The 111,055-nt window shown below is 57.7% G+C and carries 108 protein-coding genes, 1 tRNA gene, 1 other RNA gene, 1 pseudogene and 1 other annotated feature (1 of these 112 running past the window's edge); of the genes and pseudogenes, 55 read left to right on the forward strand and 56 right to left on the reverse strand.

What is annotated here, in order from left to right; all coding sequences use genetic code 11:
* The 6 genes in view from ABLU50_RS00840 to ABLU50_RS00865 are tightly spaced (at most 58 nt apart) and all read right to left on the reverse strand, a layout consistent with a single transcriptional unit that may run on beyond the window.
* A protein-coding gene (locus ABLU50_RS00840) for an aromatic acid/H+ symport family MFS transporter (protein WP_087832579.1) crosses the window boundary here: on the reverse strand, nucleotides 1-395 show its 5' portion. Its footprint begins 967 nt before the window's first position; the window shows 395 of its 1,362 coding nt (coding positions 1-395); it begins with the start codon at nucleotides 393-395; its stop codon lies beyond the left edge, outside the window.
* A 10-nt stretch (nucleotides 396-405) separates the two neighbouring features.
* Nucleotides 406-1,224 carry a TIM barrel protein gene (locus tag ABLU50_RS00845; protein ID WP_087832578.1) on the reverse strand — a complete coding sequence of 273 codons (819 nt, stop codon included), beginning with the start codon at nucleotides 1,222-1,224 and terminating at the stop codon, nucleotides 406-408.
* Between the two features lie 58 nt (nucleotides 1,225-1,282).
* Entirely contained in the window at nucleotides 1,283-2,974 is a 1,692-nt protein-coding gene (locus tag ABLU50_RS00850) for an FAD-dependent oxidoreductase (protein ID WP_043521451.1), read from the reverse strand.
* A 10-nt stretch (nucleotides 2,975-2,984) separates the two neighbouring features.
* Entirely contained in the window at nucleotides 2,985-3,305 is a 321-nt protein-coding gene (locus ABLU50_RS00855) for an NIPSNAP family protein (protein WP_004204812.1), read from the reverse strand.
* A gap of 13 nt (nucleotides 3,306-3,318) precedes the next feature.
* Nucleotides 3,319-4,995 (reverse strand): FAD-dependent oxidoreductase, encoded by a 1,677-nt coding sequence (locus tag ABLU50_RS00860; protein WP_087832576.1) that lies wholly within the window; start codon nucleotides 4,993-4,995, stop codon nucleotides 3,319-3,321.
* Nucleotides 4,992-5,813 (reverse strand): shikimate dehydrogenase, encoded by an 822-nt coding sequence (locus tag ABLU50_RS00865; protein WP_057213663.1) that lies wholly within the window; start codon nucleotides 5,811-5,813, stop codon nucleotides 4,992-4,994. Before ABLU50_RS00865 ends, ABLU50_RS00860 begins: the two co-directional genes overlap by 4 nt.
* A 152-nt stretch (nucleotides 5,814-5,965) precedes the next feature.
* Here ABLU50_RS00865 and ABLU50_RS00870 point away from each other — a divergent pair, with 152 nt between their 5' ends.
* A complete protein-coding gene (locus ABLU50_RS00870; protein ID WP_004204808.1) occupies nucleotides 5,966-6,724 on the forward strand; it encodes an IclR family transcriptional regulator C-terminal domain-containing protein in 759 nt (252 codons plus the stop codon).
* A gap of 38 nt (nucleotides 6,725-6,762) precedes the next feature.
* Here ABLU50_RS00870 and ABLU50_RS00875 read toward each other — a convergent pair whose 3' ends face one another.
* From ABLU50_RS00875 to ABLU50_RS00910, 8 genes are all read right to left on the reverse strand, one after another.
* Nucleotides 6,763-7,095, reverse strand: coding sequence for a hypothetical protein (locus ABLU50_RS00875; protein WP_017898918.1), 333 nt, complete (start codon nucleotides 7,093-7,095; stop codon nucleotides 6,763-6,765).
* Nucleotides 7,096-7,343: 248 nt separating this feature from the next.
* Nucleotides 7,344-8,231 (reverse strand): heme o synthase, encoded by an 888-nt coding sequence (gene cyoE, locus ABLU50_RS00880; protein WP_002891629.1) that lies wholly within the window; start codon nucleotides 8,229-8,231, stop codon nucleotides 7,344-7,346.
* Nucleotides 8,232-8,242: 11 nt separating this feature from the next.
* On the reverse strand, nucleotides 8,243-8,572 hold the full coding sequence (locus ABLU50_RS00885; RefSeq protein ID WP_002891634.1) for a cytochrome o ubiquinol oxidase subunit IV: 330 nt from the start codon (nucleotides 8,570-8,572) through the stop codon (nucleotides 8,243-8,245).
* The gene (locus tag ABLU50_RS00890; RefSeq protein ID WP_002891635.1) at nucleotides 8,572-9,183 is read right to left on the reverse strand and encodes a cytochrome o ubiquinol oxidase subunit III; all 612 of its coding nucleotides are present in this window, start codon (nucleotides 9,181-9,183) and stop codon (nucleotides 8,572-8,574) included. Before ABLU50_RS00890 ends, ABLU50_RS00885 begins: the two co-directional genes overlap by 1 nt.
* Entirely contained in the window at nucleotides 9,173-11,164 is a 1,992-nt protein-coding gene (cyoB, locus tag ABLU50_RS00895; RefSeq protein ID WP_004204804.1) for a cytochrome o ubiquinol oxidase subunit I, read from the reverse strand. The genes ABLU50_RS00890 and cyoB overlap by 11 nt, the downstream gene beginning before the upstream one ends.
* A 19-nt stretch (nucleotides 11,165-11,183) precedes the next feature.
* A complete protein-coding gene (cyoA, locus tag ABLU50_RS00900; protein WP_004204802.1) occupies nucleotides 11,184-12,128 on the reverse strand; it encodes a cytochrome o ubiquinol oxidase subunit II in 945 nt (314 codons plus the stop codon).
* A 479-nt stretch (nucleotides 12,129-12,607) separates the two neighbouring features.
* Nucleotides 12,608-14,083: a muropeptide MFS transporter AmpG gene (gene ampG, locus ABLU50_RS00905; RefSeq protein ID WP_048323172.1), complete on the reverse strand. Its 1,476-nt coding sequence runs from the start codon at nucleotides 14,081-14,083 to the stop codon at nucleotides 12,608-12,610.
* A gap of 43 nt (nucleotides 14,084-14,126) precedes the next feature.
* Entirely contained in the window at nucleotides 14,127-14,705 is a 579-nt protein-coding gene (locus ABLU50_RS00910) for a lipoprotein (RefSeq protein ID WP_004204800.1), read from the reverse strand.
* A gap of 302 nt (nucleotides 14,706-15,007) precedes the next feature.
* Between ABLU50_RS00910 and bolA the strand changes: the two genes are divergently transcribed.
* The 9 genes from bolA (at nucleotide 15,008) to ABLU50_RS00955 (ending at nucleotide 25,565) form a co-directional block, all read left to right on the forward strand.
* Nucleotides 15,008-15,325, forward strand: coding sequence for a transcriptional regulator BolA (gene bolA / locus ABLU50_RS00915; RefSeq protein ID WP_002891649.1), 318 nt, complete (start codon nucleotides 15,008-15,010; stop codon nucleotides 15,323-15,325).
* 345 nt (nucleotides 15,326-15,670) lie between these two features.
* The gene (gene tig, locus ABLU50_RS00920; RefSeq protein ID WP_004204798.1) at nucleotides 15,671-16,969 is read left to right on the forward strand and encodes a trigger factor; all 1,299 of its coding nucleotides are present in this window, start codon (nucleotides 15,671-15,673) and stop codon (nucleotides 16,967-16,969) included.
* Nucleotides 16,970-17,278: 309 nt separating this feature from the next.
* Nucleotides 17,279-17,902, forward strand: a complete 624-nt coding sequence (clpP, locus tag ABLU50_RS00925; protein ID WP_002891804.1) for an ATP-dependent Clp endopeptidase proteolytic subunit ClpP — start codon at nucleotides 17,279-17,281, stop codon at nucleotides 17,900-17,902.
* 249 nt (nucleotides 17,903-18,151) lie between these two features.
* Nucleotides 18,152-19,426, forward strand: coding sequence for an ATP-dependent protease ATP-binding subunit ClpX (gene clpX / locus ABLU50_RS00930; RefSeq protein ID WP_002891807.1), 1,275 nt, complete (start codon nucleotides 18,152-18,154; stop codon nucleotides 19,424-19,426).
* Nucleotides 19,427-19,609: 183 nt separating this feature from the next.
* Nucleotides 19,610-21,964: an endopeptidase La gene (gene lon, locus ABLU50_RS00935; protein WP_004151336.1), complete on the forward strand. Its 2,355-nt coding sequence runs from the start codon at nucleotides 19,610-19,612 to the stop codon at nucleotides 21,962-21,964.
* Nucleotides 21,965-22,173: 209 nt separating this feature from the next.
* Nucleotides 22,174-22,446, forward strand: coding sequence for a nucleoid-associated protein HU-beta (gene hupB / locus ABLU50_RS00940; protein WP_002444653.1), 273 nt, complete (start codon nucleotides 22,174-22,176; stop codon nucleotides 22,444-22,446).
* Between the two features lie 214 nt (nucleotides 22,447-22,660).
* The gene (ppiD, locus tag ABLU50_RS00945) at nucleotides 22,661-24,535 is read left to right on the forward strand and encodes a peptidylprolyl isomerase (protein WP_057213669.1); all 1,875 of its coding nucleotides are present in this window, start codon (nucleotides 22,661-22,663) and stop codon (nucleotides 24,533-24,535) included.
* Between the two features lie 148 nt (nucleotides 24,536-24,683).
* Nucleotides 24,684-25,052, forward strand: coding sequence for a helix-hairpin-helix domain-containing protein (locus tag ABLU50_RS00950; RefSeq protein WP_087832574.1), 369 nt, complete (start codon nucleotides 24,684-24,686; stop codon nucleotides 25,050-25,052).
* A gap of 111 nt (nucleotides 25,053-25,163) precedes the next feature.
* Nucleotides 25,164-25,565 carry a YbgC/FadM family acyl-CoA thioesterase gene (locus tag ABLU50_RS00955; RefSeq protein ID WP_017898911.1) on the forward strand — a complete coding sequence of 134 codons (402 nt, stop codon included), beginning with the start codon at nucleotides 25,164-25,166 and terminating at the stop codon, nucleotides 25,563-25,565.
* 128 nt (nucleotides 25,566-25,693) lie between these two features.
* Here the strand turns inward: ABLU50_RS00955 and queC are convergent, their stop codons facing one another.
* Entirely contained in the window at nucleotides 25,694-26,395 is a 702-nt protein-coding gene (gene queC / locus ABLU50_RS00960) for a 7-cyano-7-deazaguanine synthase QueC (protein ID WP_032421067.1), read from the reverse strand.
* Between the two features lie 66 nt (nucleotides 26,396-26,461).
* On the reverse strand, nucleotides 26,462-28,159 hold the full coding sequence (locus tag ABLU50_RS00965; protein ID WP_043521444.1) for an SgrR family transcriptional regulator: 1,698 nt from the start codon (nucleotides 28,157-28,159) through the stop codon (nucleotides 26,462-26,464).
* A 127-nt stretch (nucleotides 28,160-28,286) separates the two neighbouring features.
* Here ABLU50_RS00965 and cof point away from each other — a divergent pair, with 127 nt between their 5' ends.
* Entirely contained in the window at nucleotides 28,287-29,105 is an 819-nt protein-coding gene (cof, locus tag ABLU50_RS00970) for an HMP-PP phosphatase (protein WP_032455636.1), read from the forward strand.
* 44 nt (nucleotides 29,106-29,149) lie between these two features.
* Here the strand turns inward: cof and ABLU50_RS00975 are convergent, their stop codons facing one another.
* The gene (locus ABLU50_RS00975; RefSeq protein ID WP_023319850.1) at nucleotides 29,150-30,202 is read right to left on the reverse strand and encodes a PLP-dependent cysteine synthase family protein; all 1,053 of its coding nucleotides are present in this window, start codon (nucleotides 30,200-30,202) and stop codon (nucleotides 29,150-29,152) included.
* Between the two features lie 115 nt (nucleotides 30,203-30,317).
* Between ABLU50_RS00975 and ABLU50_RS00980 the strand changes: the two genes are divergently transcribed.
* The 5 genes from ABLU50_RS00980 (at nucleotide 30,318) to amtB (ending at nucleotide 36,264) form a co-directional block, all read left to right on the forward strand.
* The gene (locus ABLU50_RS00980) at nucleotides 30,318-30,776 is read left to right on the forward strand and encodes an Lrp/AsnC family transcriptional regulator (protein ID WP_004204786.1); all 459 of its coding nucleotides are present in this window, start codon (nucleotides 30,318-30,320) and stop codon (nucleotides 30,774-30,776) included.
* 42 nt (nucleotides 30,777-30,818) lie between these two features.
* Nucleotides 30,819-32,591 (forward strand): SmdA family multidrug ABC transporter permease/ATP-binding protein, encoded by a 1,773-nt coding sequence (locus ABLU50_RS00985; RefSeq protein WP_060656948.1) that lies wholly within the window; start codon nucleotides 30,819-30,821, stop codon nucleotides 32,589-32,591.
* Nucleotides 32,584-34,362, forward strand: coding sequence for a SmdB family multidrug efflux ABC transporter permease/ATP-binding protein (locus tag ABLU50_RS00990; protein WP_087832572.1), 1,779 nt, complete (start codon nucleotides 32,584-32,586; stop codon nucleotides 34,360-34,362). The genes ABLU50_RS00985 and ABLU50_RS00990 overlap by 8 nt, the downstream gene beginning before the upstream one ends.
* Nucleotides 34,363-34,605: 243 nt before the next feature.
* Nucleotides 34,606-34,944 carry a P-II family nitrogen regulator gene (gene glnK / locus ABLU50_RS00995; RefSeq protein ID WP_002891893.1) on the forward strand — a complete coding sequence of 113 codons (339 nt, stop codon included), beginning with the start codon at nucleotides 34,606-34,608 and terminating at the stop codon, nucleotides 34,942-34,944.
* A gap of 33 nt (nucleotides 34,945-34,977) precedes the next feature.
* A complete protein-coding gene (gene amtB / locus ABLU50_RS01000; RefSeq protein WP_004204781.1) occupies nucleotides 34,978-36,264 on the forward strand; it encodes an ammonium transporter AmtB in 1,287 nt (428 codons plus the stop codon).
* A gap of 51 nt (nucleotides 36,265-36,315) precedes the next feature.
* Here amtB and tesB read toward each other — a convergent pair whose 3' ends face one another.
* Nucleotides 36,316-37,179 (reverse strand): acyl-CoA thioesterase II, encoded by an 864-nt coding sequence (gene tesB, locus ABLU50_RS01005; protein WP_004204779.1) that lies wholly within the window; start codon nucleotides 37,177-37,179, stop codon nucleotides 36,316-36,318.
* A gap of 216 nt (nucleotides 37,180-37,395) precedes the next feature.
* Between tesB and ABLU50_RS01010 the strand changes: the two genes are divergently transcribed.
* Nucleotides 37,396-37,887, forward strand: a complete 492-nt coding sequence (locus ABLU50_RS01010) for a YbaY family lipoprotein (RefSeq protein ID WP_002891903.1) — start codon at nucleotides 37,396-37,398, stop codon at nucleotides 37,885-37,887.
* Between the two features lie 38 nt (nucleotides 37,888-37,925).
* On the opposite strand, the gene ABLU50_RS01015 is transcribed toward ABLU50_RS01010, so the two are convergent.
* Both ABLU50_RS01015 and ABLU50_RS01020 read right to left on the reverse strand, forming a co-directional pair.
* Nucleotides 37,926-38,237 carry an MGMT family protein gene (locus ABLU50_RS01015; protein WP_004204778.1) on the reverse strand — a complete coding sequence of 104 codons (312 nt, stop codon included), beginning with the start codon at nucleotides 38,235-38,237 and terminating at the stop codon, nucleotides 37,926-37,928.
* 66 nt (nucleotides 38,238-38,303) lie between these two features.
* Nucleotides 38,304-38,711 (reverse strand): hypothetical protein, encoded by a 408-nt coding sequence (locus tag ABLU50_RS01020; RefSeq protein WP_017898905.1) that lies wholly within the window; start codon nucleotides 38,709-38,711, stop codon nucleotides 38,304-38,306.
* Nucleotides 38,712-38,952: 241 nt separating this feature from the next.
* On the opposite strand from ABLU50_RS01020, the gene ffs reads away from it, so the two are divergent.
* From ffs to ABLU50_RS01035, 3 genes are all read left to right on the forward strand, one after another.
* An RNA gene (gene ffs / locus ABLU50_RS01025) (signal recognition particle sRNA small type) lies at nucleotides 38,953-39,049 on the forward strand.
* Nucleotides 39,050-39,360: 311 nt separating this feature from the next.
* Nucleotides 39,361-39,618 (forward strand): hypothetical protein, encoded by a 258-nt coding sequence (locus tag ABLU50_RS01030; protein ID WP_004204776.1) that lies wholly within the window; start codon nucleotides 39,361-39,363, stop codon nucleotides 39,616-39,618.
* Nucleotides 39,615-39,830: a hypothetical protein gene (locus ABLU50_RS01035; RefSeq protein WP_004142688.1), complete on the forward strand. Its 216-nt coding sequence runs from the start codon at nucleotides 39,615-39,617 to the stop codon at nucleotides 39,828-39,830. The genes ABLU50_RS01030 and ABLU50_RS01035 overlap by 4 nt, the downstream gene beginning before the upstream one ends.
* A gap of 134 nt (nucleotides 39,831-39,964) precedes the next feature.
* On the opposite strand, the gene ABLU50_RS01040 is transcribed toward ABLU50_RS01035, so the two are convergent.
* Complete coding sequence (locus ABLU50_RS01040; RefSeq protein WP_004204774.1) at nucleotides 39,965-41,392, reverse strand: PLP-dependent aminotransferase family protein; 1,428 nt, start codon at nucleotides 41,390-41,392, stop codon at nucleotides 39,965-39,967.
* 88 nt (nucleotides 41,393-41,480) lie between these two features.
* Between ABLU50_RS01040 and ABLU50_RS01045 the strand changes: the two genes are divergently transcribed.
* On the forward strand, nucleotides 41,481-42,095 hold the full coding sequence (locus tag ABLU50_RS01045) for a hypothetical protein (protein ID WP_087832571.1): 615 nt from the start codon (nucleotides 41,481-41,483) through the stop codon (nucleotides 42,093-42,095).
* A 44-nt stretch (nucleotides 42,096-42,139) separates the two neighbouring features.
* Here ABLU50_RS01045 and ABLU50_RS01050 read toward each other — a convergent pair whose 3' ends face one another.
* Nucleotides 42,140-43,003, reverse strand: coding sequence for a nickel/cobalt efflux protein RcnA (locus ABLU50_RS01050; protein ID WP_087832570.1), 864 nt, complete (start codon nucleotides 43,001-43,003; stop codon nucleotides 42,140-42,142).
* A 164-nt stretch (nucleotides 43,004-43,167) separates the two neighbouring features.
* On the opposite strand from ABLU50_RS01050, the gene ABLU50_RS01055 reads away from it, so the two are divergent.
* Nucleotides 43,168-43,440 carry a metal-sensing transcriptional repressor gene (locus ABLU50_RS01055; RefSeq protein ID WP_004204767.1) on the forward strand — a complete coding sequence of 91 codons (273 nt, stop codon included), beginning with the start codon at nucleotides 43,168-43,170 and terminating at the stop codon, nucleotides 43,438-43,440.
* A 62-nt stretch (nucleotides 43,441-43,502) separates the two neighbouring features.
* On the opposite strand, the gene ABLU50_RS01060 is transcribed toward ABLU50_RS01055, so the two are convergent.
* Complete coding sequence (locus tag ABLU50_RS01060; RefSeq protein WP_064187824.1) at nucleotides 43,503-45,062, reverse strand: EAL domain-containing protein; 1,560 nt, start codon at nucleotides 45,060-45,062, stop codon at nucleotides 43,503-43,505.
* Between the two features lie 236 nt (nucleotides 45,063-45,298).
* Nucleotides 45,299-46,408, reverse strand: coding sequence for a sn-glycerol-3-phosphate ABC transporter ATP-binding protein UgpC (gene ugpC / locus ABLU50_RS01065; RefSeq protein ID WP_087832616.1), 1,110 nt, complete (start codon nucleotides 46,406-46,408; stop codon nucleotides 45,299-45,301).
* A gap of 355 nt (nucleotides 46,409-46,763) precedes the next feature.
* On the opposite strand from ugpC, the gene ABLU50_RS01070 reads away from it, so the two are divergent.
* The 6 genes from ABLU50_RS01070 to ABLU50_RS01095 all read left to right on the forward strand — a co-directional run bounded on the left by ABLU50_RS01070 (nucleotide 46,764) and on the right by ABLU50_RS01095 (nucleotide 53,903).
* Nucleotides 46,764-47,996, forward strand: a complete 1,233-nt coding sequence (locus ABLU50_RS01070) for a maltodextrin ABC transporter substrate-binding protein (RefSeq protein WP_017898899.1) — start codon at nucleotides 46,764-46,766, stop codon at nucleotides 47,994-47,996.
* Between the two features lie 62 nt (nucleotides 47,997-48,058).
* Complete coding sequence (locus ABLU50_RS01075) at nucleotides 48,059-49,366, forward strand: sugar ABC transporter permease (protein ID WP_017898898.1); 1,308 nt, start codon at nucleotides 48,059-48,061, stop codon at nucleotides 49,364-49,366.
* Nucleotides 49,367-49,376: 10 nt separating this feature from the next.
* Nucleotides 49,377-50,228: a sugar ABC transporter permease gene (locus ABLU50_RS01080; protein WP_004204761.1), complete on the forward strand. Its 852-nt coding sequence runs from the start codon at nucleotides 49,377-49,379 to the stop codon at nucleotides 50,226-50,228.
* A 4-nt stretch (nucleotides 50,229-50,232) separates the two neighbouring features.
* Nucleotides 50,233-51,435, forward strand: coding sequence for an arabinogalactan endo-beta-1,4-galactanase (locus ABLU50_RS01085; RefSeq protein ID WP_004204760.1), 1,203 nt, complete (start codon nucleotides 50,233-50,235; stop codon nucleotides 51,433-51,435).
* Between the two features lie 30 nt (nucleotides 51,436-51,465).
* The gene (locus ABLU50_RS01090) at nucleotides 51,466-53,523 is read left to right on the forward strand and encodes a beta-galactosidase (RefSeq protein ID WP_087771464.1); all 2,058 of its coding nucleotides are present in this window, start codon (nucleotides 51,466-51,468) and stop codon (nucleotides 53,521-53,523) included.
* 65 nt (nucleotides 53,524-53,588) lie between these two features.
* Entirely contained in the window at nucleotides 53,589-53,903 is a 315-nt protein-coding gene (locus ABLU50_RS01095; protein ID WP_004204757.1) for a glucose PTS transporter subunit EIIB, read from the forward strand.
* 136 nt (nucleotides 53,904-54,039) lie between these two features.
* Here ABLU50_RS01095 and ABLU50_RS01100 read toward each other — a convergent pair whose 3' ends face one another.
* A complete protein-coding gene (locus ABLU50_RS01100; RefSeq protein ID WP_004204756.1) occupies nucleotides 54,040-55,311 on the reverse strand; it encodes a maltoporin in 1,272 nt (423 codons plus the stop codon).
* 270 nt (nucleotides 55,312-55,581) lie between these two features.
* Here ABLU50_RS01100 and ABLU50_RS01105 point away from each other — a divergent pair, with 270 nt between their 5' ends.
* The 3 genes from ABLU50_RS01105 to ykgO all read left to right on the forward strand — a co-directional run bounded on the left by ABLU50_RS01105 (nucleotide 55,582) and on the right by ykgO (nucleotide 57,172).
* Nucleotides 55,582-56,652 carry a LacI family DNA-binding transcriptional regulator gene (locus tag ABLU50_RS01105; protein ID WP_004204755.1) on the forward strand — a complete coding sequence of 357 codons (1,071 nt, stop codon included), beginning with the start codon at nucleotides 55,582-55,584 and terminating at the stop codon, nucleotides 56,650-56,652.
* Nucleotides 56,653-56,768: 116 nt separating this feature from the next.
* Complete coding sequence (locus tag ABLU50_RS01110; protein ID WP_004204754.1) at nucleotides 56,769-57,032, forward strand: type B 50S ribosomal protein L31; 264 nt, start codon at nucleotides 56,769-56,771, stop codon at nucleotides 57,030-57,032.
* Entirely contained in the window at nucleotides 57,032-57,172 is a 141-nt protein-coding gene (gene ykgO, locus ABLU50_RS01115; protein ID WP_002892018.1) for a type B 50S ribosomal protein L36, read from the forward strand. The genes ABLU50_RS01110 and ykgO overlap by 1 nt, the downstream gene beginning before the upstream one ends.
* On the opposite strand, the gene ABLU50_RS01120 is transcribed toward ykgO, so the two are convergent.
* On the reverse strand, nucleotides 57,169-57,867 hold the full coding sequence (locus tag ABLU50_RS01120) for a GNAT family protein (protein ID WP_060656954.1): 699 nt from the start codon (nucleotides 57,865-57,867) through the stop codon (nucleotides 57,169-57,171). The two genes, ykgO and ABLU50_RS01120, sit on opposite strands and share 4 nt — an antisense overlap.
* A gap of 100 nt (nucleotides 57,868-57,967) precedes the next feature.
* Between ABLU50_RS01120 and ABLU50_RS01125 the strand changes: the two genes are divergently transcribed.
* A complete protein-coding gene (locus tag ABLU50_RS01125; RefSeq protein ID WP_049117056.1) occupies nucleotides 57,968-59,425 on the forward strand; it encodes a PLP-dependent aminotransferase family protein in 1,458 nt (485 codons plus the stop codon).
* Here ABLU50_RS01125 and ABLU50_RS01130 read toward each other — a convergent pair.
* Nucleotides 59,394-59,864 (reverse strand): YlaC family protein, encoded by a 471-nt coding sequence (locus ABLU50_RS01130; RefSeq protein WP_049093338.1) that lies wholly within the window; start codon nucleotides 59,862-59,864, stop codon nucleotides 59,394-59,396. The two genes, ABLU50_RS01125 and ABLU50_RS01130, sit on opposite strands and share 32 nt — an antisense overlap.
* Before the next feature lie 42 nt (nucleotides 59,865-59,906).
* Here ABLU50_RS01130 and ABLU50_RS01135 point away from each other — a divergent pair, with 42 nt between their 5' ends.
* Nucleotides 59,907-60,029, forward strand: coding sequence for a hypothetical protein (locus tag ABLU50_RS01135; RefSeq protein ID WP_032431198.1), 123 nt, complete (start codon nucleotides 59,907-59,909; stop codon nucleotides 60,027-60,029).
* On the opposite strand, the gene maa is transcribed toward ABLU50_RS01135, so the two are convergent.
* The 5 genes from maa to acrA all read right to left on the reverse strand — a co-directional run bounded on the left by maa (nucleotide 60,001) and on the right by acrA (nucleotide 66,192).
* Complete coding sequence (maa, locus tag ABLU50_RS01140) at nucleotides 60,001-60,567, reverse strand: maltose O-acetyltransferase (RefSeq protein WP_087832569.1); 567 nt, start codon at nucleotides 60,565-60,567, stop codon at nucleotides 60,001-60,003. The two genes, ABLU50_RS01135 and maa, sit on opposite strands and share 29 nt — an antisense overlap.
* A gap of 158 nt (nucleotides 60,568-60,725) precedes the next feature.
* On the reverse strand, nucleotides 60,726-60,944 hold the full coding sequence (locus tag ABLU50_RS01145; protein WP_002892050.1) for an HHA domain-containing protein: 219 nt from the start codon (nucleotides 60,942-60,944) through the stop codon (nucleotides 60,726-60,728).
* 26 nt (nucleotides 60,945-60,970) lie between these two features.
* Entirely contained in the window at nucleotides 60,971-61,345 is a 375-nt protein-coding gene (tomB, locus tag ABLU50_RS01150; RefSeq protein WP_002892066.1) for an Hha toxicity modulator TomB, read from the reverse strand.
* A 484-nt stretch (nucleotides 61,346-61,829) separates the two neighbouring features.
* The gene (gene acrB, locus ABLU50_RS01155) at nucleotides 61,830-64,976 is read right to left on the reverse strand and encodes a multidrug efflux RND transporter permease subunit AcrB (RefSeq protein WP_004204748.1); all 3,147 of its coding nucleotides are present in this window, start codon (nucleotides 64,974-64,976) and stop codon (nucleotides 61,830-61,832) included.
* Between the two features lie 22 nt (nucleotides 64,977-64,998).
* Nucleotides 64,999-66,192 (reverse strand): multidrug efflux RND transporter periplasmic adaptor subunit AcrA, encoded by a 1,194-nt coding sequence (gene acrA, locus ABLU50_RS01160; RefSeq protein ID WP_004204747.1) that lies wholly within the window; start codon nucleotides 66,190-66,192, stop codon nucleotides 64,999-65,001.
* A gap of 142 nt (nucleotides 66,193-66,334) precedes the next feature.
* Between acrA and acrR the strand changes: the two genes are divergently transcribed.
* Both acrR and mscK read left to right on the forward strand, forming a co-directional pair.
* On the forward strand, nucleotides 66,335-66,985 hold the full coding sequence (gene acrR / locus ABLU50_RS01165) for a multidrug efflux transporter transcriptional repressor AcrR (protein ID WP_004204746.1): 651 nt from the start codon (nucleotides 66,335-66,337) through the stop codon (nucleotides 66,983-66,985).
* 128 nt (nucleotides 66,986-67,113) lie between these two features.
* Nucleotides 67,114-70,461: a mechanosensitive channel MscK gene (gene mscK / locus ABLU50_RS01170; RefSeq protein ID WP_323083828.1), complete on the forward strand. Its 3,348-nt coding sequence runs from the start codon at nucleotides 67,114-67,116 to the stop codon at nucleotides 70,459-70,461.
* Between the two features lie 35 nt (nucleotides 70,462-70,496).
* Here the strand turns inward: mscK and ABLU50_RS01175 are convergent, their stop codons facing one another.
* The 3 genes from ABLU50_RS01175 to priC form a co-directional block, all read right to left on the reverse strand.
* Entirely contained in the window at nucleotides 70,497-71,408 is a 912-nt protein-coding gene (locus ABLU50_RS01175; protein WP_053810700.1) for an Rpn family recombination-promoting nuclease/putative transposase, read from the reverse strand.
* A 67-nt stretch (nucleotides 71,409-71,475) separates the two neighbouring features.
* Nucleotides 71,476-71,649 (reverse strand): pleiotropic regulatory protein RsmS, encoded by a 174-nt coding sequence (gene rsmS, locus ABLU50_RS01180; protein WP_004204742.1) that lies wholly within the window; start codon nucleotides 71,647-71,649, stop codon nucleotides 71,476-71,478.
* 12 nt (nucleotides 71,650-71,661) lie between these two features.
* Entirely contained in the window at nucleotides 71,662-72,189 is a 528-nt protein-coding gene (gene priC / locus ABLU50_RS01185) for a primosomal replication protein N'' (RefSeq protein ID WP_004204741.1), read from the reverse strand.
* Between the two features lie 69 nt (nucleotides 72,190-72,258).
* Here priC and ABLU50_RS01190 point away from each other — a divergent pair, with 69 nt between their 5' ends.
* The 9 genes from ABLU50_RS01190 to ABLU50_RS01230 all read left to right on the forward strand — a co-directional run bounded on the left by ABLU50_RS01190 (nucleotide 72,259) and on the right by ABLU50_RS01230 (nucleotide 81,636).
* Nucleotides 72,259-72,636: a DUF454 family protein gene (locus ABLU50_RS01190; protein ID WP_004204740.1), complete on the forward strand. Its 378-nt coding sequence runs from the start codon at nucleotides 72,259-72,261 to the stop codon at nucleotides 72,634-72,636.
* A 150-nt stretch (nucleotides 72,637-72,786) separates the two neighbouring features.
* Nucleotides 72,787-73,338: an adenine phosphoribosyltransferase gene (gene apt / locus ABLU50_RS01195; protein ID WP_004204738.1), complete on the forward strand. Its 552-nt coding sequence runs from the start codon at nucleotides 72,787-72,789 to the stop codon at nucleotides 73,336-73,338.
* Nucleotides 73,339-73,430: 92 nt separating this feature from the next.
* Nucleotides 73,431-75,335: a DNA polymerase III subunit gamma/tau gene (dnaX, locus tag ABLU50_RS01200; protein ID WP_087832568.1), complete on the forward strand. Its 1,905-nt coding sequence runs from the start codon at nucleotides 73,431-73,433 to the stop codon at nucleotides 75,333-75,335.
* Nucleotides 74,668-74,732 (forward strand) — a sequence feature (DnaX frameshifting element). It overlaps the preceding gene by 65 nt.
* Nucleotides 75,336-75,392: 57 nt before the next feature.
* On the forward strand, nucleotides 75,393-75,725 hold the full coding sequence (locus tag ABLU50_RS01205) for a YbaB/EbfC family nucleoid-associated protein (RefSeq protein WP_002892173.1): 333 nt from the start codon (nucleotides 75,393-75,395) through the stop codon (nucleotides 75,723-75,725).
* A complete protein-coding gene (gene recR, locus ABLU50_RS01210; RefSeq protein WP_002892177.1) occupies nucleotides 75,725-76,330 on the forward strand; it encodes a recombination mediator RecR in 606 nt (201 codons plus the stop codon). The genes ABLU50_RS01205 and recR overlap by 1 nt, the downstream gene beginning before the upstream one ends.
* 111 nt (nucleotides 76,331-76,441) lie before the next feature.
* Nucleotides 76,442-78,316, forward strand: a complete 1,875-nt coding sequence (gene htpG, locus ABLU50_RS01215) for a molecular chaperone HtpG (RefSeq protein ID WP_004177228.1) — start codon at nucleotides 76,442-76,444, stop codon at nucleotides 78,314-78,316.
* 216 nt (nucleotides 78,317-78,532) lie between these two features.
* A complete protein-coding gene (gene adk / locus ABLU50_RS01220; RefSeq protein ID WP_002892184.1) occupies nucleotides 78,533-79,177 on the forward strand; it encodes an adenylate kinase in 645 nt (214 codons plus the stop codon).
* Between the two features lie 128 nt (nucleotides 79,178-79,305).
* Entirely contained in the window at nucleotides 79,306-80,268 is a 963-nt protein-coding gene (hemH, locus tag ABLU50_RS01225; protein ID WP_017898889.1) for a ferrochelatase, read from the forward strand.
* A gap of 63 nt (nucleotides 80,269-80,331) precedes the next feature.
* Nucleotides 80,332-81,636: an inosine/guanosine kinase gene (locus ABLU50_RS01230; RefSeq protein ID WP_032455647.1), complete on the forward strand. Its 1,305-nt coding sequence runs from the start codon at nucleotides 80,332-80,334 to the stop codon at nucleotides 81,634-81,636.
* A gap of 34 nt (nucleotides 81,637-81,670) precedes the next feature.
* Here ABLU50_RS01230 and ybaL read toward each other — a convergent pair whose 3' ends face one another.
* A complete protein-coding gene (gene ybaL, locus ABLU50_RS01235; protein ID WP_004204732.1) occupies nucleotides 81,671-83,347 on the reverse strand; it encodes a YbaL family putative K(+) efflux transporter in 1,677 nt (558 codons plus the stop codon).
* A gap of 225 nt (nucleotides 83,348-83,572) precedes the next feature.
* Nucleotides 83,573-84,793, reverse strand: a complete 1,221-nt coding sequence (locus tag ABLU50_RS01240; protein WP_004204731.1) for an MFS transporter — start codon at nucleotides 84,791-84,793, stop codon at nucleotides 83,573-83,575.
* Nucleotides 84,794-85,061: 268 nt separating this feature from the next.
* On the opposite strand from ABLU50_RS01240, the gene ushA reads away from it, so the two are divergent.
* Entirely contained in the window at nucleotides 85,062-86,714 is a 1,653-nt protein-coding gene (gene ushA, locus ABLU50_RS01245) for a bifunctional UDP-sugar hydrolase/5'-nucleotidase UshA (protein ID WP_004204729.1), read from the forward strand.
* A 105-nt stretch (nucleotides 86,715-86,819) separates the two neighbouring features.
* On the opposite strand, the gene ybaK is transcribed toward ushA, so the two are convergent.
* The 3 genes from ybaK to copA all read right to left on the reverse strand — a co-directional run bounded on the left by ybaK (nucleotide 86,820) and on the right by copA (nucleotide 90,928).
* Nucleotides 86,820-87,299: a Cys-tRNA(Pro)/Cys-tRNA(Cys) deacylase YbaK gene (ybaK, locus tag ABLU50_RS01250; protein WP_004204728.1), complete on the reverse strand. Its 480-nt coding sequence runs from the start codon at nucleotides 87,297-87,299 to the stop codon at nucleotides 86,820-86,822.
* Nucleotides 87,300-87,500: 201 nt separating this feature from the next.
* Complete coding sequence (locus ABLU50_RS01255) at nucleotides 87,501-88,295, reverse strand: TraB/GumN family protein (protein ID WP_023319864.1); 795 nt, start codon at nucleotides 88,293-88,295, stop codon at nucleotides 87,501-87,503.
* A gap of 131 nt (nucleotides 88,296-88,426) precedes the next feature.
* Nucleotides 88,427-90,928, reverse strand: coding sequence for a copper-exporting P-type ATPase CopA (copA, locus tag ABLU50_RS01260; protein WP_087771499.1), 2,502 nt, complete (start codon nucleotides 90,926-90,928; stop codon nucleotides 88,427-88,429).
* Between the two features lie 106 nt (nucleotides 90,929-91,034).
* On the opposite strand from copA, the gene cueR reads away from it, so the two are divergent.
* Complete coding sequence (cueR, locus tag ABLU50_RS01265) at nucleotides 91,035-91,445, forward strand: Cu(I)-responsive transcriptional regulator (RefSeq protein WP_004204725.1); 411 nt, start codon at nucleotides 91,035-91,037, stop codon at nucleotides 91,443-91,445.
* Here the strand turns inward: cueR and ABLU50_RS01270 are convergent.
* Nucleotides 91,442-91,900 (reverse strand): NfeD family protein, encoded by a 459-nt coding sequence (locus tag ABLU50_RS01270; protein ID WP_017898886.1) that lies wholly within the window; start codon nucleotides 91,898-91,900, stop codon nucleotides 91,442-91,444. The genes cueR and ABLU50_RS01270 overlap by 4 nt on opposite strands.
* Nucleotides 91,897-92,814, reverse strand: coding sequence for an SPFH domain-containing protein (locus ABLU50_RS01275; protein WP_004204723.1), 918 nt, complete (start codon nucleotides 92,812-92,814; stop codon nucleotides 91,897-91,899). The genes ABLU50_RS01270 and ABLU50_RS01275 overlap by 4 nt, the downstream gene beginning before the upstream one ends.
* A gap of 140 nt (nucleotides 92,815-92,954) precedes the next feature.
* Here ABLU50_RS01275 and fetA point away from each other — a divergent pair, with 140 nt between their 5' ends.
* Both fetA and fetB read left to right on the forward strand, forming a co-directional pair.
* A complete protein-coding gene (gene fetA / locus ABLU50_RS01280; RefSeq protein ID WP_087832567.1) occupies nucleotides 92,955-93,632 on the forward strand; it encodes an iron ABC transporter ATP-binding protein FetA in 678 nt (225 codons plus the stop codon).
* Nucleotides 93,619-94,401, forward strand: coding sequence for an iron export ABC transporter permease subunit FetB (fetB, locus tag ABLU50_RS01285; protein WP_004204721.1), 783 nt, complete (start codon nucleotides 93,619-93,621; stop codon nucleotides 94,399-94,401). Before fetA ends, fetB begins: the two co-directional genes overlap by 14 nt.
* Nucleotides 94,402-94,508: 107 nt before the next feature.
* Here fetB and ABLU50_RS01290 read toward each other — a convergent pair whose 3' ends face one another.
* The 3 genes from ABLU50_RS01290 to tesA are packed head-to-tail and all read right to left on the reverse strand — an operon-like array spanning nucleotide 94,509 to nucleotide 96,844.
* The gene (locus ABLU50_RS01290; protein WP_004204720.1) at nucleotides 94,509-95,363 is read right to left on the reverse strand and encodes a co-chaperone YbbN; all 855 of its coding nucleotides are present in this window, start codon (nucleotides 95,361-95,363) and stop codon (nucleotides 94,509-94,511) included.
* Between the two features lie 58 nt (nucleotides 95,364-95,421).
* The gene (locus ABLU50_RS01295) at nucleotides 95,422-96,231 is read right to left on the reverse strand and encodes an SDR family oxidoreductase (protein WP_176391532.1); all 810 of its coding nucleotides are present in this window, start codon (nucleotides 96,229-96,231) and stop codon (nucleotides 95,422-95,424) included.
* Entirely contained in the window at nucleotides 96,221-96,844 is a 624-nt protein-coding gene (gene tesA, locus ABLU50_RS01300; RefSeq protein ID WP_025999119.1) for a multifunctional acyl-CoA thioesterase I/protease I/lysophospholipase L1, read from the reverse strand. Before tesA ends, ABLU50_RS01295 begins: the two co-directional genes overlap by 11 nt.
* Between tesA and ybbA the strand changes: the two genes are divergently transcribed.
* Nucleotides 96,815-97,501, forward strand: a complete 687-nt coding sequence (gene ybbA / locus ABLU50_RS01305) for a putative ABC transporter ATP-binding protein YbbA (RefSeq protein ID WP_004146399.1) — start codon at nucleotides 96,815-96,817, stop codon at nucleotides 97,499-97,501. The two genes, tesA and ybbA, sit on opposite strands and share 30 nt — an antisense overlap.
* Nucleotides 97,498-99,912, forward strand: a complete 2,415-nt coding sequence (gene ybbP / locus ABLU50_RS01310; RefSeq protein ID WP_087832565.1) for a putative ABC transporter permease subunit YbbP — start codon at nucleotides 97,498-97,500, stop codon at nucleotides 99,910-99,912. Before ybbA ends, ybbP begins: the two co-directional genes overlap by 4 nt.
* On the opposite strand, the gene ABLU50_RS01315 is transcribed toward ybbP, so the two are convergent.
* Nucleotides 99,874-100,002: a hypothetical protein gene (locus tag ABLU50_RS01315; RefSeq protein WP_032426074.1), complete on the reverse strand. Its 129-nt coding sequence runs from the start codon at nucleotides 100,000-100,002 to the stop codon at nucleotides 99,874-99,876. The genes ybbP and ABLU50_RS01315 overlap by 39 nt on opposite strands.
* Before the next feature lie 91 nt (nucleotides 100,003-100,093).
* Between ABLU50_RS01315 and ABLU50_RS01320 the strand changes: the two genes are divergently transcribed.
* Nucleotides 100,094-101,239, forward strand: a complete 1,146-nt coding sequence (locus ABLU50_RS01320; RefSeq protein ID WP_087832564.1) for a porin — start codon at nucleotides 100,094-100,096, stop codon at nucleotides 101,237-101,239.
* Nucleotides 101,240-101,347: 108 nt separating this feature from the next.
* On the opposite strand, the gene mnmH is transcribed toward ABLU50_RS01320, so the two are convergent.
* The 6 genes from mnmH to ppiB all read right to left on the reverse strand — a co-directional run bounded on the left by mnmH (nucleotide 101,348) and on the right by ppiB (nucleotide 105,872).
* Nucleotides 101,348-102,424 (reverse strand): tRNA 2-selenouridine(34) synthase MnmH, encoded by a 1,077-nt coding sequence (mnmH, locus tag ABLU50_RS01325; RefSeq protein ID WP_064188059.1) that lies wholly within the window; start codon nucleotides 102,422-102,424, stop codon nucleotides 101,348-101,350.
* Nucleotides 102,425-102,535: 111 nt separating this feature from the next.
* Complete coding sequence (purK, locus tag ABLU50_RS01330; RefSeq protein ID WP_087832563.1) at nucleotides 102,536-103,603, reverse strand: 5-(carboxyamino)imidazole ribonucleotide synthase; 1,068 nt, start codon at nucleotides 103,601-103,603, stop codon at nucleotides 102,536-102,538.
* Nucleotides 103,600-104,109 carry a 5-(carboxyamino)imidazole ribonucleotide mutase gene (purE, locus tag ABLU50_RS01335; protein ID WP_057213754.1) on the reverse strand — a complete coding sequence of 170 codons (510 nt, stop codon included), beginning with the start codon at nucleotides 104,107-104,109 and terminating at the stop codon, nucleotides 103,600-103,602. Before purE ends, purK begins: the two co-directional genes overlap by 4 nt.
* 96 nt (nucleotides 104,110-104,205) lie before the next feature.
* Complete coding sequence (locus tag ABLU50_RS01340; RefSeq protein WP_087832562.1) at nucleotides 104,206-104,544, reverse strand: hypothetical protein; 339 nt, start codon at nucleotides 104,542-104,544, stop codon at nucleotides 104,206-104,208.
* Nucleotides 104,545-104,651: 107 nt separating this feature from the next.
* Entirely contained in the window at nucleotides 104,652-105,374 is a 723-nt protein-coding gene (gene lpxH / locus ABLU50_RS01345; protein ID WP_004204708.1) for a UDP-2,3-diacylglucosamine diphosphatase, read from the reverse strand.
* A 3-nt stretch (nucleotides 105,375-105,377) separates the two neighbouring features.
* Nucleotides 105,378-105,872 carry a peptidylprolyl isomerase B gene (ppiB, locus tag ABLU50_RS01350; RefSeq protein ID WP_004151319.1) on the reverse strand — a complete coding sequence of 165 codons (495 nt, stop codon included), beginning with the start codon at nucleotides 105,870-105,872 and terminating at the stop codon, nucleotides 105,378-105,380.
* 175 nt (nucleotides 105,873-106,047) lie between these two features.
* Between ppiB and cysS the strand changes: the two genes are divergently transcribed.
* Nucleotides 106,048-107,433 carry a cysteine--tRNA ligase gene (cysS, locus tag ABLU50_RS01355; RefSeq protein WP_004204706.1) on the forward strand — a complete coding sequence of 462 codons (1,386 nt, stop codon included), beginning with the start codon at nucleotides 106,048-106,050 and terminating at the stop codon, nucleotides 107,431-107,433.
* Nucleotides 107,434-107,478: 45 nt separating this feature from the next.
* Here cysS and ybcJ read toward each other — a convergent pair whose 3' ends face one another.
* Complete coding sequence (gene ybcJ, locus ABLU50_RS01360; protein WP_004143016.1) at nucleotides 107,479-107,691, reverse strand: ribosome-associated protein YbcJ; 213 nt, start codon at nucleotides 107,689-107,691, stop codon at nucleotides 107,479-107,481.
* Between the two features lies 1 nt (nucleotide 107,692).
* Entirely contained in the window at nucleotides 107,693-108,559 is an 867-nt protein-coding gene (gene folD / locus ABLU50_RS01365; protein WP_087832561.1) for a bifunctional methylenetetrahydrofolate dehydrogenase/methenyltetrahydrofolate cyclohydrolase FolD, read from the reverse strand.
* A gap of 339 nt (nucleotides 108,560-108,898) precedes the next feature.
* On the opposite strand from folD, the gene ABLU50_RS01370 reads away from it, so the two are divergent.
* Nucleotides 108,899-108,975, forward strand: a tRNA-Arg gene (locus ABLU50_RS01370).
* An 11-nt stretch (nucleotides 108,976-108,986) separates the two neighbouring features.
* Here the strand turns inward: ABLU50_RS01370 and ABLU50_RS01375 are convergent.
* Nucleotides 108,987-109,139, reverse strand: a pseudogene (locus ABLU50_RS01375) (hypothetical protein); the annotation flags it as partial.
* A 298-nt stretch (nucleotides 109,140-109,437) separates the two neighbouring features.
* On the opposite strand from ABLU50_RS01375, the gene ABLU50_RS01380 reads away from it, so the two are divergent.
* Both ABLU50_RS01380 and uraH read left to right on the forward strand, forming a co-directional pair.
* Nucleotides 109,438-109,731, forward strand: coding sequence for a hypothetical protein (locus tag ABLU50_RS01380; protein ID WP_087832560.1), 294 nt, complete (start codon nucleotides 109,438-109,440; stop codon nucleotides 109,729-109,731).
* Between the two features lie 392 nt (nucleotides 109,732-110,123).
* On the forward strand, nucleotides 110,124-110,525 hold the full coding sequence (uraH, locus tag ABLU50_RS01385; RefSeq protein ID WP_002892366.1) for a hydroxyisourate hydrolase: 402 nt from the start codon (nucleotides 110,124-110,126) through the stop codon (nucleotides 110,523-110,525).
* A 78-nt stretch (nucleotides 110,526-110,603) separates the two neighbouring features.
* On the opposite strand, the gene ABLU50_RS01390 is transcribed toward uraH, so the two are convergent.
* On the reverse strand, nucleotides 110,604-110,774 hold the full coding sequence (locus tag ABLU50_RS01390; RefSeq protein ID WP_023319874.1) for a hypothetical protein: 171 nt from the start codon (nucleotides 110,772-110,774) through the stop codon (nucleotides 110,604-110,606).
* Between the last annotated feature and the right edge of the window lie 281 nt (nucleotides 110,775-111,055).

The raw sequence follows: 111,055 nt of genomic DNA on the forward strand, positions 1-111,055 counted from the left end.
TTCGGCATCGCGGCGCCCAGTCCGAGGCCGGTCATAAAGCGGAAGAACATCATCTGCTCAATGTTGTGCGAGAAGGCGGTGGCGATGGTCCAGAAGCCGAAGAAGAAGACGCTGTTGATGATGATCTTCTTGCGTCCCAGCCAGTCGGCGAGCGGGCCAGAGAAAATCGCGCCCAGCGCGAGGCCGATCAGCGCGGCGCTAATCACCAGGCCCAACTGGTGGTTGCTTACCCCCCACTCCAGCTTCAGCGTCGGGGCGATAAAGCCCATGATCGAGATATCAAACCCATCAAGAGCGATAACGCAAAAGCCGAGAAAAATAATCTGCTTTTGAAAGCGGCTCAGAGGATTACGGTTAATTAACTCTCTGACATCCAGGCGTTGAGTCTGTGTCATAGCGTATTCCTTATGCGCAGGAGCGCAGGTAGGGCTGCGCGGCATTGAACAGTAATTGCGCCCGCTGGAGGGGCGGCAGGGCGCCCTGCTGACCGTCCAGCGGCACTTCGAGGGAGACCGGTAGCGTTGCCGGCAGTGCCGCCATCAGACCGTGCAGATCCAGACCGCCTTCCCCCGGCACGTTGCGCGCTGAGCGGGCCTGGCGGATGAGCTCCTGCTCGCTTTCCGGCCGCTGCGCCGCGCCATCGCAGAGTTGCATATAGTTCAGATGATGCGCGGGCAGGCTGGAGAGGGCGGCGAGCGATTCCCCCGCGCGCCAGAAATGAAGGGCGTCCACCAGGATGCCGATATCTTCCCGCCCGCTGGCGGCGATCAGCGCCTGCGCATCGGCGATCGTGCGCAGCTGGGTCCAGGGCATCGGCTCAAGGTTCATGGTCAGGCCAAATGAGCGACCGGCCGCGGCGAGAGTGGCCAGGTTGTCGGCGCTGCGCTGCAGGTTGTCGTCATTCCCGGCGACTAACACCTGTCCGGCGCCAAGCCGCGCGGCGGTCTCCATAAAGCGCTGCAGCCGATCGTCGAGGGTAAACCCCGGGCTGAGGCGGACGATCTCCACGTCCGAGACGCGGATGCCGGTTTCCATCAGCGCGGCCAGGGTCGCGCGGACGGCGGGGGTATCGCCCAGCATGTCGTAGTCCGGGTCGGCGGGTGTGGCGGGCAGCAGCCGCAGTCCCACGTGGGTAAAACCGGTTCTGGCCGCTATCCGCACCTGTTCGGGGGGAGGGACATCGAGCAGGCTCAGCGCGGCGAGCGATAGGGTACGCATGTTCATAAATGGCTCCGGTACAGTTGCAGGTGAAGTTAGCCAGGGGTGTTGCCGTCCCTGGTTTTTATTGCTTTGTTTTTATTGTGTTTGCCGCCAGATTTTTGCCCACCAGGTAGCCGAAGGTCATAGCCGGCCCGAGGGTGATCCCTCCGCTGGGGTAATAGCCGCGCATCACGCTCGACATGTCGTTGCCGATGGCGAACAGGCCCGGTATCGGCTGCTGCTGCCCATCCAACACCCGAGCGTGTTCGTCGGTTTGTAACCCGCTAAAGGTGCCCAGCGAGCCGGGCAGAATGCGCACCGCGTAGAACGGCCCTTCGCGCAGCGGTCCGAGCGTCACCTGATGGTCACCCTGCGCGCGGTTATAGGCCGATGCGCCGCGGTGAAAATCGATGTCTTCACCGGTACTGGCAAAGTGGTTAAAGCGTGCAACGGTTTCCGCCAGCGCATCGGTATCGATGGCGCACCGCTTCGCCAGCTCGGCAAGGGTGTTTCCTCGCCGCAGATAGCCGGTACGCAGCCAGGCGGTAGGGGAGAACGGAAAGGGCCTGGCGTGGCCCAGGCCATAGCGGCGCAGCGCGCGCCGATCGGCCAGCAGCCAGGCCTGCGGCGTGTCGCCCGCGGGCGTCGCCGCCAGCAGGGCGGCGATAAAGTCGTGATAGGAGTCGGCCTCGTTAACAAAGCGTTTGCCGTTAGGCAGGACGGCGATCACCCCGGGCTTGGCGCGTTCCACCAGATGGGGAAACATCAGCTGCTGGCCGCTGGCGAGGGTGACGCGGGACACCGGCGCCCAGGCCAGCGGGTGGCGCAGGCGGGTATCGAACTGGCCGCCGACGGATTCGCCAAGGCGGATCCCCTCGCCCTGATTGTCAGGCGGCGCGGCGGAGAAATGGCCGTAACCCTCCGCGGCGTGAGGCACCACCTGCGCCAGGCGCTGCCGATCGTGGGGAAAACCGCCGCAGGCCAGCACCACGGCGCCCGCTTCGACGAGTATCTCCCCGCCGTCGCTGCGCAGCACTGCACCGGACACTCCCTGCGGACCCTGCAGCAGTCTGACCGCCGGGGCGTTGAGCTGAAAGCGCACCCCGGCGTCGAGGGCGGATCGCAGCAGACGGGCGACCAGCGCATTGCCATTGACCAGATGCAGCCCTCGTCCGGCACGCAGCCGCTGCCAGCCGTGGCGCAGCAGGCGGCGGGCGGCATACAGCGCAGAGCGCGGCGAGCGGGTAGCGTTGAAAAAATGCGCCATGTCCGCGCCGCCGGCGATGCCCATCCCAGCAAGACTGATGGTCTCCAGCGGCGGGCGCAGTCGGTGGAGCCAGTCGCCGAGCAGGCGGCCATCGTAGGGCTGAGCGGTGACCGACCGCCCACCGTTCGCCGCGCCCGGCGACGCGTGAAAGTCCGGCATGGTGCTGCCCGACAGAAACTTCACCGCCGTCCGTTGATGAAAAAAATCCACCATTTCCGGCCCGTAATGCAGGAAGGTCTGCAAGCGAACGTCGGCGGCTTCTCCCCCCATCTCATGCTGCAGATAGGTCAGCGGGGCATCGGCCGCTTCGTCGATGCCCTCCGCTCGCGCCAGCGGGTTGCGGGGGATCCACAGCCAGCCGCCGGACCAGGCGCTGGTCCCGCCGAGCACTGACGCTTTCTCCGCCACCATGACGCTGGCGCCGTGCACTGCCGCGGTGACCGCGGCAGAGAGTCCCGCCGCGCCGGATCCGACCACCAGCACATCCACCTTCACAGGCCCGCTCATGATGGACTCCTTATTGCAATGGTGAAAAAGCGGTGGGGCGCATCAGCACCGATTCGAGGCGCTCCACGGCGGCCAGTTCGCGGTTTTTCCGCGAGAAGGTCTGCCAGCGCTCGTCCTGGGCCATCCGTGCGCGGCGTACCAGGCGATCGTCCAGGCTTTCGTAAGCCCAGATGTGCACTACCTGATTGACCACGCCGATCTCGGTAAAAAAGAAGCCGATCAGTTTGCCAAGATGGTCAGTTTGCACCGCCAGGGCATCGCTTTGGTACAGCGCCAGCCAGTCGGCCATTTTCAGCGGATTGATGGTGTAGGTGCGTTTTTCGTAGATCATGATGTTTTCCTGATTAGTGGGTGGCGGGTTGCGCCAGATGGCAGGCGGCGAGGTAGCCAAACGTCAGCCCCGGGCCAAGGGTGATGCCGGGACCCGGGTAGGTGCCGGCCATCAGCGAATCCATGTCGTTTCCCACCGCGTACAGCCCCGCAATGGGGTTGCCTTCAGCGTTGACGACCTGGGCATCGGCGGTGGTGACCAGACCTCGAGAAGTCCCCAGATCGCCGGTATAGAGTTTGATGGCATAGAACGGCGCGCTGAGCAGAGGAGCGTTGCAGGCGTCAGGATGATGGCCCGGATCGCCCATCGCCCGGTTATAGCTGTTGCCGCCTTTGGCAAACTCACGGTCCACGCCCTGCGCGGCGTTACGATTGTAGCGGGCGACCGTCTCGCTCAGGGCGTGGGCATCCAGCCCAAGCTGCTGCGCCAGCGCGGCCAGGGTATCGGCTTTATGCAGATAGCCAGCGGCGATCAGGGCGTCATTGTTCACCGGCGCCGGGCGCGCCAGCCCGAGGCCGTAACGCTTCATCGCCTGCGCGTCGCACAGTAAAAAGCAGGGGGCATTCTCCGCTGCACGCTGCATCGCGCTGGCAAAATGGTGATAGGAGCTGGACTCGTTAACGAAGCGTACCGCCCGCTGATTGACGGCAATCACGCCCGGCTTGGCCCGGTCGGTCACCAGGTGGGGGAAGCGCTCCTCGCTGCCGTCGGCCCGGGTCAGCACCGATACCGGCGCCCAGAAAAAGTTGGACGCGCGATCGGCTCCCTCGCGAGCGTTAAGTGCCGCCGCGAGACGCAGCGCGGCGCCATCATTGGCTGGCGGCGACATGGTGAAGTGCTCTCGGGTGTGAGGCCGATAGCGCGCCGCCAGCGCGCCAGCGGCAAAGCCGCCTGCGGCTAGCACCACCCCACGGCGGGCGTGTAGGGTCTCTTTTTGCCCCTGATAGTCAATCTCTACCCCGGTGACCGCGCCTTGCGATTCGCACAGCGCCAGCACATTGACATTCAGCCGCAGGCTCATGCCTTTACGCAGCGCCGTGGTCGCCATGCGGGCAATCAGCGCATTGCCCATCGCCAGGCGGGTGCCGCGAGGATATTTCACCCGGTCGCGGGCGTAGCGCAGCAGCAGCCGGGTGCAATGGGCCAGGGAGCGCAGCGAGCGACGCATATCGAGAAAATGTTGAATGTCGACGCGGTTGACCATCATCCCGCCAAACAGCAGCATCCCCGGCGGAGGCGAGCGCAGGTCGCGAAACGCGTCCCCCAGTTCACGGCCGTCATACTCGACCACCTCCAGCGCCCGACCGACGTCGACGGCGCCGGGCTCATCCGGATAGTAATCGGGTGAGAGCGGGCGCAGGCTATATTTCACCGCCCCCTCGCGCTCCAGAAAGGCGAGGGCCTCTCGCCCGGCGCGGACAAACGCCTCGGCGATATCTTCGCGGTAGTGGGCCTCGCCGATAATGGTTCGTAGATAGGTTTTGATCGCTTCGGCGCTACCGCTTTTGCCCTCGGCGCGCGCCTGGTCGGTATCGTGCAGCCACACGGCGCCGCCGGAGATAGCCGAGGTGCCGCCGAACTGATCGGCTTTCTCCAGCATCAGCACCGACAGCCCTTTGCAGCTGGCGGTGACCGCGGCGGCAAAGCCAGCGGCGCCACTGCCGATGACGATCACATCCCAGCTTTTCATGCCGCCGCTCCCTGCGCCGACGGGATGGCGCCGATAAACTGGCCCATCAGCGTCATCTGCGCCAGCGCCATTTCCGGCCCAGTCTGTACCCGGCAGCCGCGGGCGGCGGCGAAGGTGAGCAACGGCGTCATCACCGGGGCGGTGACAACGTCGGCCACGTGGGTGGCGCTGTCGAGCGTCTCCAGCAGCGCCTGGGGTAGGGGCAGTGCATCAAACCCGGCCATGCCGGCCGGCGAGCCGTTGATCAGCAGATCGACACCGTGCAGGCTGTCCGGCAGCGTGCTCAGTTGCACCGCCGGAAAGGCCTCAGTCAGAAGATCGTGCAGGCGTTGCCGGGTGGCCGGGTTTTGATCGTGCAGCGCCAGTTGGCGGATCCCCGCCTCGCACAATCCCCAGGCGATGGCGCTGCCGACGCCGCCGCAACCGGAGAGCAGCGCCTGCTTATCTGCCGGCTGAAAACCCTGTGCCTCGGCGGCAAGCTGAAATCCGACGCCGTCCAGCATATCGCCCTGTAACCGGCCATCCGCCAGCTTGCGGATCACATTGATGGCGTTGAGTCGGCGAGCGCGCGGCGTAAGCTCGTCGACCAGCGCGGCGGCGCGTTGTTTATGCGGTACCGTCACCAGCACGCCGCTCATGTTCTGCCAGCCGCGCAGGGCGTTGAGGTAGGCGGCCACCGCGTCCGGGACGATATCCACCGGGATCATGACGCTGTCCATGTGCTGTTCGGCAAAGTAGCGGTTGAAGTTATCCGGTGATTTCACCTGGGCGATCGGATGACCAATCACGGCGACAACCTGGGTAGTTCCACTGACCATTTCAAACCTCATTTGTTAAATGAATGTTGTGAAAGTATTTCAGCGGAAGCTGGGAGCGACAACGCAGAATTCGGACATGTTGGTTGTTAATCGCACCATCGCTGCGATAATCGCAGGAAATCGATAATGATGTTGCAAAAATGTGAGCGAATATGCAAAACACCATTCATCCACGCGATCTGATCGTCGGTTTACAAAAAGGGTTGGCGTTGATCCAGCTTTTTTCCAAAAACTGCCCAAAGCTCACTGTTGCCCAGGCGGCGAAAATGAGCGGTCTGACGCAAAGCGCGGCACGACGTTTTTTGTTGACGCTGCTGCATGATCGTTATTTGCAAACCGATGGGCGCTATTACTGGCTTACCCCGAAGACCCTGCGGCTTGGCCAGGCCTATGTTGATTCGGCGCAGTTTCCACGCATGGTGCGACCGATTGTCGAATACATCGCCAGCCGGACCGAAGAGCACGCCTCGGTGGGGGTGGTGGATGAAGATGAGCTGGTCTATATCGCTCGCAGCCGGCATACGCCGTTTAACTCCACGTCGGTTCGGCTAGGGGAGCGGGTGCCCATCTTCTGTACCGCCGGGGGGCGATTATGGCTGGCTTCGCTGCCGGAAGCAGAGTGTGAAGCGGTTCTGCAGCGCATTACCCGGGAACAACGCACGCCCTATACGGTGACCGACGTCGCGCCGCTGATGGAGAAAATCGCTCAGGTGCGGCGTCAGGGATACGCCACTATTGAACAGGAGTTTGAGATTGGCATGCTGGTGCTGGCGGTACCGTTAACCGACAGGGAAGGAACCTGGTGGGGAGCGCTAAGTCTGACCAGCCATCAATCGCGGACCTCGCTGGAAGCGTTATGCCGTGATCATCTCGATCTGCTCTACAGCGCGCAGGCGATGCTGGTGGGGTAAACAGGGCAGCCGATGCGCTGCCCTCGGCAAGATGTCGCTTAGGCTGATGCTTTGTTCAGGAAACTGCTCCAGTCGCTGGCGGCGTTATCGACAAAGGTGTTCCAGCTGTTGCCGGCGGTATTGACGAAGCTTCCCCAGTTATCCTTACCGGCGGTCACAAAGGTTTCCCAATTTGACTGACCGGTCAGGAAGGAACCAAACGCCATTGTGCTGTCGCAGACGAACGAGGCGAATGCGTTGCCAGAGGTGAGGACAAATGAGGTGAAACCGATGCCCGAGTTGGCGACGAAGCTGGCGAAGCCGCTGGCCGCGCCGAACAGGTTAAAGCCGCCGGAGATGTAGTCCATTTCGTTCAGTGTTAACTCTTTCATTGCAATTCCTTGTATTGAATATTTCCAAAACGGGCGTAAGCCCGAGGCGAAAGGTAGCACCGTAGAGCTGAACGGGGCGAGCGACGTCCGGTTGGTATAAGCTCATTTTTTCCTCATTTATTAGCGGGTAGCTACGAAAACGGTGTGGGGGAGGGGAGGGAAGTATGAATTGAGAAAGGAAAAAGACGTGAAACAGAAAAGAAAAAGCCCCGCAAAAACGGGGCTTTATATCATACTGGAGCGGGTGATTATCTCACATAAGCCAGCAGACTATGTGAATCCGGCACCATAAAGTCAACGGACATCATCACGGACAGCGCAGTGATGGCGACGATGGAAAAGACGAAGAGCTTACGCGCCCAGACTTTATCATCTGCCACTTTGTAGCCGCGCAGCGCCATGCCCAGCCACCAGACGCTGACCGCTGCCGCTACGACCAGGTATTTGTACCCGGCATAGCCGCCCAGCGAGAGCATCAGGGTCGCAACGGCAAAGGCGACGATGTACAGCGTAATATGGTTTTTGGCGACCGATATACCTTTCACTACCGGCAGCACCGGAATATTCGCCGCCTGATAATCCTTGAAGCGGAAAATCGCGATGGCGTAGGAGTGAGGCATCTGCCACAGGCTAAAGATAGCCAGCAGGATAGCCGCACCGCTGTCGAAATCACCGGTCACTGCGCAGTAGCCAATCACCGGCGGCGCTGCGCCGGAGAGTGAGCCAATCAGCGTGCCATAGACGGAGTGGCGTTTCATGTACAGGCTGTAGACGCCGACATAAACCACGAACCCCATCACCCCCAGCCAGCAGGCCAGCGGATTTGCGCCGAACCACAGCAGCATAAAGCCAGCAATACCCAGCAAGGTGGCGTACACCAGCGAAGCTTCTGGCGAGATCAGCCCTTTGACCAGCACCCGGTTTTTCGTCCGTTCCATCTTACGATCGATGTCCCGGTCGATGTAGTTGTTGAATACACAACCCGAGGCGACCACCAGGGATACTCCAAGGAGCGTCCAGACGAACAGCGGATAGTCGATGTGGCCTTTGGAGGCCAGCAGGAAACCGCCGATCACGGAGATCAGGTTGCCAAAAATAATGCCTGGTTTCGTAACTTGCAGGTATTGCTTAAACATACTCGCCGCTCTTAGTGCATCATCATGTTGTAGTTCAGGTTCCACATAATCCAGATGGAGCCGACAACCACGATCGCAATGATGATTACGGTGAAGATAAATGCGGTCAGGTTCCAGCCTTCATCGGACTTGCTGTTCATATGCAGGAAGTACACGAGGTGTACCACGATCTGCACCACAGCGGTCACCAGAATGGTGCCAAGGATAACCGCATGCGAGGCGGAGCCACTCATCACCATGGCGAACGGAATGACCGTCAGGATGATGGACAGGATAAATCCTGTCATGTAGCTCTTCACGCTGCCGTGAGAAGCGCCGCTATGATCGGTAGAATGACTCATTACATCGCCCCCATCAGATAGACAACCGAGAACACGCAGATCCACACCACGTCCAGGAAGTGCCAGAACAGGCTCAGGCACAGGATACGGGTGCGGTTAGTGCTGGTCAGGCCACGACGTGAAACCTGGAACATCAGCACCGCCATCCAGATAAGACCGGAGGTCACGTGCAGACCGTGGGTGCCGACCAGCGCGAAGAACGCGGACAGGAAGCCACTACGATCCGGACCAAAGCCTTCCATGATCAGGTGATGGAATTCATAGATTTCCATCCCGATAAATCCGGCGCCAAACAACCAGGTCAACGCCAGCCAGGAAACCACCTGGCTCTTGTTGTTTTTGTACATGGCGATAGCCGCCATGCCGTAGGTGATGGAGCTGAACAGCAGCAGTGCGGTTTCAACCAGAACGAACGGCAGTTCGAAAATATCTTTGCCAGTTGGTCCGCCGGCCGTGCCGTTCACCAGAACGGCATAGGTAGCAAACAGCGTAGCGAAGATAATGCAGTCGCTCATCAGGTAGATCCAGAAACCGAATACCTTCATCGGTCCTGTATCATGGTGCCCGTGTTCATGCGCGTGGGCAGTATGCGCAAGAGTATCAGTTGCCATTTTTCAGCCCTGCTTTGTTAATCTCATCGAAATGCTGTTTTTCCAGTTTTTCGACTTCTGCAACCGGTACGTAGTAATCCACGTCCTCGTCAAAGCTCTTAATAATCCAGGTCGCTACGATGCCGATGAAGCTGGCGATCGCCATCCACCAGATATGCCAGATCATGGCGAAACCAAATACCGTAGCGAAGGCGGCAATGACGATGCCGGCGCCGCTGTTCTTCGGCATATGAATTTCTTCATAGTGAGCAGGCTGTTTGTACGCTTCACCTTTCTCTTTCATTTCCCAGAAGGCGTCACGCTCGTGAACCTGAGGAACGATAGCGAAGTTGTAGAACGGCGGTGGAGAAGAGGTTGCCCACTCCAGCGTACGGCCACCCCATGGGTCACCGGTCAGGTCACGGTTCTGATCGCGGTCGCGAATAGAGACGTAGAACTGAATCAGCTGGCACAGGATACCGCAGGCGATCAGCGCCGCACCGCAAGCTGCAACAACCAGCATCGGGTGGAACTGCGGATCGATCTGCTGGCTCAGACGACGGGTCATCCCCATGAAGCCCAGCACGTACAGCGGCATAAACGCCACGAAGAAGCCGATGATCCAGAACCAGAAAGCGCGTTTGCCCCAGGTTTCGTTCAGGGTGAAGCCAAAGGCTTTCGGCCACCAGTAGGTCAGACCGGCGAAGCAACCGAACACCACACCGCCGATGATAACGTTATGGAAGTGCGCGATCAGGAACAGGCTGTTGTGCAGAACGAAGTCTGCGCCCGGTACCGCCAGCAGCACACCGGTCATCCCACCGACGGAGAAGGTGACGATAAAGCCGATAGTCCACATCATCGCCGAGTTGAAGACGATGCGGCCCTGATACATGGTGAACAGCCAGTTGAAGATCTTAACCCCGGTCGGGATCGCGATAATCATGGTGGTAATACCGAAGAAGGCGTTTACGTTCGCGCCAGCACCCATGGTGAAGAAGTGGTGCAGCCAAACGATGAACGACAGAACGGTAATACAGACGGTTGCCCACACCAGAGAGGTGTAACCGAACAGACGCTTACGCGAGAAGGTCGCGGCGATTTCGGAGAAGACCCCGAACACCGGCAGAACCAGGATGTACACTTCCGGGTGACCCCAGGCCCAAATCAGGTTGATGTACATCATCATGTTGCCACCCATATCGTTGGTAAAGAAATGGGTGCCCAGGTAACGATCCAGGGTCAGCAGCGCGATGGTGACGGTCAGAATTGGGAAAGAGGCGATAATCAGGATGTTAGCGCACAGAGATGCCCAGGAGAATACCGGCATCTTGAACATGGTCATGCCCGGGGCGCGCATCTTGATAATGGTCACGAAGAAGTTAATACCGGTCAGGGTAGTACCGATACCGGAGAGCTGCAGCGCCCAAATCCAGTAGTCGACCCCTACGCCAGGACTGTATTCAATTCCCGACAGCGGCGGATAAGCCAGCCAACCGGTCTGCGCGAACTCACCGACGCCCAGAGACAGGTTAACCAGAATCACGCCCACAACGGTGAACCAGAAGCTCAGGTTGTTGAGGAACGGGAAGGCTACGTCGCGTGCGCCGAGCTGAAGCGGAACCACCAGGTTCATCAGACCGATAACGAACGGCATCGCCACGAAGAAGATCATGATAACGCCGTGGGCGGTAAAGATCTGATCGTAGTGATGAGGCGGCAGGAAGCCTGCTTCCCCGGCCGAGGCCAGCACCTGCTGGCTACGCATCATGATGGCGTCAGCAAAGCCACGCAGCAGCATGACGATTGCCACGATAACGTACATGATACCGAGACGTTTGTGGTCGACAGAAGTCAGCCACTCGTTCCATAGGTAGGACCACTTACCGAAGTAAGTGATGGCTGCCAGAAGCGCCAGTCCCCCAATGATAATCGCAGCCACCGTTACCACGATAATAGGTTCGTGGTAGGGCACTGCATCCAGTGTAAGTTTTCCGAACATCGTTTTCTTCCTCGGCCCCTTAGTGAGCGGTTTCCGCGTGGCTCATGTCCATGCCTTCCATCCCGTCGTGAGCGGCATGCTCGCCTTCAGGTTTGGACATGTTCATGCTCTCGTGAGACATGAATTTGTTCACAACATCTTTGAACAGATCCGGTTTCACATTAGAGAAGTATTCCACTTTGTTGTATTCGCTAGGCACAGCCACTTTCTCGAACGCGGCCATAGAGTCCATGGCGTTCGGAGACTGTTTCGCTTTTTCAACCCACTGATCGAAAGTTGCACGATCCGGGGTAGCAATCGCTTTGAACTTCATACCAGAGAAGCCCGGGCCACTGTAGCTAGCGGAGATACCGTCATAAGTACCAGCTTCGTCAGCAATGAGGTGCAGCTGAGTCTGCATCCCGGCCATTGCGTAGATCTGGCTGCCTAAGCGCGGAATAAAGAACGAGTTCATCACCGAGTTAGAGGTCACTTTGAAGTGTACCGGTACGTTCGCCGGGAAGGCGATTTCGTTAACGGTAGCAATACCCTGTTCCGGATAGATAAAGAACCATTTCCAGTCCATCGATACGACTTCGATGGTGATTGGTTTCTCGTCATGGACAAGCGGTTTGCTTGGCTCCAGTGCGTGAGTGGTTTTCCAGGTCAGAACGGCCAGGAACAGGATGATCAGAATAGGTACCGTCCAGACCACAGCTTCCACTTTATTGGAGTGTGACCAGTTCGGGCTATACTTCGCATCTTTATTGCTCGCGCGATACTTCCAGGCAAATCCTACTGCCATCAAGACGGCCGGAATAACGACAATCATCATCAGGCCGAAGGCCGTCAGAATCAAAGAGCGTTGCTCCAGTCCAATCTGTCCTTTTGGGTCAAGGAGTGCAGAATCACAACCACTGAGTAATACAGTACCTGCGATTAATGACATCCATCCCAAACTTTTATTGTATTTCCTGAGTCTCATTGAACGACCTCAATTCCACGGGATCTGGTGGCGTTTAAAGTGTATGGGCATTTTACGGTAAGGTTGCATTACTGTAAACATGATTGGATCTCTGTCAGTTCTGTGTTAGCGGCTTCTGCTTGGTTTGTCACATATGTTACGTAGTGTTACGTAATCGCTTGCAAAGCCTGAATTTCGTGGGATCGATAACGAAAGGGATAAGAAAAGGTGTACTTAGCGGCGAATGGGCATAACCACCCAAAAATTAGAACAATTGTTTAACATTTAATTATCAAATAAAAGACATTGTGGAAACGTGAAATAAAAACGGCGTAGCTGAATCGGTTAAATTATTTAAAGAATCGAATGAAAACTGTCAATAATTTCCAGAAAACAAAAACGCACAAAACAACAAATAGCGCGGCGGGCAATATAAAAGCGTTAATAAGCCGTTATAATTACGTTTCGTAATTACAACGGCTAATAATGATGCAGCGTCCTTAAATCAGGTGGGTTTTACGCAGCGCCAGGTAGTCGAGCAGGCCGCCGAACAAAATACCGCCAACGGCGGTCAGCGCGGCAACCTCCAGCAGGCCGGACAGGAAGCTGAACGACGTATAATCCAGCGCGTTGAGGATCAGCAGACCCAGCCATACCGCCAGCAGCAGGCAGCCCAGCGTCAGGATCCCCAGCGCCAGCGCATAGGCCTGCGGATATTCGCTACGCGGTATAAAGCTTGCCGTGCGTTGGGTATGCTCGAGCGTTTGTCGGCACAGCAGCAGCAGCGCGATCCCCGGCACCGCCGCGACCACGGAGAAGAGATAGAAGGTGGACCAGCCGTGGGCCTCGACAAACCAGCCGGCAATCGGCCCGACGTACACGCGGCCAACCGCGGACAGCGCCGAGAGCAGCGCGAACTGGGTGGCGGAGAACGACTTGTTGCACAGCGTCATCAGCAGCGCCACAAACGCCGCCGTCCCCATACCCCCGCACAGATTTTCAAAGAATACCGCGGTCGCCATGGAATAGAGGTGCTTATCGGTAATCGACAGCAGCCAGTAGCCGGCGTTGGAAACCCCCTGCAGCAGACCGAAGATTAGCAGCGCCCGGAACAGCGTCAATCGCTGCATCAGGACGCCGCCGTACAGGGCGCCAAGAATGGTGGCGAACAGGCCTAAGGTTTTGTTCACCATTCCCACCTCGCCGGCGTCAAAACCGACGCCGCGGATGAGAAAGGTGGTGGTCAGACTCATGGCAAACGCATCGCCAAGCTTATAAAGAACGATGAGCAGCAGAATCAGCCAGGCGTTGTTACGGCCGAAAAAATCGCGCAGCGGTTCAGCTACCGCCTGCTCCAGCGACCGGGGAACCGGGATAACATCGCTTGGCTCGGGCGCCAGCAGCGTGGCGATGATGCAGGGCACCAGCAGCGCCGCCATCAGCCAGTACATGCCCTGCCAGCCGAGATAGCGGTCGGCGATCCACAGGGCCAGACCACCGGAGACCAGCATCCCGAGGCGATAGCCCAGCACGCTGATCGCGGCGCCAGCGCCGCGCTCTTCCGCTGGCAGAACGTCGGTTTTCCAGGCGTCAAAGACAATATCCTGCGACGCCGAACAGAAGGCGATCACTACCGCCAGCGCCGCCATCCAGCGCAGCTGGGAGGCAGGTTCGAGAAAACCCATCGCCGCGATGGCCAGCAGAAGCAGGACCTGGGTGGTCACCAACCAGCCGCGACGGCGCCCGAGAAACGGCGGCGTGTAGCGGTCCATCAGCGGGGACCAGAGGAATTTAAAGACATAGGCCTGGCCGACAAGCGAGAAAAAACCGATCGTTTTCAGATCGATGTTTTCCACCGTCATCCAGGCCTGCAGGGTACCGGAGGTGAGGGCCAGCGGCAGACCGGAGGCGAAGCCGAGGATCAGCAAAATCGCTGATTTAGGCTGCTGAAAAATGCGTAAGTAGTGACTGGACATAGCATAAAGCACGAACCCGGCGGAGGCCGGGTTCGTGGTGGCATTAACGCGCGTTTTGCTTGATGAAATCGTGGATGCTGGTGTCCTGCGCCATATCGGCGATGGTATCAGTCAGGACGCTGTTGACGGCATCAGCGATGTTTTTGTTCGAGGCCTGGAAGGCACCTTCAACCGAGTAGCTGGCGCGGTAGTTTTTGGTCATCTTCGTGCCGTTTGCCGCGGTGGCGATGATGGCGATATCGGCTTTGGTGGCGATGTTGTAGCGCACGTTGCCCTGGGAGACGTCAGCGTAGAGTTTGTTGACGATGATCTGCAGATCGACTGCGCCGTTCGGGCCAATCATGTAGCCGCGCGCGGTCATTTGTTTCTCCAGCACTTCCTGCAGCAGGAAGCGCAGATCGCGGGAGGCGGTAAGGGTGACCTGTTGGTTGTCGCGCGTCACTTTCGCCAGCGCCTGGTCCGGACGCTGGTCGGCGCCGTTGATGCTGACGGTCACGCCCATCAGGCTAGGATCCTGCTGCGGCAGCGTGATTTTCGGCGATACTTCAATGGTGGTCGGCGGCGTGGCGCATCCTGCCAGCATAAACATGGCGACCAACGGGAAAAGGATCTTCTTAAGCATGTTCAGGTCTCAACGCATGGTGTTGTTATAAGGAAAATTACCGCCATCATAGCATTGCCAACGGCAAGGGGAAGTGGCAACGCGTGTAAATCCATCGCCCTGGCGGTTTTCTGAGCGTCCCGCCACGGTTAATCGCTCTTTCCCCGGCGGATCTGGCGACCAGAGCCAGTAAACGTGATACTTTTGAATGAAAATATCAGAACAATGCTAATTTTTTGTTGTTTTCTCCTAATGGAAGCGGTAAAAGCGGCTAACATTTAAATGGAGTGGCGGCATCTCAGCGTTGTCGGAGGAGAAAATTCATGATGATACGTGAACAGATCGAAGCAAAACTTAGAGCAGCGTTCGACCCGATGTATCTCGAAGTCGTGGATGAAAGTTATCGTCACAACGTCCCTGCGGGCTCTGAAAGTCATTTTAAAGTGGTGTTAGTGAGCGATCGCTTCACTGGCGAGCGTTTCCTTAATCGCCACCGTATGATCTACGGCACGCTAACCGAGGAGCTGTCGAATACGGTGCACGCCCTGGCGCTGCACACCTACACGATTAAAGAATGGGAAGCGCTACAGGATACGGTTTTCGCCTCGCCGCCGTGCCGCGGCGCGGGGAGCATCGCCTAGAAATCCCATTTGCAACCGCTGGCGCTTTTCCAGTATGTTGCTTGCAGATTTAGCAAAAACGGCCTACGGGCCGTTTTGTTTTGCCTGGAAAATGCGTAAACTCAGCGCTTTTGCGGACAAAATTGAGCGGGAAATGTGAAAAATGCCGCAGCACCAGGCGACAACCGTTCTCGACTCACAAAAGTGATGCCGCTATAATGCCGCGTCTTATATATGAATGTCTTCGGGATGATTCTGACGACAGGGAATGTGTTTCTGATTTGAAGAGGGCATCCCGGTTCTGCGAAGCCACCTACACGCGCTTCCAGAGTTGACCGAGCACTGTGATTTTTTTGAGGTAACAAGATGCAAGTTTCAGTTGAAACCACTCAGGGCCTTGGGCGCCGTGTAACGATTACTATCGCCGCTGACAGCATCGAGAATGCTGTCAAAAGCGAGCTGGTCAACGTAGCGAAAAAAGTTCGCATTGACGGCTTCCGTAAAGGCAAAGTGCCGATGAATGTTGTTGCTCAGCGCTATGGCGCTTCCGTTCGTCAGGACGTGCTGGGCGACCTGATGAGCCGTCATTTCGTTGACGCGATCATCAAAGAAAAAATCAATCCGGCCGGCGCGCCGAACTACGTTCCGGGCGAATACAAACTGGGTGAAGACTTCACCTACGCGGTAGAGTTCGAAGTGTATCCGGAAGTTGAACTGCAGGGTCTGGAAGCGATCGAAGTAGAAAAACCGGTTGTTGAAGTGACCGACGCTGACGTTGACACCATGCTGGAAACCCTGCGCAAGCAGCAGGCAACCTGGAAAGAAAAAGAAGGCGCGGTTGACGCTGAAGATCGCGTAACCATCGACTTCACCGGTTCCGTAGATGGTGAAGAGTTCGAAGGCGGCAAAGCTTCTGACTTCGTACTGGCGATGGGCCAGGGTCGCATGATCCCGGGCTTCGAAGACGGTATCAAAGGCCACAAAGCGGGTGACGAGTTCACCATCGACGTGACCTTCCCGGAAGAATACCACGCAGAAAACCTGAAAGGTAAAGCGGCTAAGTTCGTTATCAACCTGAAGAAAGTTGAAGAACGTGAACTGCCGGAGCTGACCGAAGAATTCATCAAACGTTTCGGCGTGGAAGATGGTTCCGTCGCTGGCCTGCGCGCTGAAGTGCGTAAAAACATGGAACGCGAGCTGAAAGGCGCTGTGCGTAACCGCGTGAAGTCTCAGGCTATCGAAGGTCTGGTTAAAGCTAACGACATCGACGTTCCGGCAGCTCTGATCGACAGCGAAATCGACGTGCTGCGTCGCCAGGCTGCTCAGCGTTTCGGTGGCAACGAGAAACAGGCTCTGGAACTGCCGCGTGAACTGTTCGAAGAGCAGGCTAAACGCCGCGTAGTGGTTGGCCTGCTGCTGGGCGAAGTGATTCGCACCAACGAGCTGAAAGCTGACGAAGAGCGCGTGAAAGGCCTGATCGAAGAGATGGCTTCTGCTTACGAAGATCCGTCAGAAGTGGTTGAGTTCTACAGCAAGAACAAAGAGCTGATGGACAACATGCGCAACGTGGCGCTGGAAGAGCAGGCTGTTGAAGCCGTGCTGGCGAAAGCCAAAGTGTCTGAAAAAGCCACTTCCTTCAACGAACTGATGAACCAGCAGGCGTAATTTCGCCGCGATTGTTCAAGGTTCGGGCAAAAACCCGTTGCCGAAAGGCGGCGGGTTTTTTTTTAGGATAATGATAGCCTCAGGCACGGTGCTAAAACGCATTTACCATGATAGCGTTACAGCAAAAGCTTGTTATGCTTGAAATATGGCAACGCCATCCCCATTACCGAGGGAGGCAACTGCATCCGCAATCGCACGCGTGTTGAAGAGGCGGTGACGCGTTCAGCGGATAGAAACTGTGGCTGATAATCCGTCCGTAAGGTTACAATCAGTGCAGCAGGTATTTTAAAATTACTCCAGGAGACGGAAATGTCATACAGTGGCGAACGAGACAACTTTGCACCCCATATGGCCCTGGTGCCGATGGTCATTGAACAGACCTCACGCGGTGAACGTTCTTTTGATATCTACTCCCGTCTGCTTAAGGAACGCGTCATTTTTCTGACCGGCCAGGTCGAAGACCACATGGCAAATCTGATCGTGGCGCAGATGCTGTTTCTGGAAGCGGAAAACCCGGAAAAAGACATTTACCTGTACATTAACTCTCCGGGCGGGGTGATCACCGCCGGGATGTCGATTTATGACACCATGCAGTTCATCAAGCCGGACGTCAGCACCATCTGTATGGGCCAGGCCGCGTCCATGGGCGCGTTCCTGCTGACCGCCGGGGCGAAGGGCAAGCGTTTCTGCCTGCCGAACTCCCGCGTGATGATCCACCAGCCGCTGGGCGGCTATCAGGGGCAGGCGACGGATATTGAGATCCACGCCCGTGAAATCCTGAAGGTGAAAGGACGCATGAATGAGCTGATGGCGCATCATACCGGCCAGTCTCTTGAGCAGATTGAGCGTGACACCGAGCGTGACCGCTTCCTGTCTGCTGCGGAAGCCGTGGAGTACGGACTGGTCGACTCTATTTTGACCCATCGTAATTGATGCCCTGGGCGTAAGGGTGCCGCTTTACGCTTCATCCTTCTCGCCACGTTTGCTGAGCGGTTGGCATTTTTCCGGACGCTTGCCGGGCAGGCAGGCGGCCGGTCGCTTCTCTACCGCCGCGATGTAGCGCGAAGGATTTTGTGTATATACTAATGAAGGGCGGCACAACGCTATATGGCGGCTTGCGCCTGAGAATGGCATTTGCGTCGTCGTGTGCGGCACAAAGAACTTAAAAAGAGGTTTGGACTCATGACAGATAAACGCAAAGATGGATCGGGCAAATTGTTGTATTGCTCTTTTTGCGGCAAAAGCCAGCATGAAGTGCGTAAGCTGATCGCCGGGCCATCCGTGTATATCTGCGACGAATGCGTTGATTTATGTAACGACATCATTCGCGAAGAGATTAAAGAAGTTGCGCCGCACCGCGAGCGCAGCGCGCTGCCGACGCCGCACGAGATTCGCCACCACCTTGATGACTACGTCATCGGTCAGGAACAGGCGAAAAAAGTGTTGGCGGTCGCGGTATACAACCACTACAAACGTCTGCGCAATGGCGATACCAGCAATGGCGTAGAGCTGGGTAAAAGTAACATCCTGCTGATCGGGCCGACCGGCTCCGGTAAAACGCTGCTGGCGGAAACGCTGGCGCGCCTGCTGGATGTGCCGTTTACCATGGCGGACGCCACCACCCTGACCGAAGCCGGTTATGTGGGTGAGGACGTCGAAAATATCATTCAGAAACTGCTGCAGAAGTGCGATTACGACGTGCAGAAAGCGCAGCGCGGCATCGTCTATATCGACGAAATCGACAAAATTTCGCGTAAGTCCGATAACCCGTCGATTACTCGCGATGTCTCCGGCGAAGGCGTGCAGCAGGCGCTGCTGAAGCTCATCGAAGGCACCGTCGCCGCCGTTCCACCGCAGGGCGGGCGTAAACACCCGCAGCAGGAGTTCCTGCAGGTTGATACCTCCAAGATCCTGTTTATCTGCGGCGGCGCGTTTGCCGGTCTGGACAAAGTGATTTCCCACCGTGTGGAAACCGGCTCCGGCATTGGTTTTGGCGCGACGGTTAAAGCGAAGTCCGACAAAGCGAGCGAAGGCGAGCTGCTGGCCCAGGTCGAGCCGGAAGATCTGATCAAGTTTGGTTTGATTCCGGAATTCATCGGCCGTCTGCCGGTCGTGGCGACCCTGAACGAGCTGAGCGAAGAAGCGCTGATCCAGATCCTGAAAGAGCCGAAAAACGCCCTGACCAAGCAGTATCAGGCGCTGTTTAGCCTTGAAGGCGCAGAGCTTGAATTCCGCGACGAAGCGCTGGATGCCATTGCCAAGAAAGCGATGGCGCGTAAAACCGGCGCCCGTGGCCTGCGTTCCATTGTGGAAGCGGCGCTGCTGGACACCATGTATGATCTGCCTTCGATGGAAGATGTCGAAAAAGTGGTCATTGATGAGTCGGTTATCGCCGGTCAGAGCAAACCGCTGCTGATCTACGGCAAACCGGAAGCGCAGCAGGCATCTGGCGAATAATTAGCCATTTCACTCAAGCAGTTAACAAAAAGGGGGGATTTTATCTCCCCTTTTATTTTTCCTGCATTCCCGCCGTTGAATGTGTGGAATACATCCCCATATACTGGATTACATATTAACGACGATGCAGTGGAGTGTGGCGTCGTCGGCTACCTGGCGGACTTTAAACTAAGAGAGAGCTCTATGAATCCTGAGCGTTCTGAACGCATTGAAATCCCCGTATTGCCGTTGCGCGATGTGGTGGTTTATCCGCACATGGTCATACCCCTGTTCGTAGGGCGGGAAAAATCTATCCGTTGCCTCGAAGCGGCCATGGACCATGATAAAAAAATCATGCTGGTTGCGCAGAAAGAAGCGTCGACGGATGAGCCGGGTGTAAACGATCTTTTCACCGTTGGAACCGTGGCGTCTATTTTGCAGATGCTGAAGCTGCCGGACGGCACCGTGAAGGTGCTGGTCGAAGGGCTACAGCGTGCACGCATTTCTGCGCTGTCTGATAATGGCGAGCATTTCTCGGCGAAAGCGGAGTATCTCGACTCGCCGGCGATTGACGAACGTGAGCAGGAAGTGCTGGTTCGTACCGCTATCAGCCAGTTTGAAGGCTATATCAAGCTGAATAAGAAGATTCCACCGGAAGTGCTGACGTCGCTGAACAGCATCGACGATCCGGCGCGCCTGGCGGATACCATCGCGGCGCATATGCCGCTGAAGCTGGCGGACAAGCAGTCCGTGCTTGAGATGTCCGACGTCAACGAACGTCTGGAATATCTGATGGCGATGATGGAATCGGAAATCGATCTGCTGCAGGTTGAGAAGCGCATTCGCAACCGCGTCAAAAAGCAGATGGAGAAATCCCAGCGCGAGTACTATCTGAACGAGCAAATGAAAGCGATTCAGAAAGAACTCGGCGAGATGGACGACGCCCCGGACGAAAACGAAGCGCTGAAGCGCAAGATCGACGCGGCGAAAATGCCGAAAGAGGCGAAAGAGAAAACCGAAGCGGAACTGCAGAAGCTGAAGATGATGTCGCCGATGTCTGCGGAAGCGACCGTCGTGCGTGGCTACATCGACTGGATGGTGCAGGTGCCGTGGAATGCGCGCAGTAAGGTCAAGAAAGACCTGCGTCAGGCCCAGGAGATCCTCGATACCGATCACTATGGTCTGGAGCGCGTGAAGGACCGCATCCTTGAGTATCTCGCGGTGCAGAGCCGGGTGAACAAAATCAAGGGGCCGATCCTCTGCCTGGTGGGACCGCCGGGGGTAGGTAAAACCTCGCTGGGGCAATCTATCGCCAAAGCGACCGGCCGGAAATACGTCCGCATGGCGCTGGGCGGCGTGCGCGATGAAGCGGAAATTCGCGGTCATCGTCGAACCTATATTGGCTCGATGCCGGGCAAACTGATCCAGAAAATGGCGAAAGTGGGGGTAAAAAACCCGCTGTTCCTGCTGGATGAGATTGACAAAATGTCTTCCGACATGCGCGGCGACCCGGCTTCTGCGTTGCTTGAGGTGCTGGATCCGGAGCAGAACGTGGCCTTTAACGACCACTATCTGGAAGTGGATTACGATCTCAGCGACGTGATGTTCGTGGCGACTTCCAACTCCATGAACATTCCGGCGCCGCTGCTGGACCGTATGGAAGTGATTCGCCTCTCGGGTTACACCGAAGATGAAAAACTGAACATCGCCAAGCGTCACCTGCTGCCGAAGCAGATCGAACGCAACGCGCTGAAGAAAGGCGAACTGACCGTCGACGACAGCGCCATTATCGGCATTATTCGTTACTACACCCGTGAAGCGGGCGTTCGTAGCCTGGAGCGTGAAATCTCCAAGCTGTGCCGTAAGGCCGTTAAGCAGCTGTTGCTGGATAAATCGCTGAAACACATCGAAATTAATGGTGAGAATCTGCATGATTATCTCGGCGTGCAGCGCTTCGACTATGGCCGCGCCGATAGCGAGAACCGTGTCGGTCAGGTGACCGGTCTGGCGTGGACGGAAGTGGGCGGCGATCTGCTGACCATCGAAACCGCCTGCGTACCGGGCAAAGGCAAACTGACCTACACCGGATCGCTGGGCGAGGTGATGCAGGAGTCGATTCAGGCTGCGCTGACCGTGGTACGTTCGCGGGCGGACAAGCTGGGGATTAACGCCGACTTTTACGAGAAGCGTGATATTCACGTCCACGTACCGGAAGGGGCGACGCCGAAGGACGGTCCGAGCGCGGGGATTGCCATGTGTACGGCGCTAGTCTCCTGCCTGACCGGCAACCCGGTACGCGCCGATGTGGCGATGACCGGGGAGATTACGCTGCGTGGACAGGTGCTGCCGATCGGCGGTCTGAAGGAAAAACTGCTGGCGGCGCATCGCGGCGGTATTAAGACTGTTCTGATTCCTGATGAGAACAAACGCGACCTTGAAGAAATTCCTGATAACGTTATCGCTGATTTGGATATCCATCCGGTGAAACGAATCGAGGAAGTTCTGACACTTGCGCTGCAAAACGAACCGTTTGGCATGCAGGTTGTGACCGCGAAATAGTGATTCTGCGCAAATTGCGCTAATAAAAATAGGGCTGGTAAGTCATTTCGGACTTGCCAGCCTTTTTTTGTGTAGCTAACTTAGATCGCTGGCAGGGGGGTCATCGACAACTGCTGTTGTAAGGGCATGACAGTCCTGATATAACTGCTGCGCGGTCGCACTATGAAGGACTCTGGTGCGATATAAATTATAAAGAGAGGAAGAGAACAGTGAATAAATCTCAACTGATTGACAAAATTGCTGCGGGTGCGGACATTTCTAAAGCTGCAGCTGGACGTGCGTTAGATGCTTTAATCGCTTCTGTTACTGAATCTCTGCAGGCTGGGGATGACGTTGCGCTGGTAGGTTTCGGTACCTTTGCTGTTAAAGAACGTGCCGCCCGTACTGGTCGCAACCCACAAACAGGTAAAGAAATTACTATCGCTGCCGCAAAAGTGCCGGGCTTCCGTGCTGGCAAAGCGCTGAAAGACGCGGTGAACTGATCGGCTTTCCCGTCAGGGAATGTGACGAAGTACAAGGGCGCATCGTGAGATGTGCCTTTTTTATTGCCTTTTCAGACCACTTTATGTGTGTTTATCGCCACTTGTGGGCTGACAATCACCCTGTTTTCTTGTCAAAATACGTCCTCACGCGCGGCGGCCATCACGTGCTATGCTGCGCGAGCTAAAGTCATCTACAGCGGAGCGTTGTTACACCATGATGGACAACCTACGCACGGCCGCCAACAGCGTCGTGCTCAAGATTATTTTCGGTATCATTATCGTCTCGTTCATTTTGACCGGGGTGAGTGGTTACCTGATTGGCGGTGGCAAAAACTATGCCGCAAAAGTGAATGGCCAGGAGATTGGCCGTGGGCAGTTTGAAAACGCCGTCGCCAGCGAACGTAACCGTATGCAGCAGCAGCTTGGTGACCAGTTCTCCGAGCTGGCGGCGAACGAAAACTACATGAAAACCATGCGCCAGCAGGTGCTGAACCGCCTGATTGACGAGTCGCTTCTGGATCAGTATGCCCGCGAGCTGGGCCTCAGCATCAGCGATGAGCAGGTGAAGCAGGCGATCTTCCAGACCCAGGCGTTCCAGACGAACGGTAAGTTCGACAACCAGCGTTTCAGCGGTATTGTCGCCCAGATGGGGATGACCACCGATCAGTACGCCCAGGCGCTGCGTAACCAGCTGACCACGCAGCAGCTGATTAACGCCATTGCGGGTACCGACTTCATGCTGCCCGGCGAGTCCGATCAACTGGCGGCGCTGGTGTCTCAGCAGCGTGTCGTTCGCGAAGCGACCATCAACGTCAACGCCCTGGCGGCAAAACAGACCGCCAGCGATGACGAAATCAACGCTTTCTGGCAGCAGAATCAGGCCCGTTTTATGGCGCCGGAGCAGTTCCGCGTGAGCTACATCAAGATGGATGCCGCCAGCATGCAGGAAAACGCCTCTGACGAAGAAATTCAGTCATGGTATGACCAGCACAAAGATCAGTTCACTCAGCCGCAGCGTAATCGCTACAGCGTGATTCAGACTAAAACTGAAGCTGATGCGAAAGCGGTACTGGCCGAGCTGCAAAAAGGCGCCGATTTCGCCACGCTGGCAAAAGAAAAATCGACCGATATTATCTCTGCCCGCAACGGCGGCGATATGGGGTGGATGGAAGATGCCTCTACCGTGCCTGAGCTGAAAGACGCCGGCCTGAAAGAGAAAGGCCAGCTCTCCGGGGTGATCAAATCCTCGGTTGGCTTCCTGGTGGCCCGTCTGGACGACGTCCAGCCGGCGCAGGTCAAGCCGCTGGCTGACGTGCGCAATGACATTGCGGCGAAAGTGAAGCAGGAGAAAGCGCTGGATGCTTACTATGCGCTGCAGCAGAAGGTGAGCGATGCGGCCAGCAACGATAATGAATCGCTGGCGGGCGCGGCGCAGGTTGCTGGACTGCAGGTGGTGGAAACCGGCTGGTTTGGCCGCGATAACCTGCCGGAAGAGCTGAACTTTAAACCGGTCGCTGACGCTATCTTCAACGGCGGTCTGGTCGGTGTGAACGGCGCGCCGGGCAGCAACTCCGACATCATTACCGTTGACGGCGATCGCGCCTTTGTTCTGCGTATCAGCGAGCACAAAGCCGAGGCGGTGAAACCGCTGGCCGAAGTGAAGGCACAGGTCAGCGATATCGTTAAGCACAATAAAGCGGAACAGCAGGCGAAGCGGGATGCCGATAAGCTGCTGGCGGCGCTGAAAGACGGCAAAGGCGATGAGGCGATGAAGGCGGCTGGCCTGAGCTTTGGCGCACCGCAGACGCTTTCCCGTACCGGCCAGGATCCGCTGAGCCAGCTGGCATTTACTCTGCCGCTGCCGCAGCAGGGCAAACCGGTCTATGGCGTTGGCAGCAACATGCAAGGCGATGTGGTGCTGGTGGCGCTCGATGAAGTGAAAGCAGGCAGCATGCCGGAAGAGCAGAAGAAGGCTATGGTTCAGGGGATTACCCAGAACAATGCCCAAATCGCTTTTGAAGCGCTGATGAGCAACCTGCGCAAGGCGGCGAAAATTAAGCTGGGCGACAGCATCGACCAGCAGCAGTAATTTCGCGTCATTTCGCAAAAATACGCAACACCATGTAATCCTCAAGGGCCGCTTTCGCGGCCCTTTCCATTTCTGTGATTTGCCTTTTGTCGGCCATCCGCACTGACGCTATCGTAGCCTTGCTGTCTAAACACAAGGAGATATCAGCATGAAATATGGAATAAAAGCACTGATGGCCGCGGGCGTTCTGGTTTTCGCGGTAGTCGCACAGGGCGCGCTGGCTGCCCCCGCCAGCGGTAAAGCGCCGGTAACCAAAGAGCATGTCCAGGCGTCCTCTTCGGCGAAGGCGAAAGCGGAGCCCGGCGAGGCCGACAACGGGGCGACCAAAGTCAGCATTAACCACGCCAGCGCCGAACAGCTGGCGCAGGCTCTGAATGGCGTGGGGTTGAAAAAAGCCCAGGCGATTGTCAGCTACCGTGAGGAGTACGGACCGTTCAAAACCCTTGATGATCTGAAGCAGGTCCCGGGGATGGGCAGCGCGCTGGTGGAGCGGAATTTATCCCATCTGACGCTGTAAATTTTTTGCCAGCGCTTGCACAGCGGTGATTTTTTGCCAGGATAAAGAGGTTGCATCAAGTGGTGTGACCTCTTACCTCATAAACAACAATAACAGAAAGGCATTGATGCTATGCAGACACAAATTAAAGTTCGCGGCTATCATCTGGACGTCTACCAGCATGTGAATAACGCACGCTACCTGGAGTTCCTTGAGGAGGCACGCTGGGATGGTCTGGAAAAGAGTCCGGCGTTTCAGTGGATGACCGAGAAAAACATCGCCTTCGTGGTGGTGAATATTAATATTAACTACCGCCGTCCGGCGGTCCTGGGCGATGTGCTGACGGTGAGCAGCAAACTGGAGCAACTCAACGGCAAAAGCGGCACGCTCAGCCAGGTGGTCACTCTCAACCCCAACGGCGAGGTGGTGGCCGATGCGCTGATTACCTTCGTCTGTATCGATTTGAAAACCCAGAAGGCGCTGCCGCTGGAAGGGGAACTGCGTGAGAAACTCGACCAGATGAACTTGCGCTGACAACCGTCGCGTGCGTGCCGGGCGGTGGCGCACCTCGACCCACGGAAGGTGATGAACCCCTTGCCCCGGTAAGCGTAGCGCTACCGGGGAAGTTGAAGTGAAGCTTTTGGAAGATACCTCTGCGGAGGCTATGCCTGTGTCAGCCCGGTTTTTTGCTTCATCACCGCCATTACCCCGACTTTATCGGCCAGATACTGGTTAAGCCCGTTAGCGCGCAGGTTGCAGGCGGCGCACTGGCCGCAGCCATCGCCCTTAATGCCGTTATAGCAGGTAAGGGTTTCCCGGCGCACCAGATCTAACTGACCCCAGTAGTCGGCCAGCGCCCAGGTCTCGGCTTTGTTCAGCCACATCAGCGGTGTTTCAAAGCGAATGTCTTTCGCCATTCCAAGGCTGACGGCGTGGTGCAGCGCTTTGACAAACTCATCGCGGCAGTCCGGGTAGCCGGAGAAGTCGGTCTCGCACACGCCGGTGATGATAGCTTCGGCTTTTACCTGATAGGCGTAGATGGCCGTCAGGGTTAAAAACAGAATATTGCGCCCCGGGACAAAAGTATTGGGAATGCCCTCGGCATCAGGCTGATAGTCCGGTACCGGAATGTTATCGCGGGTCAGGCTGCTGACTGCCAGTTCATTGAGCAGGGTAACGTCCAGCACTTTATGCGCGACGGCGCCAAGTTTCAGGGCGAGTTCGCGCGCAACGTCGATTTCCGCGCGGTGGCGTTGGCCATAATCAAAAGTGACGCAATGCACTTCATCATACTGTTGCAGAGCCTGCACCAGACAGGTGGTTGAATCTTGTCCTCCGCTGAAGACAACTACGGCGCGTTTCATGGCAATTCCTGACTAAATGAGTAAAGGCGATATGGTAGCGTCAGACGCCCGCCACCACCAGCTCTGTCACGTCGACGCCGGCAGCCAGGCGCTGGCGAAGTCGAACCAGCCGCGGGCGTTGAGGCGCAAGCCATTGACTCCCGGTGGGGCGCTGATCCGATAGTTGTATTTAAACAGCGGCGTCATGATGGCGTCTTCCATCAGGCTGTTAAATACGTTGCGCAGCGCATCGTTGCGGCTGCGGGCTTCCGGTTGCGCCTGTACCGCGTCTAATGTCGCCTGCAGATGGGCATATTGCGCCCCGGTCAGCAAATTGGGCCACAGCATATCGCAGCGCAGCCACTGCTCCAGGGCATACTCCGGCGCTTCGCCGATCAGGCGGTCGCCCATCATCAGGTCGGCCTGCCCCAGATGTTGGCAGCCTTCCCAGTTTTTGGCGTCATGGAACAGCAGCGTCAGCTCGCAGCCGAGCACAGCCAGCCGCTGTCTCAGCTGTTCGGCCATGGCGTGGAGTTCGACCGGCAGATGGTAGAGCAGCGTGAGCCTGGCCGGCAGCGGCACCGCGCTGTTTTCCGGCCCCTGCGGGATGGACCATCCCGGCAACACCTCATGGCTTGGCGTAATCAGATCCTCGTCGAGCGGTAGCGTGTCCAGCAACGACGAGCGGTGAATTATCGATACCAGCCGCTGGGCCTGCGCTTTGCTAAGCCGAGGGCTGTGACGCAGGGTCAGATAGCAGAAGCCAAGACTGATGCTGTTGCTGACCTGGCGCAGGTTATGCAGCTCTTCTCGATCGCCAATAGTGATCTGCACCGGGTGGCGGCAGCTGGTCCCGAGATCGCGATCGAAGAGCTGGGGGGTGATCCAGTACTCCACCGCCTGGATCAGCGGATGCCGCAGGTGGTAGCGGGGATGGTTCTCCAGGCGGACGAGTTCCGGACTAAACCGCTTCAGGCGGAACGGTCCGCAGCCGATGGCCGGATCGTCAGGATGGGCCAGCACGCTGCAATAGCTGGCGAGGCGGAACGGCAGCCAGTAGTCAGGACGATGCAGCATGATAGTCAGACACTGGGCGTGAGTGACATCGATGCGGCTGATGCTGGCGAAGAGGGTCCGCAGGGCGGGCAGTTCCAGCAGCAGCAGTAAGCGCTGCCGCAGCTGTGCGGTTTCCACCGCATCGCCGTTGTGCCAGCACAGTGTGGAGCGGATATAAAACTGCCAGCGCAGGCCGTCAGGGGAGACCTGCCAGTGGTGCGCCAGATCGCCGATCGGCATATTGTCACCTTCGTCGAAGCGCGTCAGCCCGGCATAGATCTGCCCGGCCAGATGCTGCTCGGCGCGTCCGGGCAGAAAGCCGGGACGCAGCGGCTCCAGCGGGCGATAGTAGGGAATACGCAGCGTCGGGGTATTGTTTTGCCATTGACCGCCCAGAAAGGGGTGGAGCAGGGCTTTCAGTTCCACCGGGGCCAGCTGCGCCAGCTCCAGCGCGTTTTGTTGCTGACCTTTATGCAGCGCCTGCTCCATCATCTCATTGCGCAGACGTTCCGGCGTTTTGTAAAAAGAGAGCAAGCCGCGCTTGCCGCGCCCGGAGCTGGCCTGCCAGCTTAACCATCCAGCTTCCTGCGCCTGACGCAGTAGGGTACGGACGTGGCGTTCGCTGCAAAAACAGCGTTCCGCCAGCTCGCCGACGGTGACCTGCTGCGGCGCCCCGGCAGAGGGCTGCCACAGCCGCTGGTACTGGTTTAAACGGTGTAAGAGTCTCATAAGCGCTGTCGCCCACCGGGCCGCAATAAACCCGGAACAATTTATATTATCTATTCACTATTACTTCCGTATATCCCAGGTGATACTGCAACACAAGCGAAGCCCATCACACATCGGGGAAAACACCATGGCAAAACTGGCAGCATTTGATATGGACGGCACCTTACTGATGCCGGACCATCGTCTCGGAGAAAAGACGCTCACCGCGCTGAAACGGCTGCGGGAACGCGATATCACTCTGACGTTCGCCACCGGCCGCCATGCGCTGGAGATGCACCATGTGATGGGTGAATTTTCCCTGGACGCATTTCTGATCACGGGCAACGGGACGCGCATCCACTCGCTGGAAGGGGAGGAGCTGTACCGTCAGGATCTCAATCCCGAGGTAGCGGAAGACGTGCTGCATAGTCGATGGGATACCCGGGCCAGCATGCACGTGTTTAATGACGGCGGTTGGTTCACCGGCCAGGCAAGACCTGAGCTGCTGAAGGCGCATGTCTTCAGCGGGTTTCGCTATCAACTGTGCGATCCGAAACGTATGTCGGCGCATCATGTCACCAAGATCTGCTTCTGCGGCGATCATGACGATCTGCGCCGCCTGCGGATCCAACTGAATGAGGCGCTGGGCCAGCGCGCGTTTCTCTGCTTCTCGGCGATGGACTGTCTGGAAGTGCTGCCGGTTGGCTGCAATAAAGGCGCGGCGCTGGCGAGGCTGAGCCAGCACCTGGGACTCACCCTACAGGAGTGCATGGCCTTCGGCGATGCGATGAACGATCGCGAGATGCTTCGCAGCGTCGGGCGGGGGTTCATCATGGGCAACGCGATGCCGCAGCTGAAAGCCGAGCTGCCGCATCTCCCGGTTATTGGCGACTGCCGGCATCAGGCGGTCTCCCATTTTTTAACGCATTGGCTGGATAATCCTGATCTTCCTTATTCCCCCGAATAGAGAGACCCTTCCAGCAAGCCAGATAGCATTCTATCTGGCTTTTTTTATGTTCTGCCGACCAGCCGGGCGATCTCCGCCTGCCAGGGGGCGATATCGCCGATGTTGGCCGCCACCCACTGCGGGTTGTAATAGCTTTCCAGATAACGCTCGCCGCTGTCGCACAGCAGGGTGACGAGGGAACCCGTGCGTCCTTCCTCGCGCATCCGCGCGGCCAGCTGCAGCACGCCCCACATGTTGGTCCCGGTCGAGGCGCCGACTTTTCGCCCAAGCTGCGTTTCCAGCCACAGAGCAGTGGCCACGCTCGCCGCATCCGGCACGCGCAGCATCTCATCGACAACATCGGGAATAAACGATGGCTCGACGCGCGGGCGGCCGATGCCTTCAATTTTGCTGCCGATCGGGCTGCGCAGGCTGGCGTCGCGGGTCTGCCAGTAATCGAGGAATACTGAATTTTGCGGGTCGACAACCATCAGCTGCGTCTCGTAACCCTGGCTGCGAATATAGCGGCCAATGGTCGCCGAGGTCCCCCCGGTGCCGGCGCTCATCACGATCCACGACGGCTGCGGGTGCGGCTCATGGCTCATCTGGCGGAAAATACTGTCGGCGATATTGTTATTGCCGCGCCAGTCGGTGGCCCGCTCGGCGAAGGTAAACTGATCCATATAGTGGCCGTTCAGTTCACGCGCCAGCGTTTCGGAAGCCGCGTAGATTTCGCAGGCGCTCTGCACAAAATGGCAGCGTCCGCCGTAGAACTCGATCTGTTCGATTTTGCGTCTGGCGGTGCAGGAGGGCATCACGGCGATAAACGGCAGCCCCAGCAGGCGGGCGAAATAGGCCTCAGAAACTGCAGTCGAACCCGAAGACGATTCGATAATCGTGGTGCCTTCTTTGATCCAGCCGTTGCACAGGCCATAGAGAAACAGCGACCGCGCCAGACGATGTTTGAGGCTACCGGTCGGATGCGTACTTTCATCCTTCAGATAAATCGGGATCCCCGGAAAACCAGGCAGCGCCAGGCGAATCAGGTGTGTATCGGCGGAACGCTGATAGTCGGCGTTAATTTCACTAATGGCGTGTTTTACCCAGGCGCTATTCATCTCGGATTCCTGTTTGTCATTTTGTGCCCAGCTTAGCGGATTGTGCGGGAAAAATTGTTGCTATTTGGCCTTTCAATTACAATTGCGGGAGTAAATTATTCTCTCTGGTGGCCTTATGTTAGATAAAATTGACCGTAAGCTGCTGGCGCTGCTGCAGGAAGATTGCACCCTCTCTTTGCAGGCGCTGGCCGATGCCGTTAATCTGACCACGACCCCTTGCTGGAAACGCCTGAAACGACTTGAGGATGAGGGTATTCTCCGCGGGCGCGTCGCCTTACTGGATGCGGAAAAGGTGGGGCTGGGGCTGACGGCGTTTGTCCTGATCAAGACTCAGCATCACAGCAGTGACTGGTATTGCCATTTTGTGAGCGAAGTGACGCAGATGGCTGAAGTGCTCGGCTTCTGGCGGATGGCGGGGGAGTATGACTATCTGCTGCGGGTGCAGGTGGCCGATATGAAGCGCTATGACGACTTTTATAAACGTTTGGTGAACAGCGTGCCGGGGCTGTCGGATGTCACTTCGAGTTTTGCCATGGAACAGATAAAATACACCACCGCCTTGCCTGTCGAATAACGGTATTGCGCCGTAACCCATAACAAATCAGGATCTTACTGCTTGCGATTATTTGCACAACTCAGCTGGTATTTCCGCCGGGAGTGGCGCCGCTATCTTGGCGCAATTGCCCTGCTGGCCATTATTGCCGTCCTGCAGCTTGTTCCGCCGAAGGTGGTGGGCATTGTGGTCGACGGCGTGACGCAACAACATTACACCGCGGAGAAGGTGTGGATGTGGATCGGCGCGCTGGTGCTGATCGCGGTGATGGTCTACCTGCTGCGCTATGTCTGGCGCGTGCTGCTGTTCGGCGCCTCTTACCAGCTGGCGGTCGAACTGCGGGAAGACTTTTACCGGCAGCTGAGCCGCCAGCATCCGGCGTTCTATTTACGCCATCGCACCGGGGATCTGATCGCCCGCGCCACCAATGACGTGGACCGGGTGGTGTTTGCCGCCGGTGAAGGGGTGTTAACCCTGGTGGATTCCCTGGTGATGGGCTGTGCGGTGTTGATTGTGATGTCGACGCAGATTAGCTGGCAGCTCACCCTGCTGGCGCTGCTGCCGATGCCGCTGATGGCCCTGGCGATCAAACGCAACGGCGATGCCCTTCACGAACGTTTTCGCGTCGCCCAGGCGGCCTTTTCCAGCCTCAACGATCGCACGCAGGAGAGCCTGACCAGCATCCGCATGATTAAGGCGTTCGGGCTGGAGGATCGCCAGTCGGCGCAGTTTGCCGCCGATGCGGCCGATACCGGAGCGAAAAATATGCGCGTGGCGCGAATTGACGCTCGCTTCGACCCTACCATCTATATCGCCATCGGGGCGGCGAACCTGCTGGCCATCGGCGGCGGCAGCTGGATGGTTATCCACGGCAGCCTGACGCTGGGGCAGCTGACCAGCTTCGTGATGTACCTTGGCCTGATGATCTGGCCGATGCTGGCGCTGGCGTGGATGTTTAACATCGTGGAGCGCGGTAGCGCGGCCTATGGTCGTATCCGCACCCTGCTCGAAGAGGCGCCGGCGGTGGACGACGGGACCGAAACGGTGCCGGCAGGCCGCGGTGTCCTGCAGGTCGCTATCCGCGATTTCATCTATCCGCAGGCGAGCAAACCTTCACTGGAACAGGTTAATTTTACCCTTCAGCCGGGGCAAATGTTGGGCATCTGCGGGCCGACGGGCGCCGGCAAAAGCACCATTCTGGCCCTGCTGCAGCGCCATTTTGACGTCACCAGCGGCGAGATCCGCTTTCACGATCTGCCGCTACCGCGTCTGCAGCTCGACAGCTGGCGCGAACGGCTGGCGGTGGTCAATCAGACGCCGTTTTTATTCTCCGATACCGTCGCCAATAATATCGCGCTGGGAAAACCGGACGCGACGCCGGAACAGATTGAGCGGGTGGCGCGGCTGGCCAGCGTGCATGACGACATTTTGCGTCTGCCCCAGGGGTACGATACCGAAGTGGGCGAGCGCGGCGTGATGCTCTCCGGCGGCCAGAAACAGCGTATCTCTATTGCCCGCGCCCTGCTGCTGGAGGCCGAAATTCTGATCCTGGATGATGCCTTATCGGCGGTGGATGGCCGTACGGAGCACCAGATCCTGCATAACCTGCGCCAGTGGGGAGAGGGCCGGACGGTGATCATCAGCGCCCACCGGCTGTCGGCGCTGACCGAGGCCAGTGAAATTCTGGTGCTGCAGCATGGGCATGTCGCCCAGCGCGGCCGCCATGAGGCGCTGGCCGTGCAGCCAGGCTGGTATCGCGACATGTATCGCTATCAGCAGCTGGAGGCCGCGCTCGACGAGGTTCCCCAGGAGCAAGAGGAGGCCCTGGATGCGTAGCTTTACCGAACTCTGGCCGACGCTTAAACGCCTGCTGGCCTATGGTTCACCGTGGCGTAAGCCGCTGGCCATCGCGGTGGCGATGATGTGGATCGCGGCGGCGGCGGAAGTGAGCGGTCCGCTGCTTATCAGCTATTTCATCGACAATATGGTGGCGAAACATACTCTGCCGCTGAAGCTGGTGGCAGGCCTGGCGGCAGCCTATATCGGTCTGCAGCTGCTGGCGGCGTTACTGCACTATAGCCAGTCGCTGCTGTTTAACCGCGCCGCGGTTGGCGTGGTCCAGCAGTTACGCAGCGATGTGATGGATGCCGCCCTGCATCAGCCGCTCAGCGAGTTTGATACTCAGCCGGTCGGGCAGCTTATCTCCCGGGTAACCAACGATACGGAAGTCATTCGCGACCTGTACGTGACGGTAGTGGCGACGGTGCTGCGTAGCGCGGCGCTGATCGGCGCGATGCTGGTGGCGATGTTTAGCCTCGACTGGCGGATGGCGCTGGTGGCGATCGCGATTTTCCCGGCGGTGCTGATCGTGATGATCATTTATCAGCGCTATAGCACGCCGATCGTGCGCCGGGTACGCGCCTGGCTTGCCGACATCAACGATGGCTTTAACGAAGTGATCAACGGCATGGGGGTCATTCAGCAGTTCCGCCAGCAGGCGCGTTTTGGCGAACGGATGCGTGAGGCCAGCTACGCCCACTACCTGGCGCGGATGCAGACGCTACGCCTCGACGGTTTTCTGCTGCGTCCGCTGCTGAGTCTTTTTTCCTCGCTGGTGCTGTGCGGGCTGCTGATGCTGTTCGGCTTTAGCGCGGCGGGCACGATTGAGGTCGGGGTCCTGTATGCGTTTATCAGCTATCTCGGACGCCTTAACGAGCCGCTCATTGAGCTGACCACCCAGCAGTCAATGCTGCAGCAGGCGGTGGTCGCCGGCGAACGCGTTTTCGAGCTAATGGATCGTCCACGCCAGGCGTGGGGCGCCGATGACGCGCCGCTGAGCAGCGGTCAAGTGGAAATCGACCATCTCTCCTTCGCCTACCGCGGCGATCGTCTGGTCCTCCAGGATATCACGCTGGATATCCCTTCCCGCAGCTTTGTGGCGCTGGTCGGGCATACCGGCAGCGGGAAGAGTACCCTCGCCAGTCTGATGATGGGCTATTACCCGTTAACCCATGGGGAGATCCGCATCGATGGCCGGCCGCTCGCTTCTCTCAGCCACAGCGCGTTGCGTCGGGGCATCGCGATGGTGCAACAGGATCCGGTGGTGCTGGCGGATACCTTCTATGCCAACGTCGCGCTGGGCCGGGACATCAGCGAAACCCAGGTCTGGGAAGCGCTGGAGGCGGTGCAGCTGGCGGCGGTGGCGCGCAGCATGAGCGACGGCCTGTACACACAACTGGGCGAGCAGGGCAATAATCTCTCCGTCGGACAGAAGCAACTGCTGGCGCTGGCGCGCGTGCTGGTGGACACCCCGCAGGTACTGATTCTGGATGAGGCGACGGCAAACATCGACTCCGGTACCGAGCAGGCGATCCAGCAGGCGCTGGCGAAGGTTCGCCAGCATACCACCCTGGTGGTTATCGCCCATCGGCTGTCGACCATCGTCGAGGCGGATACCATTCTGGTTCTGCATCGTGGTCAGGCCGTCGAGCGGGGCAACCACCAGCAGCTGCTGGCGGCGAAAGGCCGCTACTGGCAGATGTATCAGCTACAGCTGGCTGGTGAAGAGCTGGCGGCCAGCGCCAGAGAAGAGTCGCTCAGCGCCTGATGCACCACCAGCAGGCAGCGAAGGCTGGGCGGCCTGTCGTGGTGCAAAAACGTTACATCAAATGCACCGCTGTGGTGCATTTTTGCCCGTTAAATGCCTTTACGCCGGCTAATGCCTGACCTCTCGCCTGTTTTTTGCCATCAAAGGGCCGCTCAGCGGCCTTTTTTCATTTCTGGCATAGCCCTTGCTTTATATCCATCGTGTTAGCTGCGGCCATTACCGAATACTGACTGGAGGGGACTTATGAAGCTGGTTACCGTGGTAATCAAACCATTCAAACTGGAAGACGTGCGTGAAGCCTTGTCTTCCATCGGCATTCAGGGCCTGACGGTCACTGAAGTCAAAGGATTTGGCCGTCAGAAAGGACATGCGGAGCTCTACCGCGGCGCCGAGTATAGCGTCAACTTTCTGCCAAAAGTGAAGATTGATGTGGCGATCGCCGACGATCAGCTGGATGAAGTTATCGATGTCATCAGCAAAGCGGCTTACACCGGAAAAATTGGCGACGGCAAAATTTTTGTCGCTGAATTGCAGCGCGTCATTCGCATCCGTACCGGCGAAGCTGACGAAGCGGCACTGTAATTTCCAGACCACACAGTGATGGGGAACGAAACAATGAAAATGGCAACAATGAAATCGGGTCTGGGGGCATTAGCCCTTCTTCCGGGGCTGGCGATGGCCGCGCCTGCGGTGGCGGACAAAGCCGATAACGCGTTTATGATGATTTGCACCGCGCTGGTTCTGTTTATGACTATCCCGGGGATTGCGCTGTTTTACGGCGGTCTGATCCGCGGTAAGAACGTTCTTTCCATGCTGACGCAGGTGATTGTCACCTTTGGCCTGGTCTGCGTACTGTGGGTCATTTATGGCTATACCCTGGCCTTCGGCACCGGCGGCAGCTTCTTCGGCAGCTTTGACTGGGTGATGCTGAAAAATATTGAACTGAAAGCGCTGATGGGCACCTTCTATCAGTATATCCACGTCGCCTTCCAGGGCTCGTTCGCCTGCATCACCGTCGGGCTGATCGTCGGGGCGCTGGCTGAACGTATCCGTTTCTCCGCCGTGCTGATTTTCGTGGTGGTGTGGATGACGCTCTCCTACGTGCCGATTGCGCATATGGTCTGGGGCGGCGGTCTGCTGGCGACGCATGGCGCGCTGGATTTCGCCGGCGGCACCGTTGTGCACATCAACGCCGCGGTCGCCGGGCTGGTGGGCGCGTATATGATGGGCAAACGCGTGGGCTTCGGCAAAGAAGCGTTCAAACCGCATAACCTGCCGATGGTGTTCACCGGCACCGCTATCCTCTACGTGGGTTGGTTCGGTTTCAACGCCGGGTCTGCCAGCGCAGCGAATGAAATCGCGGCCCTGGCGTTCGTTAACACCGTCGTGGCGACCGCCGCTGCTATCCTGGCGTGGACCTTTGGCGAATGGGCTCTGCGCGGCAAACCTTCACTGCTGGGCGCCTGCTCCGGGGCAATTGCCGGTCTGGTTGGCGTTACGCCGGCGTGTGGTTATATCGGTGTCGGCGGCGCGCTGATCGTCGGTATCGCCTCTGGCCTGGCGGGTATCTGGGGCGTGACTGCGCTGAAACGCTGGCTGCGTGTGGATGACCCTTGCGACGTCTTCGGCGTTCACGGCGTCTGCGGCATCGTCGGCTGTATTCTGACCGGTATCTTCGCGGCGACTTCTCTGGGCGGCGTCGGTTATGCGGAAGGCGTCACCATGGGCCATCAGCTGCTGGTGCAACTGGAAAGTATCGGCATTACCGTGGTCTGGTCCGGCGTCGTCGCTTTCATCGGCTACAAAGTAGCGGATATGACCGTAGGGCTGCGCGTGCCGGAAGAGCAGGAGCGCGAAGGGCTGGACGTCAACAGCCATGGCGAAAACGCTTACAACGCCTGACAGAAAACCCTTCTCCATTTAGCAAAAAGCCTCCCGTAGGGGAGGCTTTTTTTATGCGTTACGGTTGCGCATCACCCCTTCCTGCACCGTTGAGGCAACCAGCGTGCCATCCTGGGTGTAGAACTCGCCGCGGACGAAGCCGCGGGCGCTGGAGGCCGAGGTGCTTTCGACGCTGTACAGCAGCCACTCATTGATATTAAACGGCCGATGGAACCACATCGAGTGATCGATAGTGGCGACCTGCATGCCGGGCTCAAGGAAACCAACGCCGTGCGGCTGCAGCGCCACTGGCAGGAAGTTAAAGTCCGAGGCATAGCCCAGCAGATACTGATGAATGCGCAGATCGTCGGGAACGGCGCCGTTGGCGCGCAGCCACACCTGACGCACCGGCTCGGCGATATGGCCTTTCATCGGGTTATGAAACTCCACCGGGCGGATCTCCAGCGGCTTATCGCAGAGGAATTTGTCTTTCACCTGCGGCGGCAGGAGATGCGCCAGCTTGCGGGCAATGTCGGTTTCCGAAGGCAGCCCATCAGGGGAGGGGGCGGCCGGCATCGCTTTCTGATGTTCATAGCCGTGCTCTGGCGCCTGGAAGGAGGCGGTCATATAGAAGATCGGCTTCCCGTTCTGGATGGCGGCGACCCGGCGGGCGCTAAAGCTGTTGCCGTCGCGCAGCACCTCCACATCATAGACGATCGGTTTTTGACTGTCTCCGGGGCGCAGAAAGTAGCTGTGAAACGAATGCACCAGACGTTCAACGGGCACGGTCTCTTTTGCTGCATACAGCGCCTGGCCCACCACCTGGCCGCCAAAAACCTGGCGCAATCCCAGGTCTTCGCTCTGTCCACGGAACAACCCTTCCTCAATTTTTTCCAAATCTAATAATGCCAGCAGGTTAGAGAGTGCCTGACTCATACTTTTCCTCAGTTAACAATGGCGGCGCCGCGCGCGTAATGTGGCAAAGTATAACCTGGAATCGCAAGTGGTCCGATGGGTGTAATAATCTGAATAACAACCGGTCAACAGGAAGAAATCTGCGATCTGTGCCACACTTATTGACGACACGAAAGTTCCTGCCGGCGAAGCGGCGGAACATCCTCCTGGGTATTAAGGGATGATAAGGAGAACATCATGAAATTTGCCTATATGTTTAGTGCCTTAGCCGTCGCCGCGACGCTGACCGCCTGTGCTAATCACCACTCGAACAATTCTTCGACGCAGGCGGCCGCACCCGACCCTTACGGTATTGCGACGCTGAGCGTGGCGCAGCAGCAGCCGAGCGTCACGGGGACGATTAATATCCGCCAGAGAATCGCTTTGCCGCCGGATGCGGTGCTGACGGTGACCCTGTCGGATGCTTCTCTGGCCGATGCGCCAGCCCGCGTATTGTCGCAAAAAGCGGTGCGTACCGAAGGCAAGCAGGCGCCATTCAACTTTGCACTGCCTTACAACCCGGCAGATATTCAACCGAACGCCCGCATTCTGTTGAGCGCAGCGATTACGGTTAACGGCCAGCTGATGTTCATTACCGATACCGTGCAGACGGTGATCAACCAGGGTGGCACCCATGCCGACCTGACGCTGGTTCCGGTTCAGCAGACCGCCGTGCCTGTCGCACAGTAAGCTCGCTAAGCCCCCGAATGGGGGCTTTTTTTTGGTCTTCAGTAAACCCAGCGATAGCGCTGGAGATCGATATGGCCGCCGCCGGAGACCTGCACCCCTTCGGCCAGCAGCGCCTGACGCTGCCGCTGCAGATCGGGGCCGGTGAGGGAGATATCGCCATGGCGATTGACCACCCGATGCCAGGGCAGAGTGGACCCTTCCGGCAGACGCTTCAGCACACCGCCCACCTGGCGCGCCGCGCGCGGCGAACCGGCCAGCCTGGCGACATCGCCATAGGTCGTGACATACCCTTCCGGTATCGACGCCACAATGTGCCAGACACGTTGGGGAAATGTATCGTGCGGATCCATATTCAGTCCTGTTACCCGAAAAACGCCAGCATAAGCGCTGATCTTCAGGCTGTACAGCCTGCCCGATCAGGCGGGCTGTTCGACGGTGAACGTCAGAGCGAGGCCGAGGATCTGCATGCCATGGACATTGTCGGAAGGTGAACTGGCGATGAGGCTCTCAAGGAATTTTAACCGCTGCGAGGTCGCGTTGATGATCAGCTTCGCGCGCAGGCCCGGCATGGTCAGCGACGAGATGGGGTATACCACCCGACCGCTGATGTAGACCGGTAGCTTGCGCAGTTCCACCTGGCGCAGGACGCCGACGGTGGAATAGAGCAGCGCCAGCGGCGTGACCGCCCGCACCGGCGCCTGACTGATGGTCACGAAGTCGAGCATTTTTTCAGGGCGCAGATAATTCACCCCCTGAAAGGCGATGGTCATCCCTTCAATGGCGGGTAAAGGCAGAGTGATGGTCTGTGGTGATGAGTCAGTCATTCGATTACCGTCGAGACAAGGTGCTGATGATAAAAGGGGACACAAGATGGCTAAGTATGGTGGATATCCCGACTGTGTGCTGAGCGCGCGCTCGCAATCTCACAGGTTGAGCGTGAGTGACTGGTTTTATTCGCGCTATTGCGCAATAAACCAGCAGGCAGTCGGGGCGTGCTTGCAATTCACCAGGTCAGCAGGGATAATGCGCCAGCGCGTTGGGTAACAACGCTCTCAATGGGGGCTCTGTTGGTTCTCCCGCAACGCTACTCTGTTTACCAGGTCAGGTCCGGAAGGAAGCAGCCAGAGCAGACGACGTGTGTGCCGGGATGTAGCTGGCAGGGCCCCCACCCATTTCGGCTTTCGTAATTTTCCCCTTGTATTTGTGCGGTCTTCTCTGCTGGCCAGAATTTATTTCTGATACAGATCACATATTATTTTTAGTTGCTAAAACACCCTCTACTTATTCCATAATATTTACTTGTCATAAATATGAAATGCTACTGAAATATTAATGTCATTTGCGTGTCATAAATAAAGCGCATCTTATTGGTGGGAATTTGTTGCCAGATCCATGCTATAAAATATATCTCTGGATCAGCATGTTAACTTCGTGTATTAATTATGATGATTTTATTGCACGGGAAGCGTAGCTATGACCACAGTGGTTTTGAATGTAAAAATTGACGCTGAGTTAAAAGAGAAGTTGCGTCATTATGCGGAAGTGAATAACGAGAACCTGGGTACAGCAACGGAAAAGCTGCTGCAGCTGGCTTTTCAGCTGGAGGCGTCAGCAGATGAGGCGGGGGTGACGGAAGAGGACATTGACAGCCAGCATACCGAAGAGGAAGCGACGCCATTAACCCCTAAAGAAATCAAAGCATTAAGAAAACTTCTGAAGAAGAAAAAATGAAACAACAATTCTCTACAGCCAGCAACTACAGCGAAGCCTGCGATATGTTGCGCTCAGGATACGTGAAACACGTTCGCCTGAACTGGAATATCGGTAGTGATGAGTTCTTTCGCATTGCCTCCGACTGGTGTGACACCGGCGCTAAAATTAAAAAAGATGAAGATGGCTTTATTATTTCCTTGAAAGGGTTTCCTATTCCGCGCCAGCATTAATGAAATTGCCTTATTTCTGTCACCGGGTTGCCATAACCAGATGGCAGGATACCCAGGCAATTTTATAAAAACATCTCATATACCTCATGGATGACGGACTTTTGACGGGCTGAAGCCAGCCCGTCGATATTTTCTTATATTATTTTCCGCAAACGCGTACTTTCCCGCTGTTCTGCAAGGCTGTGCCACAATGGTTGTAGCGTGGAGAAGGCCTGGCGCAATGCTTCATCCGGCAGCGTAAACGGCAGACGTAAATAGCGATCGAACGCGCCCTCCAGACCAAACCGCGTGCCGGTGCCGATATGGATCCCCTGGCTTTCCGCACGTGCAGAGAACAAAGTGGCTAGCATGTCAGGGAGTTCCACCCAAAAAGAGAGCCCGCCTTCCGGTGGCGTAAAGCGCCAGCGGGGAAAATACTCTTTCATCAGCTCTTCGCACATGTCCCGGCGCGCCTTCAGCATCTCCCGTCGCGGCGGCAGCAGCGTGGCGGCGTTTGCCAGCAGCCAGCTGCAGGCCAGCTGCTCCAGCAGCGGCGTACCCAAGTCCAGAGAGTCGCGGGCCTGAATAAGCGAGGCGATCGTCCGCGTGCTGGCGCGGATCCAGCCGATGCGCAGTCCCCCCCAGAAACTTTTCCCGGCCGAACCGATGGTGATCACCGCGGCGTCGGGATTAAAGCAGGCCAGCGGCGGCGGGGGCGGGGCGTTATACCAGAGGTCGACCATGGTCTCATCGATCACCAGCGTTGTTCGCGTCCTGGCCGCGATGTCCGCGACCCGCTGGCGGGTGAGGGCATCCATACAGCGCCCGGTGGGGTTGTGAAAATCCGGCATCAGCCATGCCAGACGCGGCGCGGTCTGCGCAATGATCGCCGCGAATCCATCGCAGTCCCACCCCTGCTGTGGGAGTGCGACCCCAATGGGCCGGCAGGAGGCGCCCTGAATGGCGCTGATGGCCATTGGATAGGTCGGGGCATCAATGACCACCCGGTCACCGGGGCCGGTGAACAGACGCAGGATCAGCGCGAAGGCGCTGAGCGCGCCGTTGACCACCATCACTTCATCGGGCCGCGTCGGCAGGCCACGTTCGCTGTAGCGCCGGGCAATCGCTTCCCGTAGCACCGGGAGCCCCTGCTGATCGTAACCGGTCTGGGCGAGATAGGGCGGCAGCAGGGTCATGGCATGCTGAAAGGCCTGATGGACCTCCGGACCGGCGCTGAGGGCGGCGGTAGAGAGATTGATCGTCGAGGGGGTCGCAGAGGGCGGCGGCAGGTCGGCAGGGCGTTCCGGCAAAACAATGCGCGACCCGCTCCCCTGGCGGCTTTGGAGAAATCCCTCCTCCCGCAGCTGGCCGAGGGCGCTGGCGATGGTCGTCCGGCTGACGTTGAGGGCCGCCGCCAGCTCGCGCTCGCCGGGCAGGCGCGTCTGTAGCGTCAGACGGCCATCGAGGATCAGCAGGCGGAGCGCTTCCGCCAGCTGGCGCCATAGCGGTGTGCGTGAACTGGACTCCTGCCAGTTGCCGAGCAGGCGTACCAGGGACTGTGTTCCAAAGCGTCGGGCTGACATAGCGATCCACTTTTCCAAAACTGGCCATTAATTATCAGTCCATTTTTGCTGATGATGAGGGCATTCGCAATGATGTTGAGGAAAAAATATGCTTCGTCGCCTGCTGCAGTTATATATCGGTCTGGTGCTCTACGGCGTGTCCACGGCGCTCTTCGTGCATGCTAATCTCGGCGCCGATCCGTGGGACGTCTTTCATCTTGGAGTGGCTAAACAGCTGGGGATCAGTTTCGGGGCCGTGATTATTCTGACCGGCGCCGCGGTGCTGCTGCTATGGATCCCTATCCGGCAGATGCCGGGGCTCGGTACGGTGAGCAATGTGATCGTGCTGGGGCTGGCGGCGGACGCCACGCTGGCCGTCCTGCCGCCGCTGGAATCGCTGGTGGCGCGCAGTGCGCTGCTGGTGGTGGCGATTGTGCTGAACGCTATCGCCACCGGGATGTACATTGGCGCGGGGTTTGGCCCGGGTCCGCGCGATGGCCTGATGACCGGCCTGCACGCTCGCACCGGCTGGTCATTGCGCGGTATCCGGACGGCGATCGAGCTTTCCGTGCTGCTGATTGGCTGTCTGCTGGGGGGCAAGTTTGGCGTCGGCACTGTCATTTACGCGCTGTCGATTGGACCGCTTATCCAGCTGTGCCTGCCGTGGTTCAGTCAGCCCGTCAACCGCAACGCGGTCAGCCCTCCCCGGGAAATAGTCTCCTGAATTAACCCATCGCCCTCTTCATCACGGAGAGGGCCTTTCATCGCTTACAGACCGCTCAGGCCATGAAGCATCATGTAGATCCCCACCACAATAATCAGTAAACCTGAGATCCAGGGCGCCTTGCGCGAGAGGTCGTTAAGCCACGGCCAGCGGCGGGTGGCATGTTTAAGGCTCAGGGCGGCGATAGCCCCTGAAGCCACCAGCGTCAGCGCCAGACCGACGCTAAAGCCCAGCACCAGCGTGGCGCCCAGCGAGAATTTCTTCAGCTGTAAACAGATAAGCAGCACGGTAATGGACGCCGGGCAGGGGATCAGCCCGCCGGTCAGGCCAAACAGCACGATCTGCCCGGTCGTCACCTGACGGCCATCAAAGCGCCGGTTAATCTCCTGAGCATGGGCCCGCTGATGCGCATCCTGCCACTCTTCCGCCACCAGCGGCGCGGCGGATGAGGACGCATGGTGATGGTCATGGTGGTGATCATGTTCGTGGTGATGATCATGTTCGTGGTGGTGCTCATGTTCATGGTGGTGCTCATGTTCATGGTGGTGATCATGGTGCGTGTGGGGCTGCGATTCGCGCCAGGTGCGCCAGAGCATCCAGCAGGCAATCAGCACAATGACAATCCCTGAGACCAGCTGAAACCAGGGTTCAGAGGTTTGGGCGTTCCAGCCGCGGCCAAACCACAGACCGGCTATGGCGATCAGCCAGACCACCGCCGTATGCGAAACCGTGGCCGCCAGCCCCAGCAGTACCGCCTGTTTTAAGGTTCCTCGCACCGCCACGATAAAGGCGGCCATCATTGTTTTTGAGTGCCCGGGTTCGAGGCCGTGCAGCGCGCCGAGCAGTATTGCGCTGGGAATAAACAGCCAGGCATTGCCCTGCTGCAGAAGGGAAGTGAAATCGTTCATATCGGGATCCTTGCCAAAAGTGCGTTTATCCTACTCCCCCCCAGTAGTAAAATACTACCCCCCAGTAGATAAAGCGGCTAATAAAAAGGATCATGGTATGCTGGCAGGCGTTGCTGACCACGCAGGTCGGTAATCCCGGACAGAAAAAAACGGTGGATAGCGTAATGTCACACACAGTGAGAGACAAAAAGAAGTTACTGACCCGGCTGAAGAAAATTCAGGGGCAGAGTACCGCATTAGAGAAAATGCTTAATCGCGAGCATGAGTGCGCTGAGGTGTTGCAGCAGCTGGCGGCGATCCGCGGCGCGGTCAATGGCATGATGCTGCAGGTTATCCAGGGACATCTCACCGACCATGTGGTGAAAGAGCCAGACGAGACGCAGCGTGAGGCGGATCTGGAGACGGTGATGCAGGTGATTAAATCCTATCTGAAGTAGCCTCCGGCAGAGGGCGGCGAAGAGGCCGCGCCCGCTGACCTTCTGCGCATGCCGCCTGCCGCTTAATGCGCATGGAGGTTCTCTTCCGCCCACAGAATAAACGACTCTTTTGGCAGCGCTTTGCTGTACAGCCAGCCCTGGGCGTACTGAACGCCATGCTGTCTCAGCCAGTCGCGCTGGCTTACGGTTTCCACCCCTTCGGCGACGGTGGCCAAATTGAGCGCCTTGGCCATTTCAATAATGTGCGGCGTCAGCGGCCGGTACTCGAGGGTATCGACAAAGGATTTATCGATTTTCAGCGTGTCGACGTCCAGCTTCTGCAGATAGCTCAGGCTGGAGTAGCCGGTACCGAAATCGTCAATCGAAATGCGGTGCCCGGCCTCGCGGTAGTGTGCGATCACCGGCATGGTGGTCTCCGGGTCAACAAACCCGCGCTCGGTGATCTCAAGGATAATCTGTTCCGCGGCGATCCCCCAGTGCTGCAGCTGATCGTGTAATAGCTTGGGTAGGGTGGGAGAGCGTAAGTCATCCACCGACAGGTTGATGGAGATATGCACTTCCGGCCGCTGCCTCAGCCAGAGGCCCAGGTCGGCAAAAATTTTCCTGACGATATCTTCCGTCAGCTGGGTGATCAGTCCGGTTTGCTCGGCCAGGGGAATGAAGATATCCGGCGATAAAAAGGTGCCGTCGGGTTGCTGCCAGCGCGCCAGCGCTTCGGCCCCGGCGATTTTTCCGTCCTGCAATGAAATAATCGGCTGATAGTGAACCTGAATCGCCTGGGAATTGAGGGCGTCCAGCATACTGTTGCGCGGTGAACGCAGGTGTCTCAGCAGGCGCAGCAGCAGCCAGGTGGCAAGCAGGCTGGTGAAGATGCCGACAGGGAGCCAGAAGATCAGCTGCTGGCGAATACGCTGCTGAAGCGGCAGGGTGGATGACCAGGTCACAATGCCGGATCCCAGCTCGGGAATGCGCTGGATCCGGTAGACCGTATTATCCAGGGTCAGCATATTCAGGTGCGGATCTTTAATCCGTTGCCAGACCTTCGCCGGCAGCGGCTGGCTGCTGATCACCATTTTCAGATGGTCCAAACCAAACAGCATGGTATGGATCTTCTCCTCGCTGGCGGGCACCACATCAATGAAGGAGATGGGATCGATCATTACCATATGCTGCCGGCTGGCCATGGCCGTCATCTGGTGATTAAGGCCAAGATCGTTAATCGAGGTCAGCCAGGTGCGATAGCCGTCGGGGGCAATGTGGTCCGGTGGCGGGAAGGTCACCGCAACGCTATGGTCTTCCAGGGAGGAGCATTGCGGTACGGAATCTTCCAGCCAGAGTACTTCCTGCACGTAGCGATGGGTATAGGCGATCCGGCGGAGGGCGAGCAGATGCTCCGGGCTACAGGAAGCGGCAGAGTGTGAGTCGGCCTCCCGCAGTGCTTCCCGGGCCTGATCGGCGACCTGCAGCGTGCGGACGACAATACGGTTGGAATAATCATCCAGCTCACGATAGAACTGCATTTTGGCCTGCCGCGCCGCCTGCCAGATGCTGAGCGAGATAGGCAGGATGATGGCCAGTATCAGCACTCCTGTAAACAGCGCCATCAGATGCCGGGTCCTCATGCCTGTGTCCTTATCGTTCGCCGGGTGTCATCAGTATATGCGAAAGATAAACCGCGCGCAGCGGGAGAAATCGCGCTGCGCGGGGAAAAAAAACCGGCATCACAATAGCCTGCGATGCCGGGAGAGAAGGATGATTCCGATGCAGCAGAATAAAAATGAGGGTGTGAATGCCGGGCAGGATGTTTTCCGGCATTCAGTCGCAGCATACGCTGCGCAGATGACAGCAATATGTTGGCTTAGTGCGCATCCGGCGCCGTGATATCGGCGCTGATGCGCAGATCGTTCTCATCAAACACCATGCAGAAGCGGTCATCGAAGGCCAGATTAATCTTCTGCCACGGGCGGAAATGGACGTCGCCGGGCAGCAGAACCTTGACGTTATCGTGACCGTAGCACTGGCCGAACAGGTAGGTATTGTTGCCCAGACGCTCCACCACTTCACATTGAAACTCCACCACGGTACCGGTGGAGACTTCCGGCGTGAGGTGCTCTGGCCGGATCCCCAGCGTGACCGCGGCGCCGGGCTTCAGCGGTTGGGTGGCAACGTTCAGGGTGAGCTGATGGTCCTGGGCGAGGGTGACCGTTAAGCGCTCTGCCTGCCAGTCGCGGACGGTGGCCGGCAAAAAGTTCATCTTTGGCGAGCCGATAAAACCGGCGACGAATTTGTTGACCGGATTGTAGTACAGCGCCATCGGCGAACCCATTTGTTCGACCTTCCCGTAGTTCATGACTACGATTTTATCGGCGAGCGTCATCGCCTCCACCTGATCGTGCGTGACATACACCATGGTGGTCTTCAGCTCCTGGTGCAGGCGGGCGATATGCAGGCGCATATCGACGCGCAGCTCGGCATCGAGGTTAGAAAGCGGCTCATCGAACATAAACACCCGGGGATTACGCACGATAGCGCGGCCAATGGCCACACGCTGCCGCTGGCCGCCGGAGAGCTGCTTCGGTTTACGATCCAGCAGGTGAGAGAGCTGCAGCGTTTTGGCCACCATTTCCACCTGGCGACGGATCTCCGCTTTCGGCACTTTATTGACTTTCAGCCCATAGCCCATATTCTCCGCCACCGTCATGTGCGGATAGAGCGCATAGGACTGAAAAACCATCGCCACGCCGCGGCGGGCGGGGACCACATCGTTCATCACCTCATCGCCAATCAGCACTTCCCCGTCACTGACCTCTTCCAGCCCGGCAATCATACGTAACAGCGTCGATTTTCCACAGCCGGAAGGGCCGACGAAGACCGCAAACTCGCCATCTTCAATATCGAGATTGACCTGGTGCAGCGTCACCGTGCTGCCGAACCTTTTGGTGACATTCCTCAGTCGTATATTGGACATCCACATTCCCCGAAGTGAGTAGCCGTTGTTTGCCGTTGGCGTGTCGCTGATTTGAGTGTGTTTGTATTACGTGTAACAAATCAGCGTGACGATATTCAACAGCGCTAAAATCATGTCCTGACTATAACTTCCGCGGTTTTTGCGCCATACAGCGGCGTTTCATTTCTGCAAGGATGATCACACAACTGGCAGATTATGGTAGTTTTATCCCCAATCAAAGCGTAGCGTATAACAAAAGCGAATCAGAGTCTGTTTTCTATGTAACAAGGCAGTTTGAAATGATTTTTTTTCTAACTGGCAGACGTAAGTCAAATAAAAAACCATTAAATTGTTATACCTTCACATGAGGTTGATAATGAAAAAGAACACGCTTGCTGCACTGATCCTTACCACCCTCGCGGCGGGGCAACTTACCAGCCTGCAGGCGCATGCCGCCGGGCAGCTCAACGTTTGGGAAGACATTAAAAAATCCACTGGCATCAAAACCGCTGTCAGCGATTTTGAGAAGCAGTACAACGTGAAGGTCAATCTGCAGGAGATGCCTTATGCCCAGCAGCTGGAAAAGCTGCGCCTCGATGGCCCGGCGGGCATTGGGCCGGACGTGCTGGTGATCCCGAATGACCAGCTCGGCGGCGCCGTCGTTCAGGGACTGCTCTCGCCGCTCAACGTCGAGCAGGCGAAACAGGATGCCTTTACGCCAGCCTCTATCAACGCCTTCCGCATGGACAACGCGCTGTATGGGATCCCGAAAGCGGTGGAAACCCTGGTGCTTATCTACAACAAGGACCTGATCGACAAGCCGCTGGACAGTCTGCAGGCCTGGCTGGACTACTCGAAGACCCAGCGCGAGCAGAACAAATACGGCCTGCTGGCCAAGTTTGATCAGATCTACTACAGCTGGGGGGCGATTGGCCCGATGGGCGGCTATATCTTCGCGAAGAACGACGGCGGCGGTTTTAATCCGCAGCAGGTGGGGCTCAATACGCCCGGCGCCGTGGAAGCCGTGACCTTCCTGAAAAAATTCTATGCCGAGAAGGCCTTCCCCGCAGGGATCCTCGGCGATAACGGGCTGAACGCCATTGATTCGCTGTTTACCGAAAAAAAAGCGGCGGCGGTGATCAACGGCCCCTGGGCCTTCCAGCCGTATGAAGCCGCCGGTATCAACTATGGCGTGGTGCCGCTGCCGACCCTGCCGGACGGCAAGCCAATGAGCTCCTTCCTCGGCGTTAAGGGCTACGTGGTATCGACCTGGAGTAAAGACAAGGCGCTGGCGCAACAGTTTATCGAGTTCATCAACCAGCCGCAGTATGTAAAAGCCCGCTATGTCGCCACCGGCGAAATCCCGCCGCTGAAGGCGATGATTGACGACCCGGTGATTAAAAATGACGAAAAGGCCAGCGCCGTCGCCGTCCAGTCGGCTCGGGCGATGGCTATGCCGGGCATTCCGGAGATGGGGGAAGTGTGGGGGCCGGCCAATGCCGCGCTTGAACTGAGCCTCACCGGCAAGCAGGCGCCGCAGGCCGCGCTCGATAATGCGGTGAAACAGATCAAGATGCAGATTGAAGCGATGCAGGCCAGCAATCAGTAATTTACCGTCACGTGAAGTCACCGAGCGGGAGGGGGACCTCCCGTTTGTAGAAGGAGTCGAGTGTGAGCATCCATTCCAGCGAAAATTTTAGCGACGCGCGCGGGCCCGGGCGCCATGCGTGGTGCGGCCTGTTGCTGGCAATCGTGCCGGGTTTCGGCCAGTTTTATCATCGCCAGTGGCTGAAGGGGCTGGTCTTCCTGGTGCTGCTGAGCAGCTTTTTGGGTATTTTTTACGATTTCCTGCGCGAGGGGCTGTGGGGGCTCTATACCCTGGGTGAAGAGGTGCCCCGGGATAACTCTATCTTCCTGTTAGCGGAGGGGATTATCAGCGTGCTGATCGTCGCTTTTGGCGTGCTGATCTATTTTCTCTCGCTGCGGGACGCGTGGCTGAACGGCAAAAAACGCGATGAAGGGGTCGCGCTGAACAGCGTGCGTAAGCAGTACCAGATGCTGCTGAGCGACGGCTTCCCGTACCTGATGATCACCCCGGGCTTTATTCTGCTGGTCTTTGTGGTGATCTTTCCCATTTTGTTTGGTTTTGCCATCGCCTTCACCAACTACAACCTGTACCACACGCCGCCGGCGAAGCTGGTGGACTGGGTGGGGCTGAAAAACTTCGTCAATATTTTCACCCTCTCCATCTGGCGCTCCACCTTCCTGGATGTGCTGCAGTGGACCGTGGTGTGGACGCTGCTGGCGACCACCCTGCAGTGTACGGTGGGCGTGCTGTTGGCGATTCTGGTGAACCAAAAAGATCTGCGCTTTAAGCCGCTGATTCGCACCATCTTTATTTTGCCGTGGGCGGTGCCGGGGTTTGTCACTATCCTCGTCTTTGCCGGGATGTTCAATGACTCCTTCGGGGTGATTAACAACGCGATCCTGTCATTCTTCGGCATCAGCCCGAAGGCATGGCTAACCGACCCGTTCTGGACCAAAACCGCGCTGATCATGATGCAGACCTGGCTTGGCTTTCCGTTTGTCTTTGCCATGACCACCGGCGTGCTGCAGGCGATCCCGGACGATCTGTATGAAGCGGCGACGATGGACGGCGCCAGCGCCTTTACCCGCCTGCGCACCATCACCCTGCCGCTGGTGCTGTACGCGATCGCGCCGATCATCATCACCCAGTACACCTTCAACTTTAATAATTTCAACATTATTTATCTGTTTAACAACGGCGGCCCTGCGGTGGCGGGATCTAACGCCGGCGGGACGGATATTCTGGTGTCGTGGATCTATAAGCTGACGATGTCCTCGTCGCAGTACGCCATCGCGGCGACCATCACTATCCTGCTGTCGATCTTCGTCGTCGGCCTGGCGCTGTGGCAGTTCCGCGCCACCAAATCCTTCAAAAATGACGACATGGCGTAAGGGAAGCAACATGGCTCAATCACCCAGTATTAAACGCGAAAAGTGGATCCGACTCTCTCTCACCTGGCTGGTGGTTATCCTGGTCTCGGTGGTGATTATCTACCCGCTGGTCTGGACCGTCGGGGCGTCGCTGAACGCCGGCAATAGCCTGCTCAGTACCTCGATCATTCCGGAAAACCTGTCGTTCCAGCACTATGCCGATCTGTTCAATGGCAATGTGAATTACCTCACCTGGTACTGGAACTCGATGAAAATCAGCTTTCTGACCATGGTGCTGACCCTGATTAGCGTCAGCTTTACCGCTTACGCCTTCTCCCGCTTCCGCTTTAAAGGGCGGCAGAACGGGTTGATGCTGTTCCTGCTGCTGCAGATGATCCCGCAGTTTTCCGCGCTGATTGCCATCTTTGTGCTGTCGCAACTGCTTGGCCTGATAAACAGCCATCTGGCGCTGGTGCTGATCTACGTCGGGGGAATGATCCCGATGAACACCTGGCTGATGAAGGGGTATCTCGACGCGATCCCTAAAGATCTGGATGAGTCCGCCCGCATGGACGGCGCCAGTAGCTTTCGCATCTTTATTGAGATCATCATGCCGTTGTCGAGGCCGATCCTCGCGGTTGTGGCGCTGTTCTCCTTCACCGGCCCGCTGGGGGATTTCATCCTCTCCAGCACCATCCTGCGTACCCCGGATAAATACACGCTGCCTATCGGTCTGTATAACCTGGTGGCGCAAAAAATGGGGGCCAGCTACACCACCTACGCGGCGGGGGCGGTGCTGATTGCCGTGCCGGTCGCGATCCTCTATCTGGCGTTACAAAAATACTTCGTCTCCGGCCTGACCTCGGGCAGTACTAAAGGATAAGCACATGAAAAGATTTACACCCGCATGGCTTGCGGTTTGTCTGGCATGCAGTTTTTCCCTCCCTTCGCTGGCAGCGGACGCGCTTGAAACCCGCGCCTTTCAGGGTATGCCGGCGGACTTTATTAAAGGCGCGGATATCTCCACGCTGCTGGATGCCGAAAAGCACGGGGCAATTTTCTACGACCAGAATAACCAGCGTAAGGATCCGATCGCCATTCTGAAAGAGAACGGCGTCAACTATGTTCGCCTCCGCCTGTGGGTGGATCCGCAATCGGCAAGCGGCGAGGGCTATGGCGGCGGGAATAACGATCTGGCCACTACTCTGGCGCTGGCGAAACGGGCGAAAGCCCAGGGAATGAAGCTGCTGCTCGACTTCCATTACAGCGATTTTTGGACCGATCCCGGCAAGCAGTTCAAACCCAAGGCCTGGGAAAAGATGGATTATCCGCAGCTGAAAACGGCGATTCATGACTATACCCGGGATACCATCGCCCGCTTTAAGCAGGCGGGCGTCCTGCCGGATATGGTGCAGATCGGCAATGAGATCAACGGCGGTATGCTGTGGCCGGAAGGGAAAAGCTGGGGGCAGGGGGGCGGCGAGTTCGACCGGCTGGCCGGGCTGCTGAACGCGGCCATTGATGGTCTGAAGGCGAATCTGCGCAATGGCGAGCAGGTGAAAATCATGCTGCATCTGGCTGAAGGGACCAAGAACGATACCTTCCGCTGGTGGTTTGACGAAATAGAGAAACGTCATGTGCCCTATGACGTGATTGGTTTGTCGATGTACACCTACTGGAACGGGCCGATCAGCGCCCTGAAGGCCAATATGGATGACATCAGCAAACGCTATAACAAAGATGTCATTGTCGTCGAGGCGGCCTATGCCTATACCCTGGCTAACTGCGATAACGCGGAAAACAGTTTTCAGGCCAAAGAGGAAAAGGACGGAGGCTATCCCGCTACCGTGCAGGGGCAATATCGCTATATTCACGATCTGATGCAGGCCGTAATAGATGTTCCCGACCAGCGCGGCAAAGGTATTTTTTACTGGGAGCCCACGTGGATTGCCGTGCCGGGAAATACCTGGGCCACCCCGGCGGGGATGAAATATATCCATGACGAATGGAAAGAGGGTAATGCGCGGGAAAATCAGGCGCTATTTGACTGCCAGGGAAAAGTACTGCCGTCGGTAAAAGTATTTAATTAATTATTTGTCGTTCTTTTCAGGAAGTTTATTATGAATAAATTTGCACCTTTACATCCAAAGGTTAATACGCTGCTGCATGGCGCGGATTATAATCCGGAACAATGGGAGAATGACCCCGACATTATTGATAAAGACATTGCCATGATGCAGCAGGCAAAATGCAATGTGATGTCGGTGGGCATATTTAGCTGGGCGAAACTTGAGCCGCGCGAAGGGGTATTTGATTTCGCCTGGCTGGATACTATTCTCGATAAACTGTATGCCGCCGGCATTCATGTATTTCTGGCCACCCCGAGCGGCGCGCGTCCGGCGTGGATGTCTCAACGCTATCCGCAGGTTCTGCGGGTGGGGCGCGATAGGGTGCCGGCCCTGCACGGCGGCCGTCACAACCACTGTATGTCATCGCCGATCTATCGTGAGAAGACCCTGAAAATTAATAGCCTGCTGGCGGAGCGCTATGCTGCGCACCCGGCGGTGCTGGGCTGGCATATTTCCAATGAATATGGCGGAGAATGTCATTGCGAGCGCTGCCAGACCCGCTTTCGCGACTGGCTGAAGACGCGGTACCAGACCCTGGAGAACCTCAACCAGGCCTGGTGGAGCACCTTCTGGAGCCATACCTATACCGACTGGTCGCAGATTGAATCGCCTGCGCCGCAGGGTGAAACGTCGATCCACGGTCTCAACCTTGACTGGCATCGCTTTAACACCGCTCAGGTGACCGATTTCTGCCGCCATGAAATCGCCCCGCTGAAGGCGGCGAATGCCGCCCTCCCGGTGACCACCAACTTTATGGAGTATTTCTACGATTATGACTACTGGCAGCTGGCGGAGGTGCTGGACTTTATCTCGTGGGACAGCTATCCGATGTGGCACCGCGACAAAGACGAAACCGCGCTGGCCTGCTACACCGCGATGTATCACGACATGATGCGCAGCCTGAAGGGCGGCCAGCCGTTTGTGCTGATGGAGTCCACGCCGGGTGCGACTAACTGGCAACCGACCAGCAAACTGAAGAAACCGGGCATGCATATTCTCTCCTCGCTGCAGGCGGTGGCGCATGGCGCCGACTCGGTGCAGTATTTCCAGTGGCGGAAAAGTCGCGGTTCGGTTGAGAAATTTCACGGCGCGGTGGTCGACCATGTCGGGCACATCGATACCCGTATTGGCCGTGAAGTCAGTAAACTCGGTGAGATACTGAGCAAGCTACCGGAGGTCCGGGGCTGTCGCACCGAGGCGAAAGTGGCGATTATCTTCGACCAGCAGAACCGCTGGGCGCTTGATGACGCCCAGGGACCGCGCAATCTGGGTATGGAGTATGAGAAGACGGTCAATGAGCACTACCGTCCGTTTTGGGAGCAGGGCATCGCCGTCGATGTGATTGACGCCGACGCTGATTTAACGCCGTACCGGCTGGTCATTGCCCCGATGTTATACATGGTGCGCGACGGCTTTGCCGCGCGGGCGGAGGCGTTTGTCGCCAGCGGCGGCCATCTGGTGACCACTTACTGGACCGGCATCGTCAACGAATCCGATCTCTGCTATCTCGGCGGCTTCCCGGGCCCGCTGCGCAATCTGCTGGGCATCTGGGCGGAAGAGATCGACTGCCTGAATGACGGCGAGTTTAATCTGGTGCAGGGCCTGGCCGGGAATCAGTGCGGTCTGCAGGGCCCGTATCAGGTGCGCCATCTCTGTGAACTGATCCATACCGAAAGCGCGCAGACGCTGGCCACCTACCGGGATGATTTTTATGCCGGAAGGCCAGCGGTGACGGTGAACGGCTTCGGGAAAGGTAAAGCCTGGCATGTGGCCTCCCGCAACGATTTGGCCTTCCAGCGCGACTTCTTTGCCGCCCTGAGCAAGGAGCTGGCGCTACCGCGGGCGATCGCGGCGGATTTACCGCCCGGCGTGGTGGCTACTGCGCGCACCGACGGTGAGAGCACGTTTGTCTTCCTGCAGAACTACAGCGCGCAAAGCCATACCCTGAGCCTGCCGTCAGGGTATCGGGATTGCCTGACCGACGCGGCGGTGTCGGACCCGCTGACCCTGTCAGCATGGGATTGCCGTATTCTCCGTCGCCACGCCTAATCCTTTTTTCTCCACGCCTGCTCTGCCGAGCAGGCTTTTTTGTATCTATTACCCTGGAGTTTATGATGGTGAGTTTAAAATCTTTCCTGCACTATTTCTCTCCTGCACGTCCGGCACAGCCGTTAAGCGAAGCGGAAAAACAGCAAATCGAGGCGTTAGTTCAGGCCTTCGGCGGTGAAGCGAATATTACCCAAGTGGACGCCTGTATTACCCGTCTACGGGTAACGGTTCGTCATCTGGCAGCCGTGGACTCGGACGCATTACAGCAGCAGGGCGCGCTGGGTGTCATTATTCTTGGCCAGCAGGTTCATGCTATTTTCGGTAAGCAGTCCGATGCGCTACGTCAATTGCTGGATGACCATTTTGCCGCGCGGAAATAAATAAAACGGGATAACCTGAAAACAGGTTATCCCGAAAATAAGACAAAGACAGCAGTGGCAATAATGATTACCGGAGGGAAATTAATGACCTTACAGTTGGAGATATAAATAACGTATTTGTCTTACCAGCGCGATATTACCACCAGGCTTCAACCTGTACGCCGAAATTCCAGGTATTATTCGCCGTCTGGTCTTCAAACGGTTTACCATCTTCGGAATCATTCAGATACGACGCGAAAATACGTAATTCCGGGCGTGACATAAAGTCCGGCCCGTCCGCCAGGCCCAGCGCAATGGTATATTTCTCACCGGCCTGTTTGTAGCTGGTGCCATTGTTATAGCTGTCTTTCTGATAGAAACCGCCGACTTCGCCAATCAGGCGCACGTAGTCGGTGAACTGATACTGCCCGCGGGCGACCAGCGACAGCATCCGCGTTTTATCGGTATAGTCGGTAATGTCATCCGCCGAGCCCCAGGTCAGAACGTGGTTGATGGAGAATTTCTCGGTAATTGGGATCAGACCGGTGTTAATCACGCGATAGCCGGTGGCGTCGTTCACGTAGTTCCACATATCGTACCAGCCGCCGCCCTGGGAGACCATATTCTGCGCCAGACCTTTGTTGGCATACTGCAGCACGGTTTTGTTATAGCCGCCCAGCATATCCTGACTGATTTCACCGGTCAGCATCACGCCATTTTCGGCATCGTACAGTCCGCCGTAGCTGTCCTGTTTTTTGGTGGTGTTCGGCATGGCGTAGTCGATGCCGAATTCGGTCCACGACCCGGACCACGGCTTCCATCCCGCGTAGCGTAAATCGATATAGTTGATATTGACGTTGCTGTCGCCATCGACGCGATAGTCAACGTCGTTGGCATCGCCGCGGATCCACGCCAGCGAGACGGCGCCCGGGCCAAGGGTGTAGTTTTCCACCCCGGCCCCGGAGCCGGAAATGTTCCAGTATTTAGTATCGATGATGTGCAGGTCGTGACGCTGGTAGTAACGTTTGCCGCCCCAGATCACCGCATTCGGATCGCCCGGGATCAGCCCTTTGATCTGCAGGTTCAGCTGACGTAAGCCGAACTGCGCGTCATCGTTCAGCGTGGTTTCATTATCGTTAGAGCCATCGGAGACCATGCTGACCATGCTGTCGAGATAGAAACTGACATCATCTTTTTTGTAGACCTCGGAGCCTAACTCCAGCTCGCCATAGGTATCCGATTCGTTCCCCAACCGGCCCAGCTTGTTCTTTTGCCATTCCGCTTCGCTACCGTCGCCGGAGACCCCAACCCCGGCACGCAAATAGCCATGAAAATCAACGGTCGGGATCGCAGCGGTAGCCGCAAAGGCGGAAGGGGCGATTAGCGCAGCGGCTAATGCTGTGGAAAGGACGCGCAGTGTCGTATTCATCTCTATCCTCTTATTGTTTTGTATTACGTTCACATAACTGATGTCATAAAATGCCTAAATGTAACTTCAGGCAAATGAGATATGATTATTGTGTGACTAAGTGCAAATAATAACGCTGGTTTTTGTTGTGATGAGTGAGGTGATTCACAATTAACCTGGTTGTGAACGTAATACTTTTTGTGGTGTAATTTTGCGATGAGAGGTAGCGGTGAGCGTTTTTTCAAATGGCCCCTGTTACAATCATGGGATAACAACATAAGGAACCGGACCATGAAGTCTAAAAGCGCTACTCTGGAAGACGTCGCTCGTCATGCGGGCGTCTCTTACCAGACCGTGTCCAGGGTACTCAACAAATCTGCCAATGTATCCGAAGCGACGCGCCGCAAGGTGGAGAAATCGATAGAGGCTCTGCGCTATGTGCCAAACCGGCTGGCGCAGCAGCTGGTGGGGAAGGAGAGCCAGACGGTCGGACTGGTGACGATTTCGCTGGCCTGGCATGCCCCCTCTCAGGTGGCGGCGGCGGTAAAACGCTATGCCAATCTGGAAGGTTACCAGGTCCTGATTTCAATGATTGATGAGAGCGTCAACCAAAGCATCCAGGATTCCATCAATGAGCTGAAGTCTCAGCGGGTGGATAAGGTCATTATCAACGTGCCGCTGGAGACTGAACAGGCGCAGAAAATCGCCGCTGACAATGATGATATCGTCTGCCTGTTTCTCGACGTTGATCCCTACAGCTCCGTGTTTAACGTTTCGTTTAACCCGGCGGACGGCACCCGGGCCAGCGTCAAATATCTCTATGAGATGGGGCATCGGGAGATTGCGTTGCTGGCAGGCCCGGACAGCTCCGTATCGGCGAAACTGCGGCTGAAAAGCTGGCTCGAGACCCTGGATGGCTACGGTCTGAAGCCGGTGACCGTCCTGCGCGGCAACTGGGATGCGCAGAGCGGCTACGCCGGCGCGCTGCAGATGCTGCGGGAAACGCCTAATTTCAGCGCCGTGCTGGTGGGCAATGACCAGATGGCGCTGGGGGTGCTCAGCGCCTTCCATCAGCATCAGGTGGCGGTGCCGGGAGAGAAGTCGGTGATTGGCTATGACGATACCTACGAAAGCTCCTTTTTCTATCCGGCATTGAGTACGGTCTCGCTGGACCTCGACCTGCAGGGGAAAGAGGCGGTGCGGCGGATCCTCGCCAGTACCAGCGGTGCGGCGCATACCTCATCCATCCTGCCGGCGCGCCTGGTGATTCGCCATTCCAGCGGCGCCAGAGTCGAGCAGGGGAAAGATCTGCAGGCTATCGCGGAGCAACTTCGCGCTATCGCCCACCGTCTGGCACCCTGAAGCCAAAGGCGAGGAAACTCGCCTCTTTGTTATTACCCCTGATATGACCATGGTTGATCTTTGTCGTGGAACGGCGTACCTTAATTGTTATGTTATAACATAATGATGAGGTCATCATGAAAGCCCATATCCATCCTCCCTATCGCACGGTGGTGTTTCACGACACCAGCGCCAATGAATATTTTAAAGTTGGCTCAACCATCCGCACCGAACGCGTGATTGAGCTCGACGGTGAGACGTATCCGTATGTGACGATCGACGTCTCCTCGAAATCGCATCCGTACTACACCGGCAAACAAAAAACGTTCGCCAGCGAGGGTAGCGCGGCCCGTTTCCGCCAGCGCTTTGGCGGCTTCATTGATGCAAAAAGGAAGGCATGATGCAGGTCGTTAACTCATTACGCAGCGCCAAACAGCGCCACCCGGATTGCCAGCTGGTCAAACGCAAAGGGCGGCTGTACGTGATCTGCAAGAGCAACCCCCGCTTCAAAGCAGTGCAGGGGCGCAAAAAACGTCGTTAACGGAAGCTTTCCAGGGGACGGCGCTGCTGACCGTCGGCGGTAAAATTGTCGGCGGCCAGCCATTGGCGCATGGCGCTATCCAGCTGCGGCCATTCGCCATCAATCACTGAAAACCAGTCCGTGTCCCGGTTGTGTCCTTTGCTCACCAGCGCCTGACGAAAACGTCCTTCGTACTGAAATCCCAGTCGCCTTGCCGCCCGGCCTGACGGCGTATTGAGGCTATTGCATTTCCATTCATAGCGACGGTAGCCGAGCGTCTCGAACACATACTGCATCAACAGCCAGTGCGCTTCGGTGGCCATAGCCGTTCGGCTTAGCAGCGGAGAGAAATGGACATGCCCCACCTCGACCACGCCATGGGTGGCATCGATGCGCATTAACGCCAGTGAACCGACCGCCGTTCCACGCTGCTGGTCAACGACGGCGAAATGGATCGGATCGGCCAGCGTCGCAACCTGCGCCACCCAGGCGCTAAATTCAGCCAGGCTGGTTTCCGGTTCGCGCAGCAGCCACGTCCAGCTGCGGGCGTCGGGCGCCAGCTGATGGGCAGCAAACAGATCGCTGGCGTGGGCGAGGGTGAGTGGTTCGAGCCGACAGCGGCTGCCCTGAAGTATCTGCCGGGTCGGCCAGGGGCGGGGTTGCCAGTCGGGCAGCGCGGCGCCGAGCGCCTGTCCAAACTGATTGTATTCACACATTGCGGTTTCCTTATTGGGGATGTACAGGCAGCGTACGCGCTGGCTGGTTCCATAAAAAGTGCCATTAGAGTATGTTTTTATGGATCCACGAGGAGGCGACATGAATATACCGGACGATGCGTTTTATGGGTTGGTGACGCAGGGGATGCGGCAGCGAACGGACGAAACCCTGCAGCGCGCCCTTTACCACACTTTGCGCCATGCCATCCTGCAGGGAACCCTGGCGGCCAGCTGCCGTTTGCCAGGATCGCGCGTGATTGCCGGTCGACTGCATCTGTCGCGTAATACGGTGAATGCCGCACTGGAGCAGCTGACGCTGGAGGGATACCTGACGCGAAGCCGTCAGGGGACGCAGGTGGTGCCGCTCGCCGCTAGCCGTCGGCAGGAGGTAATCGCGCCACCCGTTGTGCTGTCTGAGCGGCTGCAGGGGCTGCCAGCCGCTATGCGCCGTGACTCGCCGGCGCTGCCGTTTACGCCTGGCATGCCGGCGGTGAACTATTTCCCGCTGCCGCTATGGCGGCGGTTAATCGATAAGGCATTGCGCGACGAAGGCAGCACGCTGCTGGGCTACGGTGAGGCCGCGGGCGATCCCCAACTGCGGGAGGCTATCGCCCGCCATCTGGCGCTCTCCCGGGGCATCCGGTGCGATATCCGGCAGATCGTCATCACCGAGGGGGCGCTGGAAGGGGTCAACTTATGCGCCTCGCTGTTGACCAACCCGGGCGACAGCGTGTGGCTGGAAGAGCCGGGGTACCTGGGCGCCAGGAGTGGTTTCCAGCGAGCGGGGCTGCGGGTCTGTGGGATGGCCGTCGATGGTGAAGGGATGTGTATCGCCAACGGCGTGGCAGAGCCACCCCGGCTGATTTTCACCTCTCCCTCTCATCAGTATCCCCTTGGGAGCGTCATGAGCGCCGCGCGGCGTCTGGCGCTGGTGGAGTATGCCCATCGGCACGGCGCGTGGATTGTGGAGGATGACTACGACAGCGAGTTTCGCCACAGCGGAGAGCCGATCCCGGCGATGCTGGGGATGGTCCCGGATGCCCCGGTGGTCTATCTCGGCACCTTCAGTAAAACCCTGTTTCCGGCGCTGCGTATCGGTTTTATGGTCATGCCGTCCGCGCTGGCGGATGCCGCTCAGGAGGCCATTGGCGCGCTGCTGCGCGGCGGGCACCGCGCTGAACAGCGTGCGCTGGCCAGCTTTATCGAGAAGGGACACTATGCGCGTCATCTGGCAGCGATGCGTCGTCTGTACCGCAAACGTCAGCAACAGCTGCGCGAGGCGCTGGCGCAAGAGATTACCGTGCCGTGCGAAGTCCTCGGTGGGGAAGGGGGACTCCATCTGACGTTGGCCATAGAGGGGATCGACGATCGAACGATTGCGCAGCAGGCGCGTCAGTTTCAGCTGGCGCCCGCTGCGCTAAGTCATTTCTATCTCGACCCGCGGCGGGGGCGGAGCGGGCTGGTGCTGGGGTATGGCAATACTTCGGCTTCCCGCTATCCGCTGGCGCTGCGGACGCTGAATCGTCTTATTGCGCAGTACCGGCGCGGGTCAGCGTAAAGACATCGTAAAAGGAGAGCTCGCCTTTGGTGTCGACCATTTTTTTAAGCTGTGCCTTCTGCTCGCTATCGACGTCCGGCGACTGTAGGATACGGTCGATCAGCTGTCGGGGGACAAAGCGGGTGTTGTACCATTCGCCGTTGTAACACACGCGAAAGTCGAGGACATCGATATCTTCGTAACGATAGCGTGGATAGACGTCAAAGAAGAAAAAAGCGTTGAACAGGATGAACAGCACCACCAACAACCAGACCGAATCCACCAGCGTTTCAGAGCGCATCATGACCACCAGCGTCGCCAGAAACGCGGCATACATGGCAACAAACAGGCCCGGATGGTTGCGGATAAAACTGATGCTAAAACGCGGGCGATTATCGCGTTTTTCCTGCACGTTAAGTTCGTCAATGGTGTGAGTCAGCAGGCGTTGTATCTCTGTCATCTTGGTCCCCGAATTCTGCAATAAGCCCGCCCCGTGCGCCCGATGGCTCAGGTGCGGCAGGCTCAGCCTGAAGGTTATTTTATGTTGCAGTATTCTGCGGAGAAAGTAACAGATCAGTTACAGAAAAGCATAACAGTTACGCATTCGGCGGCGGAAGGCGCTTGATAATCTGCGCCGGGTTGCCGCCGACAACGGTACTGGCGGGAACGTCTTTAGTGACCACCGCTCCGGAGGCGATGACCGCATTATCGCCAATGGTCACCCCGGGATTGATCACCGCCCGACCACCAATCCACACATTGTGTCCAATGGTCACCGGTTTGCCATATTCCTGGCCGCTGTTTCGGGCCTCAGCATCCAGCGGATGGGTGGCGGTATAGATATGGACGCCCGGCGCCAGCATGCAGTTATCGCCAATATGGATAGGGCAGACGTCCAGCATCACACAGTCGAAATTGGCGTAAAAACCGGCGCCGAGAAAGATATTGTAGCCGTAGTCGCAGCGAAAGCTTGGCTCGATATACGCATCGCCAGCGCGACCGAACAGCTCGGCCAGAATATGCTGACGTTCTTCCTGCGCATTCGGGTCGGAATGATTATAACGGTGCAGCAGCTGTCTGGCGCGTAAGCGATCGGCGCGAAGCGTTGGGTCGCCAGATAAATAGAGCTCACCGGCGATCATTTTGCGTTTTTCTTCACTCATTGGTCTTCCTTATACCTGACGTTAGAGGGTCGCAACAGTATAAAAAAGAAACCGGTTACAAGTTTGCTGTTGGCTGAATGCTGTGATGACTATCACAAAGATGTCCTGCTGAGGCTGGCGATTACCATCCGGTCAGCAGACCGCGTCGGGCGCACTAATTAGCGGATAAATTTCCAGACGGACGTCGGGATTTTATCGTACAGCTTATTCATAGTCAGTTCAGCCAGACGATGATCGGCGGCTGAGTAAAATACCGCCAGCTCATTATCAGAAAGTTCATATTTGTTTTTTTCAATGACGCGCTCCAGCGTGTCAATTGTCTGGCAACGACGTAAGCGCATCAAATAGTCTGTTTTAGTTAATGGCTTATCAGACATAATTCCACCTTTTGATTGTAATAATCCTAACACGAAAGACTGGCCGGATTTTCCCGGCTGGCGTTGACAAAACAACGAAATAACCGATTACCGGATTTTTTCCACTTTTGCAAATCCGTAGAGTTAATGCCGTAGTTACTGAACAACGTAAATGTGTCGTCCAGATATTCGTCAACCTGAGCGATCAGCTTATTATCCTCAGCGTACTTAATTTTATAATTAAGGGCGAATGTGGCAATGTGCTCGATCAGTTCATTTAACTGGAGATTGACAGCCGATGTCGGGTCGTTGACCCAGCCATGGTTGCTCTCTTCCAGGTTTGCAAGGCAGTCATGATACAGCGTTTCGCAGAGAAAGCGTAGTTGTGCGATATCATGTCTTTTTGGCGAGTATTCGTCCATAACGCATCCCCTTTTGAGTGGTTTAAACGACGACTAACAAACACCGTTGTGGGATGAACACGACTAACTGACCTGACACTAACTGAGTAATCCTGCTGATTTAACTATAATCCACTCTCCAGGAGATTTCATCGTGCTATTACGAAAAATTACAATTATCAGAGAGAAATTATCTTAAAAATAGACGAATTAATTTCTGCGGCCCGGGCGCGCAGCCTGAAAAATAGAGATGTCTTATCAATCATTGGTTTAAGACAGGCAGTCGTCGCGTTCAGAAACCGCCGGCCGTGAATGATGATATTAGGATTATTCCTGGTAAATGAGCGTAAGAAGATCCTAAGGGCTAAACAGCGCGATAGATATAGTCTGCAACACATCAATAGATATTAAATGCAGCGCGAAAAATAAACAATGGCAATATGTGCCCTGTCGGTAATGAACAAAAAAAGGGCCGCGGTGGCGGCCCTTTGTTCAGTAGTGCAGATTAATGATGCTCAACCTGATGGCTGTGCTCAATATCTTCCGTTTTCTTACTAAAGCGGCGACGAACCACCACAAAGAACACCGGCACGAAGAAGATAGCCAGGATCGTCGCGGTCACCATCCCGCCCATTACGCCTGTACCGACGGCGTTCTGCGCACCGGAGCCAGCACCGGAGCTGATAACCAGCGGCATAACCCCAAGGATAAACGCCAGGGAGGTCATCAGGATCGGACGCAGACGCATACGCACCGCTTCAAGCGTCGCCTCAATCAGCCCTTTGCCCTCTTTCTCCATCAGGTCTTTGGCGAATTCAACGATCAGTATCGCGTTTTTCGCCGACAGGCCGATGGTGGTCAACAGGCCAACCTGGAAGTAAACGTCATTGGTTAAACCGCGGAGGGTGGCGGCTAACAGCGCGCCGACCACACCTAACGGTACGACCAGCATGACCGAGAACGGAATCGACCAGCTCTCATACAGCGCTGCCAGACACAGGAAGACGACAATCAGCGAGATGGCATACAGGGCAGGGGCCTGGTTACCGGACAGCCGCTCCTGATAAGACATCCCGGTCCAGTCGTAGCCGATACCCGACGGCAGTTTACCCGCCAGCTCTTCCATCAGGCTCATCGCCTCACCGGTACTCTTGCCTGGCGCTGCCTGGCCAAGAATTTCCATCGATGGCAGACCGTTGTAGCGTTCCAGACGCGGCGAACCGTATTCCCAACGCGAGGTGGAGAAGGCGGAGAACGGCACCATCTGGCCATCACTGCCGCGAACATACCACTTGCCGATGTCCTCAGGCAGCATACGGTATTTCGCTTCGGACATGATGTACACTTTCTTCACGCGGCCGCGGTCGATAAAGTCGTTGACATAGCTTCCGCCCCAGGCAGCGCCTAGCGTGGTGTTAATGTCGCTGATGGAGACGCCCAGCGCCTGGGCTTTTTCCTGATCGATATCGACTTTGAACTGCGGTGTATCTTCCAGACCGTTAGGACGCACGCCGGTCAGCACGTCAGGATGCTGCGCCACCATGCCAAACAGCTGATTACGTGCCTGGGTCAGTTTTTCGTGTCCCAGGCCGCCCTGATCAATCAGCTGGAAGTCAAAGCCGGTCGCGGTACCCAGTTCAACGATAGCCGGCAGGTTAAAGGCGAAGACCATCGCGTCTTTAATCTGCGAGAAGTAGCCCATCGCCCGACCGGTGATCGCTTCAACTTTGTTTTCTTCGCCCGGACGTTGGCTCCAGTCTTTCAGCGAGACGAACGCGATACCGGTGTTCTGGCCGCGGCCGGCGAAGCCGAAGCCGTTAACCGCAAACACGGATTCCACGTTGTCCTTCTCTTTGGTGAGATAGTAATTCGTCATCTCATCCAGCACTTTCTGCGTGCGCTCCTGGGTGGCGCCGGCAGGCAGCTGGGCCATACTCAGGAAAACCCCCTGGTCTTCGTCCGGCAGGAACGAGCTCGGCAGACGAACGAACAGCCACGCCATGCCCACCACGATGATCAGATACAGCACCAGATAGCGACCGGTGCTGCGCAGAATGTTGCCTACGCTGTCGGTGTAATGGTGCGTGCTCTTATCGAACATGCGGTTAAACCAGCCGAAGAAACCGGTGGTCGCGCCGTGGCTGCCTTTCTGGATAGGCTTCAGCATCGTGGCGCACAGCGCCGGCGTCAGGATCAGCGCGACCAGTACCGATAGCGCCATTGCGGAAACGATGGTGATGGAGAACTGGCGATAAATGGCGCCGGTTGAACCGCCGAAGAATGCCATCGGGATAAATACCGCCGACAGCACCATGGCGATACCTACCAGCGCGCCCTGAATCTGCCCCATCGATTTACGCGTCGCTTCTTTCGGCGGCAGGCCTTCTTCGGCCATGACGCGCTCGACGTTCTCGACCACCACGATGGCGTCATCCACCAGCAGGCCGATGGCGAGCACCATCCCGAACATCGTCAGGGTATTTATCGAGAAGCCAAACGCCGCCAGCACCGCGAAGGTCCCTAACAGGACCACCGGCACCGCGATGGTCGGGATCAGCGTGGCGCGGAAGTTCTGCAGGAACAGATACATCACCAGGAAGACCAGGATGATCGCTTCCACCAGCGTTTTAACCACTTCGTGAATAGAGATTTTCACGAACGGGGTGGTGTCATACGGGTAAACGATTTTCATCCCCGACGGGAAAAACGGCTCCATCTTCGCCAGTTCAGCGCGGATCGCGTTGGCGGTATCCAGCGCGTTCGCGCCGGTAGCCAGTTTAATACCCAGACCGGACGCTGGCTGGCCGTTATACTTCGCCACCACGTCATAGCTTTCGCCACCCAGCTCAATTTTGGCGACATCACGCAGACGAACCTGGGAACCATCCTGGTTCACCTTCAGCAGGATGTTGCCAAACTCTTCCGTATTGGTCAGACGCGTCTGTGCGACGATGGACGCGTTGAGCTGCTGGCCTTTCACCGGCGGCGTACCGCCTAACTGACCAGCGGCTACCTGGGCGTTCTGCGCTTTCAGAGCGCTGATCACGTCCACCGGCGTGAGCTGGAAGTTGTTCAGTTTATTCGGATCCATCCAGATACGCATCGCGTACTGGGAACCGAAAAGCTGAACGTCACCGACGCCGCTGGTACGGCTGATCGGGTCCTTCATGTTGGCCGCCACGTAGTCCGAAATATCGTCCTGGTTCATGGTGCCGTTGGTGTTAATAACGCCGACAACCATCAGGAAGCTGCTGGACGCTTTCTCAACGCTGATCCCTTGCTGCTGTACTTCTTGCGGCAGCAGAGGGGTGGCCAGGGCCAGCTTGTTCTGAACCTGAACCTGGGCGATGTCCGGATCGGTACCGGATTCGAAGGTCAGGGTGATGGTCGCCGTACCGGTGGAGTCGCCATTCGAGGACATGTACATCAGGTGATCGATACCGTTCATATTCTGTTCGATAACCTGAGTCACGGTGTTTTGCACGGTTTCGGCGTCAGCACCGGGGTACATGGCGGTAATGGAAATTGCTGGCGGCGCAATCGTCGGATATTGCGCCACCGGCAATTTGAGGATCGATAATCCCCCAGCCAGCATGATGATGATGGCGATCACCCATGCAAATATGGGGCGATCGATAAAGAAATTAGGCATGTCTTAACGGCTCCTGTTTAAGTTAAGACTTGGTTTGTTCTGATGGCGCGTTGCCTGCGGCTTGCTGTTTATCATCAGAAGCTACTTCCTGCGCTTTTACCTGCACGCCTGGTTTGATTTTTTGCAGGCCGGTGACGATAACGCGATCGCCGGATTTCAGACCGTCAGTGACCAGCCATTTATCGCCAATCGCTTGAGAAGCAGTGACCTGGCGGACTTCGACCTTATCGCCTTCACCCACAACCATAACGCTGGCATCGCCGCGCGGCGTACGGGTGACACCCTGTTGCGGTACCAGCAGGGCGTCAGGGTTAACCCCTTCTTCCAGACGGGCACGGACAAACATCCCCGGTAGCAGGGTGTGATCCGGGTTAGGGAAAATAGCGCGCAGCGTGATAGAGCCGGTGGTCTGATCGACGGTGACATCCGAGAATTCCAGCGTGCCGGCCTGCGGATACTTAAGACCGTCGTTAGTCACCAGCTCCACTTTCGCTTTCCCGTTTTCCTGTTTCAGACGGCCATCGGCCAGCTCCTGTTTCAGGCGCAGGAAATCATTGCTCGACTGGGTGACGTCGACATAGATCGGATCCAACTGCTGAACGGTTGCCAGGGCGGTTGTTTGACCATTTTGCACCAGCGCCCCTTCGGTTACCGCGGATTTACCAATGCGACCGCTAATCGGCGAGGTGACTTTGGTGTAGGCCAGATTGATGCGCGCGGTTTCAACGGCTGCTTTCGCCGCGACCACGGCCGCATTGCTCTGCTGCGCCGTCGCGACGGCGGTATCGTAGTCTTGTTGACTGATATATTTAGTGCCTAACAGTTTCTGATAACGCTTGACCGTCAGTTGATCCATGTTTGCCGCCGCCTGGGCTTTTGCCAGGTCGCCTTTGGCGCTGTCATAGCTGGCCTGATAGGTGGCTGGATCGATCTGATACAGGGAAACGCCGGCCTGGATATCGCTACCTTCCACGAAGTTACGTTTTAAAATAATGCCACTGACCTGAGGACGAACTTCCGCAATGCGATAGGCGCTGGTGCGGCCTGGCAGTTCGGTGGTTATTTGTAGAGGTGCGGATTTGAGCGTCACAATACCGACTTCCGGCATGTGCTGGGCTCCTTGTTGAGCCGGTTTATCGTCACATCCTGTTAGCGCTAAGCTGCCTGAGAGCATCAGAACGACCGCCAGAGGCGTTAACCCTCTGTTTTTGTTCATATGTAAACCTCGAGTGTCCAATTTCAAAATGTTCAGTGGCTCAAACAACCACAAACCCACTACAGTCTTTCTATTATGGTCGTGCTATGGTACATACATTCACAAATGTATGTAAACGTAACCTCTGTAAAGTCATTAACCTATGGCACGAAAAACCAAACAACAGGCACGTGAAACCCGGCAACTGATTCTGGATGTTGCTCTGCGTCTGTTTTCGCAGCAAGGCGTATCATCTACCTCGTTGGCAACAATTGCAAAAGCTGCGGGTGTAACGAGGGGGGCTATCTACTGGCATTTCAAGAATAAATCAGATTTATTCAACGAAATTTGGGAGCTGTCAGACGCCAGTATTAGCGATCTCGAAATTGAGTATCGGGCAAAATTCCCCAACGATCCACTCTCAGTTATCAGGGAGATATTAGTCTATGTTCTTGAAGCGACAGTGACAGAAGAGCGTCGTCGGTTGATGATGGAGATTATCTTCCATAAGTGCGAATTCGTCGGAGAAATGACCGTAGTGCAGCAGGCCCAGCGGCAGCTCTCCCTGGCGAGCTACGAGCGTATCGAGCAAACCTTAAAAGAGTGTATCGCGGCGAAGCTGTTGCCTGCCAATTTACTCACCCGGCGAGCGGCGATTTTAATGCGCAGCTACCTTTCAGGCCTGATGGAGAACTGGCTGTTTGCTCCCGACTCGTTCGACCTGCATGCGGAAGCGCGTGACTACGTCGCCATCCTGCTGGAGATGTATCAATTCTGCCCCACGCTTCGCGGCCCGGAGAGCCTGCCAGCTTAACGAAGCGTGCGGATGAGCGTGAATTTTTAGCGCGGTCCGCCGCTATTCGCCAGCGATGAGAAGTGCTATTCTGCGCGCTTGCGACGACCCCCGGTATTCTCCGGCATTTGCATTCATTCATATTAACTATGCTGCACACGATCTCCAGGCAACGCGCCACGTTCATCTTTACCATTATGCTGCTCTGTTTTATTGGCCTTTTCAGTCCAGTTCAGGGCCGCGCCGCAGACCTCCCTGACCGGGCGGAGGTGCAGAGTCAGCTCAACACATTAAACAAGCAAAAGGAACTGACTCCGCAGGATAAACTGGTCCAGCAGGATTTGACCCAGACCCTGGAAACGCTGGATAAAATCGATCGCATCAAAAGCGAGACGACGCAGCTCCGCCAGCAGGTCGAGCAAGCCCCGGCGAAGCTGCGCCAGGCGGTGGATAACCTTAACAACCTGAGCGATGTCCCGAACGACGACGCGACGCGCAAGACGCTGAGCACGCTCTCCCTGCGTCAGCTGGAATCGCGCGTCACCCAAACGCTGGACGATCTGCAGAATGCGCAAAACGATCTGGCAACCTACAACAGCCAGCTGGTTTCCCTGCAAACGCAGCCGGAACGGGTGCAAAATGCGATGTACAACGCCTCCCAGCAGCTGCAGCAGATCCGTAATCGTCTGAATGGCACCTCGGTGGGCGATGAGACTCTGCGTCCGACCCAGCAGGTGTTGCTGCAGTCCCAGCAGGCGTTGCTCAACGCGCAGATCGAGCAGCAGCGTAAGAGCCTCGAAGGCAACACTATCCTGCAGGATACCCTGCAGAAGCAGCGTGACTATGTAACCGCCTGGAGCAACCGGCTGGAGCATCAGCTGCAGCTGCTGCAGGAGGCGGTGAACAGCAAGCGGCTGACGCTGACTGAGAAAACCGCCCAGGAGGCGGTCACGCCGGATGAAACCACGCGTATTCAGGCCAACCCGCTGGTCAAGCAGGAGCTGGATGTTAACCACCAGTTGAGCGAGAAGCTGATCCAGGCGACGGAGAATGGCAACCAGCTGGTGCAGCGCAATATCCAGGTAAAGAACTGGCTCGACCGCGCTCTGCAGTCTGAGCGGGATATTAAAGAGCAAATTTCCGTGCTCAAGGGCAGCCTCCTGCTGTCGCGTATTCTTTATCAGCAGCAGCAGACGCTGCCGTCGGCGGATGAGCTGCAGGATATGACTAATCGCATTGCCGACCTGCGGCTCGAACAGTTTGAAGTTAACCAGCAGCGCGACGCCCTGTTCCAGAGCGATGCCTATGTCGCTAAGCTCGAAGAGGGGCACAGCGCTGAAGTAACCGATGAAGTACACGCCGCGCTGCTGGAAGTGATCGACATGCGTCGCGAGCTGCTTGACCAGTTCAATAAACAGCTGGGGAACCAGCTGATGATGGCCATCAACCTGCAGATCAACCAGCAGCAGCTGATGAGCGTCTCCAGCAGCCTGAAAGAAATCCTGACCCAGCAAATTTTCTGGGTGAACAGCAATAAACCGATGGACTGGGAGTGGATTAAGGCCTTCCCGGAAGCGCTGAAAGGTCAGTTTAAGGCGATGAAAATCACCGTGAACTGGGAAAAAGCGTGGCCGGCGGTATTTATCGCTTTCCTCGCCGGATTACCGCTGCTGCTAATTGCCGGCCTGATCCGCTGGCGTTTGCAGTGGCTCAAGGATTATCAGGCGAAGCTGGCTTCTCAGGTAGGCCAACTACGCAATGATACCCAACTGCATACGCCGAAGGCGATCTTTATCGACCTGATCCGCGCCTTACCGGTGGTGCTGGTGATTCTGGCGATTGGCCTGATCTTACTCACCATGCAGTTAAATATCAGCGGACTGCTGTGGGCGTACAGTAAAAAACTGGCGATGTTCTGGCTGGTGTTTGGCCTGTGCTGGAAAGTGCTGGAAAAGAACGGCGTGGCGGTCAGCCACTTTAATATGCCGGCGCAGTTGACCAGCCACTGGCGGCGGCAGATTGTCCGCGTCAGCCTGGCGCTGCTGCCGCTGAATTTCTGGTCGGTGATTTCCGAACTGTCGCCGCTGAACCTGATGGACGATGTGCTGGGGCAGCTGGTGATTTTCTTCAACTTACTGCTGATCGCGGTGCTGGTCTGGCCGATGTGCCGGGAAAGCTGGCGCGATAAAGAGTCGCACAGCCTGCGCCTGCTGACGATCACGGTGCTGTCTATCGTTCCGGTGGCCCTGATGGTGCTGACGGCGACCGGCTACTTCTACACCACGCTGCGCCTGGCGGGACGCTGGATCGAGACGGTTTATCTGGTAATGATCTGGAACCTGCTGTACCAGACCGTGCTGCGTGGCCTGAGCGTGGCGGCGCGGCGTATCGCCTGGCGCCGGGCGCTGGCGCGCCGTCAGCATCTGGTGAAGGAGGGCGCGGAAGGCGCCGAGCCGCAGGAGGAGCCGACTATCGCCCTCGAGCAGGTTAACCAGCAGACGTTGCGCATCACCATGCTGGTGATGATCGCGCTGTTCGCGGTCATGTTCTGGGCGATTTGGTCGGATTTGATCACCGTTTTCGCCTATCTCGACAGCATCACCCTCTGGCATTACAACGGCACCGAGGCGGGGGCCAGCGTGGTGCGCAGCGTGACGATGGGCAGCCTGCTGTTTGCCATTGTGGCGTCGATGGTTGCCTGGGCGCTAATCCGCAACCTGCCGGGGCTGCTGGAGGTGCTGGTCCTGTCGCGGCTCAATATGCGTCAGGGGACTTCCTACGCCATCACCACCATTCTTAACTATGCGATTATCGCCATTGGGGCGATGACGGTATTCGGATCGCTGGGCGTCTCTTGGGACAAACTGCAATGGCTGGCGGCCGCGCTGTCGGTTGGTTTGGGTTTTGGTCTGCAGGAGATCTTCGGTAACTTTGTCTCCGGCCTGATTATTCTGTTCGAACGTCCGGTGCGCATTGGGGATACGGTGACTATCGGCACCTTCTCCGGTACGGTAAGCAAAATCCGTATTCGCGCCACCACCATTACCGACTTCGATCGCAAAGAGGTGATCATCCCGAACAAGGCGTTCGTTACCGAGCGCTTGATCAACTGGTCGCTCTCCGACACCGTGACCCGCGTGGTAATCCGCCTCGGCGTCGCCTACGGTTCCGACCTGGATAAGGTGAAGGAGGTGCTGCTGAAGGTGGCGCACGATCATCCGAAAGTGATGCAGGAGCCAGCGCCGGCGGTCTTCTTCACCACCTTCGGCCCCAGTACGCTGGATCATGAACTACGTCTGTATGTCCGTGAACTGCGCGATCGCAGCTACACGGTGGATGAGCTCAACCGCGCCATCGACCGTCTGTGCCGGGAGAATGACATCAACATTGCCTTTAACCAGCTGGAAGTCCATCTGCGAAATGAAAAGGGTGATGAAGTCACGGAAGTGAAGCGGGATGGAAAGGGCGACGATTTAGCTCCCTCCGTCGCGTCTTAATTGATGAGGGGCGGCGCAACGCCGCCCCTGCTGCATCAGGGCGCCAGCGCGGCGAGCTCCTCGTCGCTAAGCCCGGTGAGTTCCCGCACGATTTGTCTTTCGAGGCCGCGCGCCAGCATTCTGGCGGCGATGCTGCGAGTGGCGGCTTCTCGACCTTCCTGCTCGCCCTCCTGCTGCCCCTGTTTACGGCCTTTCTCTTCCAGCCATTCGGCAATGGTCATCATCAGCTCCTTATGCCTGGGCGACTGCGCCGCCAGCGCGCGGATCAGCGCCCCCGGATGTTCCGTTGTACCCGCCTGCAACATATAGCGCAGCAGCGTATTCAACTGCGCTTCTGTCAGATAGCCTTGCGTCATCAGCGCAATCAGCGGCACCTGCAGCTCGGCCAGATCGCGATGGCGGATATGCTTTTGCAACAGCTCCAGCATGGCCATTCGCCGATGACGGACTATCTGATTATCTGGCATAACGGTGAGGTCCACCAGCGGAAAATCACCGCTATAGAGCGCCTTCGCCAGCGCCGGTTCGGCGAATAGCTGTTGCCAGTTGCGGGGCCAGGGCCAGGGGCTGACCTTGCCGTGATAAAACAGAATCGGCACCACCAGCGGCAGCGTGTCGTGGCCAGCGTCCAGATGACGCTGCATGGCGGCCAGCGCGTAGCGCAGCAGGCGAAACGCCATCAGCTTGTCCGGGGTACTCTGGTGCTCAATCAGCGCGTAAACATAGCCCGGTCCGTGGCGGGTGCGCAGTGAGTAAAGGATATCGGAATAGCTGGCGCGCAGGTCCTCTTCAACAAAGCTACCGGAGACCAGCTGCAGCGAATCCAGCTCGCAGATTGCCAGAAACGGCGCGGGCAGATACAGCTGCATGAAATCCTTCGCCACCGCATGATGCATCAGCATCTGGCGAAAAACCGCATCGTGCGGGGTTTGACTGACCTTTTCCATCAATATTGCCTCCATCGGCGTCATGCGCAGAGGACCACTCTGCCAGCACTCCGCCGTGGGCAACATCTTACTTCTGCGGCGTTTGCGAGGCGCTTTCCGCGTTTTTTAACTTGTTTGCATAATCCCGCCTGACAATTTCCAGCGCGTCCAGCACGGTTTGCGCCGGGATCTGATGTGATTCCAGCAACATGATTAAATCGACGGCCAGTTTGACCTCATCGGGGGCATTTTCCAGCGACATCGGACTCTCCTGTTAGCGCGTCAGCCGCGCCAGTACGTTTTCAATCTTATCCAGCGCCTGTCGGCAGCGCGCCAGCCGTCCACTGTAGACCTCGACTTCCCTGGCCAGCCGCTGCTGCTCGTCGAGGCTGGTAGCCTGCGTCAGCTGGCGCTGGCGTTGGTCGCGCATCGCCAGCAGGCGGCGCTCATACTCCTGATGCTGTAGGCGACGGCGCTGCCAGCGGCTCAGCGTTGGCGAGGCATGGTCCCAACTGCGCAGCGACCAGGTGGCGGTTTCGCGACGCAGCGCAGCGATTTGCGCCGCCAGACGCTCGGCGATCCAGGCTACCTGCGGCAACTGCTGGCGCTCGACGGCCTGGCGGAGCTGGTGAAAGTTGTGTTGGGCTTCCGCCAGATAGGCCTGCATCAGCGTGCTGCGGGTGTGGAAGAGCTGGCGGTCAAAGCGCGGGCTGAGGGTCGCGTGCTCCGCCAGCGGCGCCACCTGCGCGGCCAGCTCGCTGAGCTGATTGTTCAGCGTTTGTAAAAGTTGAGCTGTTTTCACCAACCCCCTCCATTCTCCATCAGCCAACTGTGCTACAGTAGCCGTATCTGTTTGATAACGATTCGCATTATGCCACCTGTCATTTTAACCATTATCGGCTGGCTGGCGGTAGCGCTGGGTACGCTGGGCGTCTTCTTACCGTTGCTGCCGACGACGCCGTTTATTCTGCTCGCTGCCTGGTGCTTTGCCCGCTCATCGCCGCGCTTTCACCAGTGGCTGCTGTATCGCTCATGGTTCGGCGGCTATCTTCGCCACTGGCAACAGTACCGCGCCATGCCTCGCGGCGCCAAACCGCGCGCCATTGCCATGATCGTGGCGACTTTTGCTATTTCGCTGTGGCTGGTTAAGCTTACGTGGGTGCGCATCATGCTGTTGGTCATTCTGGCCTGTCTGCTGATCTTTATGTGGCGCATTCCGGTGGTTGACGCAAAGCAACAAAAGCACTGATGCGCAATAATGCCTGTTGCAATTGTTGCTGACAGCCAGTAAATTCTGGCGTTTTCGAGCGCGGGTAAGCCTGGTCAAAGGTTAAACAAATGTTTCTTTGGCCCCTTTTGCACGCCCGTGGGTAACACCGTTTCAATCAGGCATACACTTATGACCGCAACTGCACAGCAGCTTGAATATCTGAAGAACAGCATCCAGAGTATCGAGGATTATCCAAAACCGGGCATTCTTTTCCGCGATGTCACCAGTTTACTGGAAGACCCGAAAGCTTACGCGCTTAGCATTGAACTGCTGACCGAGCGCTACAAAGACGCGGGAATTACCAAAGTGGTAGGGACTGAGGCGCGTGGCTTCCTTTTCGGCGCACCGGTTGCGCTGGCGCTGGGCGTGGGCTTTGTTCCGGTACGCAAGCCGCGTAAGTTGCCGCGTGAAACCATCGCTGAGAGCTATGAGCTGGAATACGGCACCGATCAGCTGGAGATCCACGTTGACGCCATCAAACCGGGCGACAAAGTGCTGGTGGTGGACGATCTGCTGGCGACCGGCGGAACCATCGACGCGACGGTCAAACTGATCCGCCGTCTCGGCGGCGAAGTGCAGGATGCCGCTTTCATTATCAATCTCTTCGATCTGGGCGGCGAACAGCGCCTGGAGAAGCTGGGGATCCACTGCTTCAGTCTGGTGCCGTTCCCGGGCCACTAAGCAAATCCCTCCACATAGCCTCGCCGATCGGGCGGGGCTGTGATAGCATGACCCTTTCGTGATTTCACCTTCCAGCGTTTCAGAGCCAGCCCATGAGTTATCAGGTCTTAGCCCGTAAATGGCGCCCACAAACCTTTGCTGACGTCGTCGGCCAGGAACATGTGCTGACCGCACTGGCGAACGGCTTGTCGTTAGGGCGCATTCATCACGCTTATCTCTTTTCCGGTACCCGCGGAGTCGGTAAGACCTCCATCGCCCGCCTGCTGGCGAAAGGGTTAAACTGTGAAACCGGCATCACCGCCACCCCCTGCGGCGTGTGCGATAACTGCCGGGAAATTGAACAGGGGCGCTTTGTCGATCTGATTGAGATTGACGCCGCCTCACGCACCAAAGTCGAAGATACCCGCGACCTGCTGGATAACGTCCAGTACGCGCCGGCCCGGGGCCGCTTCAAGGTCTATCTCATCGACGAAGTTCATATGCTGTCGCGCCACAGCTTCAATGCGTTATTAAAGACGCTGGAGGAGCCGCCGGCGCACGTCAAATTCCTGCTGGCGACGACGGATCCGCAGAAGCTGCCGGTGACGATCTTATCCCGCTGCCTGCAGTTCCACCTGAAGGCGCTGGACGTTGAACAGATCCGCCATCAGCTGGAGCATATTCTTGGCGAAGAGCAGATTGCCTTCGAGCCCCGCGCGCTGCAGCTGTTGTCGCGCGCCGCCGACGGCAGCCTGCGCGATGCCTTAAGCCTGACCGATCAGGCTATTGCCAGTGGAGAAGGGCAACTGACGGCGGCGTCGGTGAGCACCATGCTCGGCACCCTCGATGACGATCAGGCACTGTCGTTGATTGAAGCCCTGGTCGCTGCCGATGGTGAGCGAGTCATGGCGGGCGTCAATGACGCCGCCGCGCGCGGCGTTGAATGGGAGGCGCTGCTGGTGGAGATGCAGAGCCTGCTGCACCGCATCGCCATGGTTCAGCTGTCCCCTTCGGCGCTGGGCGCCGACATGGCCGCGGTCGAAGTGCGCATGCGCGAACTGGCGCGCACCGTACCGCCGGGCGACGTTCAGCTCTACTACCAAACGCTGCTGATTGGCCGCAAAGAGCTACCCTATGCCCCGGACCGGCGGATGGGCGTCGAAATGACGCTGCTGCGCGCCCTGGCGTTTCATCCGCGTAAGCCGCTGCCGGAGCCCGAGGTGCAGCCGGTGCAGGCCGCCGCGCCCGCGCCGCGCCAGCCGGTTTCCCCCGCAGCGCCGCCACAGCCGCCGCAGAGTTTGCCGCCGACCACCAGCCAGGTGCTGGCGGCCCGCAGCCACCTGCAGCGCAGCCAGGGAGCAACCACCCCAAAAAAGAGTGAACCGGCAGCCGCTTCCCGCGCGCGGCCGGTGAATAACGCTGCGCTGGAGCGACTGAGTTCGATTACCGAGCGCGTCCAGGCTCGTCCGGCCGCGGCGGCGCTGGAGCAGGCCCCGGCGAAGAAAGAGGCTTATCGCTGGAAGGCGACGACGGTGGTTGAAGAGACCAAAGTCGAAGTCGCCACGCCTAAAGCGCTGAAAAAAGCGCTGGAGCATGAAAAAACGCCTGAGCTGGCGGCCAAGCTTGCCGTTGAAGCGGTCGAGCGCGACAGCTGGGCGGCAGAAGTGAGCCAGTTGGCAGTACCGAAGCTGGTCGAGCAGGTGGCGCTCAACGCGTGGAAAGAGCAGGAGGGCAATCGCGTCTGTCTGCATCTGCGCTCCAGCCAGCGCCACCTCAATTCCGCCGGCGCACAGCAAAAGCTGGCTGAAGCGCTGGGGGTGTTGTACGGTACGCCCGTTGAATTGACCATCGTGGAAGACGATAATCCCGCGATGCGCACGCCGCTGGAGTGGCGGCAGGCTATTTATGAAGAGAAGCTCGCGCAGGCGCGCGAAGCGATTATTGCGGATAATAACATTCAGACCCTGCGTCGTTTCTTTGACGCCGATCTGGATGAAGAGAGTATCCGCCCCATTTGACTGCAAGTTTGACTTGCAGTCAGTACCTTTAATGATGACTGACTGAGAGAGAAGCCTATGTTTGGTGGAAAAGGCGGCCTGGGTAACCTGATGAAGCAGGCCCAGCAGATGCAAGAAAAAATGCAGAAGATGCAGGAAGAGATCGCTCAGCTGGAAGTGACCGGCGAATCCGGCGCGGGTCTGGTGAAAGTGACCATTAACGGCGCGCACAACTGCCGCCGCGTGGAGATCGACCCAAGCCTGCTGGAAGATGACAAAGAGATGCTGGAAGATCTGGTGGCTGCCGCGTTCAACGACGCTGCGCGCCGTATCGAAGAGACCCAGAAAGAGAAGATGGCTTCCGTCTCTGCCGGTATGCAGCTGCCGCCAGGCTTCAAGATGCCGTTCTGATGCAAACCAGCCCGCTGTTAACTCAGCTTATGGAAGCACTGCGCTGTCTGCCGGGCGTCGGCCCGAAGTCGGCGCAGCGCATGGCGTTTACCCTGCTGCAGCGCGATCGCAGCGGCGGGATGCGTCTGGCGCAGGCGCTGACGCGCGCGATGTCGGAGATCGGCCACTGTGCCGATTGCCGCACCTTCACCGAGCAGGAGGTGTGCAATATCTGCAGCAACCCGCGTCGCCAGGAAAACGGCCAGATCTGCGTGGTGGAGAGTCCGGCGGACATCTACGCCATTGAGCAGACCGGGCAGTATTCCGGCCGCTACTTCGTGCTGATGGGGCACCTGTCGCCGCTCGACGGCATCGGGCCTGATGACATCGGGCTCGATCGCCTGGAGCAACGGCTGGAGGCGGAGTCGATCACCGAGGTGATCCTTGCCACCAACCCGACCGTTGAGGGCGAGGCGACAGCCAACTATATCGCGGAGCTGTGCGCGCAGTATGGCGTCGACGCCAGCCGAATCGCCCACGGCGTGCCGGTGGGCGGAGAGCTGGAGATGGTCGACGGCACCACGCTGTCCCACTCGCTGGCCGGTCGCCACAAGATTACTTTCTGAACAAATGGAGGCGGCTATCGCCGCCTCCGCTTGAAAAATTTCCCCGCTGTCCCCATCTCCCACTCAACGGTTTTTTACCCATTTAAAATGGCATTGTTGAGGTTGAATCAGATGAAAGGACAAGAAACTCGTGGTTTTCAGTCAGAAGTAAAACAGCTTCTGCACCTGATGATCCATTCCCTCTATTCCAACAAAGAAATCTTTCTGCGTGAGCTGATTTCCAACGCCTCTGATGCGGCCGATAAGCTGCGTTTCCGCGCGCTGTCGCAGCCGGATTTGTATGAGGGAGACGGCGAGCTGCGCGTGCGGGTTTCGTTTGATAAAGACAACCGTACCCTGACCATTGCCGATAACGGTATCGGTATGAACCGGGAAGAGGTTATCGACCATCTCGGCACCATCGCCAAATCCGGCACCAAAGCGTTCCTCGAATCGATGGGTTCCGACCAGGCAAAAGATAGCCAGCTGATTGGCCAGTTCGGTGTCGGCTTCTATTCGGCCTTCATCGTGGCGGATAAAGTGACCGTCCGTACCCGTGCGGCAGGCGATAAACCTGAGAACGGCGTGTTCTGGGAATCCGCCGGCGAAGGGGAATATACCGTGGCCGACATCACCAAAGCCGATCGCGGGACCGAAATCACCCTGCATCTGCGCGAAGGTGAGGACGATTTCCTCAACGACTGGCGCGTGCGCTCCATCATCAGCAAGTATTCCGACCATATCGCGCTGCCGGTTGAGATTGAGAAACGGGAAGAGAAAGACGGTGAAACCGTTATCAGTTGGGAAAAAATCAACAAGGCGCAGGCCCTGTGGACTCGCAGCAAGTCTGAAGTTAACGACGACGAATACAAAGAATTCTACAAGCACATTGCCCATGACTACAGCGACCCGCTGACCTGGAGCCACAACCGCGTGGAAGGTAAGCAGGAGTACACCAGCCTGCTGTATATCCCGTCGCAGGCGCCGTGGGATATGTGGAACCGCGATCATAAACACGGCCTGAAGCTGTACGTCCAGCGTGTGTTCATCATGGACGACGCCGAGCAGTTTATGCCGAACTACCTGCGCTTCGTACGCGGCCTGATAGACTCCAACGATCTGCCGCTGAACGTCTCCCGTGAAATTCTGCAGGACAGCAGCGTGACCCGCAACCTGCGCACCGCGCTGACCAAACGCGCGCTGCAGATGCTGGATAAGCTGGCGAAAGACGACGCCGAAAAATATCAGACCTTCTGGAAACAGTTCGGCCTGGTGCTGAAAGAGGGGCCGGCGGAAGATCCGAGCAACCAGGAGGCGATCGCCAAACTGCTGCGCTTCGCGACCACCCATACTGACTCCTCCGCGCAGACCGTGTCGCTGGAAGAGTACGTCTCGCGCATGAAAGAAGGTCAGGAGAAGATCTACTACATCACTGCCGACAGCTATGCGGCGGCGAAGAGCAGCCCGCACCTCGAGCTGCTGCGTAAGAAAGGGATCGAAGTGCTGCTGCTCTCCGATCGCATCGACGAGTGGATGATGAGCTACCTGACCGAGTTCGACGGTAAAGCGTTCCAGTCTGTCGCTAAAGCCGACGAGTCGCTGGACAAGCTGGCGGATGAAGTGGACGAGTCCACCAAAGAAGCCGAAAAAGCGCTGGAGCCGTTCGTTGAGCGTGTGAAAAACCTGCTTGGCGACCGGGTCAAAGAGGTGCGTCTGACCCATCGTCTGACCGATACCCCGGCGATTGTCACCACCGATGCCGACGAGATGAGCACCCAGATGGCGAAGCTTTTCGCGGCTGCGGGCCAGGCGGCGCCGGAAGTGAAATACATCTTCGAACTGAACCCGGCGCATCAGCTGGTGAAACGCGCAGCCGATACCCAGGATGACGCGCAGTTCGGCGAATGGGTGGAACTGCTGCTGGATCAGGCGCTGCTGGCCGAGCGCGGCACGCTGGAAGATCCGAACCAGTTTATCCGCCGTATGAACCAGCTGCTGGCTTCCTGACGCGAACCTGAACGAGCAGCCCGGCCGAGCGACGCGACGCCGGGATAAATGCCCCGTCTGAGCGATTTGCTCAGACGGGGCATTTCACATTGGATTGCATAAAATATCTCACCATTAACCGTTTCAGCCGCACCGCCTTCCTTGAGCCATCGCCGTTCTGGTGGTATGGTTTAGCGTTTTTGAAAAATTGAATCGACTTTTGAGGGGATTTTCGTAATGCGTATTATTCTGCTTGGCGCTCCGGGCGCGGGTAAAGGAACTCAGGCTCAGTTCATCATGGAGAAATACGGTATTCCGCAAATCTCCACCGGCGATATGCTGCGCGCTGCGGTAAAATCCGGCTCTGAGCTCGGTAAGCAGGCGAAAGACATCATGGACGCCGGCAAGCTGGTGACCGATGAGCTGGTTATCGCGCTGGTTAAAGAGCGTATCGCCCAGGAAGATTGCCGTAACGGCTTCCTGCTGGACGGTTTCCCGCGCACTATTCCGCAGGCTGACGCCATGAAAGAAGCGGGCATTACCGTTGATTACGTGCTGGAATTCGACGTGCCGGACGAACTGATTGTCGACCGTATCGTTGGCCGTCGCGTTCACGCGGCATCCGGTCGCGTATACCACATCAAATTCAATCCGCCGAAGGTGGAAGGCAAAGACGACGTGACCGGCGAAGAGCTGACCACCCGTAAAGACGACCAGGAAGAGACCGTGCGTAAGCGTCTGGTGGAATATCATCAGATGACGGCGCCGCTGATCGGCTACTACACCAAAGAAGCGCAGGCGGGCAACACCAAATACGCCAAAGTCGACGGCACCAAAGCGGTGGCTGACGTGCGCGCCGAACTGGAAAAAATCCTCGGCTGATAAAGCCTTTTCTCATCCTGCTGCGGCAGGATGAGAACTCCTCTCATTCCTACCTTTTGCTATGATTGGTTCCGTTTAGCGCCATTTCAGCTACAATTGGCTGCGATTCAAATGGTTAAGAGGCGGTAATGCATCAGACGAAAACAGGTATCTTGCTGGCCAATTTAGGCACTCCCGATGCGCCCACCCCCGGTGCGGTGAAGCGTTATCTGCGACAATTCCTCAGCGACAAACGGGTGGTGGATACGTCTCGTCTGCTATGGTGGCCGCTGCTGCGCGGCGTCATACTGCCGATTCGCTCTCCCCGCGTGGCTAAACTCTATCAGTCCGTCTGGATGGAAGAGGGGTCGCCGCTGATGGTATACAGCCGTCGCCAGCAGCAGGCGCTGGCCGCCAGACTGCCGGATACCCCGGTGGCGCTGGGCATGAGCTATGGAACGCCGTCGCTGGCCAGCGCGGTGGATGATTTACTGGCGCAAGGGGTGGGGCACATCGTGGTGCTGCCGCTGTATCCGCAATATTCTTGCTCGACGGTGGCTGCCGTCTGGGATGAGCTGGCGCGGATCCTCGCGAAAAAACGCGCCATTCCCGGTATCTCGTTTATTCGCGATTACGCCGGGCACCCGGACTATATCCATGCTCTGGCGGCCAGCGTGCGCGCCTCGTTTGCCGTTCATGGGGAACCGGATCTGCTGCTGCTTTCCTATCATGGGATCCCGCAGCGCTATGCCAACCAGGGAGATGATTATCCTCAGCGCTGTCGTGATACCACGCGGGAACTGGTCTCCGCGCTGGGGCTGCCACCGGAGCGGGTGATGATGACCTTCCAGTCGCGCTTTGGCCGGGAACCCTGGCTGACGCCGTACACCGATGAGACGCTGAAGATGCTCGGCGAGAAAGGGACGAAGCATATTCAGGTGCTGTGCCCGGGCTTTGCCGCCGACTGTCTCGAAACGCTGGAAGAGATCGCCGTCCAGAACCGGGAAATCTTCCTCGAAGCGGGTGGCAAGCAATATGAATACATTCCGGCGCTTAACGCGGACGCCGCGCATATTGAGATGATGGTCAACCTGACCGCGCCTTATCGCTGATCGCGCGCAGGGCGGGGAATATGCTACTATTTCCCGCTTGTTCCCTGTTATTTAAGCGCCACTATGAAATTTCCCGGTAAACGCAAATCCAAACACTATTTTCCCGTTAACGCCCGCGACCCGCTGCTGCAGCAAATTCAGCCGGAGAATGAATCCAGCGTCTCCTGGGTGGTGGGTATCGACCAGACGCTGGTGGATATCGAAGCGAAAGTGGATGAGGCGTTTATCGTGCGCTACGGCCTGAGCGCGGGCCACTCTCTGGTGATTGAAGATGATGTCGCCGAGGCGCTGTACCAGGAGCTGGTGCGCAATAATCTTATTACTCATCAGTTTGCCGGCGGCACGATCGGCAATACCATGCACAACTACTCGGTGCTGGCGGACGATCGCTCGGTGCTGCTTGGCGTCATGTGCAGTAATATCGAAATCGGCGGCTATGCCTATCGCTACCTGTGCAATACCTCCAGCCGTACCGATCTGAACTATCTGCAGGGCGTTGACGGCGCCATTGGCCGCTGCTTCACCCTGATCAGCGATAGCGGCGAGCGCACCTTTGCCATTAGCCCGGGTCATATGAACAAGCTGCGCCCGGAAAGCATTCCGGAAGCGGTGATCGCTGGCGCCTCGGCGCTGGTGCTGACCTCCTACCTGGTACGCTGCAAGCCGGGCGAGCCGATGCCGGACGCGACGATGAAAGCCATCGAGTATGCCAAAAAGCATGATGTGCCGGTGGTGTTAACTCTTGGTACCAAATACGTGATTGCCGATAACCCGGCGTGGTGGCAGCAGTTCCTGCAGGATCATGTCTCGATTCTGGCGATGAATGAAGAGGAAGGGGAAGCGCTGACCGGTTTTGCCGATCCGCTGTCGGCGGCGGACAAAGCGCTGGACTGGGTCGACCTGGTGCTGTGCACCGCCGGACCGGCGGGGCTATATATGGCGGGCTTCACCGAAGAAGAGGCGAAGCGTAAAACCCAGCATCCGCTGCTGCCGGGGGCGATCCCGGAATTTAACCAGTTTGAATTCAGTCGCGCGATGCGTCACCAGGACTGCGTCAATCCGCTGCGTATTTATTCGCACATCGCGCCGTATATGGGCGGCCCGGAGAAGATCATGAACACCAACGGCGCAGGCGACGGCGCGCTGGCGGCGCTGCTGCATGACATCACCGCCAATAACTACCATCGCAATAACGTACCCAACTCCAGCAAACACAAATGCAAATGGCTGACCTACTCCTCGCTGGCGCAGGTGTGTAAATATGCCAACCGCGTGAGCTATCAGGTGCTGAACCAGCACTCGCCGCGTTTAACCCGCGGCCTGCCGGAACGTGAGGACAGCCTGGAAGAGGCGTACTGGGATCGATAAGCGAGTCCCTCTCTCGACGGGAGAGGGCTGTACATCAGCCAGTGACCACTTCACCGGCGGGTGGCGTTTCCAGAAGCTGCAGCATGGCGCGGGCAATTTCCCGCTCGCCCATCACTACCTGATTGGCCCCTCGGTCGATAATGTAATCCACTTCATCATCGTAATGGGCGCGGGCGATAATCTCGATATTCGGACATTTTTCCCGTGCGGAGGCGACAATCTCGCCGGCCTCGTAGCCGTTGGGAATGGTCAGCAGCAGCCAGCGAGCGCAGTCGAGATGCGCCAGCTCCATGATCTCTTCATTGGCGGCATTGCCCAGCACCGCGCTGATCCCGCGCTCGCGTAGCTCATCCACGCGGGTACGCGAGGTTTCAACTACCACCAGCGGGATCCCCTGGGCCATCAGCTTCTCGCCCAGCAGGCTGCCGACGCGGCCGAAGCCGACCAGCAGCGCGTGGTTGCAAATATCGACCGGCACCTGCTTCTCGTCTTCCAGCACCTCTTCCAGGGTCTGCTCGTCGAGGGTTTCGGTTTTATCGAGATATTTTTCCAGCAGGGTAAACAGCACCGGGTTGAGCATAATCGAGATGATCGCCCCGGCCAGCACCAGGTTTTGCCCGGCCTGCGGCAGCAGGTTAAGCGCCATCCCCAGGCCGGCGAGAATAAAGGCAAATTCACCAATCTGCGCCAGGCTGGCGGCAATCGTCAGTGCGGTACGCGGCGAGTGGCCAAACATACGCACGAGGAAAAAGGCGGCTGCGGATTTACCAAAGATAATGATCGCCAGCGTCGCCAGCACCGCCAGCGGCTGCTGGACCAGCACCATTGGGTCAAACAGCATGCCGACGGAGACAAAGAACAGCACCGCGAAGGCGTCGCGCAGCGGCAGGGTGTCATGGGCGGCGCGGTGGCTCAGCTCGGATTCATTAAGCACCATGCCGGCAAAGAAGGCGCCGAGGGCGAAGGAGACATCAAACAGCTCCACGGCGCCGAAGGCGATGCCCAGCGCCAGGGCCAGCACCGACAGGGTGAACAGCTCGCGCGAGCCGGTGGCCGCGCTGCGCGACATGATCCACGGCACCAGCCGACGGCCGACCAGCATCATGATGGCGATAAAGGCCACCACTTTGCCAATGGTGATCCCGAGGTCGAGGGCGAGGGAAGCGAAGCCGACGTTGCCTTTCTCCGCCATACCGGCCACTGCCGGCAGCAGGACCAGCGTCAGGACCATCACCAGGTCTTCCACAATCAGCCAGCCGATGGCGATCTGCCCGCGCTGACTGTCAATCAGCTGTCGTTCCTCCAGGGCGCGCAGCAGCACCACGGTACTGGCGGTGGAGAGACACAGGCCAAAGACGATGCCGGTCATCAGCGACCAGCCAAGGGCGGCGGAGAGCGCCATACCCAACAGCGTCGCCACAGCTATCTGGGCGATGGCCCCGGGAATGGCGATCGACTTTACCGCCATCAGATCCTTGAGGGAAAAATGCAGCCCGACGCCGAACATCAGCAGGATCACGCCGAGTTCCGCCAGTTCCGGAGCCAGTTTGGTGTCAGCAACAAAGCCAGGGGTGAAAGGTCCGGCCAGCACGCCCGCTAAGAGATATCCCACCAGAGGAGAAATACGTAGCTTATTGGCAATCATGCCGAGAATAAAGGCGAGCACGAGGCCGCCGACAATGGTGGTGATTAGCGGTGTTGCGTGGTGCATTCCGTCTCCTTTCCAGTGGTGAATCGGTCCATTTTGCTACCCTGTCCGCGTAATAGTTTATGACAAAAACGTTCACTTTGTTTATGAATAATTCTTGAATTGTGCAAAAAAATGCAATTAGGGGATGAAAAGGCACAGAAGGGAAAATCGAGGGAGGAATGCGCGCATCAGGCCGATGGCGCAAGGGGTAACGGCGGCCAGCGTTACACTTTGGCCGCCGGATAATCAGGCTTTTTGCCGGTTATCAGGAAGAAATATCGTCAGGAATCCCAGCAGCGGCAGGAAGGCGCAGATTTTATACACCAGGTCGATACTGGTATGGTCCGCCAGCAGGCCCAGCACCGCGGCGCCAAGGCCGCCCATGCCAAAGGCGAAGCCGAAAAACAGACCAGAAACCATACCGATACGTCCCGGCAGCAGCTCTTGGGCATAGACCAGGATAGCGGAGAAGGCCGAGGCGAGGATAAAACCAATGATCACCGTTAAAATCCCGGTCCATTCAAGGCTGGCATAGGGTAAAACAAGGGTGAAGGGCGCCACGCCGAGGATAGAGCCCCAAATAACATATTTTCGCCCAATCTTATCGCCAACGGGCCCGCCAATCACCGTCCCGGCGGCCACCGCGAACAGGAAGGCAAACAGATGCAGCTGGGCATTTTGCACCGATAAGCCGAATTTATGCATCAGATAAAACGTGTAATAGCTGCTGATGCTCGCCATATAGAAATATTTCGAGAAAATCAGCATCAGCAGAATACCTACCGCCAGAATCACCTTATTGCGCGGCAGCGGATTGACGATCGCCGGCTTCGGTTTGCCCTTATTCATCCGGTGCTGTGCGGCGTACCAGCGGCTGATTTGCGACAGCACGACGATAGCCAGCAGGGCGGCCAGTACGAACCAGGCGACGTTGCCTTTACCATACGGGGCGATGATCACCGCCGCCAGCAGCGGACCAAGCGAACTGCCGAAGTTGCCGCCGACCTGGAACAGCGACTGGGCCAGGCCGTGACGGCCGCCGGAGGCCATCCGCGCTACGCGGGACGATTCCGGATGGAAAACCGAGGAGCCGGTACCCACCAGCGCGGCGGCCAGCAGCACCATACCGAAGCTACCGGCCAGCGCCAGGAGGATCAAACCGCAGAGGGTAAAGCACATGCCCACCGGCAGCGACCACGGCATCGATCGTTTATCGGTAATATAGCCAATCACCGGCTGGAACAGCGATGAGGTGAGCTGGAAGGTGAGAGTGATCATCCCGATCTGCACAAAGGTAAGGGAGAACTCGGCCTGCAGCAGCGGGTAGATCGCGAGAATGAGCGACTGGATCATATCGTTAAGCAAATGGGACAGGCTGATCGCGCCTAAGATGCCAAACGAGGTGCGCGCTTTTTGCGGCGGCGCAGCGGGGCCGGACACGGGTTGAGCGGTCTGATTGATTGCCATAGGTTCACGTCACTTTTTTATATAGCTTTCGTTATTTGTACGCCATGCGACTGCCCTGATTTTCCCGGCTACTGCATGGGAATTATGACGAACGGGCTAACGCACTGCCATACAACGCGAAGGCGTATAGAGGATGCAGGTGGAATTATTATCCAACTAACATACCTGCTGATAAGGTTTGAAGGAAGTCGCAATTCTGAAAACATATTTGTCAATGCGGCTAACTCGCTATACTTTCGGCACTTGGGATTAAGTCAGGGAGTGAAGCATGCATTGTTTAAAACACAGCGTGGCGCTGGCGTTATTCGCCGCGTTATCGCTGGGCAGCCTGTCCGCGCAGGCCTATGAGCAGGATAAAACCTATAAAATTACCATCCTGCACACCAACGATCACCACGGCCATTTCTGGCGCAATGACTACGGCGAATATGGCCTGGCGGCGCAGAAAACGCTGGTGGACGGTATTCGTAAAGAGGTGGCGGCTGAAGGCGGTAGCGTTCTGCTGCTGTCCGGCGGGGATATCAATACCGGGGTGCCGGAGTCTGATTTACAGGATGCAGAGCCCGATTTTCGCGGCATGAACCTGATCGGCTACGACGCGATGGCGGTGGGGAACCACGAGTTTGATAATCCGCTGAGCGTGCTGCGCCAGCAGGAAAAGTGGGCGAAGTTCCCCTTCCTGTCGGCCAATATTTATCAGAAAAGCACCGGCGAACGGCTGTTCAAACCCTGGGCGCTGTTTAAGCGCGGCGGGTTAAAAATCGCGGTGATTGGCTTAACCACTGACGATACGGCCAAGATTGGCAATCCAGAATATTTCACCGATATCGAATTCCGCAAACCGGCGGAAGAGGCGAAGCTGGTGATCCAGGAGCTGCAGCAGAATGAAAAGCCGGACGTGATCCTGGCCACCACCCATATGGGCCACTATGACAACGGCAACCACGGCTCTAACGCGCCGGGGGATGTCGAGATGGCGCGGAGTTTACCCGCAGGCTCGCTGGCGATGATCGTCGGCGGTCACTCGCAGGATCCGGTGTGCATGGCGTCGGAAAATAAAAAGCAGGTCGACTATGTGCCAGGGACGCCGTGCGCCCCGGATCGTCAGAACGGCATCTGGATCGTCCAGGCGCATGAGTGGGGCAAATACGTCGGCCGCGCCGATTTTGAGTTCCGCAACGGCGAGATGAAGCTGGTGCACTATCAGCTGATCCCGGTCAACCTGAAGAAAAAAGTGACTTACGATAACGGCCAAAGCGAGCGGGTGCTGTATACGCCGCAGATCGCGGAGAACCCGCAGATGATGTCGCTGCTGACGCCGTTCCAGAACAAAGGTAAGGCGCAACTGCAGGTCAAGATCGGCAGCGTGAATGGTCATCTGGAGGGCGATCGCAGTAAAGTGCGTTTCGTGCAGACCAATATGGGCCACCTGCTGCTGGCGGCGCAGATGGCGCGCAGTAATGCGGATTTTGCGGTGATGAGCGGCGGCGGGATCCGCGACTCCATCGAGGCGGGCGATATCACCTACAAGGATGTGATGAAGGTCCAGCCGTTCGGCAATGTGCTGACCTATGTCGATATGAGCGGCAAGGAGGTGGTGGATTACCTGACCGCCGTCGCGCAGATGAAGCCGGATTCCGGCGCCTATCCGCAGTTTGCCAACGTCAGCTTTGTGGCCAAAGACGGCAAGTTGAACGATCTGAAAATCAAAGGCGAACCGGTGGATCCGTCGAAGACCTATCGGATGGCGACGCTGAGCTTTAACGCCACCGGCGGCGATGGTTACCCGAACATCGCCGATAAACCCGGGTATGTGAATACCGGCTTTATCGATGCCGAAGTGCTGAAAGAGTATATCGAGAAGAACTCGCCGCTGGATGCCGCCGCCTATGAGCCGAAAGGCGAGGTGAGCTGGCAGTAAGCCTGGGCTTCGGGTTAGCTATTTCCACGGTGGCGCTACGCTTACCGTGGCTATGAGTTGGGGAGCCCGGATAAGGCGCGTGCGCCGCTATCCGGGATAGTGTTATCAATCGCGGCGGGCGATATCGGCGAACTTCGCATCCAGAAGCTGCGCCAGATCGCTGGCCGCCAGCTCAATATCCAGCCCGCGTTTGCCGCCGGAAATATAGATAGTGGCAAATTCCTGCGCCGGGGCGTCAATCACCGTCGGCAGGCGCTTCTTCTGCCCCAGCGGACTGATACCGCCCACCAGATAGCCGGTGATACGCTGCGCCACCATCGGGTCGGCCATGTCGACTTTCTTGGCGCCCAGCGCTTTCGCCACTTTCTTCAAATCCAGTTGCCCGGCGACCGGGGTGACGGCGACCGCCAGATGCTTCATATCGCCATTAACGGCGACCAGCAGGGTCTTGTAAACCTGATCGGCATTGAGGCCGAGCTTGCGCACCACTTCATCACCGAAGTTGGTCTCATTGGGATCGTGATCGTAACTGTGGATCTGAAAGGGAATTTTGTTTTTTTCGAGTAATTTAACGGCGGGAGTCATAGCTATCCTTCTTACCAACCGGTTTTGCGTGACGTCAGAATACGCCCGCAGGTTGTCTAAAAAATAGTACCATCTTGCGCAATAGTGTTGGCAGTGATGGTCACTTTGAGCGACAATCAGACGATCCGGGATACAAATCCCGGGATAATAATAATGATGAAATTCCTCTTTGACGGGCCAATAGCAATATTGGCCATTTTTTTATGTCAGCATATCCGGCAGATTCCCTTCGCCATACAGATGCAGCGCGCCGACGGCGACCACGTAGCGCCCCGGCGGCAAGGCCAGCAGCGTCTCGCGCCAGGCGAGATTGCGCTGATGCATCAGCACATCATATAAAGACTGGCTGAAGGTCGTCGGCAGCGATACCGCACCGCGCGACGGCGGTTGCTCCAGCCACCAGCCGATCATGACCTGCAGTAAACGGGCGTTGGTGCGCCAGTGGGTCAGCGTATCTTCCAGCAGCGCCATTCCGCCATCGGGCAGGTCGCGCAGCAGCGCGATCTGGCTGTCGGCGCCTTCCAGCTCCATCACCGCTATGTTGCTCTCGCGGGCGGCCATCAGCAACTGATAATCGATACCGTAATCCGGCCGCAGCCCCAGCTTCTGCGCCTGGGTGGCCTGCAGAACCATCGCCACCTGCCACAGCGGCTGGCTGTCGAACAGCTCGACCGACAGGCCCAGCTCGCCGGCTCGCGCTTGTAGCTCGCTCAGCTGCGCGTCGCTCAGGCGCTCCGCCAGCGGCGGATAAGCGGGGAGATTGCTAAACGGGGTTTCATTGCCGCTGATATCGGCCTCGACGATTAACGCATCGGCCTGGCGTATTTTTTTCAGCAGTTTCGCTGGCGGCGGCGCCATGTCGCGGGTGCCCATATGGATGCTGCCGACGAGGTGCAGATAGCGTTCGCCGGGCAGGACGATATCCATCGCAGGCCAGGAATAAGACGAGCCGACGGCGGCTCGCCACAGCATTTTTATCCGGTTTAACAGGCCCATACGCGCTCCGAAGTGTGAGGCGTTCATGCTAGCGCATATGGTGATACACGTCACCCTTCCGGCGGGCTTTTCTTGTCCCGGAAAAAAAGCGGGCGCCGATCCTGTCAGCGTCCGCTTTCCTGCAACAGCGTTTACTCTTTTGGTTTAAAGCGCAACAGGCGGTTAGCGTTACTCACCACGGTGATCGACGACAGCGCCATCGCCGCGCCGGCGACCACCGGATTGAGCAGCGTGCCGGTCAGCGGCCAGAGGATCCCGGCGGCAATCGGGATGCCCAGCGAGTTGTAGACGAAGGCCCCCAGCAGGTTCTGCTTCATATTGCGTAAGGTCGCCTTCGAAATCGCCAGCGCATCGGCCACGCCGTGAAGACTATGGCGCATCAGGGTGATCGCCGCGGTTTCAATAGCGACATCGCTGCCGCCGCCCATGGCGATACCGACATCCGCCTGCGCCAGCGCCGGGGCATCGTTAATCCCATCGCCAACCATCGCCACTTTGTGCCCCTGGCTCTGCAGACGCTTAATGGCGTCGGCTTTACCGTCCGGCAGCACGCCGGCAATCACTTCATCAATGCCGGCTTCTTTGGCGATGGCATTCGCGGTAGTGGGGTTATCCCCGGTGAGCATCACCAGGCGGTAGCCCTGACGATGCAGACGCGCCAGGGCGTCGACGCTGTCTTCGCGCAGCGGGTCACGGATGGCGAACAGCGCGGCCGCCTGACCATCCACCGCCAGCAGCACCGGCGTAGCGCCGCGTGAGGCCTGCGCCATCATCTCGCTTTCTATATCGCTGGTGGCGATATGCTGCTCGTTGAGCAGCGCCTGGTTGCCGAGCAGCAGGCGATGACCTTCCGCCTCACCGCTGACGCCAAGGCCGCGCAGGGTGCGGAAGCCGCTCACTTCCGGCAACGGGCTGTCTCCGGCTTTATCGAGGATCGCTCGCGCCAGCGGATGGCTTGAGCCCTGCTCGAGCGCGGCGGCAAGACGCAGCGCGGTAATCTCATCAACGCCAGCGAAAGTTTTCACCGCCACCACCTGCGGCTTGCCTTCGGTCAGGGTGCCGGTTTTATCGAACACCAGGGTGTCGAGTTCACTGGCGCGCTGCAGAGCATCGGCGTCGCGCACCAGTACGCCGTATTCCGCCGCCCGGCCAACGCCGGAGATGATCGACATTGGCGTCGCCAGCCCTAAGGCGCACGGACAGGCGATAATCAGTACCGTGGTGGCGATCACCAGGGTATAGACGATCTGCGGCGCCGGGCCGAAGAAGTACCAGATCGCCGCGCTAATCAGCGCAATGGCGACCACCGCCGGGACAAACACCGCGGAGATTTTATCCGCCAGCTGGCCGATCTCCGGCTTGCTGCTCTGCGCCTGGCGCACCATGCGGATAATACGTGCCAGCGTGGTCTGGCTGCCGACGGCGCTGGCGGTGAACAGCACGCTGCCGTCCTGCACCACGGTGCCGGCGTGAATGGCATCGCCATCGCCTTTTTGCTGTGGTACCGGTTCGCCGGTGAGCATCGCTTCATCAAACCAGGCTTCGCCCTGGCTTATCACGCCGTCAACCGGAACGCGATCGCCAGTGGTCAGGCGCAGCGTCATGCCGGCCTGAACTTCAGCGAGCGGCAGATCCTTTTCTCCCTCAGGGGTCACCACGCGGGCTGAAGGCGGCGTCAGGTCGAGCAGTTTTTCCAGCGCTTTTGAGGAGCGCTGGCGGGCGCGGGCCTCCAGCATATGGCCGAGGTTAATCAGACCGATAATCATTGCGCTGGCTTCGTAATAGAGATGGCGGGCTTCCATCGGGAACCACTGTGGCCACAGGTTGACGCTCATCGAGTACAGCCAGGCGACGCCGGTACCGAGCGCCACCAGCGTATCCATGGTGGCGGTGCCGTTTTTCAGGCTTTTCCACGCGCTGCGGTAGAAGTGCCCACCGGCGAAGACCATCACCGCAAGTGTGACGAGGCCGATGACCAGCCACAGCGAACGGTTGTCGTCGCTGACCATCATGTTATCGCCGATCATGCCCCAGACCATCACCGGCACGCCGACCAGCAGGGCGACAATCGCCTGCCAGCGAAAACGTTTCATGGTGGCGATGGCGGTTTCCTGCTGACGTTCGCGGCGTTCCAGATCGTCCTCGATCGCCTCCGCGCCGTAGCCCGCTTTCTCCACCGCCTGCACTAATTCTGCGGCGGACGCACTGCCCATCACCAGCGCCGTGCGTTCCGCCAGGTTAACCCGCGCCTGTGAGACGCCCGGCACCGCGGCAAGCGCGTTCTGTACCCGGGAGACGCAGCTGGCGCAGCTCATGCCGTTGATCAGCAGCTGTTGACTGTCATCTTCGTCATGGGCTGCCGGAAGCTCAGGAGTGGCCGCTGTCAGTGCTTCCGACGGGATTGATGATTCTGCCAGCGGTTTAGCCTTTGGGTGGCTGAGCTCCGCGCCGTATCCGGCTTGTTTAACGGCTTCAATCAGCGCTTGTGCGCTGGCGCTGCCCGTCACATGGGCTTCAGTGAGGGTGACTTCCGCTTGCTCAACGTCAGGACGCTGTTCCAGACTCTCTTTCACGCGTTTGACGCAGTGGCCGCAGGAGAGGCCATCCAGCGTCAGGTCGATAGTGTTAGACATAAATAACTCCTGAATAATTTTCCGGTCAACGATTGACCAGAACCACTCTTTCATCGAGTATTAAGAAGGTTAAACCTTCCAGCAAGGGGAAGGTCAAGGAGAAAAAATGAATATCAGCGATGTGGCGAAAAAAACCGGCTTAACCAGCAAAGCGATTCGTTTTTACGAAGAAAAGGGGCTGGTGACGCCGCCGTTGCGCAGCGAAAACGGCTACCGCACCTACGGTCAGCAGCATCTCGATGAACTGACGCTGCTGCGCCAGGCGCGGCAGGTGGGGTTTAATCTGGAAGAGTGCCGCGAGCTGGTGGCGTTATTCAACGACCCGTCGCGGCACAGCGCCGATGTGAAAAAACGCACGCTGGAGAAAGTGGCGGATATCGAGAACCATATCCGCGAGCTGCAAAATATGCGCGCGCACCTGCTGGCGCTGGCCGAATCCTGTCCCGGCGACGACAGCGCGGAATGCCCGATTATCGATAATCTTTCCGGCTGCTGTCATCGCAAGGCGCAGGCTTAACGAACGACGGGTCTGATCCGTAGCGTAATCCCTTCCACGGCGACCACTTCGACTTGACTGCCTGGGGCGAGGTCCTCGTCAGCCATCACCGGCCATGAGCTGTCGCCCACGCGCACGTGGCCGCGGCCGTTTACCAGCGGGGCATCCAGCGTCAAACGGCGGCCTATCAGCTGCTGCCCGCGCTGGTTGAGTTGAGCATCTGCAGGACGCTGCAGTTTGACGCGCTTGCGCAGCCACTTCGACCACAGCCACGCCGCCAGCAGAGTGAGGACGGCAAACAGCGTGCCTTGCCATTCCCAGCTCAGCGGCAGGAGCCAGGTCAGGGCGCCGGTCACCACGCCGGCGACGCCGCTCCACAGCAGGTATCCGCTGCCGCCCAGCATCTCGGCCGCCAGCAGCAGCCCGCCGAGGCTTAGCCAGAACAGATGAGGGTGGGCGAGGATCATGTCGATCATGATTTTTTCCGATCGCCAGCGCCTTCTTTGATCAGCTCGCTGATCCCGGCGATCGATCCCATCAGGCTGCTGGCATCCAGCGGCATCAGCACCACTTTACTGTTGTTGGCGGCGCCAATCTGCTGCAGCGCATCGGTGTATTTCTGCGCCACGAAGTAGTTGATCGCCTGAATATCGCCTGAGGCGATCGCCGAGGAGACCATCTGGGTGGCGCGGGCTTCCGCTTCAGCGGAACGCTCGCGGGCCTCCGCCTGCAGGAAGGCGGACTGCCGCTCGCCCTCCGCCTTGAGGATCTGCGACTGCTTTTCCCCTTCCGCTTTCAGAATTTCCGCCTGACGCACCCCTTCGGCCTCAAGGATATAGGCGCGTTTGGTACGTTCGGCTTTCATCTGGGCATTCATCGAGGCGATAAGCTCCGCCGGTGGGCGAACGTCGCGAATTTCGACGCGGGTGATTTTCACCCCCCACGGGTTGGTGGCGTCGTCAACGATATGCAGCAGGCGGGTGTTAATGCTGTCGCGCTGGGAGAGCATTTCATCCAGCTCCATCGAGCCGAGCACGGTACGAATGTTGGTCATCGTCAGGTTGACGATCGCCTGCTCAAGATTGCTGACCTCGTAGGCGGCCTTTGGCGCGTCAACCACCTGAATAAAGCAAACGGCGTCGATGGTGACGTTGGCGTTATCTCTGGAGATAACCTCCTGTGAGGGGATGTCGAGCACCTGCTCCATCATGTTCACTTTGCGGCCGATGCGGTCCATAAACGGCACGACTAAGCTTAATCCCGGCTGCAGCGTCTGGGTAAAACGCCCGAAGCGCTCCACCGTCCACTGGTAGCCCTGCGGGACGATTTTCACCGCCGCGGCCACAATGACCAGCGCGACGAAAATAAGGATAGGAATAAAAATCAGCATCAAAAACCTCCTGTCTTGTTGCCTGGTGAAGCGCTACAAAGAAATAGCGCGTGTTTAAACTGAGTATATCTTTCTCCACCACCGGGAGAAAGGAAAGTGCGGTAAACTAGCGGTGTTTCAGAAAATAATCAGGAAGCCTCATGAAGGAAAATAACGCGCTTTTGCGTCTCGAGGGTGTGGGATTTAAGACCGACGACGCAGTTATTTTACACAATATCAATCTTGAGCTCAGACCCGGGGAATTAAAGTTGATTACCGGGCCTTCCGGCTGCGGGAAAAGCACCTTGCTGAAAATTATCGCCTCGCTGCTCAGTCCGACTTCCGGACGGCTGTTTTTCGACAATGCCGATGTCGCGACGCTGTCGCCGGAAAGGTATCGCCAGCAGGTCTCTTACTGTGCGCAGACGCCGGCGCTGTTCGGGGATTCGGTTTACGATAACCTGATTTTTCCGTGGCAGATCCGCAATAAACAACCGGATCCGCAGGCGCTGGTGGCCGACCTGCAGCGCTTTGGTCTTGGCGAAAATATGCTGGAAAAATCGATTAATGAACTGTCCGGCGGGGAAAAGCAGCGCGTCTCGCTGATCCGCAATTTACAATTTCTGCCGCGCGTGCTGCTGCTGGACGAAATTACCAGCGCGCTGGATGACAGTAATAAACAGAATGTGAATGACATTATTCATGGCTATGCGACGGAAAAGCAGGTCGCTGTTCTGTGGGTCACCCACGATCGCAACGAAATTTCGCATGCCGATGAAGTGATTACCTTGCAGCCTGCCGGCGGAAACATGCAGGAGGTACGGCATGAACGGGCATAACATTACGAACGAATCGCTGGCGCTGTCGATGGTGCTGGTGCTGATCGCTATTCTGGTGAGCTATCGGGAAAAGCTGGCGCTGGAAAAAGATATTCTCTGGAGCATCTGCCGGGCGATCGTGCAGCTGATTATCGTCGGCTATGTATTGAAATATATCTTTAACGTCAATCATGCGGTTCTGACGCTGTTGATGGTGCTGTTTATCTGCTTTAACGCGGCGTGGAATGCCAAAAAGCGCAGCAAGTATATCGATAAGGCTTTTGTCTCGTCATTTATCGCCATCACCACCGGCGCCGGGCTGACGCTGGCGGTGCTGGTGTTCTCTGGCTCGATAGCCTTCGTCCCGATGCAGGTGATCCCGATTGCCGGGATGGTGGCCGGGAACGCCATGGTAGCGGTGGGACTGTGCTACAACAATATGGGCCAGCGCTTTAGCAGCGAGCAGCAGCAGATTCAGGAGAAGCTGAGCCTCGGCGCGACGCCGAAAATGGCCTCGGCGCGGCTGATCCGCGACAGCATTCGCGCGTCATTGATACCCACCGTCGATTCAGCGAAAACGGTCGGCCTGGTGAGCTTGCCAGGGATGATGTCGGGGCTAATTTTTGCCGGTATTGACCCGGTAAAGGCGATTAAGTACCAGATCATGGTGACCTTTATGCTGCTGTCGACCGCCAGCCTGTCGACGATTATTGCCGGCTATCTGACCTACCGGAAGTTCTTCAACGCCCGCCATCAGCTGGTGGTGACCCAGCTGAAAAAGCGCCCGTGAACGATCCCGGGTTGCGGCGTTCACGCCTCACCCGGGCGACTAAGGCTACGTTCCGCATCGTTCGCGTAGCCCGGATAAGCGCAGCGCTATCCGGGGCTGGCAACGGATTAGTACAGCAGCGAATAGAGCTGACGGCGGTATTTGGCGGCCAGCGCATCGCCGGTACCGAGGGCGGCGAGGATCTCCTGCAGCATCTTGCGCGCCTGGCCGTCGCCAGCGCCTAAATCCTTCTGCAGATGGCTGAACAGCAGCGCCAGCGCTTCTTCGTTACGCCCGACCTGATGCAGCTGTAGCGCCAGCTGGGAGGCCAGCTGCGCGTCCTCCGGATTCTGTTCCACCTGCTGCTGCAGCTGCTGGATTTCCGGCGTGTCGGCGGCCTGTTTGAGCAGCTCAATCTGCGCCACCAGACCCTGATAGTGGGTATCCTGATCCTGCAGCGGAATAGTCTTCAGTACGTTTTCCGCTTCATCGGAACGGTGCAGAGCAATCAGCGTTTCCGCCAACAGCAGGCCAATCTGGCTGTCCTGATTCGACAGCTGCCAGGCTTCCTTCAGCAGCGGCAGGGCATCAGCGTATTTTTCTTCCTGCATCAGGGCCAGGGCCTGCTGCGCTTTCAGCTCCTCTTCGCGGGGCAGGACTTTATCCAGCAGGGCGCGGATCGCTTCTTCCGGCTGCGGGCCTTCAAAACCGTCCACTGGTTGGCCGTTCTGGAACAGATAAACCGTAGGGATGGCGCGCAGACCAAACTGTGAAGCGAGCATCTGCTCGGCGTCGCAATCGACCTTCGCCAGCGTAAACTGGCCGTTGTATTGAGCGGCCAGGCGCTCAAGAACCGGGGTCAGCTGTTCGCAGTGCTGGCTGCGGGCAGACCAGAAGTAAAACAGCACCGGGACGTTCATGGACTGCTGTAGCGTCTGCTGCAGGTTCGCTTCGCTAATGTTGACAATATTCTGTTCGGACATGGGCATTTCTCGTTAGTCGATTTCTGTTTTACATGGGGGCGGCATGCCGCGCTTCAACTCAGCCGTGGATAATTTTGTCCATCGCGCGGGCTGGCAGCAGGCGTTTAAGCAGCGCCACCGCGTGGGTGATCAGGGTGACCGGGTAGCGCAGCTTCGGCTTATCGCTGATAAAAGCGTGGCGCACTTTTTCCACTACCGCCTCCGGCCCGAGGGTAAAACGGGCGGCGATGCCCGGGTTTTCAACGGGCTTGTCGCTTTGCGTCTGGTTGACGTTATCGGTAAAGCGGGTGCGGATCGGGCCCGGCTCGATCAGGCTGACCTTGATACCGCTGTGACGCAGCTCCATGCGCAGTGCGTCGGACCATGCCTCGAGGGCGTATTTACTGGCGGCGTAGGCGCCGCGGCCGGGGCTGGCGATAAGCCCCATCACCGACGAGGTCATCACGATGCGACCTTCGCCGTGCGGCGTCATCGCTGGCAGCAGCAGCATGGTGAGCTGATGGGCACCGAAAAAGTTAGCGGAAAACTGCTGTTCCATCTGCTGGCGGCTGATGGTGTTCAGCGGGCCATAGACGCCGTATCCGGCGTTATTGAACAGGCCGTAGAGACGATTATCGGTCAGCGCAAGCACCTCCGCCGCCGCGCGCTCCACGCTCTGCGGGTCGTCCAGATCGAGCAAAATACCGGTTAGCCCCAGCTCCTGCATCCGCGCCACGTCCTCTGCCTTGCGGCAGGCCGCCAGCACGCGAAAGCCCTGGCGGGTTAAATCCAGTGCGCTTTCCAGACCAATTCCGCTGGAACAGCCTGTCACTAAAACCGTTTTTTGCATAACTTTACCTGTCAGCGACCCCTGGCGTTCAGGAGTCATGATTAACTAAGGGAGCCAGCCGGTTCGCCATCCACTCGGCGATAAACGGCTGCGCGTCGCGATTCGGGTGAATGCCGTCGTCCTGCATCCACTGGGGTTTCAGATACACTTCCTCCATAAAAAATGGCAGGAGAGGAATAGCGAACTCTTTGGCCAGGGCCGGGTAAATCGCGCCGAAGGCTTCATTATAGCGGCGGCCATAGTTCGCCGGCAGGTGAATTTGCATCAGCAGCGGCTCGGCGTTGGCCGCTTTGATATCCTTAATAATGGTGCGCAGCGTCTGCTCGGTCTGCTGCGGCGGAAAGCCGCGTAGCCCGTCATTGCCGCCGAGCTCAACCAGCACCCAGCGCGGCTGATGCTGTTTAAGCAGCGCAGGCAGACGGGCCAGCCCTTGCTGGGAGGTATCGCCGCTGATGCTGGCGTTCACCACTGGCGTTTTCGCCTGCCACTTCTCATTGAGCAGCGCAGGCCACGCGGCGTTGGCCGCCATCCGATAGCCAGCGCTCAGGCTGTCGCCGAGGATCAGCAGCGTATCCGCCGCCATCGCGCGGCAGGTAAACAGGAACAAAAACAGGAAAGGCACATGCCAGCGGAAAACATACTTGAAGTTCATCATCTTAAGAAGTCCGTCGGTCAGGGGGAGCATCAGCTCTCCATCCTTACCGGAGTTGAGCTGGTTGTCAAACCGCGGCAGACCATCGCCCTGATCGGCGAGTCGGGCTCCGGTAAATCGACCCTGTTGGCGATCCTCGCCGGCCTGGACGATGGCAGCAGTGGGGAAGTATCGATGCTGGGCAAACCGCTGCATCGGATGGATGAGGAGGCGCGGGCGGCGCTGCGGGCGCAGCACGTCGGTTTTGTCTTTCAGTCGTTTATGCTGATCCCGACGCTCAACGCCCTGGAGAACGTCGAGCTGCCGGCGCTGCTGCGTGGCGCCAGCGATAGCCAGAGCCGGGGCGATGCCCGCGCGCTACTTGAGCAGCTGGGGCTTGGCAAACGCCTGCACCACCTGCCGGCACAGCTCTCCGGCGGTGAACAGCAGCGGGTCGCGCTGGCCCGAGCCTTCAATGGTCGTCCGGCCATTCTGTTCGCCGATGAGCCCACCGGCAACCTCGATCGCCAGACCGGGGATAAAATTGCCGATCTGCTGTTCTCGCTTAATCGCGAACACGGCACCACCCTGATCCTCGTCACTCACGATCCGCTGCTGGCGGCGCGCTGCGACCGTCGTCTGCGCCTGGTGGATGGCCAGCTGCGGGAGGAAGCATGATCGCCCGCTGGTTCTGGCGCGAATGGCGCTCGCCGTCGCTGCTGATCGTCTGGCTGGCGTTAAGCCTCGCCGTGGCCTGCGTGCTGGCCCTGGGGTCGATAAGCGATCGGATGGAGAAAGGCCTCAGCCAGCAAAGCCGTGAGTTTATGGCAGGCGACCGCACGCTGCGCAGTTCGCGCGAGGTGCCCGCTGAGTGGATCGCGAAAGCGCGCCAGTCAGGGCTGAGCGTCAGCGAACAGCTGAGCTTCGCCACCATGACCTTTGCGGGCGATACGCCGCAGCTGGCGGACGTCAAGGCGGTGGATGACCGCTATCCGCTGTATGGCACTCTCGAGACGCAGCCGCCGGGGCTGAAGCCACAGGCGGGCAGCGTGCTGCTGGCGCCAAGGTTGATGGCGCTGCTGAACCTGAAAACCGGCGATACGATTGACGTTGGCGACGCCACGCTGCGCATTGCCGGGGAAGTGATTCAGGAGCCGGATGCGGGGTTCAACCCCTTCCAGATGGCGCCGCGGCTGATGATGAATATGGCCGACGTGGCAAAGACCGGCGCCGTGCAGCCCGGGAGTCGCGTCGCATGGCGCTATAAGTTCGCCGGCGACGCTGAACAGCTGGCCAATTATGAGCAGTGGCTGCTGCCGAAACTCGGCCCGGAGCATCGCTGGATTGGTCTTGACCAGGACGACAGCGCGCTGGGCAAATCCCTCGAACGCTCGCAGCAATTCCTGTTGTTATCCGCGCTGCTGACGCTGCTGCTGGCCGTCGCGGCGGTGGCCGTGGCGATGGGCCACTACTGCCGCAGCCGCTACGATCTGGTCGCCATACTCAAGACGCTGGGCGCCGGACGGGCGCAGCTGCGCAAGCTGATTGTCGGCCAATGGCTGCTGCTGTTGACGCTGTCGCTGATAACCGGCGGGGCAGCAGGGCTAGCGCTGGAGCGCCTGCTGCTGCTGGTGCTCAAACCGGTTCTGCCCGCCGCGCTCCCGCCGGCCAGCGGCTGGCCGTGGCTGTGGGCGGTGGGCGCGACCGGCGTGATTTCCCTGCTGGTGGGCCTGCGCCCCTATCGGCTGCTGCTGGCGACCCTGCCGCTGCGGGTGCTGCGTCAGGACGTGGTGGCTAACGTCTGGCCGCTGAAAATCTGGATCCCGACGGTCAGCGCCGTGGTGGTGGGCCTGCTGGCGTGGCTGATGGGCGGCAGCCCCCTGCTGTGGTCGGTGCTGGCCGGGGCGGTGGTGCTGGCGCTGCTGTGCGGCCTGGTGGGCTGGGGATTGCTGTGGCTGCTCAAACGCCTGACGCTCAGCGCCTTGCCGCTGCGCCTGGCGGTGAACCGCCTGCTGCGCCAGCCGTGGTCGACCCTCAGCCAGCTGGCGGCGTTTTCCCTGTCGTTTATGCTGCTGGCGCTGCTGCTGGTGCTGCGCGGCGATCTGCTCGACCGCTGGCAGCAGCAGCTGCCCCCGGAGAGCCCAAACTACTTCCTGATCAATATCGCCCCTGAGCAGATAATGCCGGTGAAGACTTTCCTCGCCGAACACCAGACGCGGGCGGCGGAATTTTATCCGATCGTCCGGGCTCGTCTGACGCAGATCAACGGCCACTCCACGGACGGGAACAAAGACGAAGCGCTGAATCGCGAGCTTAATCTCACCTGGAGCGAACAGCGTCCGTATCATAATCCGCTGGTGGCCGGCAACTGGCCGCCGAAGCCGGGCGAGGTATCGATTGAAGAGGGACTGGCGCAGCGGCTGGGGGTGAAGATCGGCGATACGGTGACCTTTACCGGCGATACTCAGGACTTCAGCGCGAAGGTGAGCAGCGTGCGCAAAGTCGACTGGGAGAGCCTGCGGCCCAACTTCTTCTTTATTTTCCCCTCCGGGGCGCTGGACGGGCAGCCGCAGAGCTGGCTCACCAGCTTCCGCTGGGATAACGGTCCCGCGATGTTGACCCAGTTGAACCGCGAGTTTCCCACCGTTAGCCTGTTGGATATCGGCGCCATCCTGCGTCAGGTCGGCCAGGTGCTCTCCCAGGTCAGCCGGGCGCTGGAGGTGATGGTGGGCCTGGTCACGGCCTGCGGCGTGCTGCTGTTGCTGGCGCAGGTCCAGGTCGGTATGCGCCAGCGTCATCAGGAGCTGGTGGTCTGGCGCACGCTGGGGGCCGGAAAATCGCTGCTGCGCGCCACGCTGTGGGCGGAGTTTGCCCTGCTGGGGCTGGTCTCCGGCCTGGTGGCGGCGATAGGCGCGGAAGTGGCGCTGGCGATGCTGCAGACGAAAGTCTTTGATTTCCCCTGGACGCCGGACTGGCGGCTGTGGGTGATGCTGCCGCTGACGGGGGCGGTGTTGTTATCCCTGTGCGGCGGCGGGCTGGGGCTGCGTTTGTTAAAAGGGAAAGCGTTGTTCCGTCAGTTTAGCCAGTAAGATTATTGCATTTTGATGATGCGCCGCCGTTTTTGGCGGCGCTTTTATTTTAAGCGCACAAATTGATAACTCGTTGATTTTTAAGCGCACAAAACATTAAAAAACCGACAACACGCTGTACTGATTCGCGGTTAATATTCAGCTGGTAAATATAAGGTTGCTTATTAATCAAGGAAAAACTATGGCACATAAAATAAAAGCGCTGGCGATCTCGATCGGCGCAACACTGGTGTTCACTTCATTTGCTTCTCACGCGGAGATCACGCTGCTGAAACAAGATCCGCAGGCGGGCGATCCGTTAAGCCGGCTTAACTTTACCGTCGGCGGGAGTATTCGTCCGCAATTCAACATGATGACCGGCGATGGCGATAAAGGCTCCTATAAGCGTAACGGTTTCGACGGCGGCACCCGTTTCCGCTTCGCGGCGGATTACTACCTGTTCGATGATATTAGCTGGATCAGCTACTACGAACTGGGGGTGAACATTCCGGCGCTGTTCGACTGGGATAACCACTACGCGGAAGGGGCGAACAATACTACCCGCCGCATGCTGTATACCGGCCTGAAAAGCGATACCTGGGGGACGTTAACCTACGGTCAGCAAAACAGTATTTACTATGATGTGGTCGGGGTGAAAACCGATATCTGGGACTACGATATGATTGCCCAGGCGCCGGGCAACGGCATTAACGGCGATTACGATGGTTCTTATCGTTCACGTAATATGCTGAAATATAAGAAAACCGTTGGCGATGTCGATCTTTACGGCTCTTATCTGTTCGAAGACAGCGAATACCTGCCGGGTAACGGTCTGCGCTATAAACGTAAAGGCGGCGGTTCTGTTGGCGCGGACTACCACATCATGAAGGATCTGACCTGGGGGACCGCGTGGAACTACACCCGCGCCGAAATGCGCGACCCGTCAAGCGCCGACAGCAAAACCTATGACCAGAACATCGTCGGTACCGCGCTGAGCTGGACCCCGGATAACTGGACCTTCTCCTTCGGCGGCGGCTGGTATCAGAACTTCCTCACCACCAAAAAAACCGATGTGCATAATTACTTCGCCGGCGACGCCTGGGGGATTGAATATTTTGCGGGCTATAAATTCCCGATCAATCAATACGCTGTTAAATCTATTCAGCCGTACTTTATGGGCGACCGCCTGCAGTACGTGAATGGCCGCAACTACCAGCGTATCGATAACGGTCTAGGGATTAGCTTCCAGCTGGATTACGGTTTCCGCGTTGACTACGAGCACGTGTTTACCTCCAGCACCGACAATCTGGGCGATATGAACCTGGTGCGTCTGCGCTACGACTTCTAAGCGGTCACATCTCCCCGGTCGCGATGCGCTCACCGGGGCTACAAATCGTGCCGACCGGTAGCCCGGCTAAGGCGTTTACGCCGCAAGCCGGGACAATCGAGCATGCGATTACTTCTCCAGCCAGGCGGCGACCTCTTGCCAGCTGCCGCGAAAAATAATCTTCCCGGCTTTTTTCCCCAACTGATAGCGATACATCGGGTCGTAGTATTCTTCCAGTAGCGGCACCAGCCAGGCGAAGTGCGCCTCGGTGCTGGCGGTGCGCTGCTGCTGCGCCAGCGCCTCATCGAGGCGTTCAGTGAGCTGGGCAAAACGCTGCAGCCCCAGGCGACGGCGGATGGCAAACAGGCCGTGATGCAGATACTCGCCGTATGCCTGCCAGCCTTTCTCTTCGCCATAGGCGGCGATAAAGTCGCGATACATGCGATCGAAATACTCCTCGCGCAGCCGTTCGAGGCGAACGTCAAACGGATCTTCCACCACCGCCAGCGGCGATTGCGCCATGCGGATGCGCAGGCACTCCGGCAGATGGTTGGCGCCGATCATATGGCCTTCATCTTCCAGCACCCAGCGCGTCTGCTGTTCGGCTTTTTTGAGCAGGCTGACCGCCAGGTGGTTTTCAAAGGTGGCTTGCGGATGCTGCGGCTGTAGCGTGCGGCCAAACGAAGAGCCGCGGTGGTGGGCATGGCCCTCCAAATCGATACCGTCCGGTCGCGAGCAAACCAGCTGGGTTTTGCCGTTGCCGGTGCAGCCGCCAATCAGCACGATCGGCCGCTGTACCAGCGCGTCGGTAGCCTGGATCGCCGCCTGGCGCAGCGCTTTATAGCCGCCGACGATCAGGGGGTAATCCACGCCAGCTTCTTTCAGCCACTGCTGGACAATATGCGAGCGCTGGCCGCCGCGGGCGCAGCACAGGTAACCGTGCGGGTAACGGGCGCATGCTTCCAGCCATGACCGGATCCGGCTGGCGCGCAGATCGCCCTGAACCAGCTTATGGCCGAGCGCCAGCGCCGCTTCCGGCCCCTGGCGCTTATAGCAGGTGCCGACTGCGGCGCGTTCTTCATCATTCATCAGCGGCAGGTTGATCGCCGCCGGCATCGCGCTTTGGCTAAACTCCACCGGGGCGCGTACGTCAATCAGTGGCGTATCGCTGGCGAGAATGGCGCGATAATCCGTCCCATTGGTCATGGGGTATCCTCTGAAGTCAAAACAGAAATGGGCTTTACAGCAAGGGGGGGATTGTACGCGCCTCAAGGTGTGCCGGGGAAGGGGATAGATCAAATCCCCGGCACGAAGAGTTTAGCTGAGCTGCGATTGCGCCCAGAACAGACCGCTGGTGTACTCCGCTGGCAGCAGCGGCTTGATCGCTTCCAGCGTCGCGCTCAGACGGTCAGTATCGCTGTCGGTCAGGTTCAGGTGGCCGACTTTACGACCCGGGCGCACCTCTTTATCGTACCAGTGCAGGTGGACCAGCGGCAGCTTCAGCCAGTCGTAATTGAGATCGGTGCCGATCAGGTTGATCATTACCGACGGGTTGTTAACCACTGGCGGTGGCAGCGGCAGGCCGGTAATCGCTCGCAGATGCAGCTCAAACTGGCTGATGGAGGCGCCATTTTGCGTCCAGTGGCCGCTGTTGTGCACGCGCGGCGCCAGCTCGTTGATCAGCAGTCCCTCGGCAGTGACGAAGCACTCCATCGCCATCACGCCGACGTAGTTAAGCTCGTTCATGATCGCCGTCAGCATGCTTTCCGCTTGCTCCTGCTGTCGGACATTGGCCTGCGGGAAGGCGACGCTGGCGCGCAGAATACCGTCCTGATGCAGGTTGCGGGTCAGCGGGTAGAAGACGGTGCTGCCGTCATGGGCGCGGGCACCCACCAGCGACACTTCGCCGGAGAAGTTAATCCCCTGCTCGACGATGCACTCGCCGTAGTTATCGGCCGGTAGCTGATCGATCTCGTTTTCCCGCAGACGCCACTGGCCGCGGCCGTCGTAACCGCCAACGCGACGCTTAACGATCGCCAGTTCGCCAAGGCGGGCAAACACCGCCGGCCACTCGCTTTTATCCGCCAGCAGCTGCCACGGGGCAGTGGCGAGACCAAGCTTGTCAAACAGCTGCTTTTGCGTCAGGCGATCGGCGATAATTGGGAAGACGTCGCGGTTGACGAACGCCGGGTGGCGGGCCAGCTCGCGGGTGAGGGCGGTTTCCGGCCAGCGTTCAATTTCTGCCGTGATGACGCTCTGCTGGAATGGCACCGCTTCCGGATCGGCTTCCAGCCCCACCGGCCAGACGGCGATACCCAGCGGCTCGCCGGCCTGGCGCAGCATACGGCCTAACTGGCCGTTGCCGAGTACGCATACCTGTTTCATGCCGCACCCCGCGGGTCCGGGTTATCCAGCACTTCATCGGTTTGCGCCTGGCGCCAGGCGCTCAGGCGCTGGTGGAGTTCAGCATCATGCTGGGCGAGGATCTGCGCGGCGAGCAGACCGGCGTTCGCGGCGCCGGCTTTGCCGATGGCCAGTGTGCCGACCGGAATACCGCGCGGCATCTGAACAATGGAGTAAAGGCTGTCGACACCGCTTAAGGCTGCGCTCTGAACCGGTACGCCGAGGACTGGCACCAGGGTTTTCGCCGCAATCATGCCCGGCAGATGCGCCGCGCCGCCTGCCCCGGCAATAATCACCTGATAGCCATTGCTTTCGGCGCTTTCAGCGAAGCTGAACAGCTTATCGGGCGTGCGATGGGCGGAGACCACTTCGACATGGTACGGAACGTTCAGGGCATCAAGAATTTCTGCGGTAAATTGCATGGTAGCCCAGTCGCTTTTGGACCCCATCACGATGGCGATACGCGCCGGATTATTGCGGGAAGACATGCGTCTTAAAACTCCTGTGGGTGTGTTTCACACTGCTTTAGAGGCCACAGAGAATAGCATGAACTGCCGGCAAGGAAAACGGTTGCGTGTGCATGGTTAGCCGTCTTTTGTCTCACTCTGCGATGACGACGATCGCGGCTTATTGGCCTTGATCTCATTCATGCAACAAGTGATAAGCAGTACTAACCCCCAGGGGAGCATCAGGATGCCCATCATCAGTAAATAGATTTGTACCAGTCGGCTCTCGTGAGGGCGGGTACAGAGCAAATAAATGGCATAGAAATAAATAGCCCACGCCAGCATCGCACACCAGACAAACGTCAGCGTGTTGCCGAGAGCGACGCCGATTAAGGCGATATAACTTATCCCTAACGGATTGAGGATCGCGATGATCATTCCCCAGATCAGCGGCTGGCTCCACTTTTCCCTGCTCATGCTCGTTCCTTGAGAGTGATGTTGTGGAAGACTAGCATGCGCAATGCCGGCAGGAGCATATCTCCGTCCAGGCAAGAGGGGATTTCAGAATTGTGCTCGCGCAGGAATTAGAACGGGAAATGGATCAGTTCGACGTCGTCCGGCGTCACCTTCACCATCGAACCTTCGCTGTGCCAGGCGCCGAGTACCACGCGCCATGCGGGCTGGCCGTTGGCCTGCAGGTCATGGACCGCCGGGCGATGGGTATGGCCGTGGATTAGCCACTGCACGTGATGCCGCTCCATGGCGTTAACCACCGCCTGTGGATTCACATCCATAATTTCCATTGATTTGCTGCTATTGGCGGCTTTGCTGTCGGCGCGCATGCGGGCGGCGATGCGGCGGCGGACAAACAGCGGCAGAGCCAGGAACAGACGCTGGATCCACGGGGTGTGGACTTTCGCGCGAAACGCCAGATAGCCTTGGTCATCGGTGCACAGCGTGTCGCCATGCATAATCAAGACGTCACGGCCATAGAGGTCCAGTCGCTCTTCTTCGGCGAGCAGGATCATCCCGCTCTGACGGGCGAAGCGCTGGCCGACGAGAAAATCGCGGTTGCCGTGAATGAAGTAGCAGGGCACGCCGGCGTCGACGACGGCTTTGATTGCCGTAGCGATTTGCTGATGCAACGGGTTGGGATCGTCATCGCCGATCCACGCCTCAAACAGATCGCCAAGGATATACAGGGCGTCCGCCTGACGGGCTTCCCCCTGTAAAAAACGCAGAAAACCGGCGGTGATCGCCGGTTCTTCTGTTTGCAGGTGCAAATCTGCAATAAAAAGTGTCGCCACGAATTACTCGCTGACGGTGACGCTTTTGATGATCACATCGTCTTTCGGCACATCCTGGTGCATGCCGCTGCGGCCGGTGGCAACCGCTTTGATTTTGTCAACCACGTCCATGCCTTCAACCACTTCCGCGAAGACGCAGTAGCCCCAGCCCTGCAGGCTTTCGCCGGAGAAGTTCAGGAAGTCGTTGTCAACCACGTTGATGAAGAACTGCGCGGTGGCAGAGTGCGGCGCCTGAGTACGGGCCATCGCCAGCGTGCCGCGGGTGTTTTTCAGACCGTTGTTCGCTTCGTTCTGAATCGGAGATTTGGTCGCTTTTTGTTTCATGCCAGGTTCAAAACCGCCGCCCTGAATCATGAAGCCGTTGATAACACGGTGGAAAATGGTGTTGTCGTAGAAACCTTCGCGGCAGTAGTCCAGGAAGTTTTTAACTGTTTCCGGCGCTTTGTCGTCAAACGTTTTGATTACGATATCGCCATGATTGGTGTGGAAAGTAACCATTTTTGCATCCTGTTCCGATGAGTGTGGTGCCAGCACCCGGTGTCGGGTGAGATATAGGGGGGTGTTATAGCATAACCGCGGGGGTCGATGCACCTTGCAATGTGTGCTGCGTCCTGTCTGAATTATGGGTATTATAGAGGCTTCATTACCCACACACGTCTACACGGAATCTTCGATGTTAAAAATTTTTAATACACTGACGCGCCAGAAAGAGGAATTTAAACCTATCCATGCCGGGGAAGTCGGCATGTACGTGTGTGGTATTACCGTTTACGATCTCTGTCACATCGGCCATGGGCGTACCTTCGTCTCCTTTGACGTTGTGGCGCGTTATCTGCGTTTTCTCGGCTATAAGCTGAAGTACGTGCGCAATATCACCGATATCGACGACAAAATCATTAAGCGCGCTAATGAAAACGGCGAAAGCTTTGTCGCGCTGGTCGATCGGATGATCGCCGAAATGCACAAGGATTTTGACGCCCTGAATATTTTGCGTCCCGACAGCGAGCCGCGCGCGACGCATCATATTGCGGAGATCATCGAGATTACCGAGCAACTGATCGCCAAAGGCCATGCCTATGTGGCGGATAACGGCGACGTAATGTTCGATGTGCCGACAGACCCGAACTACGGTTTGCTGTCGCGTCAGGATCTCGATCAGCTGCAGGCGGGGGCGCGCGTCGACGTGGTTGACGTCAAGCGTAATCCGATGGACTTCGTCCTGTGGAAGATGTCGAAAGAGGGCGAGCCAAGCTGGCCGTCGCCGTGGGGCGCAGGCCGTCCGGGATGGCATATCGAGTGCTCGGCGATGAACTGCAAACAGCTGGGCAACCATTTTGACATTCACGGCGGCGGTTCCGATCTGATGTTCCCGCATCACGAAAACGAAATCGCTCAGTCCACCTGCGCCCATGACGGCGAGTACGTTAACTACTGGATGCACTCCGGCATGGTGATGGTCGACCGCGAGAAGATGTCGAAATCGCTGGGCAACTTCTTTACCGTCCGCGACGTGCTGAAGTATTACGATGCCGAGACCATTCGCTACTTCCTGATGTCCGGCCACTATCGCAGCCAGCTGAACTATAGCGAAGAGAACCTCAAGCAGGCGCGTTCGGCGCTGGAGCGTCTGTATACTGCGCTGCGCGGTACCGACAAATCCGTCGATGCGGCGGGCGGCGAAGCCTTCGAAGCACGCTTTATCGAGGCGATGGACGATGACTTCAACACCCCGGAAGCCTACTCGGTGCTGTTCGATATGGCTCGCGAAGTGAACCGTCTGAAAACCGAGGACGCGGCCGCGGCGAACGCCATGGCGGCCCACCTGCGTAAGCTTGCGTCGGTGCTGGGGCTGCTGGAGCAGGAGCCGGACGCCTTCCTGCAGAGCGGTGCGCAGGCTGACGACGCGGAAGTGGCGGAAATTGAATCGCTTATCCAGCAGCGTCTGGACGCGCGTAAAGCGAAAGACTGGGCGGCGGCGGATGCGGCGCGCGATCGTCTTAACGAGATGGGTATCGTGCTGGAAGATGGCCCGCAGGGCACCACCTGGCGCCGGAAGTAAGCCATAAAAAAACGCCCGCTTAAGCGGGCGTTTTCCTTTTCGCGGTCAGGCCGTGACGGTCACGCTCTGGCCTTCAAAGCTCACTGTCTGACCGGCGACGATTTTGCAGCGTTTGCGAGTTTCCACCGCACCGTCGACTTTTACCAGCCCGTCGGCGATGGCGATCTTCGCCTGGGCGCCGCTTTCGCTCCAGCCTTCGAGTTTCAGCAGATCGCACAGCTCAACGTGCGGGTGTTTTCCTAAGGAAAATGTCGCCATCTCAGGCCTCCTCAACGTCGTGGTACTCTTCGCACGCCTGCAGCGTGTTCTGAATCAGAGTGGCGACGGTCATCGGGCCAACGCCGCCGGGAACCGGGGTGATGTAGGAGGCGCGTTCAGCGGCATCTTCATACACCACGTCGCCGACCACTTTGCCGCTTTCCAGACGGTTAATGCCGACATCGACCACAATCGCCCCTTCTTTGATCCATTCGCCAGGAATAAAGCCCGGTTTACCCACCGCGACGATCAGCAGGTCGGCGTTTTCGACATGATGGCGCAGGTTTTTGGTAAAGCGGTGGGTGACGGTGGTGGTGCAGCCGGCCAGCAGCAGCTCCATGCTCATCGGGCGGCCGACGATATTGGAGGCGCCAATGACCACCGCATTCAGGCCGTAGGTGTCGATATTGTAGCGTTCCAGCAGCGTCACGATACCGCGTGGGGTGCACGGACGCAGGCGCGGCGCCCGCTGGCACAGGCGGCCAACGTTGTAAGGATGGAAGCCGTCAACGTCTTTATCCGGCGCGATGCGCTCAAGAACTTTGACGTTATCTATCCCTGCAGGCAGGGGCAGCTGAACCAGAATACCGTCGATGGTCTTATCGGCATTCAGGGTGTCGATAAGCTCCAGCAGCTCGGCTTCGCTGGTGGTTTCCGGGAGATCGTAAGAGCGGGAGACGAAGCCCACTTCTTCACATGCTTTGCGCTTGCTGCCGACATAAATCTGCGAGGCCGGGTTGCTGCCGACCAGCACGACGGCCAGCCCAGGGGCGCGTTTTCCGGCCGCAACGCGAGCCTTCACTTTTTCCGCAACCTCAAAGCGTACCTGCTGCGCAATCGTTTTACCGTCAATAATTTTTGCTGCCATCAGAGAGAGGATTCCATCTGTATCTTTACGAAAGGGGGATGAGGATATTTTGTCAGAAGCCGGCCTCGCTGTCAGTCCTCGTTTGCTGTTTTATCCTGTCCGGGGCGAATTTAGCCTGTTTTGACCCTGGTTATTACATGGTTATTGGTGCGTTGCGCCTGGCCACTCAGTCGATTTACTGGCGTAAGAGCCCCGCTGGTACGCTTCTTGTACAGTTGGTGGAGGATATTTCGCCAGCGTCGTATAAGCCCCGCAGTTTCCTGGCAAAATGGATTGACTCAACCGACGTGGACCGTATAATTCCAGGCGTTTCACTCCGCGAAGCACTCGCTTCTCAGGGCGCCCTTAGCTCAGCTGGATAGAGCAACGGCCTTCTAAGCCGTAGGTCACAGGTTCGAATCCTGTAGGGCGTGCCATTAATAATCAATCACTTAATTACTTCCTCCAGTCGCTGATTTTTCCTTGTGGGACATATGTGGGACATATGTGGGACATCTTCTGCAAAAATCGAGTCAATTTGACGTGCGTGTTTAGTCAGGTGGTTCGGCGCCAGGTGAGCATATCGACGGACCATTTCGATGATTCTAATGTCTTGCAGTGTCTGTCGGACGATGGCCAGTGAGAGTACAGCATTACGGCTCTGTAATATCGAACAGAATGGTTAATGCTGGTTATAGCTGAGTGCAGAATAAGCGCTCTGCAGGAATGTGAAAATATGTTGACGGTAACAGGCTAATAGTCATTATAGCTTTAGGTTATGTCTGACTGGGTTAAGTATCGCATTTTAAGCTGGCGTGAAGTACAGTTGTTAAAGATCAATATTGAACACTATTTGAAAGCATACCCTCGATGTTCATCCACTGCCTGGAAAGATCCAAATGAACATCAAATTCGTCGTCATCTCCGTATTCGCTGTTGTGTGTGTCTTTGCATCAGATATTTCCATCGCCAAATCGAATTCCTTAAGCGATGATCAGGTCAGGCAAAGAATTATTGATGACTCTGTCGCATCCTATCCCGGTACCTGTGCCTGTCCCTTCAATACCGCCCGGAACGGCAGCTCGTGCGGTGGCCGCAGCGCCTGGAGCAAAGTTGGTGGGTACTCACCTATTTGCTACAAGAAAGAGGTAACAAAGGAGATGGTGAAGGCGTGGCGACAAGAGAATCAATGATAATAATCATTATCTGAACCAGGTGATTACTTACACTGGAATAGTAGGTTAAATAATATTAAATGATTATTTCGAATACGGCAGGCCATTTGCAGTAAGCACTGTTCTGTTAGAGGCGGCAGAGGCCACGGCATATATTATTTAACCTTGTGATATTTGACCCCAGCTAATCTTTTTCCCCTCTCTGACGGATTAAGTGCCACGTATCCTGTTACGAAGAGCACGGGGTTATCACACATAAGACACTCCCTCTTCTCACGACAAAACCGGTTCAGCGTGTTGTGTGTGGAGACAGTACCCATCAACTCAATCTGATAACAAAAAGTTTAATTTTTTTCCCCGCCGCCCTGACTATAGTTAGGGCACTTTCACTTGCCCAAAAGGTCACGATTATGAAATTAGTTATCGCCTCCGTAATTTCCCTTCTCAGCTTCAGCGCGCTGGCGGCGCCAGAGGGCACGCTCAGCGTACACATTCTTAATCAGCAAACCGGGCTCCCTTCGCCGGGTGTGCAGATTGAGCTGGATAAGCAGCAAGGGGAGAGCTGGCAGCATATCGCCACCGGCAAAACGGATGCCGATGGGCGGATTAAATCGCTCTATCCGCAGGCAGAGAATATGGAGCCGGGGGTTTATAAAGTGACGTTTAAAACCGGTGACTATTTTAAAAGCCAAAACATGAATACGTTCTTCCCGGTGATTCCGGTTATTTTCAATGTCACAAAGCAAAATCAAAAACTGCATATCCCGCTGTTGCTCAGTCAGTACGGATACTCTACCTACCGCGGCAGCTGATGACCCAAGCCGCTATCCAGCCAACGCCTGCGCGTCTCCCGCAGGCGTCACCCTTTCCCCGCACAACGACCTCCATGCCTAACGCTCGGGCTCTTTCTCTTTAAAGTGTTTAACGGCTTCGTCGTATATCGCCAGCAGGCCGGAAATATCGCCTTCATATTGCGGCACGCGCTGGGCGCGAACCAGCTCAATCAGCAGCGCATAGGCTGCTTCTTCCGGGGCCGCATGTGGGTTGATCAGTCCAGACATATCACCTCCTTAACAGTGGGCCTTTAGCCTACCCCTGGGCGGAAAAACGCAACAGCCTGATATGCAACCAGTGCTTCTTGCCTGGCTCTGGTGAAACCTCAGCGGTGAAGACCACGGCGGAAGGGGGGGGCGTTATCCAGGCCACTGGGGGCGGTTAGACCGGCAGGAGGCTCATCATCAGCCAGGCGATGGCGATGCAGATAAGCGTCATCGACAGCACAAAATTCATGGTAGCTCCTCTTCATCCTTTCTGTACTCAGCGTAAATTTTGACAGCGCTGA

It is taken from the genome of Klebsiella sp. GG_Kp173 (assembly GCF_040062415.1).
Taxonomy (GTDB): domain Bacteria; phylum Pseudomonadota; class Gammaproteobacteria; order Enterobacterales; family Enterobacteriaceae; genus Klebsiella; species Klebsiella quasipneumoniae.

What these genes read in the sequence shown, in the direction of transcription:
- purK (WP_087832563.1), bottom strand. Translation starts at nt 103,603, where the DNA reads ATGAAACAGGTATGCGTACTCGGCAACGGCCAGTTAGGCCGTATGCTG.
- ABLU50_RS00980 (WP_004204786.1), top strand. Translation starts at nt 30,318, where the DNA reads ATGTTAGATAAAATTGACCGTAAGCTGCTGGCGCTGCTGCAGGAAGAT.
- ABLU50_RS00890 (WP_002891635.1), bottom strand. Translation starts at nt 9,183, where the DNA reads ATGGCAACTGATACTCTTGCGCATACTGCCCACGCGCATGAACACGGG.
- ABLU50_RS01380 (WP_087832560.1), top strand. Translation starts at nt 109,438, where the DNA reads ATGAACATCAAATTCGTCGTCATCTCCGTATTCGCTGTTGTGTGTGTC.
- ABLU50_RS00865 (WP_057213663.1), bottom strand. Translation starts at nt 5,813, where the DNA reads ATGGTCAGTGGAACTACCCAGGTTGTCGCCGTGATTGGTCATCCGATC.
- ABLU50_RS00875 (WP_017898918.1), bottom strand. Translation starts at nt 7,095, where the DNA reads ATGAAAGAGTTAACACTGAACGAAATGGACTACATCTCCGGCGGCTTT.
- cysS (WP_004204706.1), top strand. Translation starts at nt 106,048, where the DNA reads ATGTTAAAAATTTTTAATACACTGACGCGCCAGAAAGAGGAATTTAAA.
- ABLU50_RS01290 (WP_004204720.1), bottom strand. Translation starts at nt 95,363, where the DNA reads ATGTCCGAACAGAATATTGTCAACATTAGCGAAGCGAACCTGCAGCAG.
- ABLU50_RS01085 (WP_004204760.1), top strand. Translation starts at nt 50,233, where the DNA reads ATGAAAAGATTTACACCCGCATGGCTTGCGGTTTGTCTGGCATGCAGT.
- ABLU50_RS01100 (WP_004204756.1), bottom strand. Translation starts at nt 55,311, where the DNA reads ATGAATACGACACTGCGCGTCCTTTCCACAGCATTAGCCGCTGCGCTA.
- ABLU50_RS00955 (WP_017898911.1), top strand. Translation starts at nt 25,164, where the DNA reads ATGCAGACACAAATTAAAGTTCGCGGCTATCATCTGGACGTCTACCAG.
- ybaK (WP_004204728.1), bottom strand. Translation starts at nt 87,299, where the DNA reads ATGACTCCCGCCGTTAAATTACTCGAAAAAAACAAAATTCCCTTTCAG.
- ABLU50_RS01120 (WP_060656954.1), bottom strand. Translation starts at nt 57,867, where the DNA reads ATGTGTGAATACAATCAGTTTGGACAGGCGCTCGGCGCCGCGCTGCCC.
- acrB (WP_004204748.1), bottom strand. Translation starts at nt 64,976, where the DNA reads ATGCCTAATTTCTTTATCGATCGCCCCATATTTGCATGGGTGATCGCC.
- ABLU50_RS01105 (WP_004204755.1), top strand. Translation starts at nt 55,582, where the DNA reads ATGAAGTCTAAAAGCGCTACTCTGGAAGACGTCGCTCGTCATGCGGGC.
- ABLU50_RS00990 (WP_087832572.1), top strand. Translation starts at nt 32,584, where the DNA reads ATGCGTAGCTTTACCGAACTCTGGCCGACGCTTAAACGCCTGCTGGCC.
- cyoA (WP_004204802.1), bottom strand. Translation starts at nt 12,128, where the DNA reads ATGAGACTCAGGAAATACAATAAAAGTTTGGGATGGATGTCATTAATC.
- ABLU50_RS01240 (WP_004204731.1), bottom strand. Translation starts at nt 84,793, where the DNA reads ATGGCAATCAATCAGACCGCTCAACCCGTGTCCGGCCCCGCTGCGCCG.
- ABLU50_RS01095 (WP_004204757.1), top strand. Translation starts at nt 53,589, where the DNA reads ATGGTGAGTTTAAAATCTTTCCTGCACTATTTCTCTCCTGCACGTCCG.
- ABLU50_RS01020 (WP_017898905.1), bottom strand. Translation starts at nt 38,711, where the DNA reads ATGACTGACTCATCACCACAGACCATCACTCTGCCTTTACCCGCCATT.
- ABLU50_RS01275 (WP_004204723.1), bottom strand. Translation starts at nt 92,814, where the DNA reads ATGCTGATTTTTATTCCTATCCTTATTTTCGTCGCGCTGGTCATTGTG.
- ABLU50_RS00950 (WP_087832574.1), top strand. Translation starts at nt 24,684, where the DNA reads ATGAAATATGGAATAAAAGCACTGATGGCCGCGGGCGTTCTGGTTTTC.
- ABLU50_RS01060 (WP_064187824.1), bottom strand. Translation starts at nt 45,062, where the DNA reads ATGAGGACCCGGCATCTGATGGCGCTGTTTACAGGAGTGCTGATACTG.
- glnK (WP_002891893.1), top strand. Translation starts at nt 34,606, where the DNA reads ATGAAGCTGGTTACCGTGGTAATCAAACCATTCAAACTGGAAGACGTG.
- rsmS (WP_004204742.1), bottom strand. Translation starts at nt 71,649, where the DNA reads ATGTCGCTGGAAAATGCCCCCGATGAGGTCAAACTGGCCGTCGATTTA.
- ABLU50_RS01045 (WP_087832571.1), top strand. Translation starts at nt 41,481, where the DNA reads ATGCTTCGTCGCCTGCTGCAGTTATATATCGGTCTGGTGCTCTACGGC.
- ABLU50_RS01035 (WP_004142688.1), top strand. Translation starts at nt 39,615, where the DNA reads ATGAAACAACAATTCTCTACAGCCAGCAACTACAGCGAAGCCTGCGAT.
- clpX (WP_002891807.1), top strand. Translation starts at nt 18,152, where the DNA reads ATGACAGATAAACGCAAAGATGGATCGGGCAAATTGTTGTATTGCTCT.
- ABLU50_RS01230 (WP_032455647.1), top strand. Translation starts at nt 80,332, where the DNA reads ATGAAATTTCCCGGTAAACGCAAATCCAAACACTATTTTCCCGTTAAC.
- cyoE (WP_002891629.1), bottom strand. Translation starts at nt 8,231, where the DNA reads ATGTTTAAGCAATACCTGCAAGTTACGAAACCAGGCATTATTTTTGGC.
- ABLU50_RS00845 (WP_087832578.1), bottom strand. Translation starts at nt 1,224, where the DNA reads ATGAACATGCGTACCCTATCGCTCGCCGCGCTGAGCCTGCTCGATGTC.
- uraH (WP_002892366.1), top strand. Translation starts at nt 110,124, where the DNA reads ATGAAATTAGTTATCGCCTCCGTAATTTCCCTTCTCAGCTTCAGCGCG.
- tesA (WP_025999119.1), bottom strand. Translation starts at nt 96,844, where the DNA reads ATGAACTTCAAGTATGTTTTCCGCTGGCATGTGCCTTTCCTGTTTTTG.
- ABLU50_RS01320 (WP_087832564.1), top strand. Translation starts at nt 100,094, where the DNA reads ATGGCACATAAAATAAAAGCGCTGGCGATCTCGATCGGCGCAACACTG.
- ABLU50_RS01190 (WP_004204740.1), top strand. Translation starts at nt 72,259, where the DNA reads ATGCCACCTGTCATTTTAACCATTATCGGCTGGCTGGCGGTAGCGCTG.
- ABLU50_RS01340 (WP_087832562.1), bottom strand. Translation starts at nt 104,544, where the DNA reads ATGAGCAGGGAAAAGTGGAGCCAGCCGCTGATCTGGGGAATGATCATC.
- bolA (WP_002891649.1), top strand. Translation starts at nt 15,008, where the DNA reads ATGATGATACGTGAACAGATCGAAGCAAAACTTAGAGCAGCGTTCGAC.
- cof (WP_032455636.1), top strand. Translation starts at nt 28,287, where the DNA reads ATGGCAAAACTGGCAGCATTTGATATGGACGGCACCTTACTGATGCCG.
- ABLU50_RS01015 (WP_004204778.1), bottom strand. Translation starts at nt 38,237, where the DNA reads ATGGATCCGCACGATACATTTCCCCAACGTGTCTGGCACATTGTGGCG.
- ABLU50_RS00855 (WP_004204812.1), bottom strand. Translation starts at nt 3,305, where the DNA reads ATGATCTACGAAAAACGCACCTACACCATCAATCCGCTGAAAATGGCC.
- ABLU50_RS01030 (WP_004204776.1), top strand. Translation starts at nt 39,361, where the DNA reads ATGACCACAGTGGTTTTGAATGTAAAAATTGACGCTGAGTTAAAAGAG.
- ABLU50_RS00885 (WP_002891634.1), bottom strand. Translation starts at nt 8,572, where the DNA reads ATGAGTCATTCTACCGATCATAGCGGCGCTTCTCACGGCAGCGTGAAG.
- ybaL (WP_004204732.1), bottom strand. Translation starts at nt 83,347, where the DNA reads ATGCACCACGCAACACCGCTAATCACCACCATTGTCGGCGGCCTCGTG.
- htpG (WP_004177228.1), top strand. Translation starts at nt 76,442, where the DNA reads ATGAAAGGACAAGAAACTCGTGGTTTTCAGTCAGAAGTAAAACAGCTT.
- lon (WP_004151336.1), top strand. Translation starts at nt 19,610, where the DNA reads ATGAATCCTGAGCGTTCTGAACGCATTGAAATCCCCGTATTGCCGTTG.
- cyoB (WP_004204804.1), bottom strand. Translation starts at nt 11,164, where the DNA reads ATGTTCGGAAAACTTACACTGGATGCAGTGCCCTACCACGAACCTATT.
- folD (WP_087832561.1), bottom strand. Translation starts at nt 108,559, where the DNA reads ATGGCAGCAAAAATTATTGACGGTAAAACGATTGCGCAGCAGGTACGC.
- ABLU50_RS01135 (WP_032431198.1), top strand. Translation starts at nt 59,907, where the DNA reads ATGGCTCAGGTGCGGCAGGCTCAGCCTGAAGGTTATTTTATGTTGCAG.
- dnaX (WP_087832568.1), top strand. Translation starts at nt 73,431, where the DNA reads ATGAGTTATCAGGTCTTAGCCCGTAAATGGCGCCCACAAACCTTTGCT.
- fetB (WP_004204721.1), top strand. Translation starts at nt 93,619, where the DNA reads ATGAACGGGCATAACATTACGAACGAATCGCTGGCGCTGTCGATGGTG.
- ABLU50_RS01110 (WP_004204754.1), top strand. Translation starts at nt 56,769, where the DNA reads ATGAAAGCCCATATCCATCCTCCCTATCGCACGGTGGTGTTTCACGAC.
- ABLU50_RS00965 (WP_043521444.1), bottom strand. Translation starts at nt 28,159, where the DNA reads ATGAGACTCTTACACCGTTTAAACCAGTACCAGCGGCTGTGGCAGCCC.
- ABLU50_RS01040 (WP_004204774.1), bottom strand. Translation starts at nt 41,392, where the DNA reads ATGTCAGCCCGACGCTTTGGAACACAGTCCCTGGTACGCCTGCTCGGC.
- ppiD (WP_057213669.1), top strand. Translation starts at nt 22,661, where the DNA reads ATGATGGACAACCTACGCACGGCCGCCAACAGCGTCGTGCTCAAGATT.
- ABLU50_RS00870 (WP_004204808.1), top strand. Translation starts at nt 5,966, where the DNA reads ATGCAAAACACCATTCATCCACGCGATCTGATCGTCGGTTTACAAAAA.
- ABLU50_RS01255 (WP_023319864.1), bottom strand. Translation starts at nt 88,295, where the DNA reads ATGGGCCTGTTAAACCGGATAAAAATGCTGTGGCGAGCCGCCGTCGGC.
- ABLU50_RS01070 (WP_017898899.1), top strand. Translation starts at nt 46,764, where the DNA reads ATGAAAAAGAACACGCTTGCTGCACTGATCCTTACCACCCTCGCGGCG.
- recR (WP_002892177.1), top strand. Translation starts at nt 75,725, where the DNA reads ATGCAAACCAGCCCGCTGTTAACTCAGCTTATGGAAGCACTGCGCTGT.
- ybbA (WP_004146399.1), top strand. Translation starts at nt 96,815, where the DNA reads ATGCCAGCGGAAAACATACTTGAAGTTCATCATCTTAAGAAGTCCGTC.
- apt (WP_004204738.1), top strand. Translation starts at nt 72,787, where the DNA reads ATGACCGCAACTGCACAGCAGCTTGAATATCTGAAGAACAGCATCCAG.
- hemH (WP_017898889.1), top strand. Translation starts at nt 79,306, where the DNA reads ATGCATCAGACGAAAACAGGTATCTTGCTGGCCAATTTAGGCACTCCC.
- ugpC (WP_087832616.1), bottom strand. Translation starts at nt 46,408, where the DNA reads ATGTCCAATATACGACTGAGGAATGTCACCAAAAGGTTCGGCAGCACG.
- purE (WP_057213754.1), bottom strand. Translation starts at nt 104,109, where the DNA reads ATGTCTTCCCGCAATAATCCGGCGCGTATCGCCATCGTGATGGGGTCC.
- ABLU50_RS01175 (WP_053810700.1), bottom strand. Translation starts at nt 71,408, where the DNA reads ATGGAAAAGGTCAGTCAAACCCCGCACGATGCGGTTTTTCGCCAGATG.
- ABLU50_RS01050 (WP_087832570.1), bottom strand. Translation starts at nt 43,003, where the DNA reads ATGAACGATTTCACTTCCCTTCTGCAGCAGGGCAATGCCTGGCTGTTT.
- ABLU50_RS01270 (WP_017898886.1), bottom strand. Translation starts at nt 91,900, where the DNA reads ATGATCGACATGATCCTCGCCCACCCTCATCTGTTCTGGCTAAGCCTC.
- cueR (WP_004204725.1), top strand. Translation starts at nt 91,035, where the DNA reads ATGAATATCAGCGATGTGGCGAAAAAAACCGGCTTAACCAGCAAAGCG.
- ABLU50_RS00910 (WP_004204800.1), bottom strand. Translation starts at nt 14,705, where the DNA reads ATGCTTAAGAAGATCCTTTTCCCGTTGGTCGCCATGTTTATGCTGGCA.
- ABLU50_RS01055 (WP_004204767.1), top strand. Translation starts at nt 43,168, where the DNA reads ATGTCACACACAGTGAGAGACAAAAAGAAGTTACTGACCCGGCTGAAG.
- clpP (WP_002891804.1), top strand. Translation starts at nt 17,279, where the DNA reads ATGTCATACAGTGGCGAACGAGACAACTTTGCACCCCATATGGCCCTG.
- mscK (WP_323083828.1), top strand. Translation starts at nt 67,114, where the DNA reads ATGCTGCACACGATCTCCAGGCAACGCGCCACGTTCATCTTTACCATT.
- mnmH (WP_064188059.1), bottom strand. Translation starts at nt 102,424, where the DNA reads ATGACCAATGGGACGGATTATCGCGCCATTCTCGCCAGCGATACGCCA.
- ushA (WP_004204729.1), top strand. Translation starts at nt 85,062, where the DNA reads ATGCATTGTTTAAAACACAGCGTGGCGCTGGCGTTATTCGCCGCGTTA.
- fetA (WP_087832567.1), top strand. Translation starts at nt 92,955, where the DNA reads ATGAAGGAAAATAACGCGCTTTTGCGTCTCGAGGGTGTGGGATTTAAG.
- ABLU50_RS01010 (WP_002891903.1), top strand. Translation starts at nt 37,396, where the DNA reads ATGAAATTTGCCTATATGTTTAGTGCCTTAGCCGTCGCCGCGACGCTG.
- ABLU50_RS01125 (WP_049117056.1), top strand. Translation starts at nt 57,968, where the DNA reads ATGAATATACCGGACGATGCGTTTTATGGGTTGGTGACGCAGGGGATG.
- ABLU50_RS01130 (WP_049093338.1), bottom strand. Translation starts at nt 59,864, where the DNA reads ATGACAGAGATACAACGCCTGCTGACTCACACCATTGACGAACTTAAC.
- ybbP (WP_087832565.1), top strand. Translation starts at nt 97,498, where the DNA reads ATGATCGCCCGCTGGTTCTGGCGCGAATGGCGCTCGCCGTCGCTGCTG.
- ppiB (WP_004151319.1), bottom strand. Translation starts at nt 105,872, where the DNA reads ATGGTTACTTTCCACACCAATCATGGCGATATCGTAATCAAAACGTTT.
- tig (WP_004204798.1), top strand. Translation starts at nt 15,671, where the DNA reads ATGCAAGTTTCAGTTGAAACCACTCAGGGCCTTGGGCGCCGTGTAACG.
- ybcJ (WP_004143016.1), bottom strand. Translation starts at nt 107,691, where the DNA reads ATGGCGACATTTTCCTTAGGAAAACACCCGCACGTTGAGCTGTGCGAT.
- ABLU50_RS01390 (WP_023319874.1), bottom strand. Translation starts at nt 110,774, where the DNA reads ATGTCTGGACTGATCAACCCACATGCGGCCCCGGAAGAAGCAGCCTAT.
- maa (WP_087832569.1), bottom strand. Translation starts at nt 60,567, where the DNA reads ATGAGTGAAGAAAAACGCAAAATGATCGCCGGTGAGCTCTATTTATCT.
- adk (WP_002892184.1), top strand. Translation starts at nt 78,533, where the DNA reads ATGCGTATTATTCTGCTTGGCGCTCCGGGCGCGGGTAAAGGAACTCAG.
- ABLU50_RS00975 (WP_023319850.1), bottom strand. Translation starts at nt 30,202, where the DNA reads ATGAATAGCGCCTGGGTAAAACACGCCATTAGTGAAATTAACGCCGAC.
- ampG (WP_048323172.1), bottom strand. Translation starts at nt 14,083, where the DNA reads ATGTCCAGTCACTACTTACGCATTTTTCAGCAGCCTAAATCAGCGATT.
- queC (WP_032421067.1), bottom strand. Translation starts at nt 26,395, where the DNA reads ATGAAACGCGCCGTAGTTGTCTTCAGCGGAGGACAAGATTCAACCACC.
- ykgO (WP_002892018.1), top strand. Translation starts at nt 57,032, where the DNA reads ATGCAGGTCGTTAACTCATTACGCAGCGCCAAACAGCGCCACCCGGAT.
- ABLU50_RS00860 (WP_087832576.1), bottom strand. Translation starts at nt 4,995, where the DNA reads ATGAAAAGCTGGGATGTGATCGTCATCGGCAGTGGCGCCGCTGGCTTT.
- tomB (WP_002892066.1), bottom strand. Translation starts at nt 61,345, where the DNA reads ATGGACGAATACTCGCCAAAAAGACATGATATCGCACAACTACGCTTT.
- ABLU50_RS00850 (WP_043521451.1), bottom strand. Translation starts at nt 2,974, where the DNA reads ATGAGCGGGCCTGTGAAGGTGGATGTGCTGGTGGTCGGATCCGGCGCG.
- ABLU50_RS01295 (WP_176391532.1), bottom strand. Translation starts at nt 96,231, where the DNA reads ATGACTCCTGAACGCCAGGGGTCGCTGACAGGTAAAGTTATGCAAAAA.
- tesB (WP_004204779.1), bottom strand. Translation starts at nt 37,179, where the DNA reads ATGAGTCAGGCACTCTCTAACCTGCTGGCATTATTAGATTTGGAAAAA.
- amtB (WP_004204781.1), top strand. Translation starts at nt 34,978, where the DNA reads ATGAAAATGGCAACAATGAAATCGGGTCTGGGGGCATTAGCCCTTCTT.
- ABLU50_RS01080 (WP_004204761.1), top strand. Translation starts at nt 49,377, where the DNA reads ATGGCTCAATCACCCAGTATTAAACGCGAAAAGTGGATCCGACTCTCT.
- copA (WP_087771499.1), bottom strand. Translation starts at nt 90,928, where the DNA reads ATGTCTAACACTATCGACCTGACGCTGGATGGCCTCTCCTGCGGCCAC.
- acrR (WP_004204746.1), top strand. Translation starts at nt 66,335, where the DNA reads ATGGCACGAAAAACCAAACAACAGGCACGTGAAACCCGGCAACTGATT.
- ABLU50_RS01090 (WP_087771464.1), top strand. Translation starts at nt 51,466, where the DNA reads ATGAATAAATTTGCACCTTTACATCCAAAGGTTAATACGCTGCTGCAT.
- acrA (WP_004204747.1), bottom strand. Translation starts at nt 66,192, where the DNA reads ATGAACAAAAACAGAGGGTTAACGCCTCTGGCGGTCGTTCTGATGCTC.
- ABLU50_RS01145 (WP_002892050.1), bottom strand. Translation starts at nt 60,944, where the DNA reads ATGTCTGATAAGCCATTAACTAAAACAGACTATTTGATGCGCTTACGT.
- ABLU50_RS01205 (WP_002892173.1), top strand. Translation starts at nt 75,393, where the DNA reads ATGTTTGGTGGAAAAGGCGGCCTGGGTAACCTGATGAAGCAGGCCCAG.